This is a genomic window from Nitrospirillum pindoramense (assembly GCF_007827955.1).
Lineage (GTDB): Bacteria > Pseudomonadota > Alphaproteobacteria > Azospirillales > Azospirillaceae > Nitrospirillum > Nitrospirillum amazonense_B.
Map to the genome: position 1 here is coordinate 1 of NZ_VITR01000015.1, position 115343 is coordinate 115343.

General features: G+C 67.7%; 74 protein-coding genes (1 of these 74 running past the window's edge). 28 read left to right on the forward strand and 46 right to left on the reverse strand.

The features are described from left to right. From FBZ90_RS27960 to FBZ90_RS21985, 8 genes are all read left to right on the forward strand, one after another. The coding region (locus FBZ90_RS27960) for a beta strand repeat-containing protein (RefSeq protein ID WP_186455985.1) at nucleotides 1-3786 on the forward strand (3786 nt) is incomplete at its 5' end. A gap of 175 nt (nucleotides 3787-3961) precedes the next feature. Further along, a complete protein-coding gene (locus FBZ90_RS21955; RefSeq protein WP_145735135.1) occupies nucleotides 3962-4513 on the forward strand; it encodes a hypothetical protein in 552 nt (183 codons plus the stop codon). Nucleotides 4514-4584: 71 nt separating this feature from the next. Further along, nucleotides 4585-6462 carry an O-linked N-acetylglucosamine transferase, SPINDLY family protein gene (locus FBZ90_RS21960; RefSeq protein ID WP_246130677.1) on the forward strand — a complete coding sequence of 626 codons (1878 nt, stop codon included), beginning with the start codon at nucleotides 4585-4587 and terminating at the stop codon, nucleotides 6460-6462. Nucleotides 6463-6570: 108 nt separating this feature from the next. Then, the gene (locus FBZ90_RS21965; RefSeq protein WP_145735136.1) at nucleotides 6571-7167 is read left to right on the forward strand and encodes a hypothetical protein; all 597 of its coding nucleotides are present in this window, start codon (nucleotides 6571-6573) and stop codon (nucleotides 7165-7167) included. A gap of 73 nt (nucleotides 7168-7240) precedes the next feature. Further along, nucleotides 7241-9346, forward strand: a complete 2106-nt coding sequence (locus FBZ90_RS21970) for a tetratricopeptide repeat protein (RefSeq protein ID WP_145735137.1) — start codon at nucleotides 7241-7243, stop codon at nucleotides 9344-9346. Between the two features lie 16 nt (nucleotides 9347-9362). Continuing rightward, nucleotides 9363-10154 (forward strand): glycosyltransferase family 2 protein, encoded by a 792-nt coding sequence (locus FBZ90_RS21975; RefSeq protein ID WP_145735138.1) that lies wholly within the window; start codon nucleotides 9363-9365, stop codon nucleotides 10152-10154. A 35-nt stretch (nucleotides 10155-10189) separates the two neighbouring features. Then, a complete protein-coding gene (locus tag FBZ90_RS21980) occupies nucleotides 10190-10915 on the forward strand; it encodes a glycosyltransferase family 32 protein (RefSeq protein WP_145735139.1) in 726 nt (241 codons plus the stop codon). A 237-nt stretch (nucleotides 10916-11152) separates the two neighbouring features. Then, nucleotides 11153-12307: an alanine racemase gene (locus FBZ90_RS21985; protein WP_246130679.1), complete on the forward strand. Its 1155-nt coding sequence runs from the start codon at nucleotides 11153-11155 to the stop codon at nucleotides 12305-12307. Nucleotides 12308-12309: 2 nt separating this feature from the next. Here FBZ90_RS21985 and FBZ90_RS21990 read toward each other — a convergent pair whose 3' ends face one another. From FBZ90_RS21990 to FBZ90_RS22000, 3 genes are all read right to left on the reverse strand, one after another. Then, nucleotides 12310-13122, reverse strand: coding sequence for a crotonase/enoyl-CoA hydratase family protein (locus tag FBZ90_RS21990; RefSeq protein WP_145735140.1), 813 nt, complete (start codon nucleotides 13120-13122; stop codon nucleotides 12310-12312). A 128-nt stretch (nucleotides 13123-13250) separates the two neighbouring features. After that, a complete protein-coding gene (locus FBZ90_RS21995) occupies nucleotides 13251-13685 on the reverse strand; it encodes a nuclear transport factor 2 family protein (protein WP_145735141.1) in 435 nt (144 codons plus the stop codon). Nucleotides 13686-13696: 11 nt separating this feature from the next. After that, complete coding sequence (locus tag FBZ90_RS22000) at nucleotides 13697-15742, reverse strand: NADPH-dependent 2,4-dienoyl-CoA reductase (protein WP_145735142.1); 2046 nt, start codon at nucleotides 15740-15742, stop codon at nucleotides 13697-13699. A gap of 128 nt (nucleotides 15743-15870) precedes the next feature. On the opposite strand from FBZ90_RS22000, the gene FBZ90_RS22005 reads away from it, so the two are divergent. The 3 genes from FBZ90_RS22005 (at nucleotide 15871) to FBZ90_RS22015 (ending at nucleotide 18106) form a co-directional block, all read left to right on the forward strand. After that, nucleotides 15871-16431 (forward strand): PadR family transcriptional regulator, encoded by a 561-nt coding sequence (locus tag FBZ90_RS22005; protein ID WP_145735143.1) that lies wholly within the window; start codon nucleotides 15871-15873, stop codon nucleotides 16429-16431. Nucleotides 16432-16620: 189 nt separating this feature from the next. Continuing rightward, nucleotides 16621-17694, forward strand: a complete 1074-nt coding sequence (locus tag FBZ90_RS22010; RefSeq protein ID WP_145735144.1) for a hypothetical protein — start codon at nucleotides 16621-16623, stop codon at nucleotides 17692-17694. Further along, complete coding sequence (locus tag FBZ90_RS22015; protein WP_145735145.1) at nucleotides 17666-18106, forward strand: hypothetical protein; 441 nt, start codon at nucleotides 17666-17668, stop codon at nucleotides 18104-18106. The genes FBZ90_RS22010 and FBZ90_RS22015 overlap by 29 nt, the downstream gene beginning before the upstream one ends. A 48-nt stretch (nucleotides 18107-18154) precedes the next feature. On the opposite strand, the gene FBZ90_RS22020 is transcribed toward FBZ90_RS22015, so the two are convergent. Continuing rightward, nucleotides 18155-19747 (reverse strand): Na+/H+ antiporter, encoded by a 1593-nt coding sequence (locus FBZ90_RS22020; protein WP_145735146.1) that lies wholly within the window; start codon nucleotides 19745-19747, stop codon nucleotides 18155-18157. A 189-nt stretch (nucleotides 19748-19936) separates the two neighbouring features. On the opposite strand from FBZ90_RS22020, the gene FBZ90_RS22025 reads away from it, so the two are divergent. Together FBZ90_RS22025 and FBZ90_RS22030 are read left to right on the forward strand one after the other, a co-directional pair. Further along, nucleotides 19937-20194, forward strand: coding sequence for a type II toxin-antitoxin system Phd/YefM family antitoxin (locus FBZ90_RS22025; RefSeq protein ID WP_145735147.1), 258 nt, complete (start codon nucleotides 19937-19939; stop codon nucleotides 20192-20194). 1 nt (nucleotide 20195) lies between these two features. Continuing rightward, the gene (locus FBZ90_RS22030) at nucleotides 20196-20639 is read left to right on the forward strand and encodes a type II toxin-antitoxin system PemK/MazF family toxin (protein ID WP_145735148.1); all 444 of its coding nucleotides are present in this window, start codon (nucleotides 20196-20198) and stop codon (nucleotides 20637-20639) included. A 31-nt stretch (nucleotides 20640-20670) separates the two neighbouring features. Here the strand turns inward: FBZ90_RS22030 and FBZ90_RS22035 are convergent, their stop codons facing one another. From FBZ90_RS22035 to pqqA (FBZ90_RS28870), 17 genes are all read right to left on the reverse strand, one after another. Next, the gene (locus FBZ90_RS22035; protein WP_145735149.1) at nucleotides 20671-21789 is read right to left on the reverse strand and encodes an aldose epimerase family protein; all 1119 of its coding nucleotides are present in this window, start codon (nucleotides 21787-21789) and stop codon (nucleotides 20671-20673) included. A gap of 77 nt (nucleotides 21790-21866) precedes the next feature. Continuing rightward, nucleotides 21867-22544 carry a YoaK family protein gene (locus FBZ90_RS22040; RefSeq protein ID WP_145735150.1) on the reverse strand — a complete coding sequence of 226 codons (678 nt, stop codon included), beginning with the start codon at nucleotides 22542-22544 and terminating at the stop codon, nucleotides 21867-21869. Nucleotides 22545-22548: 4 nt separating this feature from the next. Beyond that, nucleotides 22549-23988 (reverse strand): alginate export family protein, encoded by a 1440-nt coding sequence (locus FBZ90_RS22045; RefSeq protein ID WP_246130681.1) that lies wholly within the window; start codon nucleotides 23986-23988, stop codon nucleotides 22549-22551. Between the two features lie 56 nt (nucleotides 23989-24044). Continuing rightward, a complete protein-coding gene (locus FBZ90_RS22050) occupies nucleotides 24045-24938 on the reverse strand; it encodes a VOC family protein (protein WP_145735152.1) in 894 nt (297 codons plus the stop codon). 14 nt (nucleotides 24939-24952) lie between these two features. Next, on the reverse strand, nucleotides 24953-25390 hold the full coding sequence (locus FBZ90_RS22055; protein WP_145735153.1) for a DoxX family protein: 438 nt from the start codon (nucleotides 25388-25390) through the stop codon (nucleotides 24953-24955). 2 nt (nucleotides 25391-25392) lie between these two features. Next, the gene (locus FBZ90_RS22060; RefSeq protein ID WP_145735154.1) at nucleotides 25393-27288 is read right to left on the reverse strand and encodes an amidohydrolase; all 1896 of its coding nucleotides are present in this window, start codon (nucleotides 27286-27288) and stop codon (nucleotides 25393-25395) included. Nucleotides 27289-27291: 3 nt separating this feature from the next. Beyond that, nucleotides 27292-27582 carry a XapX domain-containing protein gene (locus FBZ90_RS22065; protein WP_145735155.1) on the reverse strand — a complete coding sequence of 97 codons (291 nt, stop codon included), beginning with the start codon at nucleotides 27580-27582 and terminating at the stop codon, nucleotides 27292-27294. A gap of 65 nt (nucleotides 27583-27647) precedes the next feature. After that, nucleotides 27648-28301 (reverse strand): hydrolase, encoded by a 654-nt coding sequence (locus FBZ90_RS22070; RefSeq protein WP_145735156.1) that lies wholly within the window; start codon nucleotides 28299-28301, stop codon nucleotides 27648-27650. A gap of 250 nt (nucleotides 28302-28551) precedes the next feature. Continuing rightward, nucleotides 28552-29100 carry a phosphatase PAP2 family protein gene (locus tag FBZ90_RS22075; protein ID WP_186455986.1) on the reverse strand — a complete coding sequence of 183 codons (549 nt, stop codon included), beginning with the start codon at nucleotides 29098-29100 and terminating at the stop codon, nucleotides 28552-28554. A gap of 84 nt (nucleotides 29101-29184) precedes the next feature. Beyond that, nucleotides 29185-29691, reverse strand: a complete 507-nt coding sequence (locus FBZ90_RS22080; protein ID WP_145735158.1) for a GNAT family N-acetyltransferase — start codon at nucleotides 29689-29691, stop codon at nucleotides 29185-29187. Nucleotides 29692-29759: 68 nt separating this feature from the next. Continuing rightward, complete coding sequence (locus FBZ90_RS22085; RefSeq protein WP_145735159.1) at nucleotides 29760-33986, reverse strand: beta strand repeat-containing protein; 4227 nt, start codon at nucleotides 33984-33986, stop codon at nucleotides 29760-29762. A 378-nt stretch (nucleotides 33987-34364) separates the two neighbouring features. Beyond that, nucleotides 34365-34745, reverse strand: a complete 381-nt coding sequence (locus FBZ90_RS22090; protein ID WP_145735160.1) for a c-type cytochrome — start codon at nucleotides 34743-34745, stop codon at nucleotides 34365-34367. Nucleotides 34746-34783: 38 nt separating this feature from the next. Further along, nucleotides 34784-35401: a PQQ-dependent catabolism-associated CXXCW motif protein gene (locus FBZ90_RS22095; RefSeq protein WP_186455987.1), complete on the reverse strand. Its 618-nt coding sequence runs from the start codon at nucleotides 35399-35401 to the stop codon at nucleotides 34784-34786. Continuing rightward, complete coding sequence (locus FBZ90_RS22100; protein ID WP_186455988.1) at nucleotides 35398-36249, reverse strand: substrate-binding domain-containing protein; 852 nt, start codon at nucleotides 36247-36249, stop codon at nucleotides 35398-35400. Before FBZ90_RS22100 ends, FBZ90_RS22095 begins: the two co-directional genes overlap by 4 nt. 13 nt (nucleotides 36250-36262) lie before the next feature. After that, nucleotides 36263-36721: a c-type cytochrome gene (locus FBZ90_RS22105; RefSeq protein WP_211102249.1), complete on the reverse strand. Its 459-nt coding sequence runs from the start codon at nucleotides 36719-36721 to the stop codon at nucleotides 36263-36265. A gap of 139 nt (nucleotides 36722-36860) precedes the next feature. Next, the gene (xoxF5, locus tag FBZ90_RS22110) at nucleotides 36861-38660 is read right to left on the reverse strand and encodes a lanthanide-dependent methanol dehydrogenase XoxF5 (RefSeq protein ID WP_145735223.1); all 1800 of its coding nucleotides are present in this window, start codon (nucleotides 38658-38660) and stop codon (nucleotides 36861-36863) included. A 181-nt stretch (nucleotides 38661-38841) separates the two neighbouring features. Continuing rightward, the gene (gene pqqA / locus FBZ90_RS28870) at nucleotides 38842-38919 is read right to left on the reverse strand and encodes a pyrroloquinoline quinone precursor peptide PqqA (RefSeq protein WP_145735224.1); all 78 of its coding nucleotides are present in this window, start codon (nucleotides 38917-38919) and stop codon (nucleotides 38842-38844) included. Between the two features lie 619 nt (nucleotides 38920-39538). Here pqqA (FBZ90_RS28870) and FBZ90_RS22120 point away from each other — a divergent pair. Together FBZ90_RS22120 and FBZ90_RS22125 are read left to right on the forward strand one after the other, a co-directional pair. Then, nucleotides 39539-40210, forward strand: coding sequence for a response regulator transcription factor (locus FBZ90_RS22120; protein WP_145735162.1), 672 nt, complete (start codon nucleotides 39539-39541; stop codon nucleotides 40208-40210). A 63-nt stretch (nucleotides 40211-40273) separates the two neighbouring features. Continuing rightward, on the forward strand, nucleotides 40274-40858 hold the full coding sequence (locus FBZ90_RS22125; protein ID WP_145735163.1) for a cupin: 585 nt from the start codon (nucleotides 40274-40276) through the stop codon (nucleotides 40856-40858). 94 nt (nucleotides 40859-40952) lie between these two features. Here the strand turns inward: FBZ90_RS22125 and FBZ90_RS22130 are convergent, their stop codons facing one another. From FBZ90_RS22130 to nosP, 3 genes are all read right to left on the reverse strand, one after another. Continuing rightward, a complete protein-coding gene (locus FBZ90_RS22130) occupies nucleotides 40953-41738 on the reverse strand; it encodes a 2OG-Fe(II) oxygenase (protein ID WP_145735164.1) in 786 nt (261 codons plus the stop codon). Between the two features lie 86 nt (nucleotides 41739-41824). Next, a complete protein-coding gene (locus tag FBZ90_RS22135; RefSeq protein WP_145735165.1) occupies nucleotides 41825-44614 on the reverse strand; it encodes a hybrid sensor histidine kinase/response regulator in 2790 nt (929 codons plus the stop codon). After that, the gene (gene nosP / locus FBZ90_RS22140; RefSeq protein WP_246130683.1) at nucleotides 44611-45987 is read right to left on the reverse strand and encodes a nitric oxide-sensing protein NosP; all 1377 of its coding nucleotides are present in this window, start codon (nucleotides 45985-45987) and stop codon (nucleotides 44611-44613) included. The genes FBZ90_RS22135 and nosP overlap by 4 nt, the downstream gene beginning before the upstream one ends. A 292-nt stretch (nucleotides 45988-46279) precedes the next feature. Here nosP and FBZ90_RS22145 point away from each other — a divergent pair, with 292 nt between their 5' ends. The 8 genes from FBZ90_RS22145 (at nucleotide 46280) to FBZ90_RS22180 (ending at nucleotide 52966) form a co-directional block, all read left to right on the forward strand. Next, nucleotides 46280-47743, forward strand: coding sequence for a porin (locus tag FBZ90_RS22145; protein ID WP_211102250.1), 1464 nt, complete (start codon nucleotides 46280-46282; stop codon nucleotides 47741-47743). A 132-nt stretch (nucleotides 47744-47875) separates the two neighbouring features. Continuing rightward, complete coding sequence (gene pqqA / locus FBZ90_RS28875) at nucleotides 47876-47956, forward strand: pyrroloquinoline quinone precursor peptide PqqA (protein ID WP_044560716.1); 81 nt, start codon at nucleotides 47876-47878, stop codon at nucleotides 47954-47956. Between the two features lie 122 nt (nucleotides 47957-48078). Then, the gene (gene pqqB / locus FBZ90_RS22155) at nucleotides 48079-49011 is read left to right on the forward strand and encodes a pyrroloquinoline quinone biosynthesis protein PqqB (protein ID WP_145735166.1); all 933 of its coding nucleotides are present in this window, start codon (nucleotides 48079-48081) and stop codon (nucleotides 49009-49011) included. After that, on the forward strand, nucleotides 49008-49802 hold the full coding sequence (gene pqqC, locus FBZ90_RS22160) for a pyrroloquinoline-quinone synthase PqqC (RefSeq protein WP_145735167.1): 795 nt from the start codon (nucleotides 49008-49010) through the stop codon (nucleotides 49800-49802). The genes pqqB and pqqC overlap by 4 nt, the downstream gene beginning before the upstream one ends. Next, nucleotides 49799-50089: a pyrroloquinoline quinone biosynthesis peptide chaperone PqqD gene (gene pqqD / locus FBZ90_RS22165; RefSeq protein WP_145735168.1), complete on the forward strand. Its 291-nt coding sequence runs from the start codon at nucleotides 49799-49801 to the stop codon at nucleotides 50087-50089. Before pqqC ends, pqqD begins: the two co-directional genes overlap by 4 nt. A gap of 20 nt (nucleotides 50090-50109) precedes the next feature. Next, nucleotides 50110-51240 (forward strand): pyrroloquinoline quinone biosynthesis protein PqqE, encoded by a 1131-nt coding sequence (gene pqqE, locus FBZ90_RS22170; protein WP_276509111.1) that lies wholly within the window; start codon nucleotides 50110-50112, stop codon nucleotides 51238-51240. Further along, entirely contained in the window at nucleotides 51222-52169 is a 948-nt protein-coding gene (locus FBZ90_RS22175; RefSeq protein ID WP_145735170.1) for a quinoprotein relay system zinc metallohydrolase 2, read from the forward strand. The genes pqqE and FBZ90_RS22175 overlap by 19 nt, the downstream gene beginning before the upstream one ends. After that, nucleotides 52166-52966 (forward strand): quinoprotein dehydrogenase-associated SoxYZ-like carrier, encoded by an 801-nt coding sequence (locus FBZ90_RS22180; protein WP_145735171.1) that lies wholly within the window; start codon nucleotides 52166-52168, stop codon nucleotides 52964-52966. Before FBZ90_RS22175 ends, FBZ90_RS22180 begins: the two co-directional genes overlap by 4 nt. A 5-nt stretch (nucleotides 52967-52971) precedes the next feature. On the opposite strand, the gene FBZ90_RS22185 is transcribed toward FBZ90_RS22180, so the two are convergent. From FBZ90_RS22185 to FBZ90_RS22215, 7 genes are all read right to left on the reverse strand, one after another. Further along, nucleotides 52972-53550, reverse strand: coding sequence for a hypothetical protein (locus FBZ90_RS22185; RefSeq protein ID WP_145735172.1), 579 nt, complete (start codon nucleotides 53548-53550; stop codon nucleotides 52972-52974). Nucleotides 53551-53625: 75 nt separating this feature from the next. Next, on the reverse strand, nucleotides 53626-54030 hold the full coding sequence (locus FBZ90_RS22190; protein ID WP_211102252.1) for a hypothetical protein: 405 nt from the start codon (nucleotides 54028-54030) through the stop codon (nucleotides 53626-53628). An 80-nt stretch (nucleotides 54031-54110) separates the two neighbouring features. Then, nucleotides 54111-56252: a site-2 protease family protein gene (locus tag FBZ90_RS22195; protein ID WP_145735173.1), complete on the reverse strand. Its 2142-nt coding sequence runs from the start codon at nucleotides 56250-56252 to the stop codon at nucleotides 54111-54113. A 3-nt stretch (nucleotides 56253-56255) separates the two neighbouring features. Continuing rightward, entirely contained in the window at nucleotides 56256-57647 is a 1392-nt protein-coding gene (locus FBZ90_RS22200; RefSeq protein WP_145735174.1) for an efflux RND transporter periplasmic adaptor subunit, read from the reverse strand. Between the two features lie 10 nt (nucleotides 57648-57657). Next, nucleotides 57658-58401: an efflux RND transporter periplasmic adaptor subunit gene (locus FBZ90_RS22205; RefSeq protein ID WP_246130685.1), complete on the reverse strand. Its 744-nt coding sequence runs from the start codon at nucleotides 58399-58401 to the stop codon at nucleotides 57658-57660. 122 nt (nucleotides 58402-58523) lie between these two features. Next, on the reverse strand, nucleotides 58524-60113 hold the full coding sequence (locus tag FBZ90_RS22210) for a TolC family protein (RefSeq protein ID WP_145735176.1): 1590 nt from the start codon (nucleotides 60111-60113) through the stop codon (nucleotides 58524-58526). Nucleotides 60114-60119: 6 nt separating this feature from the next. Then, nucleotides 60120-77069, reverse strand: coding sequence for an autotransporter-associated beta strand repeat-containing protein (locus FBZ90_RS22215; RefSeq protein ID WP_145735177.1), 16950 nt, complete (start codon nucleotides 77067-77069; stop codon nucleotides 60120-60122). A gap of 529 nt (nucleotides 77070-77598) precedes the next feature. Between FBZ90_RS22215 and FBZ90_RS22220 the strand changes: the two genes are divergently transcribed. Continuing rightward, nucleotides 77599-78876, forward strand: a complete 1278-nt coding sequence (locus tag FBZ90_RS22220) for a TIGR03032 family protein (protein ID WP_145735178.1) — start codon at nucleotides 77599-77601, stop codon at nucleotides 78874-78876. Between the two features lie 20 nt (nucleotides 78877-78896). Here FBZ90_RS22220 and FBZ90_RS22225 read toward each other — a convergent pair whose 3' ends face one another. From FBZ90_RS22225 to FBZ90_RS22260, 8 genes are all read right to left on the reverse strand, one after another. Continuing rightward, on the reverse strand, nucleotides 78897-79697 hold the full coding sequence (locus FBZ90_RS22225) for a phage tail protein (protein ID WP_145735179.1): 801 nt from the start codon (nucleotides 79695-79697) through the stop codon (nucleotides 78897-78899). Between the two features lie 304 nt (nucleotides 79698-80001). Next, nucleotides 80002-80757 (reverse strand): phage tail protein, encoded by a 756-nt coding sequence (locus tag FBZ90_RS22230; RefSeq protein ID WP_145735180.1) that lies wholly within the window; start codon nucleotides 80755-80757, stop codon nucleotides 80002-80004. A 181-nt stretch (nucleotides 80758-80938) separates the two neighbouring features. Further along, nucleotides 80939-81451 carry a GNAT family N-acetyltransferase gene (locus tag FBZ90_RS22235; RefSeq protein ID WP_186455989.1) on the reverse strand — a complete coding sequence of 171 codons (513 nt, stop codon included), beginning with the start codon at nucleotides 81449-81451 and terminating at the stop codon, nucleotides 80939-80941. A gap of 100 nt (nucleotides 81452-81551) precedes the next feature. Next, nucleotides 81552-82184: a hypothetical protein gene (locus tag FBZ90_RS22240; protein ID WP_145735182.1), complete on the reverse strand. Its 633-nt coding sequence runs from the start codon at nucleotides 82182-82184 to the stop codon at nucleotides 81552-81554. A 19-nt stretch (nucleotides 82185-82203) separates the two neighbouring features. After that, nucleotides 82204-83010, reverse strand: coding sequence for an ABC transporter permease (locus FBZ90_RS22245; RefSeq protein ID WP_145735183.1), 807 nt, complete (start codon nucleotides 83008-83010; stop codon nucleotides 82204-82206). Then, nucleotides 83007-83768: an ABC transporter ATP-binding protein gene (locus FBZ90_RS22250; protein WP_246130687.1), complete on the reverse strand. Its 762-nt coding sequence runs from the start codon at nucleotides 83766-83768 to the stop codon at nucleotides 83007-83009. Before FBZ90_RS22250 ends, FBZ90_RS22245 begins: the two co-directional genes overlap by 4 nt. Then, nucleotides 83765-84739, reverse strand: coding sequence for a YVTN family beta-propeller repeat protein (locus FBZ90_RS22255; protein ID WP_246130693.1), 975 nt, complete (start codon nucleotides 84737-84739; stop codon nucleotides 83765-83767). Before FBZ90_RS22255 ends, FBZ90_RS22250 begins: the two co-directional genes overlap by 4 nt. Then, a complete protein-coding gene (locus FBZ90_RS22260) occupies nucleotides 84724-85965 on the reverse strand; it encodes an ABC transporter substrate-binding protein (RefSeq protein WP_145735184.1) in 1242 nt (413 codons plus the stop codon). Before FBZ90_RS22260 ends, FBZ90_RS22255 begins: the two co-directional genes overlap by 16 nt. Before the next feature lie 258 nt (nucleotides 85966-86223). On the opposite strand from FBZ90_RS22260, the gene FBZ90_RS22265 reads away from it, so the two are divergent. The 3 genes from FBZ90_RS22265 to FBZ90_RS22275 are packed head-to-tail and all read left to right on the forward strand — an operon-like array spanning nucleotide 86224 to nucleotide 88678. After that, complete coding sequence (locus FBZ90_RS22265) at nucleotides 86224-87249, forward strand: ABC transporter substrate-binding protein (RefSeq protein ID WP_145735185.1); 1026 nt, start codon at nucleotides 86224-86226, stop codon at nucleotides 87247-87249. After that, on the forward strand, nucleotides 87243-87998 hold the full coding sequence (locus FBZ90_RS22270; RefSeq protein ID WP_211102256.1) for an ABC transporter permease: 756 nt from the start codon (nucleotides 87243-87245) through the stop codon (nucleotides 87996-87998). The genes FBZ90_RS22265 and FBZ90_RS22270 overlap by 7 nt, the downstream gene beginning before the upstream one ends. Beyond that, on the forward strand, nucleotides 87995-88678 hold the full coding sequence (locus tag FBZ90_RS22275; RefSeq protein WP_145735186.1) for an ABC transporter ATP-binding protein: 684 nt from the start codon (nucleotides 87995-87997) through the stop codon (nucleotides 88676-88678). Before FBZ90_RS22270 ends, FBZ90_RS22275 begins: the two co-directional genes overlap by 4 nt. On the opposite strand, the gene FBZ90_RS22280 is transcribed toward FBZ90_RS22275, so the two are convergent. The 7 genes from FBZ90_RS22280 to FBZ90_RS22310 form a co-directional block, all read right to left on the reverse strand. After that, nucleotides 88675-89184, reverse strand: coding sequence for an SRPBCC family protein (locus FBZ90_RS22280; RefSeq protein WP_145735187.1), 510 nt, complete (start codon nucleotides 89182-89184; stop codon nucleotides 88675-88677). The two genes, FBZ90_RS22275 and FBZ90_RS22280, sit on opposite strands and share 4 nt — an antisense overlap. Further along, nucleotides 89177-89524, reverse strand: coding sequence for an ArsR/SmtB family transcription factor (locus tag FBZ90_RS22285; RefSeq protein ID WP_145735188.1), 348 nt, complete (start codon nucleotides 89522-89524; stop codon nucleotides 89177-89179). Before FBZ90_RS22285 ends, FBZ90_RS22280 begins: the two co-directional genes overlap by 8 nt. Nucleotides 89525-89589: 65 nt before the next feature. Next, on the reverse strand, nucleotides 89590-90663 hold the full coding sequence (locus FBZ90_RS22290; protein ID WP_145735189.1) for a LacI family DNA-binding transcriptional regulator: 1074 nt from the start codon (nucleotides 90661-90663) through the stop codon (nucleotides 89590-89592). A 298-nt stretch (nucleotides 90664-90961) separates the two neighbouring features. Continuing rightward, nucleotides 90962-94075 (reverse strand): TonB-dependent receptor, encoded by a 3114-nt coding sequence (locus FBZ90_RS22295; RefSeq protein WP_145735190.1) that lies wholly within the window; start codon nucleotides 94073-94075, stop codon nucleotides 90962-90964. Between the two features lie 689 nt (nucleotides 94076-94764). Next, the gene (locus FBZ90_RS22300) at nucleotides 94765-95883 is read right to left on the reverse strand and encodes a glycosyltransferase family 4 protein (protein WP_145735191.1); all 1119 of its coding nucleotides are present in this window, start codon (nucleotides 95881-95883) and stop codon (nucleotides 94765-94767) included. Nucleotides 95884-96031: 148 nt separating this feature from the next. Next, nucleotides 96032-108493, reverse strand: coding sequence for a non-ribosomal peptide synthetase/type I polyketide synthase (locus tag FBZ90_RS22305; protein ID WP_145735192.1), 12462 nt, complete (start codon nucleotides 108491-108493; stop codon nucleotides 96032-96034). 36 nt (nucleotides 108494-108529) lie between these two features. After that, nucleotides 108530-112390: a non-ribosomal peptide synthetase gene (locus FBZ90_RS22310; RefSeq protein WP_186455990.1), complete on the reverse strand. Its 3861-nt coding sequence runs from the start codon at nucleotides 112388-112390 to the stop codon at nucleotides 108530-108532. Nucleotides 112391-112787: 397 nt separating this feature from the next. Between FBZ90_RS22310 and FBZ90_RS22315 the strand changes: the two genes are divergently transcribed. Next, on the forward strand, nucleotides 112788-115343 hold the 5' portion of the coding sequence (locus FBZ90_RS22315; protein ID WP_145735194.1) for a polyketide synthase. The gene runs 2403 nt beyond the window's last position; 2556 of the gene's 4959 nt are visible here — the first part of the coding sequence; its start codon is at nucleotides 112788-112790; its stop codon lies beyond the right edge, outside the window.

Consider the following 115343-nt stretch of genomic DNA (forward strand, 5'->3'; position numbering starts at 1 on the left):
ACGGCGCAGGTTCAGTCGCTGACCACCGACCAGGTGGCGGCGCTGGGCACGGCCCAGGTGGCCGGCCTGTCCACGGCCCAGGTGAAGGCGCTGACGACCGATCAGCTGAACGCGCTGTCCACGGCGACGGTGCAGAAGCTGACCAACACGCAGGTCCAGTCGCTGACGACGGCGCAGCTATCCGGCCTGAGCAGCGATAACCTGTCGGCCCTGAACAGTGCCCAGGTGGCGTCGCTGACCAGCACGCTGGTCCAGTCGCTCACCAGCTCCCAGCTGAACGCGCTCACCACTTCCGATATCCGGGAGTTCACCAGCGCCCAGATTGGCCAGCTGACGACGGCCCAGGTTTCCAACCTGAGCAGCGACAACCTGAACGCCCTGAACAGCGCCCAGGTGTCCAGGCTGACCAGCAATCAGGTCCAGTCCTTGACCACGGATCAGCTGAACAGCCTGACGACAGCGGATGTTCAGGAACTGACGAACGCCCAGATTGGCCAGTTGACGACGGCCCAGGTGGCCAGCCTCAGCACGACCAATGTCAGCGCGCTGACGACGGCGCAGACCGCGTCCTTGACCACGACCGAGGTTCAGGCGCTGTCCACCGACCAGCTGAACGCGCTGAGCACGGCGGGCGCGCGGGCCCTGACCTCGTCGCAAGTGTCGGCGCTGACGACCAGCCAGATCGCCGGGTTGGCCTCGACCAACCTGAACGCGCTGAGCAGCGCCCAGGTGGCGCGTCTGTCCAGCAGCCAGGTTCAGGCGCTGACCACGGATCAGTTGAACAGCCTGACCTCCTCCGACGTTCGTGAGCTGAACTCGGCCCAGGTTGGCCAGCTGACGACGGCGCAGCTGTCGGCCCTCAGCACGGCCAACCTGTCGGCGCTGTCGACGGCGCAGGAAGCCGGTCTGACGACGGCGCAGGTTCAGTCGCTGACCACCGACCAGGTGGCGGCGCTGGGCACGGCCCAGGTGGCCGGCCTGTCCACGGCCCAGGTCAAGGCGCTGACGACGGATCAGCTGAACGCCCTGTCCACATCGACGGTGCAGAAGCTGACGAATACCCAAGTCCAGTCTCTGACGACGGCGCAGCTGTCCGGCCTGAGCAGCGATAACCTGAACGCCCTGAGCAGCAGCCAGGTTGCCAGCCTGACCAGCAACCAGGTCCAGTCTCTGACGACGGCGCAGCTGAACAGCCTGACGACGGCGGATGTGCGTGAGCTGACGACCGCCCAGGTCGGCCAGCTGACGACGGCGCAGGTGTCGAACCTGAGCAGCGACAACCTGGACGCGCTGAGCAGCGCCCAGGTGGCGCGTCTGACCAGCAACCAGGTTCAGTCCCTGACCACGGATCAGCTGAACAGCCTGACGACGGCGGATGTCCAGGAGTTGACGACGACCCAGGTCGGCCAGCTGACGACGGCCCAGGTGGCCAGCCTCAGCACGACCAACGTGGGCGCGCTGTCAACGGCGCAGACGGCGTCCCTGACCACGACCGAGGTTCAGGCGCTGTCCACCGACCAGCTGAACGCGCTGGGCACGGCGGATGCCCGGGCACTGACGGGGAACCAGGTCAGCGCCCTGACGACCAGCCAGGTGTCGGGCCTGAGCAGCGATAACCTGAACGCGCTGAGTAGTGGCCAGGTGGCGCGCCTGTCCAGCAGCCAGGTCCAGGCGCTGACCACGGATCAGCTGAACAGCCTGACGACATCTGACGTCCGTGAGCTGAACTCGGCCCAGGTTGGCCAGCTGACGACAGCGCAGCTGTCGGCCCTCAGCACGGCCAACCTGTCGGCGCTGTCAACGGCGCAGGAAGCCGGTCTGACGACGGCGCAGGTTCAGTCGCTGACCACCGACCAGGTGGCGGCGCTGGGCACGGCCCAGGTGGCCGGCCTGTCCACGGCCCAGGTTCGGGCGCTGACCACCGATCAGTTGAACGCGCTGTCCACCGCGACGGTGCAGAAGCTGACGAATACCCAAGTCCAGTCGCTGACGACGGCTCAGCTGTCGGGCCTGAGCAGCGATAACTTGTCGGCCCTGAACAGTGCCCAGGTGGCGTCGCTGACCAGCACGTTGGTCCAGTCGCTCACCAGCTCCCAGCTGAACGCGCTCACCACTTCCGATATCCGGGAGTTCACCAGCGCCCAGATTGGCCAGCTGACGACGGCGCAGGTGTCGACCCTGAGCAGTGACAACTTGAACGCCCTGAACAGCGCCCAGGTGTCCAGGCTGACCAGCAACCAGGTCCAGTCCCTGACGACGGATCAGCTGAACAGCCTGACCTCCTCCGACGTTCGTGAACTGACCAACGCCCAGGTCGGCCAGCTGACGACGGCGCAGGTGTCGAACCTCGCCACCAGCACGGTGTCGGCGCTGAGCACCGCGCAGGTGGCCAGCCTGACGACGGGCCAGGTTCAGTCCCTGACGACGGATCAGCTGAACGCGCTGAGCACGTCTGACGCGGCGGCCCTGACCTCGTCGCAGGTGTCGGCGCTGACGACCAGCCAGGTGTCCGGATTGGCTTCCACCAACCTGAACGCGCTGAGCAGCGCCCAGGTGGCGCGTCTGTCCAGCAGTCAGCTGCAAGCGCTGACCACGGATCAGCTGAACAGTCTGACGACGTCTGACGTTCGTGAGCTGAGTGCGGCCCAGATTGGTCAGCTGACGACGGCGCAGCTGTCGACGCTGAGCACGGCCAACCTGTCGGCACTGACCACGGCCCAGGAATCGGGTCTGACGACGGCGCAGGTCCAGTCGCTGACCACCGACCAGGTGGCGGCGCTGGGCACGGCCCAGGTGACCGGCCTGTCCACGGCCCAGGTCAAGGCGCTGACCACCGATCAGCTGAACGCCCTGTCCACCGCGACGGTGCAGAAGCTGAGCAACACGCAGGTGCAGTCCCTGACGACGGCTCAGCTGTCGGGTCTGAGCAGCGATAACCTGAACGCCTTGAGCAGCAGTCAGGTCCAGTCGCTGAGCAGCGCGCAGGTGCAGTCCCTGACCAGCGCCCAGCTGAACAGCCTGACGACGGCGGATGTGCGTGAGCTGACGACCGCCCAGGTTGGTCAGCTGACGACGGCGCAGGTGTCGAACCTGAGCACCGACACGGTGACGGCGCTCAGCACCGCTCAGGTGGCCAGCTTGACCAGTGCCCTGGTCCAGTCCCTGACCTCCGACCAGCTGAACTCCCTCAGCACCTCGGATGTCCGGGCGCTGACGACGGCCCAGGTCTCCTCCCTGACGACGGCGCAGGTGTCGACGCTCAGCACGGATAACCTCACGGCGCTCAGCAGTGCCCAGGTGACCAGGCTGACGACGGCGCAGGTTCAGGCGCTGACCACGGATCAGGTCTCCGCCCTGGCGACTACCCAGGTCTCCGGCCTGAACAGTGCCCAGGTCAAGGCGCTCTCCACCGCGCAACTGGGGGCGTTGACCACCACGGATGTCCGGGCGCTGAACACCAGCCAGGTGCAGGCGCTCACGACCAGCCAGGTGGCGGGTCTGACGACCGACAACCTGTCGGCCCTGGCCAGCAACCAGGTCGCGGTTCTCAGCAGCGCCCAGGTCCAGTCCTTGACCACGGTCCAGATCAGCTCGCTGACGACGGCCGATATCCGGGAGTTCACGACCAGTCAGGTGACGAACCTGACCACGGACCAGATTTCCGGGTTGACCACTGACCAGCTGTCCAACATGACGACGGCCCAGGCCAGCGTGTTCACCTCGGCCCAGGTCCACGCGTTCAGCACCGATCAGGTCAATGCCTGGCTGACCGGCCTGTCCGGGTGATAAGGTAGCGTGACGGTGCGGGCCGGGGTGCGGGGCAGCACTTCGGCCCGATCAGGGGCGGCGTCGCTAGGATTGGGGGTGTCATCCTTCCCCCAATCCTCGACGCTTTTAAGGGCTCCGGTTCCTGGTTCAGGCACAACTTCCCCTGTTTGGGAAGGCGTGCGGGTTGGGGTTTATGGGTAACGATCCGGTATCATCGCGGCCGATAGGCGGAGGGGTCACCAAGACCACCTTCACCAAGACCGCGCCTGCCGGCCGGAGCGATGGCGATTTCCAGAAAGCCCTGGCCAGGTCCGCCGGGGCCGACCCGTCCAGGGCCAGCCAGACCAGCAGCACCCCGGCCGATGCCGTCCGGATATCACAGCAGAGTATGCTCTCGGGCGTGGCTGCGTATAATATGGCGGCTCAGGCCCTGCCGGCGACGCCGGGATACCAGCGGCCCGTGGTTCGGGTTGGTGACAACGTGACGACGAAGAACGAAAAGTCCGATAAAGGCGCCTTTCGGCTGTCCCCTTCGCGCGAGCTTCAGGGGCGCACGGCCTATGCCAAGGTTCTGCAAACCCAGACCGCCGTATCCCAGGCACCCAATGCCCAGGGCGGCGCCGCCCAATCCCCCGCGGTCCCGGTCACCGGCACGGCGTCGTCCGCCCCCGCCGCGGATTCATCGCAAGTTGCCGATGATCAGGGTAAAGTTGCAGATCGCTCCACCATAAACATCGTGTTATGATTCCTTGCGATATTGGCGATATCTTCAGGAATTGATAAGGCCTGAGGGTACTTTATTATGGAACATCGATCGTGCCCTCTGCCGCTTCCGCTATAAACCAGGCACCACTGCAAACCGCCGACATCGTCAAATACCTGAGCGCCAGAGATTGGAAAATCCCCCCGGGGGTTGAGGAACGGGCCTTCCGCTTCCTGTTGGGGCGTCTGGACTTCAATAACCTGTTGGGCCTGATCGATGTGGCGCGCGGCTCGGCGCCCTGGATGCGATCCGCGTCGCTGTACCAGCTGTGGCTGGATGAGACGCCGGCCGATGTCCCCCTTCGGCACGCGGCCTATTTTAATCTGGGTGTGGAACTCGCCAACATCGGCGATGTGGTTGAGGCGGGGGCCGCCTACAACGCCGCCCTGGCGCTCAAGTCCGACTTCCTCGTCGCCGCCATCAACCTGGGGCTCATGTCTGAAAGCCAGGGCAAGACGGACGAGGCGCTGGAGATTTGGCGCCGGGCCGTCCAGCCCGACGACATGCGCACGATCCTGCTGAATCAGCGTGGCCGCCTGCTGGAGCGCATGGGTCGATTCGAAGAGGCGGAGCGGGAATTGCACCGCAGCCTGCTGACCGTGCCCAACCAGTCCGACGCCATCAGCCACTGGGTGCACCTGCGCCTGAAGATGTGTGCCTGGCCGGTTTACGAACATATTCCTGGGCTGACCAAGGACGATCTGGTCGCCAGTTCCGGCGGCCTCACCCTCATGTCCCTGTTCGATGAGAACGCGGTCGTCAACCGATGGGTGGAGCGGTGGATTTCCCGTTTCGGCGATCTTCAGCGCCGGGCGCCCGCCGATGGCTACGACCATGAGAAGGTCCGCATCGGGTATCTCTCCTCCGACTATAACCTCCACCCTGTCAGCATGCTGATGGTGGAGTTGATCGAAAAGCACGACCGGTCGCGGTTCCAGGTCTATGGCTATGACATGGGCCTGGATGACAGCAGCTACCTTCGCCATCGCATCCTGGGCGCCTTCGACCAGTGGTTCCGCGTCGCCGAGATGAGCGACGACCAGGTGGCGGATCTCATGCGCCAGCATGAACTGGATATCCTTGTCGACCTCAATGGCCTGACCGATGGGTCCCGCCCCGGCATTATTCGCCGCAAGCCGGCGCCCGTGCAGATTTCCTACCTCGGCTTCGTCGGCTCCCAGCCCATCCCCGAGCTGGACTACGCCATCGTGGACGATTTCGTGGTACCGCAGGACCTGGCTGCCGACTTCCATCCCAAGCCGCTGTATATGCCCATCTGCTATCAGGTGAACGACAGCAAGGCGCCGGTGGACCCGTCGCCCACGCGGGAAAGCGTGGGCCTGCCAACGGACAAGTTCGTCTATACCTGCTTCTCCAACACCTACAAGATCACGGACGATATCTTCGACGCCTGGATGCGCATCCTGGGCGGGGTGGAGAATTCCGTCCTGTGGTTGTTGGCGCGCACGCCCTGGGCACGCCAGAACATGCTGAACCGGGCCCAGGCCCACGGCATCGCGCCCGAGCGGCTGATCTTCGCCGGTCCGGCCAGCCCGGCCCAATATCTGGCCCGTCTGCCGCTGGCCGATGTGTTCCTGGATACCTATCCGTACAATTCCGGCACCACGGCCAGCGACGCCCTGCGCATGGGCCTGCCCATGGTCACCTTGTCAGGCAAGACCTTCTCGTCGCGCATGGCGGGTAGCCTGCTGCGCACCGTGGGCCTGTCCGCCGGGATCACCACCAGTGTCGACGATTACGTGGCCCTGGCGGTCAAGCTGGGTACGCAGCCCGAGGCGTATAAGGAGTTCCGCGACGCCTTGGGCGGCGGCGACGCTTGGCGGCGCACCCTGGGTGATACCGACCGGTTCGTCCAGGACCTGGAGGAACGGCTGCTGGCCATCCGGGTCAAGCCGGGCCAGGCCGGCTGAACCCAAAGGCTGGTTTCAATGCCGCGTATCGCCCCGCCCCTCGCGGGGTGCCTGATCAGACGGATGCCCCGGTCACCGGGCGCCCGGTCGCAATAACGGTGGGTAGCCATGGGAAAACTGCATCATTTCGATCTCAGGGGCATGCTGGACACCTACCACTGCCGCGTCTTCATCGAAACCGGCACCGGGGCGGGCGACAGCCTGCTGCACGCGGCCTCCTTCGGGTTTGAGCGGCTGTTCTCTTCCGAAATATTCCCCGAGATCGCGGACCATGCGCGGGTGCGGCTGGCCAGCGTGCCCCAGGCCCAGATCCTGACGGCCACCAGTGAGGACGTGCTGAAGACCGTGCTGCCGATGATCCCGGCGGAGGTGCCGGTCATGTACTGGCTGGACGCGCACTTCCCCGGTGCCGATTATCATCTGGCCAAGTATGGTGACCATGCGGACTACAACATCCGCCTGCCCCTGGAACGGGAGATGAGCCTGATCCGCGAGCTGCGACCGCGCAGCCGCGACGTCATCCTGGTGGACGACCTGCGCATCTATGAGGATGGGCCCTTCGCCGGCGGCAACATGCCGGACCATGCGCAAACCCTGGCCTTTTACGATCGCAATATCGACTTCGCCTTCCGCCTGTTCCGGCACACCCACACCATCGCCCGCGATTATGGTGACGAGGGCTATCTGGTCATCACGCCGCGCTAACATGGCGCGGCGTCATCTTTCCCCTTGAAGGCACGCCGGGATCAGGGTGCCGCGCGGTAAGCGGAGTAATGTGATGGCGGATGAAACGACCAAGCAGATGCTGCGCCGCGCCGCGGATGGGCGCTTCGCCCGCCGTTGGATCGTGGGGGAGGGGATAGACATCGGCTGCGGCCCCGATCCGCTGGGCAAGCTCAAGGACTATTTCCCCCTGATGACGTCCACCCGTCCCTGGGATTTGCCGGACGGCGACGCCATGCTGATGGAGGGGGTGGCGGACAACAGTTACGACTTCGTCCATTCCAGCCACTGCCTGGAACATCTGGTCGACCCCGTGCGGGCGCTCAGCAACTGGATCCGTATCTGCAAGCCGGGCGGTCACCTGATCATCACCATCCCGGACGAGGATATGTATGAGCAGGGCGTCTGGCCCTCGATCTTCAACCAGGACCACAAATGGACCTTCACCATCCTGAAGCCGCAGAGCTGGTCGCCCAAGTCGATCAGCATCGTGCAGCTGCTGGACCTGTTCAAGGAAGAGGTGGAGGTGCTGAAGCTGGAGAAGCTGGACAGCGGCTTCCAGTATGACGCGCCCTTGCGCGACCAGACGCTGAAGGGCACCTCGGAGTCCGCTATCGAGTTCGTGCTGCGCAAGCGGACCAAGGGCTGGGGCTTGGCCACGGGGGCGGACAACGGCGCCGCGCGCTTCGCCCAGGTCGCCCGCCGGCATGAGATCGACGCCAAGTTCGCCGAGGCCATTTCCTTGCACCAGCAGGGCCGGGTGGCGGAGGCCCACGCCGCCTACACCGCCATCCTGGGCGCCGACCCGGACAATCTGGCGGTCATGAACAACCTGGCCCTGATCGCCCCGTTCGCGGAGGCGGAGCCGCTGCTGCGCCGGGCGCTGGAGATCAACCCCACCTATGTCGACGCCCTGCTGAACCTGGGCAACCAGCTGGTGGCCCACCAGCGGGTGGAGGAGGGGCGGGACGTGCTGCTGCGCGCCCTGGCCGCGGCCCCCACCGACGCCCGCGTCATCGACGCCCTGGCCCAGGTTTACGACACGCTGGAGGCGTATGAGGACGCGGTGGCGCTGTTGCTGGAAAAGGGCGCCCTGCTCAACAACCTGGACGACGTTTATTGCCGCATCGGCAAATATTGCGAACATCTGGGGCGTACCGACGAGGCCCTGGCCTATCTGGCCAAGGCGCTGCAGATCAACCCGTCCCATGTCGAGGCCAACATCTATACCGGCCGCCAGCACCTGCGGAAGGGCGACTATGCCAAGGGGGCCGAGGGCATCGCCTGGATCTGGCATGGCCGCATCACGGAAAGCCAGGTCGGCCTGTTCGTGGACGAGGCTGGCCAGCCCATCCCCCAGACGGGGCGCACCATCGTGCTGTCCGCCGACAGCGGACTGGGCGATACGCTGCAGTTCGTGCGGTATGCCCGGCCGCTGAAGGCCCTGGGCGCGCGCGTCATCGTGGAATGCCAGCCGGAGCTGCTGCGCCTGGTGGCAGCGATGCCGGAGGTGGATGAGGCGGTGGCCATCGGCGACCTGTCCCCCGGCTTCGACGTGCGCCTGCCCCTGCACAATCTGATTGGCGCCTTCCGCACCACCCTGGAGACCATCCCGGCGGAGGTGCCGTATCTGGCCGCGCCAGCGGAGGAGGCCGCTGCTTATGGCGCGCGCCTGGCGGAACACCCGGGCCTGCGCGTCGGCCTGTGCTGGGCGGGCAATCCCCATCATCCGCGCAATGGCAGCCGGTCGGTGGCGCCGGAGCTGCTGGCCCCCTTGCTGGGACAGGCCGGCGCCCGCTTCTTCTCCCTGCAGAAGGGGGCGGATGGCGCGGGCCTGGGCCTGATTGATTGGACGGCGGATTTCGCCGACATGGCCAACACCGCCGCCCTGGTGCAGGGGCTGGATCTGATCATCAGCGTGGACTCCGCCGTGGCCCATCTGGCCGGCGCGCTGGGCCGGCCGGTCTGGCTGCTGAACCGCTTCGACAGCTGCTGGCGCTGGCTGGAGGCGGGGGTGGAGACCAGCCCCTGGTATCCGACGCTGACGCAGTTCCGGCAGACCGCGCCGGGTGACTGGGCCCCGGTCATGGCGGCGGTCACGGCCAGGCTGGCGGACGCGGTGGCGGCCCAGGGCGCCCCGCAGGCGCCGGGCAGTCCCTGAACCGGGGCGCCGTGCCATGGCAGAGCCCGAGGTCACCGTCATCATTCCCACCCACAGGCGGGCGCCCCTGTTGCGCCGCGCCCTGGCGTCCGTCAAGCAGCAGCCAGCGGCGGTGGAGGTGATCGTCATTTCCGACGCCACGGATGCGGAAACGGACCGCGCCTGCGCCGAGCTGCTGTCCGCCGACGATATCTACATCCGCCGCAACGGCGCCCCTGGCCCTTCCGCCAGCCGCAACCTGGGCCTGATGCTGGCGCGCGGGCGCTATATCCTGTTCCTGGATGATGACGACGCCTGGCATCCGGATTTCATTCCCGCCCTGTTGGCCCAACCCGCGGTTCAGCAGGGCCTGGCCGTCTATGCCAACGGCAGCGTGGTGACCGAACGGCGGCGCCCCGAGGGGCCGGAGTTCCTGAGCGAGGACCGGGTGGACATGGCCGGCCGCCTGACACCGGGGGTCTACATCAAGAACCAGGTCCATATGTCCTGCTTCGCCTTTCCGCGCGCCCTGCTGACGGGGCTGGAGTTCGACGTTTTCATGCGCGCGTATGAGGATTGGGATTTCATGCTGGCCGTCATCAACCGTCAGATTCCGGTGCATGTGCCGGTGCTGGCGTCCCGCATCTTCGAGGTCAAGGACGCGACCACGGACCGCCGGGGCGACAGCCGTCAGGCCAACGACTACAACGTCGTCATCGATTACCTGTACGTCTATCGCCGTCACCCCGCCCCCACGCCTGAGATCGCCGAGCGCCGCGTCGCCCTCATGACCGGTCTGGGCATTCCGGTCGCCCCCTCCATGCTCTGAGCCCGCTCCCATGGCATTCCTATGATCGCACCCCAATGATCCCACCGTCGCACGACCTGGACGCCTTCGCCGGCCGCATCGTCTTTTGCCTATGGACCGGGCCGGAGATCATGTCCGACGCCCGCATGCGGGCGCTGTGGACCATCTTCCGCAACACCGGCTGCGGCGTCGCCTTCATCACCCAGGAAACGGTGGCGGAATGGGTGAAGCCGGACGCCCCCCTGCACCCGGCCTGGCCCTACCTCAGTTCCACGCACAAGGCGGATTACCTGCGCTGTTACCTGATGCACCATTACGGCGGCGGCTATACCGACATCAAAAGCACGTCCAAGAGGTGGGGGCCGTTCTTCGACCTGCTGGCCCAGCCAACGGCCGAGGGGCCGGAGAAGCTGGCCCTGGGCTATCAGGAACTGGCCCACGGCATTCCGCACGTCACGGGGGAGTTCGGTGATCTGCTGCGCCGGTCGCACAAGGAACTGATCGGCCTTTGCGCCTTCATCTTCAAGAAGGGCACGCCCCTCACCGCCGCCTGGCTGGCGCGGACGGAGGCCCTGCTGGACCAAAAGCTGGATGCGTTGCGCCGCCATCCCGCCATCCATCCCCTGGACCAGACCGGGGTGCTGCGCCCAGACGGGCAGCCCTCGCCCTACCCCCTGCGCTGGGCGGAGCTGTTGGGCGAGATTTTCCACCCCCTGACCTATGAGATGCGCCAGCATCTGCTGCTGGCCCCCATTGAACCCAGCTTCGCCTCGTATCGGTAGAGCGAGGGGCGGGGCTCACGGTTCGGACGTCAGAACCGTCCTTGGACGCGGAACCCGCAGCGGGTGGGTGGGTTGTAACATCTCCGCGTGGCCCTCCAGCCTGCGCGGGGCTTCATCTTCCTTCCTACCCACCTTTTACGCCCGGTTCGTTCGCTGACCGAACCGGGCTTTTCTTTTGGGAACGCCCTGTCCCCGCGCTATCTTGCACGCCGTCGATTGCCGGCAGGGAGTGCCCTGGTGACCCATCCCGTCCTTCCCCCCGATCTTGAAACCCCCGTGCTGCTGCTGGATGAGGGGCGGATGGACGCCAACATCGCCCGCATGCAGGGGCGCCTGGACGCGCTGGGGGTGCGCTTCCGACCCCATGTGAAGACGGCCAAGTGCCTGGAGGTGGCGCGGCGCCAGGTGGCCGCCGGTGCCCGGGGCCTGACCGTGTCCACCTTGAAGGAGGCGGAGTGCTTCTTCGCCGCCGGCTATGGTGACATCCTCTACGCCGTGGCCATCGCGCCGCCCAAGTTTGACCACGCCCTGCGCCTGGCCAAGGCCGGTGTGCGCTTGACCCTGGTGGTGGAATCGGTGACGACGGCCGAGCGCCTGTCCCGCCATGGGCGGGAGAATGGCCATGTCCACACCGTGCTGATCGAGGTTGATACCGACGGCCACCGTTCCGGAATCCATCCGGAGGCGCCGGTGTTGCTGGACGTTGCGGCGGCCCTGACGGTGGAGAGGGGCGGCGGTGCCCGCCTCAACGGCGTAATGACTCATGCCGGCAGTTCCTACGGCCTCAACACACCCGAGGCGCTGGCGGCCATGGCGGAGCAGGAGCGGGCGGGTTGCGTGCGCGCGGCTGAGCGCCTGCGCGCCGCCGGCCATGCCTGCCCGGTGGTCAGCGTCGGCTCCACCCCCACGGCCCTCAGCGCCCGGCACCTGGACGGGGTGACGGAGGTGCGTGCCGGTGTCTATGTCTTCTTCGACCTGGTCATGGTCGGGGTGGGTGTCTGCGCCGTGGACGACATCGCCCTGTCGGTGCTGTCCACCGTCATCGGTCACCGCGCCGACACGGGCTGGGTCATCACCGATGGCGGCTGGATGGCCATGAGCCGCGACCGGGGAACCCAGCGCCAGGCCAAGGACCATGGATACGGCCTGGTCGCCGCCGTCGACGGCACCCCCATTGCCGACCTGGCCTTCCGCGATGCCAACCAGGAACATGGCGTCCTGCACTGGACGGGGGCGGCCGGCACCGACCTGGAGGCACTGTTTCCCATCGGCACCCAGTTGCGCATCCTGCCCAACCACGCCTGCGCTACCGCCGCCCAGTTCGACGCCTATACCGTCCTGCCCAAGGAGGGCGGTGACCTGCGACGCTGGGACCGGTTCAACGGCTGGTGAAATTATCGCCGGAAACTCCGCTCCTTGAACTGTGGCGGCTTCTTCTCCAGGCCAGCGCGCAAGGCGATGCGCCAGTTGGCGCCGCGCATGATCTGGAACTGGATGCGCCGTTCCGTCGCGAAGGCGCCGCGCACGCTGGTGCTCCAGGCGCGCTGGAACAGGGCCTTGGTGCCCGCCACCGCGTCGGGGGAGCGGGCGCATAGCTGGGCCGCCAACGCTTCCGCCGCCGTCATGGGGTCGTCCGCCACCTCGGTCACCAGGTTCAGGGCCTTGGCCTCCGTTCCGCTGATCACCTGGGCCGTCATGGTCAGGCGCTTGGCCAGGTCAATGGGCACCAGCTCGCGCAGGGACACGCTGCCGCTCATGTCGGGGATCAGGCCCCACTTGCCCTCCATCACTGACAATTCGCAGTCCGGCGTGGCGATGCGGAAGTCCGCCGCCAACGCCACCTGCAGGGCGCCGCCGTAGCAACGGCCGTGTAGGACGGCGATGACCGGCACCGGCAGCTCGCGCCAGCACCAGCAGGCGCGCTGGAACAGGTTGGTGCTGCGGCCCAGGGTGACGAAGGCCTTCACCACCTCCCACGGCTTCTGGGTCACGGCGGCGAAATCCAGGCCGGTGCTGAAGGCCGCACCCTCGCCGCTCAGGATGACGGCGCGCACCTGGCGGTGGCGGCGGATCTCCCTGGCGGCGCGGACCAAGGCGCGCAGCATAGGGAAGTCCATGCCGTTCAGCTTCTCCGGCCGCGCCAGGCGGACATGGGCGATGGCGCCCTGGATGTCCAGGTTGACCCTGTGGGGGACTGCATTTGTCATGACTGGCTATTCCCTTGTTTTGCAGCCCACGCCGGTCTGCGCAAATCCGCAGCGCCCCCCCCTTCTCGTAAACAGGGGAGCGTCCCGCAGCGGCATGGGCCCTTACGCATGCCGCTGGCATTTGCAGGTCAGGCCCGCTGCTTATGCGCGGGCAGGGCATGGGCCAGGCGGCGGCTCATTTCCTCGCCCAGGGCCTGCAGGCCGCTCATGGGGCGGACCATCACCTCGAACTCCACGATTCGACCCTGCGCGTCGAAGCGGATCATGTCGATGCCCTTCAATTCGCGTTCGCCCACCTTGGCGCTGAACTCCAGCACCACGTTCAGGCCGTCGGCGTCGACGAACTGGCGGTGATAGGCGAAGTCCTGAAACACCTGGATGACGGTGCCCAGGATGAGGACCAAGGCCGGCGCCGGGCCATAGGGCGTGAATGCCATGGGGGAACGGAACACCGCCTCCGGATGCACGATGTCGGGCAGGAAGGACAGGTCGCGGCGGACGATGCCGTCGTGCCACTTCTCCAGGCTGGCGGCGACGGCGGGATGCAGCGGCAGGTCGGTCATGATGGTCTCCGTCAGAGGGTGGCGGCCAGGCGGCTGCCCTGGTTGATCGCCCGCTTGGCGTCCAGTTCCGCCGCCACGTCGGCACCGCCGATCAGGTGGACCGCGATGCCCGCCGCTGTCAGCGGTTCGTGCAGATCGCGCAGTGGCTCCTGTCCGGTGCACAGCACGATGGTGTCGGCCTCGATGACGGTCGGGCTTTCCCGCTTCTCGCCAAAGGTGATGACCAGGCCGGCATCGTCGATGCGCTCATAATTCACGCCGGCCAGCATCTGCACGTTCTTCATCTTCAGCAGGCGGCGGTGGATCCAGCCGGTGGTCTTGCCCAGGCCCTTGCCCAGGCCGCCGGGCTTGCGCTGCAACAGGGTCACGTCGCGCGCCGGCGCCGTGATCTCCGGCCGCGTGACCCCGCCGCGCACGGCGGCCGGATCGGTCACGCCCCATTCCGCCTGCCAGGCCGCAAGGTCCAGGGTGGGGGAGGGGCCGTCCTGCACCAGGAATTCGCTGATGTCGAAACCGATGCCACCGGCGCCGATGACCGCCACCCGCCGGCCCACCGGCTTGTTGTGGCGCAGCACGTCCAGGTAGGTGACCACCCGGCCGCTGGCCATGCCCGCGTCCTGCCCCGGGATGCGCGGGTTCCGCGGGATGACGCCCGTGGCCAGGATCACGGCGTCAAAGCCGCCGCCGATCAGGTCTTCGGCGGTGACCTTGCGGTTCAGGTGCAGGCTGACGCCCGTCAGGTCCATCTGCCGGCGGAAATACCGCAGCGTCTCATGGAACTCTTCCTTGCCGGGAATGCGCTTGGCCATGTTGAACTGGCCGCCGATCTCGCCCGCCGCCTCGAACAGGTCGACGTGATGGCCGCGCTGGGCGGCCACGGTGGCGGCGGCCAGGCCGGCGGGGCCGGCGCCCACCACGGCGATACGCTTGCGCACGGCGGCGGGGGCGTAGGTCAGCTCCGTCTCATGGCAGGCGCGCGGGTTCACCAGGCAGGTGGAGATCTGGGCCTTGAAGGTATGGTCCAGGCAGGCCTGGTTGCAGCCGATGCAGGTGTTGATCTCATCCGCCTTGCCGGCGGCGGCCTTGTTCACGAACGCCGCATCCGCCAGCAGGGGCCGGGCCATGGACACCATGTCGGCGCAACCCTCGGCCAGGATGTGCTCCGCCACCTCTGGCGTGTTGATGCGGTTGGTGGCGACCAGCGGGATGCCGACCTCGCCCTTCATCTTCTTGGTCACCCAGGCGAAGGCCCCGCGGGGGACCGAGGTGGCGATGGTGGGGATGCGCGCCTCATGCCAGCCGATGCCGGTGTTGATCAGCGTGGCGCCCGCCGCCTCCACCGCCTTGGCCAACCGCACCACCTCCTCCCACGTGCTGCCGTCGGGGATCAGGTCCAGCATGGACAGGCGGTAGATGATGATGAAATCCGGGCCCACCGCCTCGCGCGTGCGGCGCACGATCTCTACCGGCAGGCGCATGCGGTTCTCGTAGGATCCGCCCCAGGCGTCGGTGCGTTTGTTGGTGTGGGTCACCAGGAATTGGTTAATGAAATAGCCTTCGGACCCCATGATCTCCACGCCGTCATACCCGGCCTCCCGCGCCAGCAGGGCGCAGCGGACGAAGGCACGGATCTGCCGCTCTATCCCCCGGGCGCTCAGCGCATGCGGGGTGAAGGGGCTGATGGGTGATTTGATGCGGGACGGCGCGACGGCGAAGGGGTGATAGCCGTAACGGCCGGTGTGCAGGATCTGCAGCGCGATCTTGCCCCCCTCCGCATGCACGGCTTCGGGGATGGGGCGATGGCGGCGCGCGGTGGACGTCAGGGCCAGGGTGCCGCCCATGGGCTTGGTCCAGCCGGCTATGTTGGGGGCGAAGCCGCCGGTGACGATCAGGCCCACCCCGCCTGCCGCCCGCTCCCCCAGGTACGCGGCCAGCCGGGGCAGGGTGTGGCGGCTATCCTCCAGCCCGGTGTGCATGGACCCCATCAGCACGCGGTTGCGTAAGGTGGTGAAGCCCAGGTCCAGCGGCTGCAGCAGATGGGGGTAGGGGGTGGTCATGGCGGCGCCCGTCATTCTTATTATGCAACTTGTTGCATAATGGGGCAGGCGGACCATTTGTGCAACTGGTTGCATAAAGCCAGGCCGGCCGGGTACCGTTAGGGGCCGCGTTCCTGGATCGAGCCTTCATGTCCCTGCCCCACGCCCTGCTGACCGCTCTGCTGGAACGTCCCTGCTCCGGTTCCGAACTGGCCGGCCGCTTCGACCGCTCCATCGGCTTTTTCTGGCAGGCGACGCACCAGCAGATTTACCGCGAGCTAAAGCGGCTGGAGGAACTAGGCTGGATCACGGCCCTGGAGCCGGAGGCCGGCCGGGGCCGTAAGCGCGCCTATCAGGTTCTGCCGGCGGGGCGGGAGGAACTGCGCCGCTGGACGGGGGAGGCGCGGGAGCCCAAACCCCTGCGCGATGAGTTGATGGTGCGCCTGCGGGCCGAGGCGGTGATCGGCCCCACCGACCTGGTGCGCGACATCGAAAGCCGCCTGGCGCAGCACCTGGAAAAGCTGGCGCTGTATCAGGAAATCGAACGGCGCGACTTCGGCGACGGCGCCGACAGCCGCCAGCGGGAACTGCGGCATCTGGTGCTGCAGGCCGGCGTGATGGCGGAAACGCTGTGGGTGGATTTCTGCCGCAAGGCCATCACGGTGCTGGCGGAGGATGAGGATGTAGGGGCGGTTTCGCCCCCTGATTGACAAGAACAAAATAGGAACATATGTTGCTCTTCCATCAAGAGGGAGAGCAAACATGGATGGTTGGCAACGGCGGTACCGTCTGAGCAACGGACCGGGTAGTCTGGGTGTCCGTTGCACGGCGGACGAGCTGACTCTGGCTGGCGTGCCCTTGTTGATAAAGGGCGCTGGCGGCTTCCAAGCACGCGCCCCATGGCCGAAGTGGGAACACTGCTCAAGCGCGCTTATAAAAGCAGGGAACCGGGCGCCCATGTTCACGCCGGTCTCGTCAAGATCGCCGAAGCGCTCAATCGGGGCGACCTGACTCAGGCGATGATCCGCGCTGTACACTTGCGTCTACCCGAACCGGACTGGGATGCCGCTGTCCGCTTGGCTCAGGCCAACGACAACCTGGCGAAGTACAGCCCCGACCAGCCGCGTGACGGGCACGGACGCTGGACGAATGAAGATGGCACGGGAGCGATGGGTGGGGCGGTTGAAGCGAAGCCGAATGCGCCTGATAGCCAACGTACAACCGTCAAGCCGGTTGCCCAGTTTGGGGAAAAGACGGCGGATACCCCGAAAGCGCCACCGGCTTATCGCGTTTCGACTGCTGCCGATTTTGCTCTTCCAGAAACGATATTCGATGCGCCGCATATGTTCGTCTTCTCGCCGACGATCAACCAAGAAAGCCAATCCCTTTGGCGGGAAAGTCTGGCGCCTCTGCTGAATGCAAACCCGAGGTGGCCACTACCCGAAGGCCGGAAGGAATGGGTTGTGGAGCAGGGGGCTACCATCGTCGCACGGCGGGATGGGACACTGGAGTTTCAGAACATTGGTGGACTGCCGCGGACGGAATCAGAAAAGAGTGCGGAATTTCATCCAGACCTACAATTGAAAGACCCGGATAGTGGTACGGTCATAGGTACTCAGCACACCCATCCTTATGATGATGGGACGACTGGAGTATCATTCAGCGGTTCGGATATCAAATACCTGATGGATGAAAGAATTAATTTTTCGCTGGTTCAAAGTGGGGAAGATCAATACCTTTTTCTTAAGACCAAACAGACGGGGCATTCAAAAGATTATGAGCGCGGTGGATCCGGTTTTGTTGAGGGATATCAGGATAATAGAGTATCACAAATGAGCTATAGCAAAGATCCGTCAAGGATGAATATTCCCATGCCGGATGCTGCTGAGATAGCGAACATGGAAGCAGCGCTCATGTATAACCTCGTTCTTTATAAGGGACGCAATGGAATACTCTATCGCATTTGGCCGTAAGGCCGTCATCGGAGCGTCGCTTATCGCGACGCTCCTGGCGGGACCGGCTATGGCTGAGGAACGAGGGGCCTGCTCGGCCGATCCCGACCAGCGCCAGGTTCGACACGCTCTTGGTCCCACGATTGATGCGGATCGTTTCAATCGGGTGCTGAACTCTTGGGCGTTGGCTCAAGGCTGGATGAAAGCCAACAATTATCGCGAGGCTGGCCGAGAGCTTTTGAGAGGCTTAGGGGCGATGGGCAGATGTCCCATGCACAGGGCTCCCGAACCTCCTGCTGAATTTCTTGAGCAGCTTGCTGATCAGGCTGAAGATCAGTGGAGTTATCAGCAGGCGGCGATCTTGAGATTCAGGGCTCTGAAGTCAAATTTTAACAATTGCATGGATAATTTTCTTGATCGGGATGATCAATAAATCCGCTTTTCAGGCGGGTATCGCTGGCGCGGCCGTCCATCGAGCGATTTAACCCAACCTCATTCGTGAGGTGGTGGCCGCCATCTCCTGCAAGTCCAGCTCATATTCCAGGACGTGCAGCACGTCGTCGTGGATGCGGCCGGCGCGGTGCAGGCGCAGGATTTCCGCCCGGCCGGCGGCGATGGTGGCCAGGATCACGTCGTAATGCTCGCTGCGGTCGGCGCTCAGGACGTCCCGCTCTTTGGAATAGCGCTCGGCCACCCGGGCGCGGTGGGTATACTGTTCCAACAGGCGGGGGTGGCGCACGCTACCGTCGGCATTGTGGGCGCGGGTGCGCACCGCTTCCAACTGCGCGGCGGTGACCGCGGCCATGGCCTGGGGCGCCGTCAGCACCGTGCCCTGATGCCCGGCGGACTTGTCCAGGCCCAGCCAGCGGATCAGCGGGCCCAGGCTGCTGCCCTGGATCAGGACGGTGCCCAGGATGACGGCGAAGGCGGCGGCCAGGATCAGGTCGCGCCCCGGCACCCCGGTGGGGATGGACAGGGCCACGGCCAGGGTGACCACGCCGCGCATGCCGGCCCAGCTCAGCAACAGGGCGCTGGCGGGGGACCATAGCGGCCGTCGCTTCACCAGCAGGCCCAGGATCTGGCCCGCCCCTTCCGCCGCGAAGACCCAGAGGAAGCGGGCGACCACGACGGTGCCCAGCACGGCCAAAACCGGCACGGCCAGGGTGCCCAGCGCGTGTTCCACACCGCCCAGGCGGCTCATCACGCCCCGCAGCGACAGGCCGATCAGGATGAAGACCAGGGCTTCCAGCACGAAGACCATGACCTGCCAGGCGGCGGTGCTCATCAGGCGCACGCTGGCGGTGAAAACCTCATGCTGGTGCCAGCCCAGCACCAGGCCGGCGGCCACCGTGGCGATGACGCCGGAGACGCCCGCCGCCTCACCGCTGATATAGGCGGCCCAAGGCAACAGGAAGATGGCGGTGATGGTCAGATGCTCATGCTTCAGCAGATGCAGGGCACGGACCCACAGATAGCCCAGCGCCCCGCCGATGATGACCCCGCCGATGGCCAGGCCGGTGAAGGCCAGGGTGGCCTGGCCCAGGCTGAAGGCGCCGGTCAGGGCGGCGGCGATGGCGAAGCGGAACAGCACCAGGCCGGCGGCGTCGTTCAGCAGGCTTTCCCCCTCTAACAGCACGGTCAGGCGGCGGGGCAGGGTCACATGCTCCAGCACCGCCTTGGCCGCCACCGCGTCGGGGGGCGACACCACCGCGCCCAGGGCGAAGCACACCGCCCAGGGCAGGTCTGGCACCAGCAGATGGGTGACGACACCCACGGCCAGGGTGGTGAACAGTACCGCGCCGATGGCCAGTTGCAGGATGGCGGCCAGGTTGCGCCGGAACTCCCGCCAGACGGTGTAATAGGCGCCGTCCATCAGCAGTGGGGGCAGGAACAGCACCAGCACCAGGTCGGGATCCAGGTCGAAGGCCGGCACGCCCGGCACGAAGGCCAGGCCCATGCCACCGATGATCAGCGCCGCTGCCGGCGGCAAGCCCAGGCGCCCGGCCAGCAGCCGCAGGCCCAGGATGGCCACCAGCAGCAGCAGGATGAATTCGAACTGCCCAACGCTGCCCATGATTCCCCAATGGTTTGTCGACAAAACGTTTATCGACGCGAACAGCGGGCCACGGTAGGCGGCGGCGACCGGCCGTTCTTGTCAGAATGCGCGCGAATTTGAAGGATAGTCCCGCCAATCACCGCAGAGGGGGATCTTGACTCCACATCAGAATAAAATCATAAATTATGTATATTATGGAGGGGTGGAATGCGACAGTTCAGTTCCCTCGACCTTCAGCGCAATGGGGCCAAAGTCCAGGAGGCCGCGTTGCGGGAGCCGGTAAGCGTAACCTATCATGGTCGGGATCGCCTGGTGATTCTGTCCGTTGATGAGTTCGAGCGCTTGAAGCAGCGTGACAAGATGGTGATTGCCATCGAAGAGATGCCGGAGGAATTTCTCCGCTCCTTGCAGGAACCCTATTACGACGCCGAACAGGCCGCGCTCGACCATTTGATGGCTGACTGACATGCCGTTGCCGGATGCCAAGCCTGGCTTGGTGTTTCGTTATGAGTATGTCTGGAAACGCCAGGCGCTGGCGGGCAAGGACATCGCTGAAAAGGAACGCCCCGCTTGCGTTGTGTTGTCGGTTGATGGGGTTGCCGGAAACCGGCGCGTCTTGATCGTCCCGATAACAACGCAGGCGCCTGGTGCGGACACTCCGGCCTTGGAAGTCCAGCTGCCGGTCAAGCGTCACTTGGGCTTGGATGCCGACCGGTCTTCCTGGATCATCTTGAGCGAGGCGAACATCGATGCCTGGCCTTCGCCCGATATGCGTCCCATTCCGGGAATCCCTGGGCGTGTCGAATACGGTCTGCTGCCGTTAAGGATGGTCACCGCTTTGCGGGAGGCCGTTCTGACGGCTCTCACCGAAAAGCGGCTTGCTTACGTCGATCGTGAGAAGGGCCCGTGACGGTTTGTCGTGGCTCCGAGGTCGGTGACCCTTACCGCCCGATAGTGAACACATAGCGGGTGGTGGATTGGAAGGTCTGCCCGGGGCGCAAGATCGTGCTGGGGAAGGCCGGATGATTAGGGGAATCCGGGAAGTGCTGGGTTTCCAGGGAGAACCCGGGGGCGGGCGTGCCGTTCAGCGCGGGCGGCTTGGCCGGCAGGTAGAATTGCAGGCCGGGCTCGGTGGTGTAGACCCGCATCACGCGGCCCGACGCGCTGTCGGTCACCGTCGCCACGGGCGCCGCCAGGCTGGGGGCGACCGAGCCGGGTGTGGGCAGGACGAAGTTCTGGTCCATGCCGCCGGTCTTCAGGATCGCGTCGAGCCCGGTGGCGTGGCGCAGGTCGAAGCGGGTGCCGTCCACGGGCACGATGCTGCCATCGGGAATGGCGTCGGGGCTGGTGGGGGTATAGCGGTCGGCGGCGAGCGTGATCGCCTGCCCGTCCAGGGGCTGGCCAGCACCCGCCAGATTGAAGAAGGCGTGGTTGGTCAGGTTGACCACCGTTGGCTTGTCCGTCGTGGCGGCATAGTCGATGGCGACGACGGTCTGCCCATCCTGTTGCAGCAGGCGATAGGTCACGCGCACGTCCATCGTGCCGGGGAAGCCCATTTCCCCATCCGCCGACACATAATGGAACTCCACCCCGTCGGCCACGGCCTTGGCCTGCCACATCCGGTTGTCGAAACCCTTAACCCCGCCGTGCAGGGTGTTGGGGCCCAGGTTGCGGTCCACCTGATAGATGCGGCCGTCCAAGGGGAAGGCGCCATTGGCGATGCGGTTGGCGAACCGCCCGACGGAGGCGCCGGCCATGACCCAGAACCCCGCCAGCGTCGCCGGGTCCTTGGGGAAGACCAGCACGTCCGAGCTATGGCCCTCGCGGTCGGGCAGTTGCAGCGACACCATGCGCGCGCCGTACGTGGACAGCGTCAGCCGGGCGTTCTCGGTGGACAGGGTCAGCGTTTCCGCCCGTTCCCCCTCCGGCGTCATGCCCCAGGGGGCGCGTTCCACGGTGGCCGCCAGGGCTGGATTTCCCGCCATCGGCGCGCCGGCCAGCGGGATCAGGCACGCGATCACCGTCGCACATCGACCCAGCGTCCGCTTGGTCCCACTCATGTTCCCCCCTTTATCGCCGCTCGGCATGTTACCGCTAACTATAGCGGTCCTCGGGGCCGGGCGCGAGGGGGCGCGTCTCAGGTCTTGGCGGGTTCATTCCCCACGACCAGCACGCCGATGAAGGCGATGACCGGCGGCACGACGAAGGCCCATTCGCGCACCACCAGGAACAGGCCGGCGGCGGCGGCGCAGCCGAGCGCGAAGCCGATGACGCTGGCCGACATCTTGCCCAGCCGGCCCTTGGCGGCGGCCCGCGCCTCCGGCCCAACACCGCGCATCAGGTCGGCCAGGTCGATCATGATCTGGGTGGTGGTGCCGGTCATCAGGGTGGTGGGCGGTGTCGTGCTCATATGGGCGCGGTGCATGCCGTTCTGCAGGGCCATGGCGGTCACCAGCACCATGCCGGTGACGATGGCCGGCAGGGCGTCGCCATCGTGAAAGGGGCCGAAATGGATGGCCAGGGCGGCACCGGCGGCCAGCAGCAGCATCTTCAGCACCAGCAGGGTGCGCAGGATGGGCACCTGGCGCCGCTCCAGCCCCGCGCAGAGGAAGCGGGACAGGATCACCACCACGCAGAACACCGGCAGGGCCAGCAGCTTGGCCCCCGCCCCCGACGTCCCCAGCACCAGCGAGGCGCCGAAGGTGACGAAGTTGCCGGTGACATGGGCGGTGAACAGCCCCTGCAAGGCCAGGAAGCCGGCGGTGTCGACATAGCCGCCGTTGACGCTCAACAACACGGGCAAACCCTGTTTCATGGCCTTACCATCCCAGTTTGACTTCGATGCCCAGATAATCGCTGTCGTGCCCGCCGGCACGCCGCAGGGTGTCGCCGATGGCGTAATGCACCGCCTCCACCGCCGTCGTCAGGTTGGCCGTCACGGCATAGTCGGCCCGCAGCTGGCCATAGACACCCGTCCAGGGCGTGCCCTTGCCGGCGGTGCCGGGAACGGCGATGGTGGGCTGGGCATAGACGGCGTCCTCTGTCGTCTGCCGCCACAACAGGCCCGCCGCCGTCATCAGGCTCAGCTTCGGCAAAGGCTTCACCGTCAGCGATGGCTTCAGGTGGATCAGGTTGGCATAACCGGTGTAGCCCGCCAGCGCGAAATAATAGCCATTGGGGAACAACGGGTTGAAGGTGCCCAGCCGCCCGTCGCCCGGCCGGTCGTCGCCCGAGGCGGCATCCGCCTGCAGGCCCAGGCGCGGTGTCCAGACGACATCGCTCAAGGTGTAGCCGGTCAGGGCGCCCACCGCCCAGGACCCCACCGCCTTGGGGCCCACCGACCCCCACTGGGCCATGCCCTCCACGTCCCAGTCAAAGCCCGCCGCCGCACCGGCATAGCGCACGTCGAAGATGTCGCGCCGCTCCAGCCCGCTGGCGTCCAGGTATTTGGCGGTGTCGTTCTGGTAGCGGGAATAGTAAGCGGATAATTCCCCAGGCCCCACGCCTGAATGTTCCACGCGGATGCCGCCATATTGCAGATGGGTGTTGGAATAGTCGTCGAACGGTTCACCCGTGCGGTACTGCACCGGGTGGCTCCAGAAACTGATGACGCGCCAGGGCGCGCTTTCCACGTTCACCCATACGGCGTCGAAGGCCTGGCGCACGTTGGGGCCATCGCGGGTGGACACGAAGCGCTGGCGGTCGAAGCCCATCTCCTGCCGGCCGGCGCGGACCTTCAGCGTGATGCCATCGTCAAGGTCGCCGCTGTAGGCGACGAAGGCCTGACGCAGATCAGCCTGGTTCTGGTCGGCCGGCGTCAGGGTGGTCTTGTCGAAGGCGCGCGCATCCTCGAACTGGCCGAACAACTGCCAATGGCCATCGATGCGCAGGTCCAGGTGGGTTTGCAGGCGCTGAATGACATAGCTGTCGCCCTTGCGTCCCCCGACGCCGAACAGGGGCGCCTCGTTGTCCTCGAACCGCTCGCGCAGGGTCAGGCCCAGCGACAGGTAGGTTTGAGCATTAGTGGCATCCAGCGGGATGTACTTCAGCCCGTCCAGCGGCTCGGTGCGCAACGCCGGATCGGCTAGGGCCGACCAATCCTCCTGCCACCGGTTGGACTTGATGGCCGGGCGGGTCGCGGCCGGGGCCGCGGGCGTCTCTATCGTGTCGTCCTCCTGCGCCCTGGCGCTGGCGGTAACCGCGCAGGCCAGGGCCAGGGTACCTAGGGTGAGCATGCCCTGGGTTAAGGTGGATGCCATCACGTGCCGACGGCACAGGCGTGATGAGGGGTGCCGTCGGCGGATCATGACGGGTCTTAGGACGCGCTGTGGATTTCGGCGACGTAACCGCCGGGGAACTGCACCACCACGGCCTTGCGGTGGTCGGCGGTGTAGGGCTCCACCACCACGGTCACGCCGGCGGCCTTGGCCTTGGCCAGGGTCTCATCCAGGTTTTTGACCTCATAGCCCGTCATCTCCCGGCCATAGGGCCAGGGCAGGTGGCCATCGGTGACCAGGACGGTCATCTTGCCGAAGGCGCTCTCGATGCGGACGCGGCGGTAGGTGTCGTTGGGACGGCCGATTTCCACGCCCGGGGCCTTGGCGTCGTCGGACACCACCTTGCCATGGCTGAAGGCCACCCAGTCCTTCACGAACTCCTTCACCTTATGGGCGGAGACGTAGACGCGGTTCTCCGGCACGGTTTCGAAGGCGGTGTAGTTGGGCGTCGTGGTGTGCCAGTACAGCTGCATGTTCACGCCACCCGGCCACTGGATGACGGTGTCGCGGCCGATGGGGTCGGGGAAGGGCTCCACCAGCACGTCGGCGCCGGCGGCGACGGCGGCCTTGGTCGCCACGTCCATGTCGGTGACCAGATAGCCCGTGCGCTCCGCCCCGAAGGGATAGGGGACGGGGGTCTTGAACCCGAAGAGGGAGACGGTGCCCACCGGGGTCTGCAGCAGCTGCGACGTGGTGCTGCTGGGTGTCGGCGTGACGGTGGCCACCACCTGCTTGGTGCTCTGCCCGCCGAAGGTGGCGAGGAAGCTGGCGACGAACTTGTCGACATCCTCCACCGCCACATAGACGTGGGTGGTGTCGTACTGCGGCGCCACGGCGATGGCCGGGCTGGCGGGGGCGGCGGCATGTGCCGCCAGGGGCAGGGCCAGGCAGGCGCCCATCAGCAGGGCGGCGGCATAAGAACGGATACGCATCGGAAAGGCTCCCATCAGGATGCGGACGGTGAAGGATCGCGGGACTTCAGGTCGTGCCAGGCCACCAGCAGAAAGCCGCCGACCAGTCCCAGATGTTCGTAAAAGGCGTTCGCGGTCATGGCGCGCTCAGGGCCCGCCATGGTCCAGTAGCGGTTGGCGACAAAGGTGGCGAACAGGGTGAAGCCCGCCAGGGCCAGGGCGCCCAGCCAGCGCAGGCGGCCGACCAGGATCAGCAGCGAGGCCCCCAGTTCCAGCGCGATGACCGCCGCCGCCAAGGCGGGAAGGGGCGGCATGCCGAAGTGCGCCAGTTCGGCCACGGCCCCGCCGAAATCCAGGGCCTTGTTGATCCCGCCCTGGAGATAGGCGGCGCAGAGGCCCAGCAGCGCCACCCATCGGACGATGGGGGGCGTCAGCAGGTGGGCGGCGGACTGGACCAGGGGGGCCGTCCGCATGATCAGACGGCCCAGCAGGCGCAGCCCAGGGCGCCCCAAAAAGACTTCAGGTCGCGGATGGGCAGCTTGGCCGACCAGGCGGTGGCGTGGCTGTGGCCATGCACGCCGCAGGCGCTGTCACAGCCGCAGGACTGGGCGGCCTGGCGCTGCAGCTTCGTGTTCGTCGGCTCCAGCAGGTTCCAGGCGCCATAGCCGCCGAAGGTGCGCACCGGCGACCAGTCGGGCATGGCCGGCGGCACGGGGGCGGCGTCGTGGCCGGCGAAGTCGCCGGCGCCATAGACCACCTTGCCGCCCACCACGGTCAGCAGGGCGGTGGTGTCGGCGATCTCATCCTCGGCACAGGCGAAGAAGTCGCGGTCCGGCACGATCAGGTCGGCCAGCTGGCCTTCCTGGATGCGGCCCTTCTTGCCCTCCTCGTTGGAGAACCAGGTGGTGTTCTCCGTCCACATGCGCAGGGCCGTTTCGCGGTCCAGGCAGTTGGCGCGGGGGTAGAGGTGCAGGCCGCCCACCGTCTTGCCGGTGATCAGCCAGGCCAGCGAGACCCAGGGGTTGTAGCTGGCGACGCGGGTGGCGTCGGTGCCGGCGGAAACCTTCACGCCCTTCTCCAGGATGCGCGCCACCGGCGGCGTGGCGGCGGCGGCCCCCAGGCCATACCGCTCCACGAAATATTCGCCCTGGTAGGCCATGCGGTGCTGTACAGCGATGCCGCCGCCCAAGGCCGCGATGCGGTCGATGGATTCGTCGGAGATGGTCTCGGCGTGGTCGAAGAACCAGTTCAGGCCCTCCAGCGGCACGTCCTGGTTCACCTTCTCGAACACGTCCAGGGCGCGGCTGATGGTCTCGTCATAGGTGGCGTGCATGCGCCAGGGCCAGCGGTTCTGTGCCAGGATGCGCACCACCTCCTCCAGGTCGCCCTCCATCTCCGGCGCCATGTCGGGCCGGGGCTGGCGGAAATCCTCGAAGTCCGCGGCGGAGAACACCAGCATCTCGCCGGCGCCGTTGTGCCGGAAATAATCGGTGCCCTGCTTGTAGGTCGAGGTCCGCGTCCAGTTCAGGAAGTCGTCCTTCTCGCCCTTGGGCTTCTGCGTGAACAGGTTGTAGGCCAGGCGGATGGTCAGCAGGTCCTCATCCGCCAGCTTCTGGATGACCTCATAGTCATCAGGATAGTTCTGGAAGCCGCCGCCGGCGTCGATGGCGCCGGTGACGCCCAGCCGGTTCAGTTCCCGCATGAAATGGCGGGTGGAGTTCACCTGGTATTCGAAGGGCAGCTTGGGGCCCTTGGCCAGGGTGGCGTAGAGGATGGCGGCATTGGGCTTGGCCAGCAGCAGGCCGGTGGGGTTGCCGCTGGCGTCGCGCAGGATCTGGCCGCCCGGCGGCTCCGGCGTGTCCTTGGTGTAGCCCACGGCGCGCAGGGCGGCGCCGTTCAGCAGCGCGCGGTCATAGAGGTGCAGGATGAACACCGGCGTATCCGGCGCCACGGCGTTCAGCTCCTCGATGGTGGGCAGGCGCTTTTCCACGAACTGGTGCTCGGTGAAGCCGCCGACCACGCGCACCCACTGCGGGGCGGGGGTGACGGCCACTTGGCGCTTCAGCATGGCCATGGCGTCGGCCAGGCTGCGCACGCCGTCCCAGCGCAGCTCCATATTGAAATTCAGGCCGCCGCGGATGATGTGCAGGTGGTTGTCGATCAGGCCGGGCAGGACGCGGCGGCCCTTCAGGTCGATCACCTTGGTGCCGGGGCCCGCGTGGGCCATCACCTCACGCTCGCCACCCACCTTCAGGAAGCGGCCGTCCTTGACGGCCACGGCGGTGGCGGTGGGGTTGGCGCGATCCAGCGTGGTGAACAGCCCGTGATGCAGGATCAGGTCGGCCGTCTGGACATCAGCAGCGGTGGTCATTTCTCAGGTCCCTTTAGCGGTATCGGGTGCGGCGGCGTCCGCGGCGGCGGCTTTGGGCGCGCCTTGCGGCAAATGGCCGAACATGTGCGGGCGCACCTGTTCCTGCATCCAGGACAGGGCGGCCGGTTCCTTGGCCCACAGGGTTTTCAGCAGGGGCGGGATCTGCTCACCCACCAGGATGCCCAGCAGGCCCACCAGGGCAACCACGGGCGGGGCGGGGGACCGGACGTTGATCAGGGCGTAGATCACGCCCACCAGCAACCCGGCGCCCAGCGACAAGAGGTAGACTTTCATGGGGGCGTTCTCCCTGCCGCCAGAAGAAGGGCGCGGCCGGACGCAGGCCCGGCCGCGCCGACGGCTCAGCCCTCGTGGGCGTTGAACATGGTCTTGGCGTAGGTGATGCCCAGGCCATAGGCGCCGCCGAACTTCTTGGCGATGCCGGTGGTCATGTCATAGGTCTCGGTCCGGGCCCAGTCGCGCTGCAGTTCCAGCATGTACTGCAGGGCGGTGATCGGGCGGGCGCCGGCCTGGACCATACGCTCCACCGCGCGCTCATGCGCCTCGGTCGACACGTCGCCGCAGGCGTCGGTGATGACATAGACTTCAAAGCCCTGGTCGATGGCCGACAGGGCCGGGCCGACGATGCAGACGCTGGTCCACAGGCCGGCCAGCACGATGCGCGACTTGCCGATGGCGTTGATCTGGCGGATCACCGCGGCGTCTTCCCAGGTGTTCATGGACGTGCGGTCCAGCAGATCCTGGCCGGGGAAGGCGTCGGTGATCTCGGCGTACATCGGGCCGGAGAAGCTCTTCACCGCCACGGTGGTCAGGATGGTCGACACCTTGAAGCCGGCGGCGGCGTTGGCCACCAGGGCCGCGTTGTTGCGCAGCATGATGGCGTCGATCGAATTGGTCGCGAAGGACATCTGCGACTGGAAGTCGATCATGATCAGGGTGTGATCGGTGGGGGTCAGCAGCTTGGCGCCGGGGGTGGGCGTGGCCGTGATGGACATGATGTTTTCCTTGCGAAGGCTGGCGGGGTTTCGAAAATCGCTGCCGGTCGTGATTGCCGGCGCGGCCCATAAATGGCGCCAATGGCCTTCGAGGATCTTGTCGAAAGGGTTGGGGATTTGAAGTTCGAGACGGTTCAGTCACCGACGGGGTTGGCCACGCCGGGGCCTGTGCCGGTGTGTCGCACCCGGGCATCCGGGCGGGGAGGATAGGGGGTCCTGGCACGCCGCCCTTGGGCTCCGCCCTACGGCGTTACAGCGTTACCCAGTGCCGGATCAGCCCGTCCAGCCAGCCGACGGTCATGAAGGCGATGGGGGTGGCCACGGCCAGGGTCGCGGCCAGCCACAGGCGCGAGCCCGCCCGGATGCGGCGCACCGCCCAGGGGCAGCCGGTGGCCAGCAGCCCCAGCGACCCGACGGCGAAGCCACCCAGGACATCCACCCAGGTGTGTTCCGTCAGCAAGATGCGCGACACCCCTTCCAGCAGGGCGATCGCGGCCAGGGTGGCCAGGATCACGGGCACGGCCGTGCGATCCCGATTCAGGCCACCGCGCAGATAGATGGCCAGCAGCCCGCCATAGAAGGCCACGGCCAGGGTGACATGCCCGCTTGGGAAATGGGGCAGGTCCGGATCACCGCGCAGCACCCCGCGGATCGCCAACGCGACCAGCAGCGCCATCATCACGCCGCCGCCCCACGCCGCCGCGACCCCATAATCCCGCCGGGCCAGCAGCACGCCCACCAGGGCGAGGAACAGGGGCAGGACGAAGCCGATCGTGGCCAGGGTACTGATCAGCTGCATGACCATCCATCACGGGGGAACCTGCCGATGAGCGCGCAGACTAGCAGCGGGGGCTTGCCAAGGGCCAGGGCCACCGGGTCGCGGTCATTGATTGTGCACAACGCCCGCGTCCAGGCGGTACACCCCCTCGTCCACCCATTGGCCCAGGCGCGCGGAATGGGCTTGGCCGGACCCGACGAGACGGAAGCCGTTGCGGATCAGCACCCCGGCCGATGCCGTGTTGCTGACGGCGACGCGGGCGTAGAGCGGACGGATGGCGATGCGGGCGACGAAGGCCGCGACGGCGGCGGTGGCGATGCCCCGGCCCCAATAGGCGCGGCCCAGCCAGTAGCTGATGGAGGGCTGGCCCTCCTGAATGAAATGGGCGACATAGCCCGCCACGCCACCGTCCGCCTCCACGGTTCGTGTCAGCAGGTCCGGGTTGGCCCGGATGACGGCCCACTTGGCCAGGAACGCCCCCTCATCATCCGACCGTGCCGTGCCGAATACCGCTTGGTCGGCGGCAATGGGGTCGGCCTGCTGAGCGAAGAAAACCGGCAGGTCGGTGTCCATCACGGGACGCAGGGCAAGCGGGCGCAATGTGGCGGTCATGGGCACAGTGTCCCTTGCCGACGCCGCCTCCCGCAATGGCCATTGCCTCTGTCAGGCCGCCACCCCCTTCAGTGCCAGCCGCTGCTGGCCAGGGTGCCGTAGTAGCTGGTGTCCGCCGTGCTGGTCTGCGCGGTCGACAGCGGGTCGAAGCCGCTGTGGCCGGCGCTGAAGGCGGCCATGGCTTGGACGAGGGCGCTGACGTCGCCAGTGGACAGTATCTGGCCGTCGCTGGCCTTGATGGTGGCGAATTCACTGCTGGCGCTGGCGAACCAGTTCTTTACGGTCAGGCTCTGGCCCGTGCCTAAATCGTCCACCACCAGGTCATTGGCCGACTGTTGCAGCCAGACATGGTCGTGGGCAGTGGACAGGTCCAGCTCGCCGCTGGCGGCGCCGGTGCCGGTATTCAGGGTCAGGACGCCACCGCTGGAGGTTTCCGTCACCCCATGGCCGCTGCCGTTCAGCGTAATGGACGAGGATTGGGCGATGGTCATGGTGTCGTTGTCGCCGTTGATGGTGGCGCTGGTTCCCGCCCCGATGGTCAGGGCGCCGGCGGCGATCGACGCGGTGGTGCCCGAACCGCCCAGCCACAGCTGGTTGCCGTTCACCGTCGACGTCACGATGTTGTTGTTGCCGTAGACGCCCGTCAGGTCGCCCACGCCCAATGTCACCTGGTTGTTGTTGCCGTTGACGTCCACGCGCGAGTCGTTGAGCACCGTCACCGTCGAGCTTGAAACGTTGTTGTAGTCGATGGTGCTGCTGCTGGCGCGGTTGCCACCGACATGGACGTTGACGCTGCCGCTGGCGGACAGGGTTTCGGCGGTGCCGATGACGGTGACGCTGGCGCTGGCGGCCAGGCTGATGGAGCCCCCGCTCTGGGTGATGGTGTGACCGGTGCCGCTGACCAGCAGCAGGTCAGTCGAGGCGCTGGCCGTGACGGAGATGACGTCGCTGCCGCCGCTGATGGTCTCGGTCTGGCCACCCACCCCGTCGATGGTGATCGAGGCGCTGGTGGCCGTCACGATCTCGTTATTGCCGGTCAGCAGCAGGCTGCTGATGCCGCCCACTAGGGTGTCGCCCGTGGTGGCACCCGCCGCTTTGGCCGTGCCGGTGGTCAGGTTGATGGTCACGTTGCTGACGGCGTAGCTGGCGGTGACCTGTCCGCCGGCCGCCATCAGCCGGTTGCCGGTGCCGGTGCCCACCAGGATGGCGCTGCCGGCCGTGCTCTCCAGAGTGGAGGTGCCGTTGATGGCGATCAGCGTGTTGCTGGTGCCGGTGGAGATGACCACGTCCTTGCTGCTGCCACTGACGGTGACGACGTCGTTGTTGCCGGTGATGGTCACGGTGTCGCTAGCACCCTGGATGTTCACCGTGCTGTTGCTGACGCTGATGGTCTCGGTCGCGCTGGCGGCCGTCACGATCAGGCTGGTGCTGACGTTGGTGCTGCTGTTCACCTTCTCGCCGGTGGCGGTCAGGGTGACGGTGTCGCCGCTGCCGCGAATGTCGATGGTGCTGCTGGCGATGCTGACAGTTTCGCTGCTGTTTGACGCGGCGACGATGATGGTGGCGCCGGTATTGTTGGTGCTGCTTTTCACCGTGTCGGTACCGCCGCCCACCACCACGGTCTCGCTGGCGGCCCTGATGTCGATGGTGCTGTTGGAAACATTCACGGTTTCCGTGGCGCTGGCTGTGGTGATGTTCACGGACACCGCGCTGCCGGTGCTGCTGTTCACCGTGTCGTTGCCGCCGGCCAGAACAAGGGTGTCGCCGCTGTTTTGCACGTCGACGGTGCTGTTGGCCAAGCTGATGGTCTCGGTGGCGTTGGTGGCGGTGATGTTGACCGAGGCGCTGTTGTTGGTGCTGCTTTTCACCGTGTCGCCGGTATTGCCCAGGATCAGGGTATCGCCCGCGGCCTTGATGTCGATGGTGCTGTTGCTGATGTTGACGGTCTCGACCGTGCTGGCCGCCGTGATGTTGACCGAGGCCGTGTTGTTGGTGGTGCTGGCCACCGTGTTATAGCCGCCGGCCAGGACGATGATGTCGCCCGTGCTGCGCACATCGATGCTGCTGCTGCTGACGGTGATGGTCTCGGTGGCGCTGGCGGCGGTGACGGTGATGCTTACGGCGTTGCCGTTGCTGCTTTTCACCGTGTTGCCGATGCCGGCCACGACGATGGTGTCGCCGCTGTTCTGCACGTCGATGGTGCTGTTGGTCAGGCTGATGGTTTCGGTGGTGTTGCTGGCGGTGATGTTGATCGTCGCTGTGCTGGTGGAGCTGCTTTTCACCGTGTTGCCGCCGCCGCCTATCCAGACGGTATTGCCGGCCGCCTTGATGTCGACGGTGCTGTTGCTGATGTTGACGAAGTGGCCGCTGCTGGCGGTGGTGATGTTGACCGTGGCGCTGGCCCCGGTGCTGCTGTTCACCGTATCGCCGCCGCCGCTCAGCACGACGGTGTCACCGGTATTCTGAATATCGATGGCGCTGTTGATCACACTGATGGTTTCGGTGGCACTGGCAGCGGTGATGATGATCGCCCCGCTGCTTTGGGTCGTGCTTTTCACCGTGTCGCCGGTTTTGCCCAGCACCAGGGTGACGCCGCTGCCGCGCATGTCGATGGTGCTGGTGGCGACGTTGACGGTTTCCGTGGTGTTGGCCGCCGTGATGTTGATGGTGGCGGTGTTGTTGGTGCTGCTGGTCACCGTGTCGTTGCCGCCGCCCAGCACGATCGTCTGCGTGGTGTTGCGTACGTCGACGGTGCTGTTGCTGACATTGATGGTCTCGGTGGCGCTGGCGGCGGTGACGTTGATGCTGACGGCGTTGCCGTTGCTGCTGTTCACCGTGTTGCCGGTGCCCGTCAGGACAAGGGTATCGCCGCTGTTCTGCACGTCGACGGTGCTGTTGGTCAGGCTGATGGTTTCGCTGCTGCTGGACGTGGTGATGTCGACGGTGGCCGCGACGCTGCTGCTGCTACGCACCGTGTTGCCCCCAGTGGAAACCACGACGGTGTCGCCCGTGCCGCGCACATCGATATTGCTGTTGGCCACGTTGATGAACGCCGTGCTGCCGCTGGCTGTCATGCTGACGGCGACGCTGTTGCCCGTGCTGCTGTTCACCGAGTTGTTGGTGCCACCGCTCAGCACGATGGTGTCGCCGGTGTTGCGGACGTCGATGCTGCTGTTGTTGACGTTGATGGTTTCGCTGGAGCTGGTGCCGGTGATGTTGACTGAGACACCGTTTCCCGTGGTGTTGACGACGGAGTTGCCCGTGCCGGTCAGGGTGATGACGTCACCAGCGCCGTTCAACGTCAGCCAGGATGTCGTCGCCGCCACCAGCGTATCATTGCTGCCGTTGGCGATCAGGGTATGGATGCCGATCAGGGTGTCCAGGCCACCGCCGCTGGCGGCGGTGCCAGTGGCAAGGTTCACGGTCATGCCGTTGGCGTCATAGCGGGCGGTGACGGCACCGGCGGTCGCCTTCAGTGTGGAGCCGTTGCCGCTGCCAATCATGGTGGACGAACCGGAGGCATTGATCAGGGTGGCGTTGCCGTTGGCGGTCAGGACGTTGCCGGTGCCGGTGCTGGAAACCGTGGCGCCGCCGTTCACGCTGATGGTGTTTGTGCTGCCAGCGATGTTGGCGCTGCCTGTTGCCACCGTCACGGACGCGCTGGTGGCTGTCAATGTCTGTCCCAAGCCCGTCAGGGTAATCGAGGCACCGGTGCCCAGAACCGTGATTGCGCCAGCGCCGGCGATGGTCGTGGACGCGCTGGAACCGCTTAGCGTGGTGGTGCCACTGGCCGTGATGAGGTTACCGCTGTCGTTGATCACCACGGAACCGTTGGAATGCACCAGGGTGCGTCCACCCGCATGGATGGTGTCCGTGAGGGTGCCGGAGGCGATGGTGACATTGCTGGCCCCGCCCGTGGGGGAGGCCGTGACGTTGATGGTGTCGCCCACGGCCTCAATCAGCTGGCTGGCGCCGCTGGCGAACAGGGTGCTTCCCGCACGATTCAAGTACGCCACGTTACCGCTGCCGGTGAGGGTCTCGATTATGGGGGTGGCAGAGCCAAAGACCAGGGTGGCGTTGGTCCCGTTCACGAAGTTGTTCGTGCTGTTGACGGTCAGGGAGGCGTGGTCCTGCAGCGTGATGTTATTGAAGCTGCCGACAACCCAGCTCCACACATTGGACGCCAAGGTGATGGACCGACCCCCATTGGCAATCAGGGTGTCTCCCATTCCCAGGACGTAGGCGTCATCGGTCAGGGTGATGGTCTGGCCACTGCTGGTGATCGTCTGGGTCATGGCGGGTCCTCGGGCGGATGGGAAAGGCTGCCCCGCGCCGATAGGCGCAAGGGGGGAGCGAGTGCAGGCGCGATGGGGTCGAACAGAACGACCACCGGGGGTCGAAATACCGTCCAGCACCTAACGCCCGGCCAGAGGGTGTGCAAATCAAATATTGTGCACTAGTGCAACCGAACGCTCTTGACGCGCGTGTAGGCGTGCAGCTTGCGCGAGGCATGCGACATTTTGCCGCGACCCACGTGCATACGGTTGTATTCCTTGATTTTTTCCAGGCCGCGAGGGTTGCCGGTTGGCCAAACCCGCGCCAATGAAAAACGGCCCGGGCGTCACCGCCCGGGCCGGATCACGGAAAAGCCGGGTGGTCCGGCTAGGCCCTGCTTACTTCAGCGTCTCGAGATAGGCGATGACGTTGTCGCGGTCCTTCTGATCCTTCAGGCCGACGAACACCATCTTGGTGCCCGGCACCACGGCACGCGGATCGGTCAGATAGGTGTCCAACTCCTTGGCCGTCCATTCCTTGTTGGCGCCCTTCATCGCTGCGGAATAGTCGTAGCCGGGGGCGGTGGCGGACTTGCGGCCGACGACGCCGTGCAGGCTGGGGCCGACCTTGTTCACGCCGGCGTCGATGGAATGGCAGACGGCGCACTTCTTGAACACCACCTGGCCGGCGGCCGCGTCGCCCGCAGCCAGGGCCGTGCCGGCCGATCCACTCGCGATGATCGTGGCGGTCACCGCCGCCCAAAATCCGATACGTCGCACTTCAACTCTCCTTTGCCTGTTCTCTGGTCGTCGTGAACTCAGGGAACCCCCGGGGCCTCCGGGGGGGTCAGCGCCGTGGCCGTGGCCAGGGGCAATCCGGCGGCGCGCCAGCCGTCAACGCCGTCTGGATACCAGGCGACATTGGTGTAACCATAACTGGCGGCGCGTTTGGTTGCATTCCAGCTCATCCAGCAATCGGGCAGACAATAGAACACCAGCGGGCGGCTCTTGTCGCCCCCACTTAAAGTCGCAAGTTGTTGCTGGAACCACTTTTCCAGACCGGGGCTCAAGACCCCCCGGCCCACGTCGGGTAACCAGATGCTGCCCGGCAGGTCGGCGTGGGGCAGGGGCATCCAGGGGGATTCCGGCGCCATCCCCGCCGGACGGCGGGGGGCCGGCACCACGTCCACCAGGATCACGCGGTCGCCCTGCCGGGCCAGCAGGTCGCGCAGCGCTTCGGTGGTCAGCACCTTGCCACCCGATACCGTCGCGGGGACCGGCGCCCGATAGTCGTCCAAACGATAGCCCGGTGGTTCAGGCACCGGGGCGGCCGACTGCGCCAGCGCCTCGGCCGCCAGCAGGCCCACAGTCAGCACACCCGATGCCAGCACACCCGATGCCAGGCCGGCGGCGCGCGCCGCCGCGCCCAACCTCATGGTTTGGCGCCGGCGCCGGGCAGGGTGCCGGGAATGGGCTTGTTCTCCTCATCCAGCAAGGGGATGCCATAATCCGCCAAGAGCGTGTCCACCTCGGCCCGATGCCGCCGCAGGGCCTGGTCCACGGTGCGCCGCCATTCGGGTTCGTTGGCGCGCACGCCCATGGTTATACGGAAATCCAGGCGGTTGCCGTCACCTTCCGGGTCCAGGAAGGCAGCCCGGAGGGGCAGCTTTTCCTTCTTGATGTAATAGCCGGCGATGGGCCCCCACAGCAGGGCCACGTCGATCTTGCGATCCACCAGGTCCTGCAGCATCGCCCGCGAGGGCGACTCGTAGCGGGTGTCCACCGTCAGCGCGTAGGAGGTCGTCTTGGACATCAGGTTGTGGCGCAGCAGCAGATCGGTGGGGGGCGTCGCCGCCACCAGGCCGAAGCGCTTGTCGGCCAGGCTGGGGTCGCCCACCGAGGTGGTGGTGATGCCGGCGTCCGCCCGCGTCACGATCATATAGCCGCTGTGGTAATAGGCGCTGGTGTTGTCCATCAGCGGGTCGCCCGCCACCGTGCCCATGACCAGGTCGCATTGGCGGGCGCGCAGGGTATTGCGGACGAACCCCATCACCTGCGGGAACCAGACATAGCTGACGGGCAGCTTCAGGTCCTGGCCGATGATGGCCGCGACCTTGTTCTCAAACCCCTCCTCCTTCTGATTGGAATAGGGCAGGTCGTTGGGGTCGGCGCAGATGCGCAATTCAGTGCGGGACACCAGCTCGGCCGTTTGGGCCTGGGCTTGTGTTGCGGTCAGGGATAGCGGCAGCAAGGCCGCCATCGCCAGGCGGAAGGCCGTTTTCATGAGGGCGCCGCTCTCAATCCCCGATGCGTTGCGGGCGGCCGCGGCCCAGGGCGCCGTCGGACCGCGCCTTGAGGTAGCCGTAGATGTCATCCAGGTAATTGGCCACGTCCTCCGTCGTGCCGAAGGACGGCATGACGTTGTTGTTGGCGGTGTTCACGTTCTTGCGGCCATTGATCACCGTCTCGGCGAAGGCGTCATAGTCCATGTGCTTCAGGCTGTCCGTCAGGTCCGGGGCATAGGAACTGCCGGCCCCGTCGGGCCCGTGGCACCGCATGCAGGACTCGCCGTAGCGGCGATAGCCGTTGTAGGTGCCGGGATCGACCTTGCCGCCTTCCACCTTGTACGGCTTCGCCTCTGCCGCCTTGGCGGCGGTGGGCGCGCTGCCGTCCGCGGCACCAGCGGCGCCGGCGGCAACACAGAGCGGCAGGGCCATGAGGGTGATGGCAGCGGTCAGCGCCAAGCGTTTCGGCATCAATCGAACCTCTTTCACAGAATGTGGTTTTGCGTGCTGTTTTTCGCGTGCGCAGTTCAGGCGGAGTGGCCCGGTTGGTGGGTAAAGAAACCCCGCCTGGGGGATCGCCCCAGGCGGGGGATGAGTGGAATAGAGAGGGTTACGGTAGGGCAAAGACGGTGAGCACACCGCCCAGCTGGGTGTAGTTGGCCAGCTGCTTGTAGGCGCCGACGGCACCCAGGCCCTCGGAGTCGCCACCCAAGCCGGCGGCCATGCCGATGCCGGCCCAGCCGCCGACACCGGACAGCACGGCGATGTACTGCTTGCCGCCATGCTCATAGCTTGTGACGTTGCCGATGATCCCCGACGGCGTCTTGAACTTGTACAGTTCCTTGCCGGTCTTCATGTCGACCGCCTTCAGGTAGCCTTCCAGCGTGCCGTAGAAGGCGACGCCGCCCGCCGTGGTCAGGGCGCCCGACCAGACGGAGAAGGTTTCCTTGTTGGACCAGACGATCTTGCCGCTGCTGGCGTCCCAGGCGATGAAGTTGCCGAGGTGGGTCTCACCCTTGGGCGGGAACATCGACAGGGTGGCGCCGACATAGGGCTGGCCGGCGGTGTAGGACACCTTGAACGGCTCATAGTCCATGCAGACGTGGTTGGTCGGCACGTAGAACAGGCCGGTTTCCGGCGAGTAGGCTGCCGGCTGCTGGTCCTTGCTGCCCAGCGCGGCCGGGCACACGCCCTTGGTGTTGTGGTCTTCGCCGTTGTGGTCGGTGCTGTACTGCGCCACCACTTCGGGCCGGCCGGTCTTCATGTCGACATGCGTGGCCCAGTTGACCGCCGGATCATACTTCTCCGCCACCAGCAGTTCGCCGGTCTCGCGGTTCATGGTGTAGGCGAAGCCGTTGCGGTCGAAGTGGACCAGCGCCTTGACGGGCGTGCCCTTCACCTTGATGTCGGCCAGGATCATCTCGTTGACGCCGTCATAGTCCCATTCGTCATGGGGCGTCATCTGATAGACCCACTTGGCGATGCCCGTGTCGGCGTCGCGGGCGAAGATGGTCATGGACCATTTGTTGTCGCCGGGGCGCTGCTTGGGGTTCCAGGTCGAGGGGTTGCCCGAGCCGTAATAAATCAGGTTCAGCTGCGGGTCATAAGCGGTCCAGCCCCAGGTGGCGCCGCCACCCGTCTTCCACTGGTCGCCTTGCCAGGTCGACAGGGACGAGTTGGCGCCGACCGGCTTGCCCAGGCTCGTGGTCTTCTGCGGGTCGAACAGGATCTGGTCGTCAGGCCCGACGGAGTAGGCCTTCCACGCGACGGAGCCGTCCTTCAGGTTGTAGGCGGTCATACGGCCCTGCACGCCGAACTCGCCGCCGCTGATGCCGACCAGCACCTTGTCCTTCACCACCACCGGCGCCCCGGTCATGGTTTCGCCCTTCTTGGGATCGCCGTTGGCGACCTTCCACAGCTCCTTGCCGGTCTTGGCGTCCAGCGCCACCACGTTGGCGTCCGCCTGGTTCAGGATGATCTTGCCGTCACCATAGGCCACGCCGCGGTTGACGGTGTCGCAGCACATGACGGGAATGACGCTGGGGTCTTGCTTGGGTTCATACTTCCACAGGATGCGGCCCTGGTTGTTCAGGTCCAGCGCGTACACCACGTTGGGGAAGGGGGTGTGGACGTACATGACATCGCCCACGATCAACGGGCCGCCCTCATGGCCGCGCAGCACGCCGGTGGAGAAGGTCCACACGGGGCGCAGTTCCTTGACGTTGGCGGTGGTGATCTGCTTCAGGGGGCTATAACGCTGGTTGGCGTAATCGCCGGATTGCATGACCCACTGCTTGGGGTCCTTGGACATCTTGGACAGTTCGTCGTTGGCCAGCGACGGTTGGCTGGACAGCAGACTGGCCGCCACTAAGGCGGTCCAGGACAACAACACCTTCTTCCGCTGATTCATCATTTCCCTCCCTGGGGATTGGCCGGTAGGTCCGGTCCGATTGGTGTCCGCCTGGCCGGCGGATGGGCGACGCATTTTTAAAAACAGGTGGGTGGTTGCGGGGGCTTGGGCAAGCCAGCGAAACGCCCCAAAAACAAACAGGCCGGGCGGACCCCGCCGGGCCCGCCCGGTGATGGCGGCGTCAGACGTCCGCGCAGGCGTAGCAGTTGATTTCCATGCCGAGCGCGATCTCGGTGACGACAGGCTTCTTCCAACGCATGGGGATCTCCTCAAGGGTGAAGGACAGGTCCGTTCAGACTGGTTCCTCCCGCGCTGGGCCTTGGACGCCTCCGCAACCCCTGGACCTGGTGCCGCCGGTTATGCCGCTCACGCTTGGCTTTCAAGCGGGCGTCCGCCGATGGCAGTCGGGGTGACGATCATCGGTCACACCGCAGGCGCACGATCACGCGGGAACTTGAACTTTGCCGGTTTTGCGTCTTCGCTGACCCACCGGACCTTCGCCGGGGGCCTAATCCTCTCCTGGGCGCTGTTCTTTCGGCCTTCGCCTTGAAATCCCAAGGGGGAAATCCCAAGGGCGACGACCGCTGATCAGCTTGATGCCCATCTTCAAGAAGCCCGTCGCGGGTGCCAATTGTACTTTGGTACAAGGGTGGTTTAACCCCTGTGTCGTACCAACCCCCGGTAAGCGATCTTGACGCCCCTCTGGCTGTTAAGTCTTTATTAATCAATATCTTGCCCGGTATTGGCGGCGGGCCGGGCTGATCCAGTGATTTGTTACGCGACCTAACCTTCTTCGGCACTAGCCGTGCTTGGGCGGATCGACTATCGTCACTGTCGAGGAAACGCCGAATGACAATCGCCCGCGAACGAGGCGACGTATGCCGCAAATAATCATTGCCGACGATCATCCCATGGTGCGGGGCGCGCTGACCCTTGCCGTGGAGGCTGCGTTTGACCAGCCGGAAATTCTTGAATGCGCCCATCTGGGGGCGGTGATGCAGTTGCTGGAGTCCATCGGCGCCGCCGATCTCCTGCTGCTGGATCTGCGCATGCCCGGCGTGGATGGGTTCGAGGGGTTGGTCCGTGTCCGCAGCCAATTCCCCGCCACCCCGGTCGTGGTCATCTCCGCTTTGGAGGACCCGCGCTTGGTGCGGGAGGCCTTGGCCCTGGGCGCCATGGGCTTCATCCCCAAATCGACCCCCCGGGCCGAGATCGTGGCGGCCTTGTCGCTGGTGGCGGGGGGCGGCACGTACCGGCCCGACGATCTGGCAATGTCCGCACCGCCGCCGGACCCCAAGGGGCAGGCCACGGATGATGATTTCCTGCAGCGGGTCCTGACCCTGACGCCGCAGCAGCGCCGCGTGCTGCAACTGCTGGGCACGGGCAAGCTGAACAAGGAAATCGCCTATGATCTCGATATCGCCGAAACCACGGTGAAGGCACACGTCTCCAGCATCCTCCACAAGCTGCGCGTCTACAGCCGTACGCAGGCCGTGGTGATGGCGGGCCGCCTGCACCTGGACAGTTTCGCCGACGTGGCGGAGGGATAGCGGAACCTAGAACGCCGTGGCCGACTTGAGAGGCGGGAATGCCCGCCCTTGAGGAGATGCGCCATGGCCGACCATCATACGGAATCCGCCGCCTACGGTGGCATGGCGGGTGAGTCGGGCCGCTGGCCGGAGAATTTCATCCTGCACAGCCTTGGCTGGGTGCCCAATAACGCCCGGCTGCCTGTCCTGTTGTATCGCGGCATGGTCGTCCTGGATGGCCAAGGGAACAGCGACCTGGCCGCGGTTTTCGAGGCACTGTTCGACCGCAACGGCTGGCCGGCACGCTGGCGCGACGGGATTTACGACTATCACCATTATCATTCGACGGCCCATGAGGTGCTGGGCTTCGCCCGCGGCTGGGTGGAGGTCATGCTGGGCGGCCCCGAAGGGCGCCTTGCCCGCCTGCGGGCCGGCGACGTGGCCGTGCTGCCCGCCGGCACCGGCCATTGCCGACTCGATGGCAGTGATGATCTGCTGGTGGTGGGCGGCTACCCGCCCGGTCAGGACTGGGATGTTTGCCGGGACGCGCCCACGCCGGCGGTGTTGGACCGTATCGCCCACGTCCCTTTCCCCCCCGTCGACCCGGTAATGGGTGGGGAAGGGCCGCTGGTCAAGCTGTGGACGCCGACACCCGGCTACCGGATGTAGGGGACGCTCAGGCCGCGTCGCCCTTCCGCGCGGTAATGCCGCATCAGGTGGCTCGCGTCAGCTGGATCGCGTGCCCTGAACCACAGCGCGCCTGTCAGTTCGCCGCCCGGACCGGCGGGTGCAGCCAATCCTCGCCCAGTTCCGCCGTGATGAAGACATAGCGCCGAGTGTGCGGGTTGGGATGACGGGCGGTGACGCCATGCAGAGCGTTCACGGACTGGGGAAAGATCACCAGGCGATTGGCGCTGTACGGCACGGTGGCCACGACCTCCACCGCGTCGGCGGGCAAATCGTAGGCATTGATCCGTCCCGTGGGGCCATCGCGCCAGCGATACAGCTCCAGGTCGCCGCCCTGTGCATCGTCGTCCGGTGCGCGCATGTAGAACAGGCAGGAAAACAGCCGGTTCAGGGTATCCAGGTGAGGGCCCCTGCATGACGACGGCCGATCCCGTACGGGGGTGTTGATCTCCATCCGGGCGTCCTGATGGATACGGTGGGCCCCTGGTTGGACCAGGTTCCGCCGGCCAGTGCGGTGTCCGGTCAGGCGCCCGTCCAGGGTTGCCAGCAGGGCGGGATCCCAATACCCCTCGAACAACGCCTCCACCTCGGCCAGGAAGGCCGGCCCGCTGTGAAGGGCCACAAACTCCTTCCAGCAGTCCGGCATGTCGTCTGAATCCAGGATCATCTGGGCCGACAGTTCGTACCGGCGGTTGTTGGGTATGCGCTCCGGTGGGCAAGGCCAGCCTAGGCGCTGGAAGTTCGGGAAGCTGGCGCTGAGCGCCTTATACAGCCCCGCCTCCATGGGCGTGTCCGCCACGATATGGGGGAAGGGGTCGGTGCGGATGTCGGCGGGGCTCAGCCCGGCCAGGAGGGAGCGCATGTGCCGACGGGTCTCCGCCAGGGTGGGAATTCTCAGAATTCCGCATATCGGGAGTTGTAATCCCTGTCAATGTCGACGGCGGTGGGTCACCCTGTCAGGATGCTCGACAGCAGCGATCGCAATTGAGCCGGATTCACCGGCTTTTTCAGCATCCAATAGCCATTCTGCTTCACCTGGGCCTCGACCTCCGGCGTGTGGTCGGCGGTGATGATGATGGCGGGGGGCGCCTTGCCGGTGGCCCGGTTGATGGCTTGGCGCAGACGGCCCACCTCATCGGGGCCGATATGGCCCTCGCCCAGGTGGAAATCGGCGATCAGGACATCGGGGGGGCGGGGCAGATGGTCCAACACCTCCAGCGCCTCCTCCCCTGTCGACGCCACGGCCGCTTCGCAGCCCCAGGTGGACAGCAAGGCCTGCATGCCCATCAGGGCGCTGGGCTCGTCATCCAGGACCAGCACCATGGTTCCGGTCATGGCCTGGGCGGCGCCCTGACCAGCGAGACGGCGGGTGAAGGCGGCGGCCGTGGTGGCGCCCAGCGGCACCACCACCGAAAAGACGGACCCCCGCCCCACCACCGACCGGGTTTCCACCGTCACGTCCAACACCTTGGCCACCCGGCGCACGATGGCCAGGCCCAGGCCCATGCCCCGGGTGCCGGACCGCCCGCGCCCCTCACGCGCGGAGCGGCCGCCCGGGACGGGGGCACCCAGCACGGGCCCGCGATGCAATTGGTGGAACTCCTTGAAGATTTCCTCCAGCTGGTCCGACGGGATGCCGGGGCCGCTGTCCCACACCTCGATCCGCAGGAAGTCGCCGCGCCGGCGGCAGCCCAGCAGCACGCCCCCGCGCTGGGTGTAGCGGACGGCGTTGGACAGGAAATTCTGCACGATGCTGCGCAGCAGGCGGATGTCGCTGCGCACCACGGCGCGCGATGGCGCATAGCGCAGGTCCAGGCCCCGGTCCTGGGCCAGCACCTGATGTTCGGTATGGAGCGGCCCCAGCAGGCTGCCGATGGGGAAATCGACAATCTCCGCCGAGACGGCCCCGGCATCCAGCTTCGAGATGTCCAGCAGGGCGTCCAGCAAGCCCTCCACCGCCTCCAGCGACACGTCGATGTTGTCGATCAGCGACCGGTTCTTGTGGGTGTGCTCCAGTTCCGCCAGGGCGGACACGAACAACCGGGCGGAGTTCAGGGGCTGCAGCAGGTCGTGGCTGGCGGCGGCCAGGAACTTGGTCTTGGACAGGTTCGCCTGCTCCGCCTCCACCTTGGCGGACTGTAGGGCGCGTTCCATTTCCCGGCGCTCCGCGATTTCCTGCTTCAGCTGGCGGTTCAGGTCGGTCAAGGCGGCGGTGCGTTCCGTCACCCGCCGTTCCAGTGTCTCGTTCGCTTCCTTGATGGCGGCATCGGCCCGCCGCCGTTCCGTCACGTCCTGCATCAGGGTGAACAGACCCAGGATCACCCGGCTCTGGTCCGCGTTGGGTAGGCCGATATGGGGCACGAAGGTGACGTGGGCGTATCGCGGTTCGGTTCCGGCGTCGGGACCATCGGTGGGGGGCAATTCCACCTCGAACGACACCGTTTCCCCGGCCAGGGCCTGGCGGATGTGCGCCCGGCTGCGGCCATAGAACTCCGGGGGTAGGACGGTGCGCATGCGTCGCCCCAGGATGGCGGTCTCCGGCCGCTTCAGCCATTGCCGATAGGGGGCGTTCACGAACTGGTAGCGCTCATCCGCGTCGGCGTAGGCGATCAGCGCCGGCATCGCGTCCGTCACCAGGCGGATGCGCCGTTCGCTGTCGCGCAGCGCTTCCTCGTTGCGCTTGCGTTCGGTGATGTCGGTGAAGGTCAGGACGAAGCCGCCGTCCGGCATGGGGTTGCGCTCGATGTCCAGCACCCGGCCGTTGAACCATGTCTGTTCCAGCCGCAAGGGCAGCGGATTGTTCTGCGGGTCGAGAAAGCGGGGCTCGCTGATCCCGTGGGATTGAAGGCCGTCATTGAAACGCTGGAAGTCGCCGAACACGGCGCCCCGCCGCACGCAGCGGGGTGACAGGTCCAGCAGGCGCACGAACTCGTTGTTCCACGCCACCAAGGCCAGTTCAGCGTCGTACACCGCCACGCCCTGGAAGATGTTGTCCAGGGTGGCCTGCAGCAGGGTGGTCTTCTTGGCCACCGCCGCCTTCCATTGCTGCGTCTCCCGGCGCTTCAGCGCCGTGATGTCGGTATAGATGGCGACCACGCCGCCGTCGTTGGTGCGCTTCTCGTTGATCTGCATCCAGCGGCCGTCGCTCAGCGCATGGACGGTGGGGCCTTGGCAATCGGCATGCTGGCGCAGGCGCCGGCGCACCCAGCCGTCGGGGTCGCGGTAGGCGTCCAGCACGCTTTTGCGCTGAACCGCCAGCAGCACCATCTCCCGGAACGACATGCCGGGGTGGACATCGCCGGCCATGCCCGGCCAGAAGCTGAGATAGTCCTGGTTGAACAGCACCAGCCGGTCCTCGGCGTCGAACAGGGCGAAGCCGCCGCTGACCGCCTCGATGGCGGTGAACAGGCGCAGGCGGGCCGTTTCGGCCTGTTCCCGCGCCGTGGCCGCCTCCTGATAGGACCGTTCCAGGTTGGCCAGCGCCTCTTCCAGCGACCGGGTGCGCGACCGCACCTGGTCTTCCAGCCCGATGGCCGTCTGAAACAGCGAAAAGGCGGACCCCTGGCCGTCCACATTGCGCTCAACCCGGTCCATCAGCGCCTGGTTGATGCGCGTCAGCTTCGCCACCTGCTGTTCCAGGTCGGCGATGCGACGGGCGGCGTCCGCGTCGGCCGGGCTTGGTTCCGCGTCCTGATTGGCGGGCAAGGGGTTGGCCGGCTGGGGTGTGGGCGCGATCATGTCCTCCCGATGGCGACGCCGGTGAAGGTCTGGTTCACGTGCATGGACATGTACTGTTCGCCATAGGTGCAGAACCCGGTGACGCGGTTGGCCACGAACAGGTCGGATACGGCGGCCTTCAGGTTGCGCTGTTCGGTTTCCAGGTTGCGCAGCACGCAGTCGAACCCGACGATGGCGTCCAAGGGGCCGATCTCCCGTTCCAGCCGGCGGAACAATTCATGCAGATTTTCCACGATATCGATGCCGCGCGCCACTGTCAGCACCAGCCCTTCGTCGATGGCGCAATGAAAGGTCAGGCTGTTGTCCGGGTTGACCTTCTGGATGGCGCGCACATGGTACTGGCCGCCCACTCGCACGACCACCGGGTGGGCGGCGAAGATCTTGGGCGTCAGGGCCTCATGCGACAGGCCCACCAGGCGGGCGTATTCCAGGGCCGCGGGCTCGGCGTTGATCTCGAACACCCGGCGGGTTTCAAGGTCGGCGCCGGTGACCACCATCTTGTGCTCCGTGGGGACGAAGTGCTCCGTCTTGAACACGGAAAAGGTGCGGCGGGTGGTGATCAGCAACAGGATGGCGGCGTCATTGACGAAGCGCCCTCCGTGCAGCACCACGGTGGACTTGAAATCCAGGCCATCACCGGCCGACCCGCCGATCAGCGGCAAGCCCGCCATGGCGTTGCCGATGGCGCTGACCAGCTGTTCTTCCCGCGTCGACAAGCCATCGACCAGCAGCAGCCCGAACCCCGGGCGGCCCTGGGCCTCGGCGTGCCGTCGGGACACCAGCTGGTGCGTGCGATCGATGGTGTCCGCGATCTGGAATTCGCTGAGGTTCTCGAACAGGGCGGAATGGACCGTGAAATCCTTGGCCGGAAAGCTGATGCCGCTCAGCCCGCCGCTGATGTAACCGAAGGGGGTGATCTCCCCCGCCGTGGTGCAGCCGAAGACCGGCGTTGACCCGAACGCCTCCTTCAATGCCGCCAACATCTCTGCGCGGTCATAGGCGGGGGAGAAGAAGACCAGCACGCAGGCCGCCCCGGCCCCGTCAATCTGCTGGCGCAGTTCCGCCACCGCCGCGCGGGCATCGGTCTTGTTCGACCCTCCCCGGCGCAGCGGCGGGGCAGGGACGGCATCGGCCCGGGGCGTGGGCCGCGGGCGGGCCGCGATCAGGGGCAAGGGCGGCAGCGGGGGGAACGGCGCCCCCGGCGCGGCCGGCGGCCGCCCAGACGCGCGCGGGGGCGCCTTGGGCTTCACATCGGAAATGACACAGCTGTCGCCGGGAGGGCCAACGGGGGGGAGGCTGTCGGGGGGGCTTTTCTGGGCGGGGAACCGCTGTCCCTGTTGGGAGCGGCCACTGTCGCCGGGCTTGGTTTTCATGGATCCATCCGGATGCCGTCCGGCGGTCGGGAAGGGGCCGCGTACGAACCACGCCCATGATTTCATAGGCTTGCTTTAGCGTGCGCAACTGCCTGCCGACCCGCAACGGTTCTTTAGTTCTATTGCGTCCATAAGGCAAAGGACTTCAAGTGTCAAATTAAGGTAGGGCCCAGAATGACCCTGCCAAACAGCAGGGAAAATGATCGGCGCGCGGATATCTTCGCCGTAAGGCTATTTATTGCCCCGGCGACCGGCACGACACCCTGCGAATATAAGCCGGGAGGAAACAAGAATGAAATCCAAGCGGATGGCATTGTTTCTGGGCGTGACCGCGATCAGCGGCCTGGCGTGTCTGCCAGGATCCATGGCGAAAGCCGACACCACAGATGATCTTTTGGCCAAGCTGTTGGCCAAGGGTATCCTGTCCCAGCAGGAATACGATCAGCTGAAGCAGCGCAAGGCGGTTGAGACCCCGCCGCCGCCCCCACCGGCGGCGGTGGCCAGCGCCAGCGCCGCGGCGGTCGCCGCCGCCCCGCCTCCCGATCCCTTCGCCGTGCGCATGACGGAAAAGGGCATCGGCGTGCACGTCGGCCCTGTCGACGTCACCCTGTCGGGGGAAATCAACGGCTTCTATGTCCATGACAGCCCGGACAGCGTGGCCCCCAACCATGTGGTTGCGGGCGGCTTGGCGGCGGTGGGCAGCAGCGAAAACTCCTCCATCCGCAATGGCCTGTTGCCCGGCAACTTCGCCGTGGAGCTGAAGACCCAGCAAGAGGGCTTCGACATCGTCGCACACTTCGGCCTTTACCCCGGCCTGAACAGCGTGACGGGCACGGGCGGCGCCAACTCGGCCGGCGACAGTCGGGCGCTGGCCACATCCGGCATCGACTTTCGTCAACAATACCTGACGGTGGGCACACCCACCATGGGCACGGTCAAGGTGGGCCGCGACATCGGCCTGTTCGGCCAGCAGGCGATCCTGAACGATTTCACGCTGTTCGGCGTGGGATCCACCGGGGGCAACGTCGCGCCCTCCAACACGTCCCTGGGACGCATCGGCATCGGCTACGTCTACACCGACTTCATGCCCCAGATCACCTACACCACGCCCAAGTTCAGCGGCTTCACCGCCTCGGTCGGCATCTTCCAGCCCCTGGACGCCTTCAACTTCTCCGGCCAGTCCGGCACGCTCTCCGCCCATGACCAGCCGCAGATCCAGGCGGGGGTGAACTATGAACTGCCGGCCGACGCCAGCAGCCTGGTGAAGGCCCAGTTGTGGGCCAACGTCGTTACCCAGGACTTGAAAAGCGTTTCGGCGTCCCAGGCGCTGGCCCAGGGGCGCAGCGTGCGCGGCACGGGCTGGGACTTCGGCGCAAAGGTGGACGTGGCGGCGGCGGAACTGGTGGCCTATGGCTACACCGGCGACGGCCTGGGCACCACCGGTCTGTTCTTTGACGCCGTCAGCGCGTCGGGGCAACGGCGCAGTTCGGACGGTTACTACGTCCAGGGCAGCTACACCTTCTTCAAGAAGTTCACCCTGTCCGGCAGCTATGGGTTGAGCCGCCTGGGCCTGGCCACCGGAGAGAGCAACCCCTTGCTGGTGAAAACCAACGAGTCCTGGGCGGCCGGGTGCAAGTACAAGCTGACCAGTTGGGTTAATCTGATCTGTGAATACGCCCATACGACCGCCACGGCGCACGGTGGGAACAAAGCGCAAGAGGATACAATCGCCGCCGGCGCCATCGCCTTCTTCTGACGGTTCTGGCTTAATCGCTTGCCCGTGATGATGCCATCATCGTCATGCCGCCATTCTTGACGGCGGTGCATTTTAGAACTATTCTAAAAAAGGGATGGGCCTTCCGCCCCTCCCGAAACCGGAGGAAATGGTATGAGCTGGAAGACTCCGAAGATCGTCGAAATCGCTTTGGGCATGGAAATCAACTGCTATGCCTGCGCGGACGTGAAATAACCATTCGACGCCTTGGGGCCGGCGTGGGGCTTGCGGATGCATGTCCGCTGTCCCGTGCTGGCCCCCTGTGCTTTGGCTCCCCTGTGTTTAAGCTCAGGGCCTAAGGACCTGTCTCAGGACCCATGCATATCCTCGTCCTCGGTGCGGCGGCCGGCGGAGGGTTCCCGCAATGGAACTCCCATGCCGAGGGCTGCCGGCGGGCGCGCGCCGGTGATCCCGCCGTTCGGGCCCGTACCCAAGCTTCGCTGGCCGTCAGCCACGACGGGCGCCACTGGTTTTTGCTGAACGCCTCGCCGGACCTGCGTCAGCAGATCGCCCAGACGCCGGCCCTGCATCCGCAGGAAGGGTTGCGGTCAACCCCCATCGCCGGCGTCGTGCTCAGTGGCGGGGACGTCGATGTCATCGCCGGGCTGCTGAACCTGCGGGAACGCCAGCCCTTCACTCTGCACGGCACCGCCCGCACGCTGGGCATCCTCGACGCCAACCCCATCTTCGAGGTGCTGGCCCGGGACCTGGTGGCCCGCAATCCCTTGCCCTTGGGCGAACGGGTGCCGCTGACTGGCGGCGGGCTTGCCGCTACCGGCGGCGATGGGGGGCACAGCGGCCTATGGGTCGAACTGTTTCCGGTCCCGGGCAAGGTGCCCCTGTACCTGGAGGGACAGGATGGCCCGCCCCCGATAGTGGAGGGGGAGGATACCGTGGGCGTGGCGGTGGATGATGGTGAGCGCCGCTTCTTCTTCATCCCCGGCTGTGCCGCCATGACGCCCGGCCTGGCGGCGCGCCTGCGCGGGGCGGATTTGGTGTTTTTCGACGGCACACTTTATACCGATAACGAAATGATCCTCGCGGGCCTTGGCCAGAAGACCGGCCTGCGCATGGGACACATGAGTGTGGATGCCACCCTTGCCGCCTTTGCCGACCTGGGTGTGCGCCGCCGTGTCTTCATCCACATCAACAATTCCAACCCCATCCTGATGGATGACAGCCCGCAGCGGCGGGTGGTGGACCAGGCGGGATGGGAGGTGGCCTTCGACGGAATGGAAATCACCCTATGACTTCTGAACCGCAGGATCGCGTCCTATCACCGGAAGAGCTGGAGGCGGCGTTGCGCGCCGTGGGGGCGGAGCGGTACCACAATCTGCACCCCTTCCATAAGCTGCTGCACGGCGGGAAGCTGAACCGCGGGCAGATCCAGGCATGGGCGCTAAATCGCTATTATTATCAAAGCCGTATTCCAGCTAAGGACGGGGTGTTGCTGTCGCGTCTACCCACGCCGGATTTGCGCCGGCTGTGGCGTAGCCGGCTGGAGGACCATGACGGCTTCCCCGGTGCGGAAGCGGGCGCCCCCGGCACGGCCAATGGCGGTATCGAGCGCTGGTTGCGCCTGGCCACCGGCGTTGGGTTAGACCGGGACTACGTCGAATCCACCGTCGGCATCCTGCCGGCCACCCGCTTCGCCGTTGACGCCTACGTCGCCCTGGTGCGGGACCGCAGCGTGCTGGAGGCCGTCGCCTCCTCCCTCACCGAGATGTTTTCCCCCACCATCATCGCCGAGCGCGTGTCCGGCATGCTGGCCAATTATGATTTCATCACCCAGGAAACGCTGGCCTATTTCGCCCCGCGCCTGACCCAGGCGCCGCGGGATGTCGATTTCGCCCTGGCCTACGTGAAGCAGCACGCGCGCACGGCGGAACAGCAGCGCGCCGCCATCGCCGCCCTGACAGAGAAGTGCAACATCCTGTGGGCGCAGTTGGACGCCCTGCACTTCGCCTATGTCGATCCCGGCTATATTCCGCCCGGCGCCTTCGTGCCGGAAGGCCATATCGCCAAGGGCGGCAAGTCATGACCGCCGCCCCGGAAGCGCTGGATGAGGCTGTCGTGCCCCGCTTTGCCCGGGGCGTGAAATTCCGTTTTGATGAAACCCGGAAAAGCTGGATGGTTCTGGCGCCGGAACGATTGTTCCTGCCGGACGAGGCCGCGACCGAGATCCTGAAGCTGGTGGATGGCGATCGTAGCCTGGGCGCCATCGTGGACGACCTCGCCACCCGCTTCGACGTGCCCCGGGCCGACATGGCGGCGGACGTGGTCGGCATGTTGCGTGACCTGGCCGAGAAAGGGGTGGTGCTGCTGTGATATCGCCGGCCGCACCCGCCGTGGAGGCGCCCATGGGCTTACTCATGGAGCTGACCCACCGTTGCCCCCTGCGCTGTCCCTACTGCTCCAACCCCGTGGCCCTGCAGCGGGCGGGGGAGGAGATGGACACCGACACCTGGAAACGCCTGTTGGGCGAGGCGGCGGCGCTGGGTATCCTGCAGGTGCATTTTTCCGGCGGCGAGCCCACCGCCCGCAAGGATCTGCCGGATTTGGTGCGCCATGCGGCCACCCTGGGCCTGTACACCAACCTCATCACCTCCGGGGTGTTGCTGGACGCGGCGTCACTGGCCGTGTTGGCCGATGCGGGTCTCGATCATGTCCAGTTGAGCTTCCAGGATGTGGAGGTGGAAAGTGCCGAGCGTATCGGCGGCATGCCGGGCGCCCAGGCCCGCAAGCTGGCGGTGGCCGGGATGGTCACCGCCGCCGGTCTGCCCCTGACCCTCAATTTCGTCGTCCACCGGCAGAACCTGGATCGCCTGCCACAGATGATCGCGTTGGGGCTGGAACTGGGGGCGGGCCGCATCGAGGTCGCCCATGTGCAGTATTATGGCTGGAGCCTGATGAACCGGGACGCCCTGCTGCCCAGCCGGTCGCAACTGGACCAGGCCACGGCGGTGGTGGAGGCGGCGCGCGTGCGGCTGAAGGGCCGTATGGTCATCGACTACGTGCCGCCGGATTACTACGCCGCCCGCCCCAAAGCCTGCATGGGCGGTTGGGCCCGGCGGTTCATGAACATCTCCCCCGCCGGCTTGGCCTTGCCCTGCCACGCGGCGGAGACGCTGCCCGGCTTCGACTGGCCCTCCGTCGCCACCGGCTCGCTGGCGGCGGCCTGGTATGAGAGCGAGGCGTTCAACCGCTATCGCGGCACCGCCTGGATGCCGGAGCCCTGCCAGGGCTGCGACCGCAAGGAGATCGATTGGGGCGGATGCCGCTGCCAGGCTTTCGCGCTGACGGGTGACGCGGGGCGTACCGATCCGGCGTGTGCCCGATCGCCGGACCACGGCGTCATGCTGGCGGCCATCGAGGCGCGAGGCGAAGCGGTGCCGGACTTCATCTACCGCCAATACGGGCCGGCGCCGGTTCTACCCGTCAAGGCGCCCGTGGGGGAGGCATGGCCCGCCGAACCCTGATCCGGGCCGTCCTGTTTTTATGCGGGGTGGCCGCCGCGCCGCCGCTGGTGTCGTCGTGGGCGGCGGACGTGTCCCTGGTCCAGGTGGCCCCTGGCATTTACGTCCGGCCCGGCGCGGTGGAGGACGCCACCGCCGCCAACGATGATGCCATCGCCAATATCGGGTTCATTGTGGGCCGCGACGCCGTGGCGGTGATCGATCCGGGTGGCGCCGCTGCTGACGGCGCGCGGCTGCGGGCGCGCATCACGGCCATCACCGCCTTGCCCATCCGTTATCTGATCTACACCCATGTCCACCCGGACCATGTGCTGGGTGCCGTGGCGTTCGCGGCGGACCATCCGGTGGTGGTCGCCCATGCCCGCTTCGCCGCCGCCTGGGGGGAGCGGGGTGCCTATTACCGCCTGGGCCTGGCCCGCATCCTGGGCGGTGATCCGGCCCAGGCTGGCGACGCGCTGCCGCCCACCCAAGCCGTGGACACCACCGTCGACATCGACCTGGGCGGCCGTATGCTGCATGTGGCGGCCTATGGCGCCGCCCATACCGACAGCGACCTGACCGTCTATGACGACCAGACGCGCACCCTGTGGGCTGGTGACCTGCTGTTCCAGGACCGTATCCCGGCGCTGGACGGCAGCTTGACCGGCTGGCTGACGGTGCTGGGTCAGCTGAAGGCCCTGCCGGCGGTGCGCGTCGTGCCCGGTCATGGTCCCGCCCAGCTGCCCTGGCCGGCCGGGGCGGCGGATGAGGAACGCTATCTCACCACGCTGGTTCGCGATGTCCGCGCCCTGCTGAAAAGGGGCGGGGACATCGATGCCGCCGCCACCACGGTGGCGCAGTCGGAAAAGGGCCGCTGGAAACTGTTCGACGCCTATAACGGGCGGAACGCCATCACCGCCTTCAAGCAACTGGAGTGGGAGGACCCACCATGACATCCCGCCTGTTCGCCCTGGCCTTGCTCCTGGTTCTCGCCCTACCGCTCCAAGGCCGGGCGGAAGATCAGACGGCCGATGCCGCCCGCTGGCAGGATTTGCGCCAGATTCTGTTCGCCAACCACACCCTGGCCCCCGCCAAGGGCCAGATCGCGCTGGAGGCGCCGGACAGGGCCATGGACGCGGCCTTGGTGCCGGTCACGGTTACCTTGGACCCCGGGTTGCCGCTCAAGGCCCTGTACCTGGTGGTGGACAACAACCCGGCGCCCTTGGTCGGCACCTTCCATTTCGGCCCCGCCGCCGTGCCGGTACAGGTGAAGACCCGGGTCCGTGTCGACGCCTACACCCATATGCACGCGGTGGCGGAAACGACGGACGGCCGCTGGTTCGTGACCGACCGCTACGTCAAGGCCGCCGGCGGCTGTTCCGCCCCCGCCACCAAGGACGCGGCCCTGGCCATGGAACGCCTGGGCCAGATGCGTCTGAAGACCGTGGCCGAGGGGCCGACCGGCCTGCCCAAGGGGGCGGTCACCGCCCAGCTGCTGATCAGCCACCCCAATTACAACGGTATGCAGATGGACCAGGTGACCCGCAACTACACCCCCGCCCGCTTTGTCCGCGACGTCACGGTCAAAAGCGGCGACACCTTGGTCTTCCAGTTGGAGGCGGACATTTCCTTGAGCGAGGATCCGGCCATCACCTTCAGCTACCAGCCGAAGGGCCCCCTGTCCGTCACCGTCCGCGACAGCACCGACGCGACCTTCAGCCATGTCTTCCAGGGGGATGACAAGGGATAAGGCCGTTATGCCTGTACCCAGCGCGTCATGTGGGGAAAGGGCGGTAGGCCGTTCTCACCCATGAACGCGAACAGGCCGGAGAAGCCGGTCATGCCCACGCGGGCCAGCGCGTTCGGGCCGTAATGGGTGCCGGACTCCAGCCATTGCTGCATGGGGTGGGCGCCCGCGTAGTCCGTATGCTTGTAGGATCCGGGAAAAAAGATGCACGCGGGGGACAGGCCCAGATGCAGGGCCGCGGCGTATGACCAGGCCTGCGCCATGAATTCCCCTTGCAGGATGGGCATTGCCAGGACGGGGTCCTCGGGCTGCGGGGACCCCGTCTCCGCCGCGATGGCGGCATCGGTATCGACCTGCAGGTCCGAACCCAGCTGGGCGCGGAAACGCTGGGGCACGATGGCGATGTGCCCGGCCTCATGCAGCAGGTCACCCGAACCGGCCAGCGTTTCCGGATGCACGTGGATCACGCCGGCATGGATGTTCACCCCGGACAGGAAACCACCCCGGCCGCCATCGCCCACCTCCACCCCGATACCGATATCGCGCAGGAAGGTGATGATGGGCGCCAGCGCCTCGGGATGGTACATGGGAAGGGGTCCTTGAGTGTCACCGATCACCGATTGTGGCGCTTCGGCCAAAGACACGCAAGCCGATAGGGGGGCTCAGGTGCAGCGCAGGTTGACCTCGGCCTGGGCCCGCCGCAGCTTTTCCACCTCATCCTTGGCGATGGGCGTGTCGCGGAACATGGCGCCCCGATCACCCAGGCCGCCCTGCTGCATGCGCAGGATGGTGTCCGCCTTCTCATAGTCGTCGTACGGCATCATGTCGGCGATGGTGTCGATGCCGCAGGCGCACTTGCCCAGCAGTTCGTGCTTGAACCCGTTGGAGGCCAGGCAGCCGATGACGTAATCGGCCCGCACCGCGGTGGGGTAATCATAGCGGGGATGATGGTCCCCTTTCGCCTTGGATTCCGCGGCACCGGTGGCCATCGGCATGATCGCCAACCCTGCCGCCGCCGTCATCACCAACAGGCGCCGCAACACGCGAATCCGCGACAGGCGCACCATGGACTCCTCCCAATCTCTTATTGTCGGAAAAGCCTAGCGCAGGCGACCGCCCCGCTCCATGCCCGAATGGTAGTACGCTCTCAGAAACCCGCCTCGCGCAGCAGGACGGCCGCCGTGCGACGCCATAGGCTGCCCAGCAGGCTTTCCCGCGCCCCTTCCAGCGTCACGCGGCCCCGTTCCAGCGTGGCTGGCGTGGCGTCCCGGACGGGCGCGATCAGCACCCTATACAGCGACTCCTCGGGCACCATCTGGTGCTGCTTGTCCTCGCGCGCGGGAATGTCCCCGCCATAGGGGCTGGCGAGATAGCGGCGGGTCAGTACCCGTGTGCTTGTGTCATCAATGTCCTGGATGCGGCCATCCACCGCGCCCGTCACGCTTTGATCGGGCCGGAAGCGTCCTTCACCACCCACGGCCACCCGGTGCAGGTCGGCCTCGCGGACATAGGCTTCGATCATGGGGTGGCCAGGGTCCAGCAGCAGGCCCAGCCGCTCCCGCGCCGGCAGCCATTCGCCTTGCGACAGCGGCTCCGCCACCTCGGCCATCACTCCGGCGAACGGGGCGGTGACGGTCAGCTTGGCCTGCTCCGCCTCCAGGCCCCGCAGCTCAGCCTGCGCGGTTTCAAGCTCCTGCGCCGCGATGCGCTGGCGCTTGGGGTCCACGCCGCCGCGATAGGCCGCTTCCCATTGCAGCGTCTCGATTTTCTGGCGCTGTCGGACCAGCTTGTAATCCAGGTCCGGTGAACTCAGGCGGAACAGCACCTGTCCGGCCGTGACCGTCTGCCCCGCTTTGACCAGCACCGCGTCCACCCGGCCCGGCTGCTCCAGGAAAATTTCCATTTCCTGCGCGGCCCGCAGCACCGCCGGCGCCGTCACCGTGCTGCGCCAGGGAATCACGGCCAGCGCCAGCAGGGCCAGACCGATGGCGGCGGTGGTGGCGGATCGGCGGTTCCAGGTCATGGATTCCCGCCGCCGCACCCACTCCAACACCTCGTTCAGGGGCGGGCGCAGGATGAACCACCACACCTCCACCAGGAACAGGAGGATGCCCAGCACCTTGAAGAACAGGTGATAGACCAGGGCAGCGATGCCGACGAACAGGGTGAAGCGGTAGATCCAGGTGGCGATGGCCAGCGTGATCAGCAGGGTACGGCGTTTGGCTGGCAGGTCTTCCGGCACCGGTTCGCCCAGGTGGAACAGCCGCTCGCGCAGCCACCAGCGACCCAGGGCGAAGGCGCGCTCATGCAGGTTGGGCACGTCAAGCAGGTCGGACAGCAGGAAATAGCCATCGAAGCGCATGAACGGGCTGGTGTTGACCAGCACCGTCATGATCCAGCTGGTGGTGGCCAACAGGAAGGCGGCGGCCTTCACCGGCCCTTCCGGCAGGAAGGACCAGGCCAGCGTGGCATAGGCCGCCAATATCAGCTCGGCCCCCATGCCGGCCACGCCGATGGCCAGCCGCTGGCGCCGGTCGGGCAGGCGCCAGGCGTCGCTGACGTCGGTGTACAACAGGGGGTACATGACCATGAAGGCGATGCCCATGGTTTGCACCCGGCAGCCGTAACGCTTGGCCGTCAGCGCGTGCCCCAGTTCATGCACCACCTTGGCCACCGCCAGGCCGAGGGCGGCGGTGATCAGGCCCGAGGGCGACAGGAAACTGACGAAGGTCGTGCGGAACTGATCCCACTGCCGCGTCACCAGGTAGATGCCGACCAGTGCCGCGGCGAGGGTCGCCAGGAAGAAGCCGCGGGTGAATATCCAGGACACATAGGGCATGGCCTGGGCCAGGAAGCGATCCGGCTTCACCAGCGGTATGCGGAAGAACAGATAATTCTTCAGCAGCCATTGCCATAGGCCCGGCTTGCGCATCTCCGCCTGGCGCATCAGCGTCGCCACCGCCTGCGGTCCATGGCGCTGCAGCAGGTTGTTCATGGCCAGGAACTGGGACACCGCCATGACGTCGTCCACCGTGGCGCGCAGGGTGGTGTTGGACGCCACGTCGGCGGCGATCACCTCCGGCACCTCCAGCTGCCACCGCCGCAGAATCTCGAACTCCAGCCAGCCCAGGCGGTAAAAGCGGCCCGCCACCTGGTCATGCAGGGTCCAGGTGGGGGAGCCGTCGGCCAGGGCCGGCCCGGCCAGCAGCGTCAACTCCTCGCGCAACGGGGCCAGCCGCAGGATTTGGGCCTGCGGATCCGCCGGGGTCATGGCCGTTTCGCCGTCCATGGTTCAGACGCCCAGCCGCTGGCGCAGCGCCGCCAACGGCCGCCGGAACAGGTAGTAGAACAGGGTGGTGCGCTCGCCATAAATCTTGGCGGTGCCTTGCAGGCCGATACGCACGGGGGCCTGGCCATCATTGAACCGGGCCTTCAGGCGATAGGCGGCGACGCCATCCGTGCCCACCTCGGGCTGGTAGGTGGTCAAGCGCACCGTGGCGTCCAGCGGATGCTGCGGATCGATGTTCAGGAACAGTGAGACGGGATCGCCCGCGTCCATGGCGATGGCGTCCGCCACCGGCAGCTTGATCTCCAGCTCCACATCCTTGGGTTCCGCCACCATCAGGATGCGTTCGCCCTGGGTGACCGGCCGGCCAATCCAGTCGTTGACGTCGGCGAACACGGCCAGTCCGGCGCGGGGGGCATGGACGACGATGCGCTTCAACAAATCCTGGACATAGGTGACCTCGGCCATCGCCTGGTCGCGCTTGCCCTGAAGCACCACCAGCTGGCCCTTGGCCTTTTCATCGAACACGGCCTGCTGCGCCGTCTGTCGGTATTCCGCCTCCGCCGCCTCCATCGTGGCCTGGGCCACGTCCAGCCGGTTCTGCAGACGCACGGGGTCCAGTTGGAACAGCGGCTGGTCCAGGGTCACCGGCTGATTGGGCGTCACCAAGAACTTGTCGACCACGCCGTCGAACGGGGCCCGCACCACGGTCGGGTCACGCGGTATCACTTCCGCCGGGGCCAGGGCCGACAGCCGCACGGGGAACAGCGACAGGGCGATCAGGCCCGCCGCCACATAGCCCAGCGTCCGCAGGGATTTAAGCCGGGCGGCGTCACGGTGCCATCGCCGCTGCTGCTTGACCAACCCGCCCCAGGCGTGGGCATAGGCGTCGCCCAGGTTTTCCAGCAGAACGCGCTCCCCGTCCGCCCACGGCTCCTCCCGGGCCAGCAACAGGCCGCCCAGCGGGCGGTCGTCCGGGGCCGTCAAGGGCAGCCATAGGCCGTGCGCCGGCAGATAGTCCGGCCATTCCGCCGCCAGGTCTTCCGGCAGGTCGGCGGTGGTCAGCGTCTTGATGCCGGCCGGATCGCCATGGGCGCTCAGCAGCCGGCAGGCATAGCGGGCATAGGGGCTGTCGGCGTCGGCGGACGACAGGCCGGACACCGCCAGCACAGCACCGCCGCCCCGCTCCGCCCGCTGCCAGGCCAGCGCCTGGCGGTAACGCACCAGGCCGAAGGTGTCGTTCACCATCAGGAAGCCCAACTCCTGCTCGCTGCGGGCATGGCGCGCCCGCTTCTGCAATTGCAGCAGAGCGGTCAGGCCGAACAGCTGCCGGTTGGCCAGCTCGGCCGCATCGGGACGCTGGGGGATGTCTTCAGATGCCGGGGGCACGACGCGCATCACCGGGTCCTCAATTGGGGGCGGCGACCAGGGCGCGGCCGCTCATTCCCGGCAGCAGGTCCGGGAATTTGCCGTCGATCACGGCGAACACGCGGATGCTCTGGGATACGGGGTCGATGCGCGGCGACAGGCGCGAGACCTTGGCCGGATATTTGCGGCCGGTCTCCTCGATCCCGATTTCCAGCGCGAAGCCAGGCTTCAGCCACTTCAGCCAGGACGACGGCACCAGCATTTCAGCCTCCAACTCCGTCGGGTCCAGTATCTCCAGCAGTTTCTGCCCTTCGGCCACGGATTGGAAGCGCTTGACCTCCACCGGGCCGACCCGGCCGGCGAAGGGGGCCGTGACGACGCAGTGGGCCGCGATCTCCCGCGCCATCTGCTGCTCGGCTTCCGCCATCGCATGCTCCGCCGCCGCCGTTTCCACTTCCAGGACGCCGATGGAGTTGAGGGTGTTCAGCTTGCTCTTGACCTCATAGGTCTTGCGGGTGGCCGTTTCCTGGGCGTTGGCCTTGGCCAAGCGCGCCCGCTGGATGCCGCAATCGAAGGCCACCAGCTTTTGCCCCTCGCTGAAACTGTCACCCTCCCGTAAGGGCAGTTCCGAAATCTGCGCGGCGATCTGCGATGACAGCACCGTGCTGCGCTTGGGCACCAGCTGGGCCCGGATTTCGGGCGTCGTATCTGCGCCCTGGGCCGGGATGGCCAGGCCAAAGGCGAACAGCGCGGACAGGATCAGGCGGGACCGGGAACGGGACAAGGCAGCGCTCACTATCATTGCAATCAGAGGTGGCTGGCGCCATCCGCCAAAACAAGACGCGCCGGGGGGAAGGATTCCCGCCCGGCGCCGCTTCGGCTATGGCCCCTTCGGGGGTACCCGCGTCATTGCTTCGCGGGGATTTCATCCAGCATCGGCGTCTGGGCCGAAACCGACGCCTCCGCCCCGAACATGCCGCTTTCGATGCGCCGGTTCACGGTGGACACCGCTGCGGTCAAGGTCTTCAACGAGTAGTCGGGCACCGACTGCGGCAGCGGGTCGATGCCGACGGAGACATACAGCGACGCCAGGGCGTTTTGCATGTCGGCATAAGCCCGGGCCCGGGTCAGCTCCGCCACGATGCGCGAGGCGGACGCGCGCACGCGGTCGACCTTGCCGGCGGCGCTGTTCTCCTGCTGGGCCAGGATCTGATCGTAGATGCGGCCCTCGATGCCGTCCAGCTCGGACGCTTCCAGGTACTGGGTACGGGCACGGCCCAGTTGCTGCCAGGCGACGTTCACCTGGGTCAGCACCGCCATGGACAGGGCCAGGTTGCGCACTTCCGCCTGGTCGCGCTGGGTCTCTGCCAAGCCCATGAAATCGTTGCCGGATAGCAGGTTCAACAGCCCCCACGACAGGCGCAAGCCGCCTTCCGCCCAGCGCTGGTTCACCAGGAAGGAGTTGCTGTCGTAATCCAGGCCGCCCTGGATGGACAGGTTGGGGAACAGCTTCAGGAAGGCCTTGTGCACCTCATCCGTGGCGATGCGGCGGTTGTACGCCTGCTCCCGCAGCTCCGGACGGTTGATCAGGGCGGTGTGTTCCAGCTCGGCGATGGCCGTCTTCATCTCCGGCAAGGCCGTCGGATTCTCCGGCAACACCAGCTGGTACGGGGTTCCCGGCGGCAGGCCCATCAGCGCCGCCAGCTGGGTCTTGGCCAGCGCCAGGTCGGCCTGCAGGTTCTCCAGCTGGCGGATGATGTCGATGGTCGTCTTCTCATCCCGCAGGACGTCCAGCAGGGGCTTCAGCCGCTGCTTTTCCACCTGCCGGGTATCCTCCAGCGCCTGGCGGGCGTCGGCCAGGATGGGGTTGATGCGGTCGCCGATCTTTTCCGCCGCCACCGCCTGCCAATAGGCGGCGCGGACCTGCTGCACGATGCTGTTGACCGCCGACCGGCGCTTTTCCGCCGTGGCCAGGGCCCGGTCGCCGTTCTGCCGCGCCTGGTAATAGCTGATGCCGAAGTCCAGGACGCTCCAGCTCAGCTGCAGGTCGGCGGTGCCCGACCGACGGTCGGTGGAGATCGAGGGTTCCAGCGACTGCCGGCCAGTCAGGATGGAGTAGGAGGACGATGCCAGCTCGTTGCTGCGCGCCGTCAGGCCGCCGTCCACCACCAGCTTGGGCAACAGGTCCCACCGCGACACGTCGATCTGGCGGTTGGCGATGGCCTGGTCCATCAGCGCCAGCCGGTGGTCCAGGTTGTATTTGATGGCGCGCGCGATGGCTTCGTCCAGTGACACCGTGGTGGTCACCGGATCGATGCGGTCGCGGACCAGCTTCATCGTATCGGCGGCGCGCGTCTGGTTTTCGTCCGTGGTCAACGGACGGGGCGTGACGGAACAGCCCGCGAGCAAAGCCACCAAGGCGCCGGCAACAAGAGGCGTCGCCGCGGTGCGCAGAGAGGGGCGCCGCACAGGCGCGGAGTAAGGCAGGGACGTCATGGAGCCTCAGGCGGTCGTAGTGGTGGTCGAAGCGTGAACGGAAGGATGGGCCGGCGCGTGCCGCGGGGCATCGCCCCCGAACACGTCCAGCAAACTGGCGAGAAGGGACACGGCGTCATCGACGATGCCGTGGTGGGTGGCACCACCGAAGGTGCCGGTACCGAAACCGCCGGCGTGAAGGCTGGACACCTTCTGGGCCTGGGCGGCGGCTTGCAGTTGGGCCGTCAGCGACAGCTTGCCGGCGGGCGTCCGGCCTGGGCCGTTGGCCGTCTTGGCGGCCAAATCATCGGCCGTGCCGCCCTGGCCGGTGTACGCGGCCAACTGGATGGGCTCCAGGTCGGACGGCACGGCCGTCGCCGGGTCGTTGGCGGCGTGCTGTTGTGGGGTGCGGTTACCCGGCGCCTGGCCGCCGCCGCTGGCGCCCGTGCCGGTCTGCTGGTCCTGGCCCACCGCCATGTTGAACTTGGCTTCGGCGACGTTGCCGTTGCTGTCGCGCGCCGTGACGGTGATGGCGATGGTGCCGCTCTCCCCGGCGGGTGGCTGGCCCGTGAAGGTGCCGGTGGCCGGGTTGAAGGTCAGCCAGGCGGGCAGCGGCTGGCCATTTGATTGCCGCGCCTCCAGCGAAACCTGGGGGTCGCTGCTCTGGAATGTGCCCTGGGGCAGCTGGAACGTCGTCTGCTGCCCGGTGGCCAGCACCTGATTGCTGACCGGGGTGGCCAGGGTCAGCGTGGTGGTGCCACTGGAGGCGCTGGTGATGGACACCACGCCCGTGCTGGCGCTGATGACGGTGGTGCTCGAACTGGTCGCCGTCGACGTGGTGACCGTCGCCGCGGTCCCCGTCGTGGTTCCCGTCGAGGTCGTCCCCGTAGAGGTGGTCGTCCCCGTCGTTGTGCTGGCGGTCCCGGTGGTTGTCGTCCGGTTGCTGGTGGTCGTGTCGGTGGTCAGCGAGGTGACGGTACTGGTCGTCGTCGTGCTCGTTGTGGCCGCTGCCGCGCTGGTGCTGATGACACTGTTGCCGCTGAGGCCGGCGCTGGATGTGCCGCTGACACCGGCGTTGCCCGTGCCCACCGTCTGGGTCAGGGACACCGTCGTCGTCGCCGTGCTGGTCGCGGCCACCGTCGGTGTCACGATCAGGCTGCTGGTGGTGGTCGTGACCGGCGTGGAGGTGGTGGTGGTCGTCGTGGTCGTCGTCTGGGTGGCGGGCTGCGGCACCACCACCGGGTTGATGGTCACGCCCACGGTGCCGGTGGTCGTCTTGGCGCCGCCAACCCGTGTCGTGCCCCCGTCATTGACGGTCACGGTGATGATGTCGTTGCCGGTGGTGGCCGGCGTCAAGCTCAAGCTGGCCAGGGTGGCGTTCACATCGGCCACGCTGCCGGTCACGATGACCGCGCCCGTGCCGTTACCCGACAGCGTCGCGGAACCGGACGCCGCCATGACCAACTGACCGCCGAAGCCGTCCCTCACCGTCACGCTGACGGCGCCGCCGTTCAGGGTGTCGCTGATGCTGATGCCCGTTATCGCCTGGCTTCCGGTGGCGGAGATGTTCTTGCCGGCGGGCAGGGTCAGCACGGGCGTGTCGTTGCCTGTCAGGCTGATGGCGACGGTGCGCACGGCCGACTTGACGCCGCCGATGCGGCTGGTGCCGCCGTCGCTGACCGCCACCGTGATGGTGTCGCTGTCGGTACCGGTGGCGATGGTGGCGTAGGTCAGGGTGGCCAGGGTGGCGTTGACGTCGGCCACGCTGCCGCTGACGGACACCACGCCGCTGCCGTTGCCGGACACCGTCGCCCCGCCGGTGGCGGTGACCGTGACATTGCCCTTGCCGGCCAGCAGCGCCACCGTGATGGCGTTGCCCGACAGGGTGTCGCTGACGCTGATGCCCGTGATGGCGTGGGCGTTGGTGTCGTTGTAGCTCTGGGCGGACGGCACGGTCACCACGGGGGTGTCGTTGCCGGTCAGGCTGACGGCGATGGTCTGCGTCGTGGACTTGGCCCCGCCGATGCGGCTGGTGCCGCCGTCGTTGGCGCTGACGGTGATGGTGTCGCTGCCCGTGGTGGTCGCGGTGGTGGCGTAGGTCAGGCTGGCCAGGGTGGCGTTCACATCGGCCAGGGTGCCGGTGATGGTCAGGCTGCCCGTGCCGTTGCCGGCCAGGGTGGCGCCGCCCGACGCCGTCACCGCGACATTGCCCTGGGTGGCGGACACCGTGGCGGTGACCACGGTGCCCGTCAGGCTGTCGCTGATGCTGACGCCGGTGATGGCGTGGGCGTTCGTGTCGGTATAGCTCTGCGCCCCCGCCACGCTCAGAACCGGCGTGTCGTTGCCGGTCAGGTTGATGGCGATGGTCTGGCTGGTGGACTTCGCCCCGCCGATGCGGGCGCTGCCGCCATCGCTGACCGCGATCGTCAGGGTGTCGGTGCCCGTGGTGGTGGCGGTGGTGGCGTAGCCGAGGGTGGCCAGGGTGGCGTTGACATCGGCCAGGCTGCCGGTGATGGACACCACGCCGCTGCCGCTGCCCGACACGGTCGCCGATCCGGCCGCGCTGACGGTGATGGTGCCTTGGGTGGCGATCAGCGCCGCGGTGACCGTGTTGCCCGTCAGGGTGTCGCTGACGCTGACGCCGGTGATGGCATGCACGGTGGTGTCGTTATAGCTCTGTGTCCCCGCCACGCTCAGGACCGGCGTGTCGTTGCCGGTCAGGTTGATGGCGATGGTCTGGGCGGCTGCCTTCGCCCCGCCGATCAGGCTGCCGCCGCCATCGTTGACGGTGACGGTGATGGTGTCGGTGCCCGTGGTGGTCGCCGTGGTGGCGTAGGTCAGGGTGGCCAGGGTGGCGTTCACATCGGCCAGGCTGCCGGTGATGGTGACGCTGCCCGTGCCGGCGCCCGTAACGCTGGCGGCCCCGGCGGCGGTGAAGCCCAGGTTGCCGCGCAGGTCGGAGACGGTGGCCGTCACGGTGCCGTTGTAGGTGTCGCTGATGCTGACGCCGGAGATGGCGTGGGCGTTGGTGTCGGTGTAGCTCTGCGCCCCCGCCACGCTCAGGACCGGCGTGTCGTTGGTGGCGATGGCCACCGCGATGGTGCCACTGGTGGACTTGGCCCCGCCGATGCGCGCGGTGCCGCCATCGTTGACGGCGACGGTGATGGTGTCGCTGCCCGCGGTCGACAGGGTGGTGGCGTAGGTCAGGGTGGCCAGGGTGGCGTTCACATCGGCCAGGCTGCCGGTGATGGTGACGCTGCCCGTGCCGCCGCCCGTGACGGTGGCCGCCCCCGCGGCGGTGAAGCTGAGATTGCCGTGCAGGTCGGACACGGTTGCCGTGACGGTGCTGCCCGGTAGGGTGTCGGTGATGGCGACGCCGGTGATGGCATGGCCGGCCTGGTCGACATAGCTCTGCGCGCCCGCCAGCGCCAGGGACGGCACATCGTTGCCCGTCAGGGTGACGGCGATGGTCTGCGTCGCGGATTTCGCCCCGCCGATCAGACTGCTGCCGCCATCGTTGACGGTGACGGTGATGGTGTCCGTTCCCGTGGCCGTCGCCGTGGTGGCATAGGTCAGGGTGCCCAGGGTGGCGTTCACATCGGCCAGGGTGCCGGTGATGGTGACGCTGCCCGTGCCGGTGCCGCTGACGCTGGCCGACCCCGCGGCGGTGAAGCCCAGGTTGCCATGCAAGTCCGAGACGGTGGCCGTCACGGTGCCGCCGGCCAGGCTGTCGCTTACGCCGACGCCGGTGATGGCGTGGCTGTTGGTATCGGTGAAGCTTTGCGTGGCGGCAACGCTGATGGTGGGGGCGGCATTGCCGGTCAGGGTGACGGCGATGGTCTTGCTGTCCGACAGCGGACCACCGGTGCCGGTGTTGCCGCCGTCATTGACCGTGACGGTCACCGTGTCGCTGTCGCTGCCCGTCGCCGTGGTGGTGTAGGTCAGGCTGGCCAGGGTGGCGTTCACGTCGGCCAGGGTGCCGGCGATGGTCAGGCTGCCCGTGCCGGTACCGCTGACGCTGGCGCCGCCCGAGGCGGTGACGGCCAGATTGCCCTTGCCCGCGCTCACCGTCACCGTCTCCGTGCCTGTCCAGGCGTCGGGGTCGGCCACGCTGACGTTCAGGCCATGCGCCAGGGTATCGGTGATGGTCTGGGCGCCAGGCACGGTCAGGGTCGGTGCGTCGTTGACAGCGGTGATGGTGACCGTGCTGGTGACCGGGGCGGAGGGGGCGATGCCGTCGTTGACGGACCAGCTGATGGTGCGGCTGGTGCGGGTGTCGCCCAGGGTGGGGTCCTGGCTGGTGGAGTTGAAGGTGACGGAGCGCAGGGCCGCCTGGTAGTCGGCGACGCTGGCGGTGCCGGTCAGGGTCAGGACGCCGGTGGTGGCGTCGTAGCTGCCGGTGATGCCGTTCTGGTTGACGAAGGCCAGGACGTCGCCGGCCACGACACTGCCGATGGTGACGGTGGCGCTGGTCAGGGTGGTGCTGGCGCTGTCGGCCAGGGTGATGCCGCTGTCGATGACGCCGGCGCCGCCGCCGTCGGTGTAGCCGCTGGTGCCGCCGGCCGTGGCCGTGGCGCCCTGGGCGGTGACGCTGAGCGTGCCGTTGTTGCCGGAGAAGGCGGTGGCGGCGCCGCTGGTGGTGGTGTCGGCGGTCTGGCGGGTGGCGCCGCTGGTGGCGGTGCCGGTGGTCTCATCCCAGGCCTTGAAGGTGACGGTGGCGGTTTCCACGGTGGCGCCGTTGGGCACGTAGCGCAGCTTGGCGGTGCTGTCGAGCAGCAGGGCGCCGGTGGTGGAAACGGTGCCGACGTCGATCCAGTTGGTGCCGCCGTCGGTGGAATACTGCCAGGTGCCGGACCCGGTCAGGCCGGTGACGGCGATGCCGGAATGGCCGTGGGAGTCGGGATCGACATAGCCGGCGTCGGTGAGGACGCTGGACACGCTGACGGCGTCGCTGGCGGCGTTGAGCGGCGTGGCCGGGATGGTGGAGGTGGCGCCGGTGGCCGGCAGGGTCGGGCTGTTGTTGACCGGGGTGATGGTGACGGTGGTGCTGGCGGTCAGGGTGGTGGTGTCGGTGCCGCCGTTGGCGGTGCCGCCATTGTCCTGGATGCTGGTCAGGGTCACCGTGCGGCCGGTGCCGGCGGTGGGGTCCTGGCTGTCGTTCTGGTAGGTGAGGCCGTTGACCAGGGTCTGGGCGTCGGTGGCCGAGAAATCGCCGTTCTTGGTGATCGTGACGGTGGCGGTGGTGCCGCTGACCGAGACGCTGACGGCATAGCCGTTAGCGCTGGTGGTCACGGCCGTGCCGCTGGTCAGGGTGACGGCGCTGCCGTCGACGGTCAGCACCTCAGACGTGCCATTGGTCACGCCGCCGACGGTCAGCGTCAGGGCGTGCACGCTCTGGCTGGCCTCGCTGGTGCTGACGGTGGTGCCGCTGAACAGGGACACGGCGCTGCCGCCCTCGGTGAAGCCGGGGCTGGTGGCCGGGGTGGTGGTCAGGGTCGGCGCCTGGTTGACCGGATGCAGGGTGACGGTGGTGCTGGCGGTCAGGGTGGTGGTGTCGTGGCCGCCGCCCGCCGTGCCGCCGTTATCCTGGATGCTGGTCAGGGTCACAATGCGGCCGGTGCCGGTGGTGGGGTCACCGCTGGTGTTCTTGTAGGTCAGGCCGTCGACCAGGGTCTGGGCGGCGGCGGCGGTGACGCCGCTGGACTTGGTGATGCTGACGGTGGCGGTGCCGCTGGTGACGCTGACGCCGACGGAATAGCCGTTGGCCGTGGTGGTGACCGTGGTGCCGTTGGTCAGGGTGACGTCCTGCCCGTCCACGGTCAGGATTTCAGAGGCGCCGTTGGCCAGGCCACCGATGGTCAGGGTCAGGCTGTCGATCTTCTGGCCCGCTTCCACCGTGCTGATGGTGGTGCCGCTGAACAGGGCCACCGCACTGCCGCCCTCGGTAAAGACCGGGCTGGTGGCCGGGGTGGTGGTCAGGGTGGGGGCGTCGTTGATGCCCGTGACGGTGATGGTGCTGGTGACCGGGGCGGAGGGGGCGATGCCGTCGTTGACGGACCAGCTGATGGTGCGGCTGGTGCGGGTGTCGCCCAGGGTGGGGTCCTGGCTGGTGGAGTTGAAGGTGACGGAGCGCAGGGCCGCCTGGTAGTCGGCGATGCTGGCGGTCCCCGTCAGGGTCAGGACGCCGGTGGTGGCGTCGTAGCTGCCGGTGATGCCGTTCTGGTTGACGAAGGCCAGGACGTCGCCGGCCACGACGCTGCCGATGGTGACGGTGGCGCTGGTCAGGGTGGTGCTGGCGCTGTCGGCCAGGGTGATGCCGCTGTCGATGACGCCGGCGCCGCCGCCGTCGGTGTAGCCGCTGGTGCCGCCGGCCGTGGCCGTGGCGCCCTGGGCGGTGACGCTGAGCGTGCCGTTGTTGCCGGAGAAGGCGGTGGCGGCGCCGCTGGTGGTGGTGTCGGCGGTCTGGCGGGTGGCGCCGCTGGTGGCGGTGCCGGTGGTCTCATCCCAGGCCTTGAAGGTGACGGTGGCGGTTTCCACGGTGGCGCCGTTGGGGACGTAGCGCAGCTTGGCGGTGCTGTCGAGCAGCAGGGCGCCGGTGGTGGAAACGGTGCCAACGTCGATCCAGTTGGTGCCGCCGTCGGTGGAATACTGCCAGGTGCCGGACCCGGTCAGGCCGGTGACGGCGATGCCGGAATGGCCGTGGGCGTCGGGATCGACATAGCCGGCGTCGGTGAGGACGCTGGACACGCTGACGGCGTCGCTGGCGGCGTTGAGCGGCGTGGCCGGGATGGTCGAGGTGGCGCCGGTGGCCGGCAGGGTGGGGCTGTTGTTGACCGGGGTGACGGTGACGGTGGTGCTGGCGGTCAGGGTGGTGGCGTCGGTGCCGCCGTTGGCGGTGCCGCCATTGTCCTGGATGCTGGTCAGGGTCACCGTGCGGCCGGTGCCGGCGGTGGGGACCTGGCTGTCGTTCTGGTAGGTGAGGCCGTTGACCAGGGTCTGGGCGTCGGTGGCCGAGAAGTCGCCGTTCTTGGTGATCGTGACGGTGGCGGTGGTGCCGCTGACCGAGACGCTGACGGCATAGTGGTTGGCGCTGGTGGTCACGGCCGTGCCGTTGGTCAGGGTCACGGCGCTGCCGTCGACGGTCAGCACCTCTGACGTGCCATCGACCACGCCGCCGACGGTCAGCGTCAGGGCGTGGATGCTCTGCCCGGCCTCCACGGTGCTGATGGTGGTGCCGCTGAACAGCGACACCGCACTGCCGCCCTCAGTGAAGTTGGGGCTGGTGGCCGGGGTGGTGGTCAGGGTCGGGGCGGCGTTCAGGACGCTGGCCACGATGTCGTCGCCGGTGCCGCCGCTGTTGGTGATCAGCGCCTTGCCACCGCCGCTCACGTCCGCCCGGCCATCGCTGTCCAGGTTGCCGAAGGCGGTGGTGTCGGTGGTGCCGCTGCCAGTGTTGTTGACGACGGTGAAGCTGTCGCCCAGGGCGAGGGCGTAACCGCCCACGGTGCTCAGCGTCAGGGTGCCGGTGTTGCCGGCGCCATCGTTCAGCACGACATTGCCACCCACGCTCAACACGTCATTGTTGCTGGTGGCACCGGCGATCTGGATTTGCAGGGCACCGCCCAGGTTGACATTGCCGGTGACGGTCAGGGTGCCGATGCCGTTGTTCACGCCGCTGACGCCGGGGGCCAGGGTGCCGCCGCCATAGACCACCAGATTGCCGCCGACCGTGCCGGTGCCGCCCAGGGTGGCGCCGTCCTGGACGTTGACATCGCCGCCCAGGGCGCCGGTCAGGACCAGGGTGCCGGACACCGCGTGAGCGGTTTGGGTGTAGGCGCCGCTGCTGCCCGACAGGGTCACGGACCCGGCGCCGCCGGTCAGCAGGTCGCCGAAACCACCGACGACACCCGACAGGGTCAGGCTGTTGTCGGTGTTGATGGTGCCGTTGTTGACGGACAGGTTGATATTCTGGGCCAGGCTGACGCTGGACCCGGTGACGGTCAGCGTGCCGCCGTTCAAGGTCAGGGCGCTGCCGCCCAGGTTGGTGGCGGCGGCGATGCTCAACGCGCTGTCACGCACCACCGTATCGCCGGTGTAGGTGTTGGTGCCGGACAGGGTGAAGGTGCCGCCGCCATTCAACACCAAATCGCCCGATCCGGTGATGTTACCTGACAGGGTCAGGGCGTTGACCGTGCTTACGGTGCCGCCATTGCTGCCCAGGGCCACGGCCTGGCTCAGGCTGACGCTGGACCCGGTGACCGTCAGGGTGCCGCCGTTCAGGGTCAGGGCGCCGCTGCCCAGGTTGGTTGCGGCGGCGATGCTCAGGGTGCCGTCGATGACGGTGGTGGTGCCGGTGTAGGTGTTGGTGCCCGACAGGGTCAGGGTGCCGACGCCATTCAGGGTCAGGTTGCGGGCCCCGGAGATGACGCCGGACAGGATGGCGCTATTGTCGACGGTGATCGCGCTGTCGGCGTTGAGGAGGATGTTGTTGGCGAGGGTGACGCTGCTGCCGGTCACCTCCAGCGCGCCACCGTTCAGGATGACGGCGCCCTTGATGGTGGTGCTGCCCAGGTTGGTGGCGTTGGTGACGCTGAGGGTGCCGGCGGACACCATGGTGGCGCCCAGCGCGCTGGTGGAGCTGGTGTAGGTGTTGGTGCCGGACAGGGTCAGCTTGCCGGCGCCGACCTTGGTCAGGCTGATGACGCGGCTGAGGTTGCTGCTGACGCCGCCGGTGATGTTGCCGGTCAGGGTCAGGGCGTTGGCGTTGCTGATGATGCCGCCGCTGGCGCCCAGGGTGATGTTCTTGCTGATGGTGACGTTGGTGCCGGTGACCAGCAGGCCGCCGACGCCGGTGTTGCCCATGTTCAGGGTCAGCGTGCCGGTGGTCAGGTTGGTCTGGTCGGTGATCGACAGCGTGCCGACCTGGATATTCAGGTTGGTGGACCCGGTGCTGTTGTTGGCCGTCAGCACCACCGCGCCGTTGCCGAAGTTGCGGGTGAGGGTGAAGGCGCCGGCCAGCGCCCCGCCCAGGGTCAGGGTGGCGGTGTCGGCGACATAGATGCTACTGGCGGCGCTCAGGGTGACATTGCCCGACAGCGTGGCGCTGCCGGAGGACAGGTTGATGGCGCCGGAGCTGGATATGCCGCTGCCGGCGATGGTCAGGGCGTCGGCGATGGTCACGCCGTCATCCACCTTGAGGGAGGCGCCGCTGACCACGGTGGTGGCGCCGGTGCTGCTGCCCAGGGCGCCGCTGCTGGCGGCCTCCAGCGTGCCGGCGCTGATGGTGGTGACGCCGGTGTAGGTGTTGGCGCCCGACAGGGTGAAGGTGCCGCTGCCGGCCTTGCTCAACGCACCGGCGCTGGCGCCGTTCTGGATGACGCCGGAGAAGGTGGTGCTGGTATTGTCACCGCCCGCTGTCAGGGTCGCCCCGTTGAGGGTCACCGTGCCGGCGCCGCTCAAGGAACCCACCGTCTCACTGGCGCTCACCAGAAGGGTGGCGCCGGAGGCGACGGACACGGCGCTGCTGTCACTGATGGCGCTGCCGCCGGACACCGTGATCTGGCCGGCGCTGATGGTGGTGGCGCCGGTGTAGGTGTTGGCGCCCGACAGGGTCAGGGTGCCGGTGCCGGTCTTGGTCAGCCCGCCGGTGCCGGTGATGGCACCGGAGAAGGTGGTGCTGGTGTTGTCGCCCCCCGCCGTCAGGGTGTTGAAGCTGCCGAGACTGACGGTGCCGGCGCCCGCCAGGGAGCCGATGGTCTCGCTGGCGGCCAGGGCCAGCGTGGCGCCGCTGGCGACGGTGACGGCGCTGGTGTCGGCGATGGCGCTGCCGCCGCTGGCGGTCACCTTGCCGGCGCTGATGCTGAGGGCACCGCTGTAGCTGTTGGCGCCGGACAGGGTCAGGCCGTCGTTGGCGCCGGTGCCGGTGGTCAGCGTCAGGGTGCTGTTGCTGCCGGTGATGTTGCCCGACAGGGTGGCGGCGTTGCCGCTGGCCACCTGGAGGGTGGAACTGGCGGTGACGGCGATGTTCTTGGCGATGGTGGCGGCGCCGTTGACCAGCAGGGTGCCGCCGGCCAGGGTGACGCTGCCGCTGCCCAGGCTGCCCGCGCCGGCGATGCTGAGGGTGCCGGAGGTGACGGTGGCGTTGGTGTAGGTGTTGCCGGTGTTGCTCAGGATCACCGAGGCGTAGGTGCCGCCGTTGACCTGGGAGGCGACGTTCAGGCTGCCGTTACTGACCACGCCGCTGAAGGTCAGGTCGTTGCCGGAGCCCAGCTGGTCGTTGATGGTGCGGGTGGCGCCGCCCAAATCGACCGTGCCGGAGAAGGCGAGGGCATAGGTGCCGGCCATCAACAGATCGGTGTTCAGCACCAGATTGTTGGCCAGGTTGTAGGTAAGGTTCGTGGTGCTGCGGATCTTGCCGCCGTTGATGGTCAGGGTGCCGGTACCGAGGGCGGTGTTGCTGGAGATGTCGAGGATGCCGCTGGTCAGCGTGACGCCACCGCTGAAGGTGTTGTTGCCCAACAGCTTCAGGACACCATTGCCAGCCGTGCTCTTGGCCGTCAGCGCACCCGTGCCGGTGACGGCGCCGCTCAAAGACAGCAGCCCGGTCGAATCCACCGTGCCGCCGGCGGCGTTGACGGTGATGGCGGTGGAGCTGGTGAACGCGCCGGTGGACAGCAAGGTGCCGCCGTTGAAGATCAGGGACGAGGTGCTGCCCAGGCCAGCCACGGCCAGCGTGCCGGCCGAAATCGTTGTCGAGCCGGTGTAGGTGTTGGTGCCGGTGGTCAGCGTCAGCTTGCCGGCACCTGTCTTGATCAGGCCGCCCGTGCTGCTGAGGGCACCCGACAGGGTCACGTCGTTGGCGTTCCTGATGGTGCCGCCGCCGCTGCCCAGGGTGATGGCCTTGCTGACGGTCACGGCGGACCCGGTCACCGCCAAGGCGCCGCCGTTCAAGGTCAACGTGCCGGCGGTCAGGTTGGTGTTGTCGGTGATGGACAGGGTGCCGGTGGCGATGTTCAGGTTGGTGGCGCCGGCGCCGTTGCTGTTACTCAGGACCAGGGTGCCGGTGCCGACATTCTTGTACAGCGTGTAGGCGCCGCCCACGGTGCCGCCGAGGGTGAGGGTGCCGGTGCCGTTGACGTTGACCCGCGCGTCGGCCGTCAGGGTCACGTTACCCGACACCGTGGCGCTGCCGGTCGAGGTGTTGAGGGTCAGCGAGCCGTTACCGGCGGTGCTCACCGCGTCCGCTATGGTCACACCGTCGTCGATCAACAGGGTGCCGGCGGAGGCGATGGTCGTCCCGCCGGTGCTGCTGCCCAGGGCGCCGCTGCTGGCGGCCTCCAGCTTGCCGGCGCTGATGGTGGTGGTGCCGGTGTAGGTGTTGGCGCCTGACAGGGTGAAGGTGCCGGTGCCGGCCTTGGTCAGCCCGCCATCAATACCGCCGTCCTGGAGGACGCCGGAGAAGGTGGTGCTGGTGTTGTTGCCGCCCGTCGTCAGTGTGCCGCCGTTGAGCGTCACCGTGCCGGCGCCGGCGAGGGAGCCAACGGTCTCGTTACTGGCTTCCAGCTGCAGCGTCGCGCCCGAGGCGACGGTCACGGCGCTGCTGTCGGCGATGGCGCTGCCACCCGACACCATGATTTCGCCCGCACTGATGGTGGTGGCGCCGGTGTAGGTGCTGGTGCCCGACAGGGTCAGGGTGCCGGTGCCGGTCTTGGTCAGGCCGCCGGTGCCGGTGATGGCGCCGGAGAAGCTGGTGTCGGTGTTGTCATCCCCCGCCGTCAGGGTGTTGAAGCTGCCGAGACTGACGGTGCCGGCGCCAGACAGGGAGCCGATGGTCTCGCTGGCGGCCAGGGCCAGCGTGGCGCCGCTGGCGACGGTAACGGCGCTGGTGTCGGCGATGGCGCTGCCGCCGCTGGCGGTGACCGTGCCGGCGCTGATGCTGATGGCACCGGTGTAGGTGTTGGCGCCGGACAGGGTCAGGCCGTCGTTGGTGCCGGTGCCGGTGGTCAGCGTCAGGGTCCCGGTGCTGCCGGAGATGACGCCGGACAGGGTGGCGGCGTTGCCGCTGGCCACCTGGAGGGTGGAACTGGCGGTGACGGCGATGTTACTGGCGATGGTGGCGGCGCCGTTGATCAACAGGGTGCCGCCGGCCAGGGTCACGCTGCCGCTGCCCAGGCTGCCGGCGCCGGCGATGTTGAGGGTGCCGGAGGTGACTGTGACGTCGGTGTAGGTGTTGCTGGTGCCGGTCAGGATCACCGAGGCGTAGGTGTTGTTGTTGACCTGTGACGCGACGTCCAGGCTGCCGTTTTGGACTACGCCACTGAAGGTCAGGTCCAAGCCGGCGCCCAGCTGGTCATTGATGGTGCGGGTGCCGCCACCCAGATCGACCGTGCCGGAGAAGGTCATGCTATAGCTGCCGGCCATCAGCAGGTCGCTGTTGATCACCAGGTTGTTGGCCACGGTGTAGGCGGCGGTGGTGCTACGGATCTTGCCGCTGTTGAAGGTCAGGGTGCCGGTGCCCAGGGCATTGGTGTTCGAGATGTCGAGGATGCCGCCATCCAGCGTGATGCCGCCGCTGAAGGTGTTGCTGCCCGTCAGCTTGAAGGCCTTGCCCGTGGCGCCGCTCTTGGCGTCCAGCGCGCCCGTGCCGCTGATGACGCCGCCAAGGGTCATGGAGCCGCCAGTGAAATCGAAAGTGCCGCCGCCGGCGTTGATGGTGATGGCGGTGGAGCTGGAGAAGGCGGCCGTGGATGCCAGCGTCCCGCCATCCAGGGTCAGCCCGGATGTCTGGCCCAGGCTGCCCAGCGCCAAGATGCCGCCCGACACCGCGGTGGCGCCCGTGTAGGTGTTGGTGCCCGACAGGGTCAGGGTGCCGGCCCCGGTCTTGGTCAGGCTGCTGCCGGTGCCAGCAAGGTCGGCGGAGATCAGCACCGAACTATCGGCGCCCACCTGCACGGTGGCGCCACCGCCCAGTGTCAGGCCGCCGCTGGTGACGGCGATGCTCAGGCTGCTGCCGGTGCCGGGCGCGTACTTCAAGGTGTCGCCGGCGCCCAGCGTGACGCCGCTGGCCATGGTGATGGTGCCGTTGACGCCATCGGCGAAGATGATCGTGTCCGCGGTGCTTTGCGCCGCGGATTGGTTCAGCGCCTCACGCAGGCTGAAGCCGTCGGAGGCGGATCCACTGCTCTGGTCGCTGGTGGTGGTGACGTAGATGGTGGAGCTTGCCACCGTCACGTCGGCGTTGGTGGTGTTGCCACTGCCGTCACTGAGGGCGAAGCGGATGGTGGCGTTGCCGTAGGGGGTGGCGTTGCTGTACTGGATGGCGTGCATCACCGCCGCGACATCGGTGGCGTTGGCGCCGGCGCTGCCGAAGTCGATGGTCAGCTGGCCGCTGGAGGTGACGTAAACCCAGTTGAAGGTCTTGCCGTTGACCGTGACCGTGCCGTTGCCATTGGACCCCTGGGTCATGGTTCCGGTCGACGTCACGCTGCTGTCGAAGCTGAAGACGTCGGTGGCGCTGCCATCAAGGGAGCCGGATTTTACCCGCTCCACCACCAGGCTGGCGTTGTTCCAGGTGGCGGCGTCGTTTTCGGTATCGCTCACTGAGACGGCCGTGCCCGAATCCAGCCGGATGGCGGTGCTGGCATCCACCCAGGTGACGCTGTCGCCGTTCAGGTCGTTGATGACGGGCGCGGCGTTGGGCCCGGTGATAGTGATGCTGGCCGTGTCGGTGGCGGAGGAGTAGGGGGTGGTGCCGCTGTTGGTGGTGGTGGAAACCTTGGTGCCGGCGGTGCCGGAGGTCTGGTCCCAGGCGCGGAAGGTGATGGCCGCCGTGCCGGTGTAGCTGGTGTCGGTGACCTGGAAATACAGGCGGGTGTTGGCGTCGGCCTTCAGCAGCAGCGACGCGGTCCCGCTGACGGTGGTGCCGGCGTTGACATTGGTCCAGGTGCCGCCGCCGTCCGTGCTGTACCACCAGACGCCATGGGCCGTGTCCGTGGCGGTGATGGCCATGCCCACCTGGGCGCTGGCGTCCGCGTCGGTGACGTTGGCGACGCCCGTGCCGCTGGCGACCAGGGATGAGACCAGGGTGCCCACGGCGCCGCTGGGGGCCGCCGTGGTGGTGTTGGCCTCGGCGGTCAGGGTGGGCGACTTGCTGGCGTCCAGAACCGGCGCGTCGTTGATGGAGGTGACGGTGATGACGCTGGTACTGTCGGCGGTGCCGGCGACACCCAGGTCGTCGTTGGGCGTTAGCGTGAACGTGGTCTGCTGGGTCGACCCGGCGGCAACCTGGTTGGCGGTGGGGGTGAAGACCAGGGCCTGCAGCGCCGTCTGCAGGGCGGACGCGGTGCTGGCGGTCAGGGTGTAGTGGGTGCTGTCCGTGCTGGTCAGGCCTGTGCCGCTGCTCTGGCTCAGCGTGCCGTTGTTGGCGCTCAGCGTGATGGCGACGCTGTAGCTGGTGGCGCCGCTGTTGTTGTCGGTGAAGGTCACGCTGCTGAATGGCGTCGCGGTGCCGGTGTCGTTGGCGGTGCTGGTGTGGGTGCCGCTGATCACCGGGCCCGTCACCGTCACGCTGAAGGTGCGCGTGACGGTGGAGGTGCCGTCGCTCACCTGGATGGTGAAGCTGTCGCTGCCGATATAGCCGCTGGTGGGCACGTAGGTCAGCGTGCCGCCGGGAGTGATGTCGCTGCTGCCGGAGCTGGCAGTGGCGCTGGTCAGCGTCACGGTGCCGTGGCCGGCGGCGCTGGAAACCGTCCAGGTTTCCGTCTGGCTGATGTCGGTGTCGCTGACATGCAGGTAGGACGTGAGGTCGATCGACGTGCTGTTGTGCGCGACCGTCAGGTTGGCGGTGCCCGCCTGCACGAAGGCGGGGGCGTCGTTGATCGAGGTGACGGTGATGACGCTGGTGCTGTCGGCCGTGACGGAGCCGCTGTAGACATCGTCGCCGGGCGTCAGGGTGAAGGTGGTGGCCTTGGTCTGACCCACCGCCACTTGGTCCTTGGTGGGGGTGAAGACCAGCGTCCGCAGGGCTGTCTGCAGGGCGGACGCGGTGCTGGCCGTCAGGGTGTAGTGGGTGCCGTCCGTGTGGGTCAGCCCGGTGCCCGACAGCACGCCGTTGGCGGCATCCAGGGTGATGTCGACGTGATAGCTGGTGGCGCCGTTCGTGCCATCGACGAAGGTCACGCTGCTGAACGGCGTGGCCGTGGCGTTGTCGTTGGCGGTGCTGGTGTGGGTGGCGCCCACCGTGGGCGGTGCCCCCGCGATCGTCAGGCTGGCCGTGTCGGTGGCCGTGGAGAAGGCGACGTTGTTGGTGATGTAATCGGTGGGGTCGGAATTGACGCCGTTGGTCCCCACGAACCCGTCCCAGGCGCGGAAGGTGATGGCGTCGCTGATGGTGCCGGAGAAACTGCTGTTGGTGACCTGGAAGTAAAGCCGGGTGTTGCTGTCGGCGGACAGCAGCAGCGCCGACGTGCTGCTGACGGTGCCCACGGCATGCCAATTCGACCCGCCGTCGGTGGTGTACCACCAGGAACCGTTGGTGGTGTTCAGGCCGGTCAGGGCCAGGCCGGGCGTCCCGCTGCCGCTGTCGGTGAAATTGCCGATGCCCGTGGTGTTGACCAGGCTGGAAACCAGGGTGCCGACCGCGCCGGTGGGCGCAGCGGTGTCAGCCTGGCTTTCAGACGTGAGCGTGGGGCTCTTCGTCGCGTCCAGCGTCGGTTGCGTCGGCGTGCCGCATAGATTGTTGGTGATGAGATGATTTACGAAGGAGTCAACGCTGGTATAGTAGACTCTGCTACTATAATCCCAAAGTCCAGCGGCCGGGATTAAAAACTGGGCAGCGGGGTGGGATGTATTTTGTGATGGGCTGTAATATAAGAAAGCTGCAACGGCTTGCCGGTTCCCGGAGGTTGTGCTTGTATTATATATTGTGAAATAATTCTGTAAATTATTATGATAAGCATAAGGGTTGCGGCTCACTCCTGTCGAGTCATGGTAATTTGTCGCGCGGTGATATTGATCTGGGTGGAATTTGTAAATATCGACTTCATCAACAATGGTATTGTTGGTCGCCCTTTTAACTACAGCGCCGCTATACTGAACGGCGACACAGCCCAGGCAGTGGTCGATGCCCTGCATACCCGCAACGGTGAAGGGCAACACCACATCCACCGGTTTGCCGCTGGTGTATTCCATGACCCAATCGCCGCCCAGCGCCGCCGGGCCGGTGCGGTTGGTCGATGCTGCCACGTCCACGTCATTGCCCAGGTAGCGGGCGAAATCGTCCACGAACTTCTGGCCGGTGGCGTCCTCGGCGATGGAGCAGCCCAGCAGCACGAAATCGCCGCCCGTTTTCAGCGAGGCGCCGATGGCCGCCAGATCGGTGGCGCGGCTGGCCAAGTCGGCATCGGTGACCACCTTGTTGCCGCCCAGGATGATGCCGCCGTCGCCGCCCTCGGATACCAGGACGACCTGATCCAGGTTGCTGTATTGGGACAGCGCCTCGGCGATGCCATGGATGGTGCGCTGTCCCGGGCCTAGCAGGATGACGGGCACGGAGGGGTCCATGCCCGCGATCAGGGTCTGGTAGTCGGCGACGCTGGTGTCGACGATCACCACCTCATGCACCGAACTGTTGGTGGTGGCCGCGGCCGGGGTGGTGGCGGTGGACGTGGTGGCGGCGGCCTGCACGGTCTCCGCCGACGTCTTGCCGGCATCCTTGGTGTCGGTCGCCCCCGTGGTATTCGTGGTGCTGGTCTTCGCCGTGTCGGTCGCGGTCGCGGCGGCGGCCTTGGCGGCGGCGTCCAGCAGCGCCTGGGTGGCGACCGCGTCGTGATGGGTGTCGGCCGTATCGGCCGCGGCGGCCTTGGACACCGTCGCCACCGTGGCGGCGGCGGCGGCGTCGAACATCATGCGCGGTTCAAGGGCCAGTCGCAGGGCGCGGGGGGCGTTCTTGCGGACCGTGGGGCGCGTACCGTCGGGCATGGCGTTCAACTCACCAAAATGGAATAGGCGTCATCGGGGGACGGAAACCCCAACGGCAACCTCTGTGTGAGTAATGCCATCAAGAACTGCAAATTCGCCCCCATGTCGCTTAAACCACAACTCTCCCGATGCTGCCAGTCAAAAACGGAGGGCGAGGCCGGATCCGCCAAGAAAGCAGCGATTGTGATAGATTGTGATAGATTATGATAAGTGGTTCACGGAGTTGATGGGTCAGTCGATTCCCTCGAACGCCCCTATTCTGAGGGATAGGTCCTAAGAAATGATTACCCAGTAACGACCCCCTTCTTTCCGGTTCACGGTTTACCCTGGGCTTTCTTCACTGTGGACCGGTTTCGGAATTAACAGGGAATTAACAAATAACGCCTAGCCCTCGACCAGCTCCCTGGCGCCGCCGGGTGGGATTTGTTAGAGAGCGTACGACTGAGCGCATAGGCTCATCGATTTAAGGTGGTGTCGGCGTGGTGCCATTGGCGCCGGGTTTGGACGCCGGTTTAGAGGGGGGTACCGAATGTCCGATCAGGAACAAGCGCTTCATGGGGCGCCGGCAAGGTTTGCCGGGGCGGACACCGTCGATCCGACCCTCATGCCCACCCAGGATGGTGAGGCCGTACCCCGCTTCCTGCCATCTCCCGACTTCGCCAACTGGCTGGCCCAGACCGCCGGCAGCCTTGTCATGTCCACCTATCAATCGGGCCGGCTGATCTTCCTGTATGTCGAGGATGGGCAGTTGCAGGTGCTGGATCGCGTGGTGGGCACGGCGATGGGCTTGGCCCTCAGCAGCCGGCATTTGTGGGTGGGCACGCGCGAGCAGGTGTGGAAGTTCGCCAATACGGGTGTCGCCACCGTCGACGGCAAATTGAAGGACGCCGTCTACATGCCGCGCAAAGGCTATTTTGTCGGGCCGTGCGACACCCATGACGTCCTGGCGGATGTCCGCTTCGGTGGTGAGACGCATGAGCTGGCGTTCGTCGCCACCTCGTTCAGCTGTATCGCTGCCCTGGATGAACGCTATAATTTCCGGCCGCTATGGAAGCCGGACTTCGTGCCCATGCTGGTGAAGGCCGATTTCTGCCATCTGAACGGCTTCGCCGCCTGCGACGGCGCCATCGCCTATGCCACCTTGTGCGGCCGGACCGTGGAGGCGGGGGGCTGGCGTGAAAATCGCAACGCCGGCGGAATGGTCTGGGATCTGACCGCGAACGAACCCGTGGCCACGGGCATGGGTATGCCCCATTCGCCCCGGTGGTATCGCGACCGGCTGTGGGTCCTGAACTCCGCAGCGGGCCAGTTCGGCTATGTCGATGGCGACCGGGGGGGCTTCGTGGCCGTGGTGGATTGCCCTGGCTTCGCCCGCGGCCTGACCTTCATCGGCGATTACGCGGTGATTGGCCTGTCGCAATTGCGGGCCAACAGCTTCGGTGCCAGCATGGCCTTGACGGAAAAGCTGCAGCAAAGCCAGGTGAAGCAGCGGTGTGGCCTGCAGATCGTGGATTTGCGCACCGGTCGCAACGCCCATTGGCTGACCATAACAGGGCCGGTGACGGAGCTTTACGACGTGGCCTTCAATCCTGGCGTCCGCCATCCGTATTCGCCGGGGTTCCGCGAACCGGCATTGCATCAGCAGCGCGTGCACCTGCCCTTGGATTCCCGCTTTCCCCATCCCTATAGCCAGGGCGTGCAGCCCCTGGCAACCAAGCCGCAGGCGCGGCGGGGGGACGCCATTTCCCCGACGGGCGCGGCAGACAGCGCCGTCGCGCCCGCCGGTGAGGGGACGCCCGCTTCGTAACGGGCGCCCCGTCGCCTGGTTTACGGACGGGTGGGATAAAGCCCGTTGACGCAGATGATGTAGTTGATGGGTTGGACGGGCAGACCCAGGTTAAGGGCCACCCCGCCACCTGTATTGCCGATGGTGACCGTGCCGCCGGTGATGCCGCCGCCGCCTCCCGTGACAGGGACGCTGATGGTGCCCGCAGCCGTGCCGGTGACGGTGGCGGTGCCGGTGACGGTGGTGGTGCCGGTAATGGTTACGGAACCGTTCGGCCCCAGAGGAATGGTGGGGGTGTTGCCCGATGGCGCGAAGATCGCCGTGCTCGGCCCCGCCGTGGTAATCAACGCGTTTGCGCTGGGTGTCTGACCGCGACCGGCGGTGTTGGTCGTTCCGATATTGGCGGTGCCGGTGCCGGTGACGCTGCCGGTGCCGGTGATGCTGCCCGAGGCGGTGACCGGAACGCTGATCGTGCCGCTGGCCGTCATGGCGCCGCCCGACCCGCCGCCGCCCGTGGGGGTGAAGACGGCGGCGTGGGTGTGCGTCGGCATATTGTTGACGCTGATAAACACCGGGTTGCCAAACAGTCCGGGGGCGGGGTTGACCGTGCCCTGCGGCGTGAACGGGCCGTTGGTGCTTACCGCGCCGATGGCCGCCCGGTTGCGCAGGTCGGGCAGGCCGAAGGTGCCTTGGGCCTGGCTGCCACCGTAAATGTTGCCGATCAGGGAAAACAGGGCCTGGTACTGGGAAATCTGGAGCGTCCGGCCATCGCAGGGCAGCCAGTCCTGCGGCACCCAAGGCACGGCCCATAACATGACCGTACCGATATAAGAATCTGCCATGATTCGGCCTCGTCTCAGTTGAAAATTTATGAAGGGAAATGACGGCGCCAGGGGTGGCGCGAGTGCTGCGGGTAATTTACGCCGAGCGCACAATTTTTACGCAAAAAGACGAGAGACAACAACTCAAAAATGACTAAAAATGATATTTCTATCTTGAGAAATAAAATATAAGAACCCGTCACATCTTGTAAGTTTTTGTGGATTACTGCGAAAGCATTACCGCCTTTGCGCCTTTCGCTATCGCGACTCTGCAGGGACACCCTTCGATAAAACGGCCCCCTCAGGAGAGGGGGCCGGAGAAGGCTTAGTCGCGGGAGGGGAAGATGCCGTTGAGGCAGATGATGTAGTTCATCAGCAGGGTGGGCAGTTTCAGATCCACGGGGGCGTTGCTGCCGGTAATACCGATGGCAACGGTGCCGCCGGTGATGCCGCCCGTCGAACCAGTGACAGGCAGGCTGATTGTTCCGGAAACGGTTCCGGAAACCCCGCTGCAGGTTCCGGTCACGCTGACGGCGTCGGCGGCGCCAACGCGGACGGGCGTGCCGCTGGTGGTGTAGATCTGCGATCCGGCACCGCCATGGGTCAGCAAGGCGCCTTCGGTCAGGGTCTGCGATTTCGCGCCGGGCGCGGTAGTGCCGATCTTGGCGCTGCCCGTGCCGGTGATGGTGCCGCTGCCGTCGCTGAAGGTCAGGCTGACCGGGCCGGACGCGACGGCGCTGCCGCCGCTGGCACCGCCGCTGCCCGTGAACGTGGCCGTGTGGGTGTGGGCCGGCAGGTTGCCGGCGGTGAGGGTCACCGGGTTGCCCAACTGGCCGGGGGTGGTGCTGGGGGCTCCGCTTTGCAGGCCGACATTGTTGATTTGCGGCGCGCCGACGGGAACGCGCTGCCGCAGGTCGGGCAAGGCGAAGGTGCGGATGCCGTCGCCGCCATAGTAGGTGCCGATGATCGCGAACAAGGCCTGATATTGGCTGATCTGCAAAAGCCGACCGTCGCAAACCGCCCAGTTGCTGGGGATCCACGGTGCGGACCACAGCATGACGGTGCCGATAAAGGAATCCATGGTTTTTCCTCGCTTTTATGGCGTTGGCCCGGCACGTGCCGGGGCAATACGAAATGCCCGCCGAACGGGTATTTATGTTTATTATGCGCAAGCTTTACGGGATGCGGGGCTGGACCACAACCATAAAATGAGGGATGTGGCGTAATGCGTGGGTTATCGTAGGAGCCCCATGTCCCTGCTATCAGGGGGCGAGTGGTGCGCGCCGAAGATCTTGCAATGGCCCCGTGGAGCCTGAGGGCTGGAAGCCGAGGCGGTGGTAAAGGCGGATGGCGGGATTATCCAGGCGCACCGCCAGCGTCAGGGCCACGTTGACCGCGTCGGCGGCGGCCGCCAGCGCCGCCAGCAGGCGTCCACCATGCCCCTGACCCCGCAAGCCGGCATCGATCACGATGTCGACCAAGCGGCCCTGGGCCCACGCCATCCGCCAATAGCCGATGGCCTCGCCCCGGTGCTCGATGATTTGCAGGCGGCTTTCGGGGAATTGCGCGGCATGGCCCGCCAGACGGCCCCGCACCTGCATGGCCACCAGGGGGCCGGCCATCTCGGCCGGCAAGGGGCCCAGGATCGCCTGTATGTCCTGCGCCATCAACGTCTCGACCCAGGCCTGGTCTTGCGCGCCGGCGTCACGGTGCGCCAAATCCGGGGCGCGGTGGGCCAGGGCGTAAATGAAGGCGGATTCCACAGGCTCGGGCATAAGCATGGCATTTCGCGGAGGAGGGCACCATCGCGCCGCGATCATGCGCCGCAATGGTTGTAAAAGCAAACAATAACCCGCGCCAGGGTGGCTTCGCTGTTCAGGGCGCCAAGCGATCCCCCAGGACACGGGCATAGCTGCCCAGGCGGGCCTCCAGGTCCACAGGCACCTCGCAGGTGTAACGCAGCGTGCGCTCCACCTCCTCGAAGCTGCGGATCAGGTAATCGCGGCGCTGCACGATCTCCGCCCGCTGCTGGCGCTTGTCGGGATCGGTGACGTCGGCCGGGATGGCTTGCAATTCATTGGTGGCCTGGGACACCAGGTCGCCCACCTCCCGCTGGCGATGGGCCAGGCTTTTCAGCCGGGCGATGACGTCGCCGCGCTGGCGGTTTACCTCCTCCACGATGGCGGCGAAGGCCTTGGGGTATACGGCGGCCCGCCGGGCCTTGGGAACCTTGTCGGCGAAGGCGGCCAGGGTTTTCTCCCCCTCCTCGGTCGGCACGTCGCGGGGGGACACGGCCAGGACCACGGCCGCCACCGCCTTGTCATGGCGCCAGTCCGCATGATCGGGCAGGGCGGGGCCGTTCCAGTAGGTGGCGCCGGTCAATTCCGGCACCAGGCGCTGGTGGCACGGCCAGTCCGGGTCCGCCTGCGGCGGGGCGGCGCGTGCCGTCAGGGACGCCCCGCCGATGAGGGCGGTGAGCAGAAGGGCCACCGGAACCGTGACGCGCATCCTTGTCCTCCCTGGCGGGTTAGTCGCCGCCGCCCCGGCGGGCCAACAGGCCGCGGCCGGGATCATAGCCCCAGACCGCCATGATCATGAACAGCAGGGTGCAGCCGGCCACCACCCCCGCCGCCAGCGGGTCCGCCTGGCCGTACAGAGCGAAGCGGATCAGCTCCACCGCGTGGCTGAAGGGATTGGCCTGGCATATCCAATAGAGCGTCAGGCTGCTCTCCTTCACCCGCCACAGGGGGTAAAGGGCGGACGAGGCGAAGAACATGGGGAAGATGACGAAGTTCATCACCCCGGCGAAGTTCTCCAACTGGCGGATGAAGGAGGACAGCACCAGGCCCAGCGCCCCCAGCATCAGGCCCGACAGGATCAGAGCCGGCAGCACCGTCAGATAGCCCAGCGGCGGCGGCTCGATCTCCCAGAACCAGGCGATGCCGAGGAAGATATAGGCCTGAACCACCGACACCACGACGCTGGCCAGCAGCTTGGCCGTCAGCAGGAACCAGCGGGGGAAGGGGCTGACCAGCAGGGTCTTCATGCTGCCCATTTCCCGGTCGTACACCATGGAGAGCGAGCTTTGCATGCCGTTGAACAGCTGGATCATGGCCAGCAATCCCGGGGCGATGTAAACCTCGTACGGGATATAGGTGTCATAGGGCGGGATGATGGACACGCCCAGAACGAAGTGGAAGCCCGCCGCGAAGATGGCCAGCCACACCAGCGGCCGCACCAGGGCGGACAGGAAGCGGCCGCGCTGTTGCGTCCAGCGCAGCGCCTCGCGTTTCACGATGCCACCCAGGCAGCGCAGGTATTGGACCGGGGTCATCGCCCGCCCCCTTCCTGCCGCTGTCCCGTCAGGGTGTCGAAGGTGGCGCGCAGCGTGGTCACGCCGGCCCGCACGTTCACCTCGGGAACGGGGCCCTGGTCCAGCACCTGGCCCTGGTGCAGGACGATGACCTTGGCCGTGTCATCGGCCTCATCGATCAGATGGGTGGCCCACAGCACGGCCAAGCCGCGCTGCCGGCACAGATGGCGGACATGCTCGATCAGGAAGCGGCGGCTTTCGATGTCCAGGCCGACGGTCGGCTCATCCAGCAGCAGCAGGGCGGGGTCATGCACCAGGGCGCGGGCCAGTTCCACCCGCCGGCGCTGGCCGCCGGACAACTGGCGCACCCGGGCGTCGCGCCGGTCGGCCAGGCCCACCCGCTCCAGCTCTTCCTCGATGCGGGTGCGGGCGCGCGATCCGGCTATGCCGTGCAGGCTGGCGTGATAGGCCAGGTTCTGCCGCACCGTCAGATCCAGGTCCAGCGTGGATTGCTGGAACACCACGCCCATGGCCGCCAGGGCGGCGGAGGGCTGGCGCCGGATGTCATGGCCGAAGACGGTGACGCGCCCCTGCCGGCTGTGATAGAGGCGGGTGACCAGGGCGAACAGGGTGGTCTTGCCGGCGCCGTTCAGGCCCAGCAGCGCCGTGAAATCGCCGGGCGCGATGCGGAAGCCGACATCGCGCAGCGCCTGACGTGCGCCGAAGGAATGGCTGAGGCCGGAAACCTCCAGAGCGGCGGCCGGGGGAGCTGGGCTCAAGGCGCCACCACCACGCCCCAGGGCAGGCGGCCCACCGGCACCGACTTCACCACCTTCAGTGCGTCCACGTCGATGACCGACAGGTCGTTGCTGACGCCGTTGGTGGTGTACAGCCGCTTGCCGTCGCCGGAGAAAGCCAGGTTCCACACCCGCTGGCCCACCAGCAGGTACTTCTTGACCTGATAGCTGTGGGTGTCGATGACCGCCACGCGGTTGGCGGGGCCCAGCGCCACGAAGGCGGTGTTGCCGTCGGCGGTCAGCTGGATGCCCACGGGCTGAATGGATTCCTTCGGCACCCCGGGGATCTCGAAGCGGATGGTCTGGATGACCTTGCGCTGGGCGGCGTCGATGATGCTGACGGTGCCGCCCACCTCCGCCGACACCCACACCAGCGACCCGTCCTTGGTCCATTGCGCCACGCGCGGCCGGCTGCCCACCAGCACGTTGGCCAGCACCGCGTGGGTTTGGGTGTCGATGAAATGGGCCATGCTGGTGGTTTCGGAGGTGTTCACCAGGATCTTGCCGTCCGGGCTGATGCCCATGCCCTCCGGCTCCACCCCCACCGGGATCTCGGTGGCGATGCGGCCGGACGTGATGTCCAGCACCGACACCATGTTGTCGTTCTCGTTGGACACGTACAGCGTCTTGCCGTCCGGGCTCAAGGTGAACAGCTCGGGGTCCGGCCCGCTGGGCAGGGTGCGGGTCACGGTCAGGCTGGCCAGATCCAGCACCTCGATGTGGTCGGCGTCGCTGGTGCAGATGTAAAGCGCCTTGCCGTCCTTGGACAGGGTGATGCCCCGGGGACGCGCGCCCACCTTCACCGTCTTGATGACGGCCAGGGAGCCGGCATCCACCACGGTGATGGTGTTGTCCTTCTCATTGGACACCAGCAACCGCTCCGCCAGGGCGGGGGTGGCGGACAGCAGGGCGACCACCGTCAGGGTGGCTTTCATCATCAGCTTGGGTGGCATGTCGTCTCCGGCTGGTCGGTGCCCAGCGTGTCCAGTTCCGATGTCTCGTGCAGGAAGCCCGGCTGCGGCGAGACGGACACCAGCGACCGCGCGTCGGCCAGCAGCACCGGCTGGCGCAACTGCCCGTCCCAGCCGCGGAAGCTGAGCCGCGCGCCCTTGAAGGCCGCCAGCTCGAACTCCGGCTTGCGCAGGTAGGCGGTCATGGCCGCCCCCTCCACGCTGCCGCCCCGGGTCGCGGCCTCACCCAGGGCGCGCACCGCCATCCAGGCGCCGTAGTCCCGCTCCGTCATCCAGCGGCCCGTCTGCTTCAGGAAGCGGGCCTGCAGTTGCGTGGCGCCCCATTGCTCGAAGGGGCGGGCCCAGGCGGCGGGCACCAGGCCCTGCGTGCCAGCCACCGGCCGCGGGTCGGTGGCGCGATAGCCCAGTTCGTCACCGAAATTGTCGCCTTCATCCGCCACCACCAGCACGTCGTACTTGAGGCCCTGGGTGAAGCGCGCCACCTCCGCCCCGATGGCGTAATGGCCGGTGTCGGTGCGGCGCGCGCCGGGGTCATAGGTCCAGGGCTTGTCCGCCACGATCTTCAGGCGGAACTTGCGCGCCGACTTGCGCAGCGCGTCGGCGTACAGCTTGTCCTCCGGGTTGGGACCCGCCACCAGCAGGATGTCGCGCCAGTTCTTCACCGCCAGGTACTGCATCAGCGCGTCGGCCAGCATGGCGCGGCTGGGCAGCAGGTGCAGGACGTTGCGCCGGCATTTGTCGCCGCGCAGGGCGTCGTCGGTGGTGGTGGCGTCCAGCAGGGTGGCGTCCTTCGCTTCGGCCAAGTCGGCCAGGCGCAGCAGCAGGTCCGCCGGCACGTCGGTGACGAAGGCGCGGTAGCCCTGGGCCACCAACCGCTTGAAGGCGGCGACCACCGCGTCGGCATCGGGCTCCAGCGCCTCTTCCAGGTGATAAGCCTGGTGGATGAAGCGGCCGGTGGTGGTGTTGTCGGCCAGCGCCAACCGCGCGCCCTGCACCCCGTCGTCGTCCGGCGGCTGGTCCAGGAAGCTCAGGGGCAGCACCCGCTTCTGGGTCAACGCCAGATAGGCGATGTTGGCCACCGGGTCGGCTTTGGCGGGGTCGGGCTTGGTGTCCGGCGCCTTCGCCGGCGGCGCGGCATGGGCCACAGGTCCGGCCATTAGCAGGCCGGCGAGAAAGACGCCTATCAAACCATGGCGGCGGTTGGACATCTCCGCCGTCTCCTTGATTGTCAGACCAGAGACTGGTGTCAGACCAGGGACCATGGCCCGATAATGGCCCCTGGCATCCTGGGCCGCCATAGGAAATCAGGGCTGGAAATCAGGGGGCTGTCTCATTCTATAGTCGTAGAGGGGGCGGGTTGACAGGGGTGAAGCCGGCGGCCCGATAATGGTTTGCGAAACCAGGAACAACCTGGGCCCGGTCCTTTGGACCGGGCGTGGAGGATGCCCCCGATTCCGGATCAGATCATGAGCATGACGCGTCGTCGCCTGTTGGGCCGCCTGCTGGCCATGGGCGCGATGGCGGGCGTGGTGGCGGGGGTGGCGTCCCGCCGGGCGCGGGCGGCGGCGGTGCCGTTGCGCGTGGGCGTGCTGCGCTATGGCACCGTGTCGTGGGAACTGGACGTGATCCGCCGCCATGGGCTGGACACGGCCCACGGCCTCGCCCTCGTTTCCCAGGAGTTCGCGACGGGACAGGCGACTCAGGTCGCCTTGCAGGCGGGCCAGGTCGACACCATCGCGGTGGATTGGCTGTGGGTGGCGCGGCAGCGCGCGGCCCAAGGACCAGGGGGCGGCGCCGACTGGACCTTCATCCCCTTCTCCAACGTCGCCGGCGCTGTGATGGTGCCCGCCGGTTCCCCGGTGGCCACGCTGGCCGACCTGGCCGGCCGCCGCCTGGGCATTGCCGGCGGGCCCTTGGACAAGAGCTGGCTGATCCTGCGCGCCTATGCCCAGCGGCAGGCGGGCATCGACCTGGATCGGGCGACGGAAAAGACTTTCGGGGCGCCGCCCCTGCTGGCCAACGCGCTGGCGGCGGGGCGGCTGGACGCCCTGCTGACCTATTGGCCGTTCGCCGCCAGGGGCCAGGCGGCGGGCCAGCGCACCCTGCTGACGGTGGAGGACGCGGTGTCCGGCCTGGGCATCCAGGGCACGCCGCCCATCGTGGGCTATGTCTTCTCCGAACGCTGGGCCAAGGCCAACGGCGCGGTGCTGGACGGCTTCATCGCCGCCAGCCGCCAGGCCCGCGCCCTTCTGACGGAAAATGAGGCGGAGTGGCCGTCGCTGCGTCCCCTGGCCGACGCCGGCAGCGATGCGGAGTTCCTCGCCCTGCGTGACTGGTATCGCCGCGGCATCCCCCCCCACTGGGGCCCCGCCGAATGGCAGGCGGCAGCCCGCTTGTATCAGGTGCTGGCGGCCGTGGGCGGCCCGGCGCTGGTGGGCGATGGCGGCGACACGCTGCCGGCCGGCACCTTTTGGCGGGCGTCATCTTGGTAGGTCGGGGGCGGGCTTGGCTGGTCCGCGCGCTGTCCATCCTGGTCCTGCTGCTCTTATGGGAAGGGGCGGGCCGCCTGGCCGCCAGCCCCCTGGCGCCGCCGGCCTCGACCGTGCTGGCCACCCTGGCGCGCGAGGTGGTGTCGGGCGCCTTGCCCCATCATGTCGGCATCACCCTGGCGCGGGTGGCCGCGTCCTTCCTGTTGGCCATGGTGGCGGGCACGGCCCTGGGCCTGGCCATGGGCTGGTGGCGCACGGTGGATTTGTGGCTGGACAGCGCGCTGTTGCTGCTGCTGAACCTGCCGGCCCTGGTGCTGATCGTCCTGCTCTATGTCTGGTTCGGCCTGACGGAGGCCGCGGCCATCGCCGCGGTGGCCCTGAACAAGCTGCCCACCACCGCCGTCACCGTGCGCGAGGGCGTGCGCGCGCTGGACCGGGACCTGCTGGAGATGGGGCGCGCCTTCCGTTTCGGCCGTGCCGCCACCCTGCGCCATGTCGTGCTGCCGCAGTTGCAGCCCTATCTGTTCGCCGCCACCCGGTCGGGCCTGGCGCTTATCTGGAAGATCGTGCTGGTGGTGGAACTGCTGGGCCGCAGTGATGGTGTCGGCTTTCAGATCCAGGTCTATTTCCAGCTGTTCGACGTGGCCCACATCCTGGCCTATTCCCTGGCCTTCATCCTGATCATCCAAATCATCGAATGGGCGGTCTTCCAACCCCTGGAACGCTGGGCCACCCGATGGAAGGCGTCATGACCCGGCTGACCGTCGACATCCGCGAGAAGCGTTTGGCCGGCCGCGCGGTGCTGGGCCCCGTTTCTTTCGGCCTGGACGCTGGCGAGGTGGTGGCCCTGGTTGGCCCGTCCGGCTGTGGCAAGAGCACCCTGTTGCGCCTGGTCGCGGGCCTGGACCGGGAGGTGACGGGCACTGTCCGGTGGAGCGGGGAGGGGCCGCGCCTCGGCGTCGTCTTCCAGCAGCCGCGCCTGCTGCCCTGGCGCACGGTGCGGCAGAATTTGGACCTGGCCGGGGCCGATGGTGCGGAGGCGACCCGCCTGCTGGAGCGGCTGGGCCTGGCGGCCAAGGCGGATGTTTGGGCGTCGCAGTTGTCGCTGGGCATGGCCCGCCGCCTGGCCCTGGCCCGCGCCCTGGCGGTGGACGCCCAGGCCTTGCTGCTGGATGAGCCGTTCGCCTCGCTGGATGAAGGCAACCAGCGCCTGGCCCGCGCCGTCCTGGCCGAATACCTGGTGCGACGGCCGGTACCCACCCTGCTGGTGACCCATGACCTGGCGGAGGCGGTGGCCCTGGCCCACCGGGTGCTGGTCCTGTCCCCCGGCCCCGCCCGCCTGCTGTTTGACCAGGCGGTGCCGCCCGGGGTCCGTACCGACCCCGCCCTGGCGGCGGCCACCGTGGCCGTCTTGCGCGATCTGGCCCGTTAGGACGGGTCGCCCAGGCTGGACAGCACGTCGCCGAGTTGCCCCAGCTGCTCCGGCAATGCCGCCGCCGACCCCTGCAGCGCCTCCTCAAGCGCTTCCTTGGATGGATAGGCTTCGTTGAAGGTCAGCAGCGTCTTTCCGCCCAGGTCCGTGAAGGTCACGGTTGTGACCGCGCCCTCCTCGCCCTCGTCGTTGGTCCAGACGATGCGCTCGTTCGGCACCACCTCCAGATACTTGCCGTAAAAGGCCATGGTGTCCGGACCGCCAAAGGTGAATTCCAGCCGATACTTCCCGCCGGTGCGGACGTCCATATCGCACGACACCAGCGACATGCCGGGGACCGACTTTGGTACCCACCAGCGCTGGAACAGCGCCGCCTGGCTCCATGCCCGATAAACCGTGCTCGGCGGCGCATCGAATGTCCGTGTGATGACGAGTTCGCGGTCGCCCCGACGCTCGACGGACGTGGGGTTCCGCGCACCACCAGCACCTTCACCATGCTCAGTCATCGCTTTCCTCCCGTCTCAATTCGCTGATGATCTCGTCCAATGCGTCAAAGCGGGCCTCGAAGAGCTTGCGATGCGCCTCGATCCACTCGGCCTCCGCCGTGAGGCCGCGTTTCCCCAGCGTGCAGGTTCTTACCCGCCCGACCTTCCGGGTGACGACCAGCCCCGCCCGTTCCAGGACCTGGATGTGCTTCTTCATGCCGGTCAGCGTCATCCGGAACTGATCGGCGAGACTGGTGATCGACGCGTCCCCGCAGCCCAGCTGATCGATGATCCCGCGGCGGGTCGCATCGGACAGCGCTGCGAACGAGAGATCGAGGGGAAGATCTGAACACTGAACCATGTGGTTCAGTGTATGGCCAAATCATCGCAGGCGCAAGCCCCGGCCTGTCCCGGCGGTCGCGGCTTCTAGCCCACCTTCTTCGCGCGGCGGCGGGCCGGGCTCTGCGCTTTCGGCGGGGCGGTGGAGGCCCGCACCACCAGCTCGTGCGGTACCAGGCGGTGGGGTACGCCGGCATCGCCGCGCGGCCGCTCCATCAGGCGGGAAATCAGCAGGTCCGCCGCCTCCTCCCCCAGGCTGCGCATGGGCTGGCGCACCGTGGTCAGCGGCGGCCAGGTCATGCTGGCGATGGGGCAGTCGTCATACCCGGCCACGGACAGATCCCCCGGCAGGCTGAGGCCCCGCGCCTGGGCGACGACGATGACGGCGGCCGCCATCTCGTCATTGCAGGCGAAGATGGCGGTGGGGGGCTCGGCCAGGGACAGCAGCCGTTCGGCGCAGGGCAGGGCGGAAGGGAAGGTGAAGGCGCCCTGCTCGATCAGGTCTGGGTCTTCGGGAATGCCCAGCTCCGCCAGGGCGTCGCGATAGCCCAGATAGCGGCGGTCGGTGGCGCCGTGGTGGGCCGCGCCCTTGATCAGGCCGATGCGCCGGTGCCCCAGGCACAGCAGGTGGCGGGTGAGGGCGGCGGCGGCCTGGCGTTCATCGATCCAGACGGAGGAATAGGTGTCGCCGCCGCTTTGCGCCGTCACGCGCACCAGGGGAATGCCGCTTTCCGCCAGGACCGACAGGACGCGCGGCTCATCGGTGATGGGGGCGGTGAGCACGACGCCGTCGGGGCGCAGCCAGTCCAGCACGGCGCGTACCCGGCGTTCCACGTCCTGGCCACGATAGTCGATCTCCTCGATCAGCAGGTGATAGCCGCGGGCGCGGCAGCGGTTCAGCAGGCCGACCTGGATTTCCATGGTGTAGGGGCCGGCCGGGTCGCCATAGAGATGGCCCAGCAGGTAGGAGCGTTTGCCGGCCAGGGTGCGCGCCGACATGTTGGGGTGGTAGCCCAGGTCATGGATGGCCTTGAGCACCCGGTCCAGGGTAGCCCGGTTGACGTAGGGCTCACCATTCAGCACGCGGGACACGGTCTTGATGGAAACCCCGGATTCACGGGCGACGTCGATGATCGTCGGCTTCCGGGCCTCATTTTCCATGCGCGCTCAACTCCCATCGTCAAGACCCCCGAAGGTCAGGGTCACTACCCTTGTAATGGCATAAAAAAGAAAGGGCGGCACGATCGCAATCATGCCGCCCGGAGTGGGCGCATAGTCCCCGGGGAGAGGGTATGCGCAGAAGGGAGATCAAGAAGAAGAAACGGGAAGCGGCCGCTGGGGCCGCCGCCCCGTCATCGGGAACCTTTGGCGAAACGGGTGCCAAGGGTTCCCAGGGTCCACGGGGCCGGTCCGGATGCCCAGTCTGGGTTATCCAGTCCGGCCCCGCAGGTCACAGGCATCAGCCGCCGAACTTGAACCGGCCGCCCAACATGAACCGGCGACCCGAGTTCATGTAGGTGAAGGGCTGGTTCTTGTACTGCAGGTAGGTCTCCTGAGACTCGCCGGTCAGGTTGACGGCCTCGAAGGTGATGCCGAACTCGGGCGTGAACTGATAGGCGAGCTGGGCGTCCAGCTGGCCGTAGGGCCGGCTGAACACGCCGTAGGTCACAGCCTTGTTGGTGGTGGCGTCCAGGATGGCGAAGGTGGAGCCGATGGCGTCGCCGTTCACCGCGCTGGACCGCCAGCTGTAGGACAGCCGGGCTTCCAGGCCGTTCTTCTGGTAATAGGCCTGCGCCGTCAGGGCGTGCAGCGACACGCCGGGGATGGGCAGGTCCTGGGCGAAGGACGTGGACGTCGACGAGGTGGACAGCGAGTAGGTGTAGTTGGCGTTGAAGCCCACGCCGAAATCGAAGGCGTACTGCGCCCCGACCTCGAAGCCCTTGATGCTGCCGCCGGCGCCGTTGCTGGGGGCGGTGAAGCCCGCGGTGCTGCCGCCGAAGTCGTCCATCACGGTGATGGAGGTGGTCTGCGTCTGGATGAAGGTGTCGATGGACTTGTAGAAGCCGCCGAAGGTCAGGGCGCCCTGGGTGCCGAAATACCATTCGTAGCCGATGTCGATCTGGGTGGCGCGGAACGGGTCCAGGTTCGGGTTGCCGCCGCTGCCGCCCACGAAGGCGAAGCCCTGCTTGCCGGCGCTGTTGGTCTCACGGGTGAAGTTGTACTGCGCGCCGGTGCCCAGCTGGTATGGGCTGGGCGGGGACATGACGCGGGCGGCGGAGAAGCGCACCTTCTGGTCCGGCGCCACGTCCAGCACCAGGTTCATGCTGGGCAGGATGTCGGTGTAGTGCCGTTCCGCCGTGATCACATCCGGGTTGGTGATGGCGTTGGAGCCGTCCCAGGATTCGTCGGAAATGTAGATGGGGTTGGCAGGCAGGGCGCCGGCCGTCACCTTCTGCACCGTGTCGACGATGCGGGCGCCGATGTTCAGGTGGAAGCGGTCCTCCTTGCTGCCCATGTCGGCCATGGCGTAGCCGGAGGCGCGCTGGCTTTCGATGACGAAGGAGTTGATGGGGTCGCGCACCATCTTGCCCGGGAACTGCGGGAAGTTGCCCTGCAGCCATTGCACCGGGTTCTGCATCTGGGACAGGTTCTGCACCAGGATGCTGCTGCCGGCGTTGCCGGTGGGGAAGAAGTTGCTGATTAGCTGCGCCCGGTTGGGCGCCGTCAGCGCCGTCTGGGCCGGGATGACCGGCGGTGTTTGCGACGGCGCCCCGGTGGCGCCCACGAAGTTGCCGCCGGCGGTGGCGCCGGTGGCGGGGTTGGTCAGGCCTTCGTTCAGGATGGCCGGATCCATGTAATAGCCGTAGGTGCCGTAGCAGGTGCCGTTGCTGCAGTACCCGGTCTGGCCGGCCGAGGACTTGTCCAGCTCGTAGTGCGACAGGGCGTAGTTGATCTTGTCATCGGTGTAGCGCACGCCGACGGTGAAGGTGGTCTTGACCGCCTTGATGAAGTCGGCGTCGTACTCGCCATCGGCGTGGCCGGACCACAAATCATCCTTGGAGTGGATGTTCCACGCCCAGGCCGATTTGAAGACGGCGTTGTTGGGGTTGCTGATCAGGTCGGCATAGGGCGCGTTGTACGACACCGACGGCAGGGTGCCGTTGTTGACGTAGTTGAAGGAGTAGGCCGGGCCGTGGCTGATCGGGCTGCTGCCGCCCGGGGCCAGGGGGTTCAGCGGGGCGTTGCAATAGCCGTTGGGGCTGGTGGCGCAGGGCTGGGCGGCGTTGTACTGGGAATATTCCACGTCCTGCTGCGCGCTGTCGGAATTGTATTCCGAGGTGGCGTAGGTGACCTTGAACTTGGCGCGGAACGGCCCGCCATTGTCCCACTTGCCGCCCAGGTGGAAGTTGTCCGCCGTCACATGGACGTTCTGCACGTCGCTGTCGCCCTCGGCGCCCAGGGCGCGGATGGTGGCGGACTTGATGACGCCGTTGCTGTCGATGTCATAGGGCTGGCTGGGGTCGATGCCCAGGCCCAGGCCGTTGGAATTGAACCACACCTTGTTCGACGCCTCCTGGGTCAGGATGTCGTAGGTGGAGTGCAGCCAGTCGGCGTTCAGGGTCAGGCTGTCGGTGACGGCGTAGTCGACGCCTAGCTGGCCACTGATGCGGGTGCGGTCGGTGTCGCGGTCGGTGAAGTACAGCAGCTCGGGCGAGATATAGGTCCGCGGGATGGTCGCCATCGGGTTGGTCGACGTGCCGGCGGCGGGCTCGATGGCCCAGCCGGCGCGGTTCTGGCCCTGCATCACGTCGGTGTGGGTGTCCGTCTCGGCATAGGAGAAGGCCGCCGTGATGCCGATCTTGTTGTTGAAGTTGTAGCTGCCGACGATGGCCCCGATGGGGGTCCAATTCTCCATGCGGGCGTGTTCGCCCGTGGTCATGCGGAAATTGCCGCCCAGGGTCCAGCCCTGCGGGGCGTCCAGCGCGGACCGGGTCTTCAGGTTGATGATGCCGCCCATGCCGCCCTCGACCAGGCTGGCCTGGGGCGACTTGTAGACGTCCACGCCGGCGATCAGGTCGGACGGGATGGCCTCCAGCGAATTGGTGGCGGTGCCGCCACCGCCGCCGGACCCTTCACCCGAGGCGTAGGCTTCCAGGCCGGACAGGAAGGGTTCGTCGTTCAGCACCGTCACGTTCTGGCTCAGGCCGCGGATGCGGACGCGGGTGCCCTGGCCATTGTCGCGGTCGATCTGCACGCCGGACAGGCGCTGCAGCGATTCCGCGATGTCCTGGTCGGGCATCTTGCCCATGTCTTCGGCGGTGATGGATTCGATGATCAGGTTCGACTGGCGCTTGTTCTCCAGCGCGTCGGCCAGCGACTTGCGAAAGCCGGTGACGACGATCTCCTCGACGCCGCCCTGGTCGGCCGGGGTCCCGGCCTGGGGGGCGGCACCTTGGGGGTCGGGGGCCGCGGCTTGCGGGGCGCTCTGCGCGAAGGCGGCCGGTGCCGCCAGGATGGCGACGGAGGCGGCTCCCATCAACAGCCGCCGCAACGTCTTCAACTCTCCGTACATGAGGGGTCCCTCCCTGCGGGATATTCGTGGGTGCGCGAACCCGGCCGCTGGCCACGGTTCCCCCTGCAACCCCTGGTTCGTGGGCGCAGATCAGGGAACGGCACAGCGCTGCTGTCCGGTCGCGATGGATCTACCGTCTACTGGAATAAGGGCATGCCGATCTCACGGTCGGCTGGGCCCTTTCCCTTCCGTTACCGGAATGGGTCAACCAGCGTTAACTATCGTGAGTGTGTCCGTGACAGGATCGGCAGAATGCATGCGCGTTCATGTCTTTCTCCTCCCGAAGATGTAGTTATTTTTACTTGATAACCAGGCTCACCTTTGCCGGCGTCGGGCTCATGAATTGCCCATAGGGTGCGGAAATTTCTTGCCGTCAACCTAGACCGTTGACGACCGTAGTGCCCGCATCAAACGCCAGCCATGTTATTAATAGTTGCGCTGACAGCGTTGTCAACTCGATTCTATTTTTTGCTTTTTTTATTGCAACTGTTCCCCAACACATAAAGTGGCCATCCAACGCACCAAATGGCCAAACCTCCATCACATAAAGTGGCAAAGCCTTGAAATCGCTGAGAAAATTTGGAGTGACCCGGGTGGGTTCCGGGATAATTTATGCACACCCCTTGGCGTGTTGTGCGGATTGGGGCGTCTGCGAAGAGACCTTGGCCGGACCAGCGATCATGACTGGGTCACGTCGCTGATTGCCCAACCATTTCCTGATAGACATCCCGGAAGCGGCGACTGGTGGTGTCGGCGTCTTCCTCCACCGCCGCTCTTTGAGCCCGGACGGCGAGGTCCAACCGTTGCTCCTCATCGCCGAGGACTTCTTCTAGCTCAGCCGCCAAGGCCACAGCGTCGGTTGGTTGAACCACTCGTGCTGCCCGAGGGGCCCATTCGGCCAGATGCCCCACCGCGGTCCCCACCGTTGGAACGCCGGCGACCGCAGCCTCCAATACAACCAATGGGCCCGCTTCGAAACGCGACGTCACCACCAATAGGTCCGCCCGCTCGAAAAAGCCCCTGATAGCTTCACGGGGTAGAAAACCGTGATGGCGAACCTGCCCGTCCAGGCCCAACTCCGACACGCGGCGCATTAAAGAGCCATCGCCCGGGATATCAATGCCGATGAGGTCCAGTTCGAAAGCGACACCAGCCGCCTTCAACCGGGCAGCCGCCTCCAGCAGCATGGAATGATCCTTGGCCGGAGTAACGTGTGCCACATGCAACAGCATAGCCGGTGCCGTCGGATCACGGCGGCGAGGCGGCCGCAGCGGCCACTCATTCAGGGCCACGCCCAAGGGCAGGCGTAACGCCGGGTATCTTCTCTGCGCCAATAAGCGGACCACGGGTTCACTCTGACCAGCGACACGCCCAGCGTGGGCCAAGGCCCACCGCAGAAGCATCCGGGAGACGGTGGACAGTTGGTCCCCGTACTTCACATCCGGAAAACCCACCAGCTCATAATTGGCGAAATAAAGCAGAACCGGCACCCGCAGCAGCCGGCCGGTCAGCGCGGCAATGGCCTCTGCCCACGGCGACCACAGGCTGTGGATAATATCGAAACGGCCGCGACGATGTTCCGCAATGATCTGCCGGAGCATGCCACGACGGGGGGAGCGGCTCCCGGCATTGTGGACAGCGGCACCCCGGAGCGGCCAAGTGCACGCATCCGGTTCTTGTTGAAAAATGAAGACATGCACCTCGTCGCCCGCCTGGACCAAACGCTCGATCAGCCACATGAGGCAGGGAACGGCGCCGTGCACGCCATCTCGGCCGACACCGCCCGAAGTCACGATCGCAATTTTCATGCGGATACCGCGCGTCGCCCATACAATCGTCAAGGTTCGCCGGCAGGGCTTCGCCAAGCGGCGCGAAGGAAGTTTTAATACCTAAGATGGGGTGGAAAGGCAAAGTACCACCCATGACCCACCGTCCGCACCGGGTCGGCGGGCGGCCTCAGGTCGCGCCGGCCTTGCCCGTCGCCATCCCCTCCGCCACCGCCAACTCCCGCCGCAGGGTGTCGGCCAACGCCTGGACATGGGCGGCGGTCAGGCAGGTGAAGTGGTCGCCGGGCACCGCATGCAGGGCGACGGGCAGGGTGGAGAACCGTTCCCAGCCCCAGGCCGGGGTGAGGCGGATTTCCGGCAGGCTGACACCCGGTGGCAGGGGGTCGCGAGCCTGGTATAGGGTCATCGGCACGGTGATGGGGGCATGGTTGGGGTCGTAATGGCCACCGAAGCGGCCGGCGGCCTGATAGACCGCGAACAGGCCGCGGATGGGGCCGGGGTCGGATCCGGGTTTCACCAGGCCGAACTCCTCCATCCGGCGTTGCAGGAAGGCCAGCTTGCCCTTGAGGTCCAGCGCCGCCACGTGCCGCCGCTCCGCCGCGTCCGGGGCGACGCGCCGGCCAACGTAATGGCCGAAGATGCTGAGCACGGTGTAGAGCACCTGGCTGTCATCGGGTTGAGGCAGGCGGGCATAGGGCGGGGCGGCGCTGTCGAACAGGGCCAGATGGGCCACCCGCTCGCCCGCCTGGGTCAGGCGCCAGGCCATCTCGAACGCCACCTTGCCCCCCAGCGAGTGGCCGCCCAGCAGATACGGGCCCTCCGGCTGCACAGCCCTGACGCAGCGGATATAGTGGTCGGCCATTGCCTCCACCGACTGGTGCGGTTCCCGCTGGCCGTCCAGGCCCAGGCATTGCAGGCCGTAGAACGGGCGGTCGTCCCCCAGGGCCGATGCCAGGGGCAACAGCTGCGAGACGTTGCCGCCCATGCCCGGCAGGCAGAAGAAGGGCCGCCCGGTTCCCCGCGCCTGCACCGGCACCAGGCAGTATTGAACGTCAGGATCCAGCGCGCTGCCGGCCCCGATGGCCACTCCGCCAGCGCCGCTGGCGTCATCGACCGGCAGGGACCGGGCGATGCGGGCGATCGTTGGCTCCTCCAGGAACTCCGCTAGGGTCAGGCACCGCCCCCACCGCTCCCGCAGGCGGGCGATCAACTGCGTGCCCAGCAGGGAATGACCGCCGAGATCGAAGAAATTGTCCTCCACCCCTGGGCGCTTGACTCCCAGCAGATCTTCCCACAGGTCGGCCAGCGCCTGTTCCGTCGCCGTGCGCGGCGGCCCGCCAGCCCCGGTGCGGCCCGCGGTTGGGGTGCCGGCCCTCGACCCCGCCGGGTCGGCCAGCGCCGCCAGAGACCGATCCTTGGCCACGACTAACACCGGCTGGCCGCACATGATGGCGCGGTCGAAGACCTGGCACCCTTCCGTCGTGCTCAGGCCGTCCAGGGCGGCGTTTCCGCGCCCCTGACGGCGGGCATGGTTCACCGCCATGCCGACCTCGGCCCAGGTATCCCAGGCGACGGCGGTGACAGGGTACCCCGCCGCGCGGGCCCGCCGGGCCGCGGCCTCCAGGTAGGTGTTGGCCGCGGCGTAGTCGCCTTGGCCCAGGCCGCCAACCCAGGCGGCCAGCGAGCCGCACAGCAGGATGAAATCGGGGCCATCGCCCGACACGGCGTCGATCAAGGCGTCCGTGCCCGCCACCTTGGGCGCCAACACCGTGCGCCATGCGGCCTCGGTGGTGGTCTCGACCAGGCCGCTGGCCTCGCGGCCGGCGGCGTGGATCACGCCCGCCACGGCGCCGAACCGATGCCGAACCGCCGCCACCGCGGCGCGCACCGCCGCCGCGTCCCCCATGTCGGCGGCGAACACCGCCACCTCCGCGCCCAAGATGCCGAGGCTGGCCAATGCCGGTTCATCGCGTTGGCTCCGGGCGATCAACGCCAGCTTGGCGCCTGGGGCGGACCGGGCGATATGATGGGCAAGGGCGAGGCCCATGCCGCCCAGGCCGCCGGTGATAAGGTAGACGCCGCCGGCACGCCAAGTCGGCCCGTCACCGTCCACGCGGGGGGCCAGCGGTTCCAGGTCCAGGATCAGGCGTCGTCCTTGGCGCAGGGCCACCGTGGTGCCGCCGGGCGGGGCCGGGTCCGGAGGGGTCGCCGCCAGCTCGCGGGCCAGCGCCGCCGGGTCCGTCCCGGCGTCCAGATCGATCTGGCGACAACGGAGCGCCGGGAATTCCCATCCCAGCGCGCGGGACAGGCCCACGGCTCCCGCAGCGGCGGGGGCGGCGGCCTCGCCGGGAAGGCCCGCCGCCTGGCGGGTCAGCAGGGTCAGGATGGTGGGCGTGTGGACGGCGGGGCCGAACGCCCGGGCCAACGCCAGCAGGGAGGCGAACCCGTCCGCCACCGTCCCGTCCGCTACAGTCCCGGCCGCCACCGTTCCACCTGTGAGCGTCCAGGCGTGGATCATCTGGCCCGGCACTCCGCCCTCCGCCCGCAGGGCGTCCAACAGCGCGGCATGGTCGGCGGCGTGATTGGGGCGCAGGCGGTAGCGGTCGTCCGCCACGCGCTCGAAGTGGGGGCCGGCCTCGACCATGACGCTGCCGGGGGGCGCCGCGACGGGGAGGTCGCCAAACACCAGCCAGCGCACGGCCGTCAGCGCGGGACCGATCGCGGGGGCCGGGCGCGTGACTGGGACTTGGCACCAGTCCGCCGGCGTTCGGGCGGCGGCCGGTGCCGACATCGCGGCGCGCAGGGTGAAACGCTCGATGGTCGCCACGCGGCTCAATCCATCCGTACCCTCCGTCCGGGGCGCGTACAGGTCCACGTCATAGGCGTCCGGGCCCACGCGGCGGGCGTGGCTGAGCAGCCGGCGGGGCAGGGGCTGGTATAGCTGGACCCGGCCGTAGTGGAAGGGAACCAGTGCACGGGTATCGCCCTGGTCCAGGCGGGTGGCCAGGGACAGGAAGGCCGTCGCCATGTCGGCGAGCGCTGGGTGCAGCGCCAGGTCGGCGTCCATGTCCTGGTCCGGTTGGCACAGCCAGGCCCAGCCCGCGTCCGTCCCGTCCCGCCAGACCTGTTCGAAGCATCGCCACGCCGGACCATAGGCGACCAGCGCCTGGGCCAGGGGCGCCAGAGGCACCGCCTCGCCCCGTGGCTCGGGAACGGCTGACGGCGGCGGCGGGCCGGCGGCCGGCTCGGCCAGGCCTTGGGCGTGGGGTCGCCAATCCTCATTCCCGGCTGCCCGGCTTTCCAGGACGAAGTCCCGGACCGGCCCCGTTCCGGTCAACACCAGGCGGACCTGTGGCGCCTCCTCCGGATCCAGCACCAGCGGCGCCGGGAAGTAAACCTCGCTCAGCGTCGGCAAGGCTTCGCCGCTCACCGCCGCGACGGCGGCCCGTGCCAATTCCAGGCAACCGGTGCCGGGCAGGGTGGGGCGGCCATCGAACAGTCGGTGGCCATCCACCATCCAATGATCCGCCGACAGGCCCAGGGTGACGATGATGCGATCGGCCCCGTCCCGGCGCCAATACCGAACCAGCGGCGGCTGTGGCGCCCCTGGCCGGTCGATCCAGTGGCGGTCGCGCTGGAAGGGATAGGTTGGCAACGGAACGCGGCGGCGGGCGATACGCCCTGCGGCGTCAAGGTGCCGGGCGCGCCAGTCCAGGTCGGCACCCCGGCGCCACAGCAGGGCCAGGGCCTGGGCATAGGTATCGGCGTCGCCCGCCGTTTCCCGGGCATGGGGCAGGCAGGGGATCACGTCGCGATCCGCCAGCAAGGTGGTCAGCGCCCGGCCCGGTCCCACCTCCACTAGGATGGGGTCGCCTTCGGCCGTCAGGGTGGCCAGGCCATCGGCGAACCGCACCGGCTGGCGCAGATGCCGGGCCCAATAGGTGGGATCGGCCGCGTCGGTGGCGTTGAACCAGGTTCCCGTCAGGTTGGAAACGAAAGGAATGGTCAGGCGGCCGGCCGGCGGATGGCTCGCGAGCAGCAACCCGTCAGCCGCGCCCGCCATCAAGGCGCTATGGAAGGCGTGGGAGGTCTGCAGCCGCCGATGGGGCCGCCCATCCGCCACGCACGCCGCTTCCACGGCCGAGATGGCGTCGTGCGATCCGGCCAGCACCCGATGGTTGGGGCTGTTTTCCGCCGCGATCTCCACCCCCAGGGCCAGGTAGGAGATGATGGCCTGGGCCGGGCCCTCCACCGCCAGCATGGCGCCGGGGGGCTGCGCCTGCATCAGCGCGCCGCGCCGCGCCACCAGCGCCAACGCCTCGTCCAGCGTGAACAGGCCGGACAGGCAGGCGGCGACGTATTCCCCGAGGCTATGACCCATCAGGGCGCTGGGGCGGACGCCGGCGGCCATCAGCGACTGGGCCAAGGCGTATTCGATGGCGAACAGCGCCGGCTGGGCGTACCGAGTTTGCGTCAGGCGCTCAACCGCCGCCGCCCGGTCACCCTCCGCGGGCGGGTGGACCAGGTCGCGCAGGTCCATGGCCAGTGGGCTGGCCAGAATGTCGGCGCAGCGGTCGAAGGTGGCGCGGAAGACGGGGTCGGCGGCGTGGAGTTCCCGCGCCATGTCCACATGCTGGCTGCCCTGGCCCGGGAAAAGGAAGACGACCGGACGGCCCACCCGCTTTTCCACCGTTGCCGAGGCCACGGCGCCTGCCAACCCGGCGGCGGCCTCGGCGGCGCTGTGGGCCACGACCGTGGCGCGGTGGCTCAGGCGGGCGCGGCCCACCTGCAAGGTGTAGGCGGCGTCGGCCACCTGTTCCGGGTGCCGGCGCAGATGGTCCGCCAGCCGCCGGGCCAGGATGGCCAGGGCCTGGGGGGTGCGGGCCGACAGCGGCAGGATGATGGCCCGCCCGCCCGCCTGCGCGTCAGGGACGGGGGCGGGCGTATCGGGCGCGGCGTCCAGCACCACATGGGCGTTGGTGCCGCCCACGCCGAAGGAGCTGACGCCGGCCCGTCGTTGGGCGCCCGCCGGCCAGGATAGGGCCGAGGCGGCGACGGTGAAGGGACCGGCGGCGAAATCGATCTCGGGATTGGGCCGGTCATAGCCCAGGGTGGGGGGGATGATCCCCTGTTCCAGCGCCAGCACCGTCTTCACCAGCCCCGCGACGCCGGCCGCCGTGTCCAGATGGCCGATGTTGCCCTTGACCGCGCCGAGAACGCAGGGATGGGCGCGTGTTCCCGCCGCGTCGCCAAGGGCCTGGGCCAAGGCCCGCACCTCCACCGGATCGCCCAGCCGCGTGCCCGTTCCGTGCGCCTCCACATAGCCGATGGTGCCGGCGTCAACGCCCGCCGCCGCCAGCGCCTGGCGGATCACCCGTGCTTGCCCGGCCACGCTGGGGGCGGTGTAGCTCACCTTGTCCGTGCCGTCGTTGTTCACGGCGGATCCCCGGATGACGGCATGGATCGTGTCCCCGTCCGCCTGCGCGGCCGCCAAGGGCTTCAACAGCACGACGGCCAAGCCGCTGCCGCTGGTGGTGCCGTCGGCGGCGGCGTCGAACGGGCGGCATCGCCCGCCGGCTGACAGGATTCCGCCGTCGGCGCTGACATAGCCTACCCGTTCGGCGTCGATGGAAACGCCGCCGGCCAAGGCCATGGCGCATTCCCCCCGCCGCAGGCTTTCGCAAGCCATGTGCACGGCGACGAGGGAGGAGGAGCAGGCGGTCTCCACCGTCAGGGCCGGGCCGCGCAGATCCAGCTTGTAGGCGACGCGGGTGGCCAGGAAATCCTTGTCGTTGCCCAAGACCCACTGTTCGGGACGCAAGCGCAACTCGCGCCGGCGCGGGTGGACGTTGTCCAGCAGGTAGTGGCTGATGCCGCACGCGGCGAAGACGCCGATCTGGCGGTCCGGTCCGGCGGTGTCGCCATAGCCCCCATCCTCCAGCGCGGTCCAGGCGCATTCCAGGAACAGGCGTTGCTGCGGGTCCATCACCTGCGCTTCCTTGGGGGAAAAGCCAAAGAAACCGCTGTCGAAACGATCCATGTCTTCCAGAGGCAGCGCGGTGCGGACCAGGCCCGGGTGGGCCAGGGTTTCCGCCTCGGCGCCCCGGGCCCGCAATTCCGCCTCGGTGAAGTGGGTGGTGACGTCGATGCCCTCACGCAGGTTGCGCCAGAACGCGGCGACGTCCCCGGCCCCGGGAAATCGGCCGGCCAGGCCGATCACGGCGATCGCGGTGTCGTCCGTCATGGCGGGCGCCGCGGGGGCGGGCATGATGGTGCCCTCCGGGGCACCCTGCAGCGCGCGCGCTTGGGCGCGGATGGTGGGATGCTGCAACAGGTCGGCCAGGGCCAGGCGCGGACCGAAGCGCGCCGTCAGCCGCTGATGCAGCACCGCCAGGCGCAGGGAATGGCCCCCGGCGTCGAAGAAGGCCTCATCCGGTCCCACGTCCGCCCGGTCAAGCACCTCGCGCCAGATGGCGGTGACGATGGCCAGGGTGCCGTCGCCTACCAGGGCGCCGACTGGGGCGCCAGCCGGGCTGGGAAGGGCGGGCTGGTCCGATGGCGCGGGCAGGGCGCCATGGTCGATCTTGCCCGCACTCGTCTTGGGCAGGGCGTCCAGGAGGATGATCCGGTCCGGCACCAGGGACGGCGGCAGGGCCCGCCGGGCGGCCGCCCGCAACCATTGGGACGTTCCGTCGGCGACGACGTAGGCCACCAACTGGCGCTGGCCCTCGCGGTCGGCGGGGGCCAGGGCCGCGGCCTCACGCACCCCCGGCAGGCGGGCCAAGGCGACCGCGACCTCATCCAACTCGATGCGGAAGCCCCGCACCTTCACCTGGCGGTCGGCGCGGCCTAGGAATTCGATGCTGCCATCGGGCCGGCGGCGGACGCGGTCGCCCGTGCGGTACAGGCGACCGCCCGCCCGGTTGCGGTCGGACACGAAGGCGGCCGCGGTGCGGTCGGGCAGGTTCAGGTAGCCATCGGCCAGGCCGGCACCGCCCACGCACAGTTCGCCCGCCAGGCCCACCGGCATCAGGTTGCCGGCGGCGTCCAACACGTCCAGCGTGGCGTTTTCCAACGGGCGCAGCACCAGGCGCCCCCGCTCCGCCCAGTAGTCGGTGACGGAGGCGCAGACCGCCGTTTCCGTGGGACCGTAGCCGTTGAGGAAGCGGCGGCCGGTGGCCCAGCGCTGGGCCAGGGCCGGCGGGCAAGCCTCCCCTGCCACCATGATGACCTGCAGGTCCGGCAGATCGTCCTCCGGTACCAGCCGCAGGGCGGACGGCGTGATCAGCAGATGGCTGATGCGGTTTCGCGCCAGGGTCCGCGCCAGGGGCGGGCCCGGCAGCAGGTCGGCGCGGTCGGCGAAGACCACGGTGCCGCCCCCGGCCAGGGTGGGGAACACTTCACAGCCGACACCGTCGAAGACGGGGGAGAAGAACTGAAGCAACCGGGCGCCCGGGGCCAAGGCCATATGCCGGATAAAGGCCAGGACCGTGTTGCGGATGGCGCCATGGCTGACGGCCACGCCCTTCGGCCGGCCGGTGGAGCCGGAGGTGTAGAGGATGTAGGCGCGGTCGCCGGGCTGGCGCTCCCCGGACAGGCCGGTGTCCGGGTCCACCGGTGCGTCATCCACCAGGTCGTCCACCACCACCAGCGGCAGGCCCAGCGCCGCCGCCGCCGAGGCCATGTCGGCGCGGGTGACCACCGCCGACAAGCCGGCGTCGGCCACGACGTGGCGGCTCCAACCGTCCGCCGGCGCCTCCGGGTCCAGCGGCACATAGGCGGCGCCGGCTTTCAGGATGCCCAGCATGCCCGTGACCAGATGGGGGTGGCGTCCGGTGTACAGGCCGACGGTGTCGCCACGCCCCACCCCCCGCGCGCGCAATGTCATGGCCAGATGTCCGGCCAACCGGTCCAGGGCCCGATAGCTCCAGCGGCGCCCGCCATGCTCCAGGGCGACGGCATCCGGCGTGCGCTGGGCCTGGGTGGAGATAACCCCGTCCAGGGTCGGCGCCGGATGGGGCCAGGGGGTGGCGGTGTCGTTCCAGTCGACCAGGGCCTGCCGGCGTTCCGCCGCGGTCAGCAATGGCAGATCGGCCACCCGACGGGCGTCATCCCCCTCGGCCAGGCCGGCCAGCAGGACCAGCAGGTGATCGCGCAGGCGGGCGATGGTGGCGTCGTCGAACAGGTCTGTGCGGTAGGCCAGGCTGGCGGTGCGCGCCTCCGGTCCCCCTAGCGCCAACACCAGATCCAGCTTGGCGTGATTTAGGGCCACGGGTACGGGCGTCATGGCCAGGTCGCCCAGGGTGGTGGGCGCCTCCACCCCATCCTGCCAGACCAGGCCCACCTGGAAATACGGGTGTTGCCCCGGCCCCCGCTCCGGGTTCAGCCGCTCCACCAGCAGGTCGAAGGGCACGTCCTGGTGATCGAAGGCCTCCAGGCAGGTTTGCCGCGCCCGTGCGGCCAGGCTGGCGACGGTGTCGTCCCCCCCGATGGTCAGGCGCAGGGGCAACATGTTGACGAAGAAGCCGATCAGGGGCTCGGCGTCACGGTGGCGGCGGCCGGCCACCGGGCAACCCACCATGATGTCGTCCTGGCCGGTATAGCGCCACAGCACCAGCGTGAAGGCGGCGTACAGCACCATGAACGGCGTGCAGCGCCAGGCCTGGGCCCGTTGGCGCAGATCCTGGGCCAGTGCTGGCGGCAGGGTGAAGTCCAGCGTGGCGCCGACGTCCGACGCCGGGGTGGGCGCGCCCGGCCGGACGGGCAAGGCCAGGGGGGTTGGCGGATTGGCCAACTGTCGGCGCCAATAGGCCAGGTGGGCGTGTTCCGTTTCCACCAGGCGGCCGCGCTGCCAGGTGGCGTAGTCGGCGTATTGTGCCGGCAGGGGCGGCAAGGACGGGGTCCGGTGATTGCGGCGCGCGTCATAGCACGCGGCCAGCTCACGCCAGAACAAGCCGGACGACCAGCCATCCGATGCGATGTGGTGCGTGGTCACGCACAGCACATGGTCATCGGCCGCCAAGGTCAGCAGCAGGGCGCGCAGGGGCGCCTCCCGTGCCAGGTCGAACACCAGGGACGCCTGTTCGGCCAGCAAGCCCGGCAGCGTGTCCTCTGTGGCTGGGCGCTGGACCAGGTCCACGGGGCCGGGCGGCATGATCGCCACCGTGGGTTCCTCCACCCGGTGGCCGTCGGCGGTGGTGATGCTATCCACCGTCGCGCTGAAGCGGCTGCGCAGGGCTTCGTGCCGCGCCGCCACGTCCGCCAGGGCCAGGGCCAGGGCGCCCGTGTCCAGGGGCCCGCGCAGGCGCTGGGCGTCCGGGATGTTGTAGGCGGCGGTCATGCCGCCCAGCCGTTGGGTCAGCCACAGCCGGCGCTGGGCATGCGACAGGCGCCGCCGCTCATCCGCCGGCGCCGGGGGCAGGGGGGCGTCGTCCCCCGGTGCCGCCGGACCCGATTCCCGCTTGGCGGCGGCTACCCGCTCGGCCAGATCGGCGACCGTCGGCCCGGCGAACAGGTCCGACAGCGGCAGCGCCACCCCGAAATGGTCGCGCAGGCGGGACATGAGGCGGGCGCCCAGCAGGGAATGGCCGCCCAGGGCGAAGAAATCGTCGTGTGCGCCCACCGCGGGCACCCGCAGCAGCTCCACCCATAGGGCCGCCACCTGACGCTCGGTCTCGTCACGGGGCGCCACCTGGACGCCGTTCCCGATGACCGGCGCCGGGGATGGCAGGGCCTTGCGATTGATCTTGCCGCTGCTGGTCAGGGGAAACACGTCCATGGCCATCAGGTGGCTGGGCACCATGTGGGCCGGCAGGCGCTGGCGCAGGTAGGCGCGCACCGCATCCAACGGCGCCTCCCCCCGGACATACGCCGCCAGCTCCGCCTCGCCCCCCGGGGCGGGGTGGGCCAGGACCGCGCATTCGCGCACGCCCGGATGCTCCGACAGCACCGTCTCGACCTCGCCCGGCTCGATCCGGAACCCCCGGATCTTCACCTGGTTGTCCAACCGCCCCAGGAATTCGATCACGCCGTCGGGCGACTGCCGGCAAAGGTCGCCCGTCCGGTAATAGCGCCCGGGGCCCAGCCCCGCGACCAGCCGGCCATGGGTGTCGAAGCCGCCGGTCAGGAAGCGGCTGGCGGTCAGGTCCGGCCGGTTCAGATAGCCGTCCGCCACGGCCGGTCCGCCAATGACCAGTTCCCCGGGGACGCCCACGGGCACCAGGCACAGGTCGGGGTCCAGCACATGCAACTGCGCGCTGGGAATGGGCCGGCCGATCGGCATGGCCCGCTCGCCCCCATCCAGGCCTTGCGGGGCCTCCAGCGCGATCAGGGCGCTGTCGATGGTCGCCTCGGTCACACCGTAGGAGCCGTAGACGCGGGCGCCGGCCGCGCACAGGGCCTGGACCCGGCGATATTCGTGCACGAACCAGATGTCCGATCCGCAAACCAGGGTCTTCAGGCCGTCCAGGCGCTGTCCCACCGCTTCCAGATGGGTCAGCAACTCGCGCAGCACCACGGGCACGAACTCGGCGAAGCGCACCGTCTCGGCCAGCATCAGGCGATACAGGCTGGGCGGGTCCAGCAGGGTGTCACGGGGCACCATCACCAGCCGCCCGCCGGAACCCAGGGTACGGGCGACATCGCCGATGAAAACGTCGAACGTGAAGTTGGCCATCTGCAAGGTGGCCAAGTCGGGGTCGGCCAGATCATAGACCTGGGCCCAGGCCTGGCAGGCGGCGGCCAGGGCGCCATGCGTCACCCGTACGCCTTTGGGCCGCCCTGTCGACCCTGAGGTGTAGAGAACATATGCCAGATCCTCCGCTGCCCAACTCACCGGCGCCCAATTCACCGGTGGCGGTATCGCCCCTCCCTCGGCTCCGGCCTCGATCAGCAGCAGGGGTGCTGGCGGGTTGGAGGGCTGGCGGGCGGCTGTGGTTAGGATGAGGGTGGGGGCGGCATCGGCCAGAACCTCGGGGGCCCGGGCATCCTCCGGCGACACCGGAAGGAAGGCGGCGCCCGCCCGGTGGATCGCCAGCAGCGCCACCACCACGTCAGGGCCATAATCCAGCATTACCGCCACCGGCCGGCCGGGAACGGCCCCGGCCGCCGTCAGCCGGGCCGCCAGGGCGTCGACCCGCGCCGCCAGCTCGCCATAGCGGATTTGGCGGTCGCCGTGGACGATGGCAACGGCCGTCGCCCGGCGGGCGGCGGCGGCCTGGAACAGGCGGGGAAAGGCGGGCCAGGGCGGGGGCGCCAGGGGGCTCGCCGGCTGGGCCAGGGCCAGCAGCGTCGCCACCTCGTCCGCCGGCATCAGGGGCAACTGGGCGATGGGCGTTTCCGGCGCCGCGACGGCGGCGGCTAGCAGAATGGTGTAGTGGCGGGCCAGCCGCTCGGCGGTGGCGGCGGTGAACAGGTCTGTGCTGTACTCCACCGCCCCCAGGATGTGGCTGCCCGTATCCTTCAGGCTGAGCGTCAGGTCGTATTTGGAGGTGCCGGAGTTCAGCGGGCTCGCTTCAACCTCCAGCCCGCTCATGGTCAGGGTGCCGAAACTGTCGGCCAGCGCGTCAAACATCACCTGGAACAGGGGAGTGTGGCCGGGGTCGCGACGGGGGCGCAACCGCTCCACCAAGCCGTCGAACGGCACGTCGGCGTTGTCGAGGGCGTCGAGCAGCTCCGCGCGCACCCGCCGCACCATCTCCGCGAAGGTGGGGGCGCCGCCCAGATCCAGGCGCAGGGGCACGACATTGACGAAGAAGCCGACCAGGCCCTCGGCCTCCGGCGTGGTCCGCCGGGCCATGGGCGCGCCCACGACCAGATCGGCTTGCCGGGTATAGCGCGCCAGCACCAGGGCGAAGGCGGCCAGGCCGGTCATGAACAAGGTGGCGCCCAACTGGCGCCCCAGGCCCCGCAGGGCGGCGGCGGCCGGCGCCGGCACGGTGAAGGACACGCGGTCGCCGACGAAGCTTTGAACGCGGGGGCGGGGGTTATCGGTGGGCAGGGGGATCAGGGCGGGGGCATCGGCCAGTCGGCGGGCCCAATGGTCGTATTGCTCCTCCAGAAAGGGAATGCCTTCCGTGGCCTCCCGCGCCAGATGGTCGGCGAAACGGAACTGGGTGGGCGGCAGGGGCGGGGTAAGGCCGGCCACCAGGGCATCGTAGGCCCGGCCCAGGTCGCGCAACAACACAGCCACCGACCAGTCGTCGATGATGATGTGGTGGCAGTTGAGCAGCAGGGCGTGCGCCTCTGGTCCGCGGGCGACCAGCGTGGCGCGGAACAGGGGGCCGTGCTCCAGGTTGAAAGGCCGGGCGGCCTCCGCGGCCGCAAAGCTGTCGAACGCCGCGTCATCGGAGGCCGTCGCTCGGGCCAGGGCGAAGGGCTCCTCCACCTCGTCGATGACGGGTTCGCCGTCCACGGCGGGGAAGCGGAAACGCAAGGCGTCGTGGCGCTGGGTCATGAGGGCCAGCGCCCGCTCCAGCGCGGCGACGTCCAGCCGCCCCCGGAGATGCAGGGCGACCGGCACGTTGTAGGTGCGGCCCTGGTCCTCGAACTGGCTGACGAACCACAACCGCCGCTGGGCGGCCGAGGGCGGCGGCAGCCGGGGGGCCAGGTCGCGGGCCAAAGCGTCATCCATGGCAGGCCATCCCCGTGGCGCGGCGCGGGGCCGGTGTCATGCGGACCGGCGGGCGTCGATGGCAGCGGCCAGGGCCCGCACGGTCGGTCCCTCGAACAGCAGGCTCAGGGGCAAGCGGCGTCCCACCTCACGCGACAGGCGCGACATGATGCGCATGGCGGCCAGCGAATGCCCGCCCAGGGCGAAGAAGTCATCCTCCGGTGCCACCGCCGCCAGGCCCAGGATTTCCCGCCAAACCCCGGCCACCATCGGCTCCAGGCTGGATGGCGCGGTATCGGGCGTGCCGCCGTCGGATGCCGCCTCGTCCGCCAGCCGGTTGAGGCGGCGCTTGTCCAGCTTGCCCGTGGTTTGCAGCGGCAGCGCCTCCACCAGCAGGAACCGTGCCGGCACCATGTAGTCCGGCAGGGTGGCACGCAGGGCGGCGCGCAGGGACGCCTCCGTCAGGTCGGCGCCGGCCTGAGGCACGACGAAGCCCACCAGGCGCTTGTCGCGCGGGGTGCGATGGGCGATGACCGTGGCGTCCCGCACACCGTCCAGCCGCCGCAGCACCGCCTCCACCTCGCCTGGCTCCACCCGAAAGCCGCGGATTTTCACCTGGTCGTCGGTGCGGCCCTGGAAATCCAGGGTGCCGTCCTCGGCCCAGATGCCGACGTCGCCGCTGCGGAACAGGGTGTCGCCGGGAATGAACGGATTCGGGATGAAACGTTCCGCCGTCAGGGCCGGCCTGTCGATATACGCGCCGGAAACCCTGCGGCCGCCGATGGCGATCTCCCCCGGCACCCCCGGCGGGACCAGCCGACCCCGCCGGTCCAGCAGGTAGAGGTTGGTGTGGGCGATGGGGCGGCCGATGGACACGCGGTCGCCAAGGGGCGCGTCCCGCGTGATTTCGTGACAGGTGGTGAAGGTCGTGGCCTCGGTGGGGCCATACGCCACCATCAGGCGGCAGGCGCCCGGTGCTGCGAACAGCGCCCGTACGCTGTCCGGCGGCACGATGTCCCCGCCTGTCATGGCCCAGCGCGTGGCCGCGACGGTGGCGGGATGGGCCTCCACCAGTTCCTTGAACAACGCGGTGGTCATCCACAGGATGCTGACCTTCTCCGCCGCCACCAGCTCCGCCAGTTCATCCAGGCCGGTCCGTACCGGTGGCAGCAGCAGGGACGCGCCGTTCAACAGCGCGGCCCACATCTCGAAGGTCGAGGCGTCGAAGGACAGCGGCGCGAACGCCATCAGGCGGTCGGTGGGCGCGACGGCGAGATAGTCGGTGTCGCATACCAGGCTGACGACGGCCTCGTGGGTGCTGTGCACCCCCTTGGGCGTCCCCGTGGACCCCGACGTGAACATGATGTACGCGCGATCGGCGGGCCCTGCCTCCGGGGACCGAATGGCGCTTGCCGCGCCATCCGTCCGGGCGGGCGGCGCTTCGGACAACAGCGGGTCGATGACCACCACCGGCAGGTCCAGCCCGGCGGTGATGGCGTCGGGCGCGTCCGTCAGCACCAGGCGGGCCCTGCTTTCCACCAGGATCAGACGTTGGCGTTCCGCCGGGAAGTCGGTCTCGAACGGCACGTAGGCGGCGCCGGCCTTCAGAATCCCCAGCAAGGCGGCGATCAGCGCGGGGCTCCGGCTGGCGGCGATGCCCACGGTGTCACCCGGCTCCACCCCCCGCAGCCGCAGTCCGGCCGCGATCCGCGCCGCCGCCTGGTCCAGGGCGCCGTAGCTGACGGTGGCGGGTTTCCGGACGCCACCGTGGCGCAGGGCCACGGCGTCGGGCTGCCGCGCGGCCCAGTATTCGAACTGGCCGTGCACCGTCCGGTCGGGGAAGGCCGGTGTGGCGCCGGTGGACCAGGTCAGGACCCGGTCCCGTTCCGCCGCGTCCATGCTGGGGATGTCGGTGAGGGGCGCCTCCGGCTGGGCGGCGGCCAGCACCTGCACCAGGCTGGCGCCCAGGCGCGCCACCTGCGCCTCCGTCAATAGGCCGTCGTCATAGTCCAGGGTCAGGCGGTCCCCCGCCACGCACAGTTCCAGCGCGGTCGATGGGGCGCCGCCGGCACCCATGACCAGCGCGGTCTGGAACAGGCCGCCGTCGCGTCCGTCCGCCACCGCTTCTGCCAGGATGGCCAAGGGCAGGTCGCCGTGCGCCAACCCCGAGGCCGCGGTTGAGGCGGCGTGCCCCTTCAACGCGGTCCAGGACTGATCCTCGTCGACCCGCAATCGAAGGGGCAGGGCTTCCGCCCGACCCTCGGGCCGATAACCGAACAGCACGTCGTCGCCGCCAGTGTGGCGGGCCAGAACCAGGGCGTAGGCCGCCAGCAGATCCGGGGCGTGGGGCGTCTTGGGCAAGGACTGGCTCAGCCGGGCCCGATGCCCGCTGGCGCGGGCGGTGTGATAGGCCGGTCCGGCCAACCTCGCGTCCTCCAGGTCGGCCAGTGCCCGGCGCCAATAGGCCAGATCGACATCCCGTCCGCTGACCGCGGAGGAGCCGCCGGCGCGCAGGCGGGCCAGATCGAGATGCGGGGTGGCGGCCCAGCGCGCCGCGATCGCCAGGAAGTCCTCGAAGAACGCCTGGATGTCGCCGGCCGGCGCCAGGTCATGGGCGTATTCGGCCAGGACGCGGCCGCCGCGGCGGGGATTGGCCTCGTCATCGAAGACGACGATGACGTTAAGGTCGAATTTGGCCGATCCGTTGGACACACCCTCGGTCACCTCCACGGTCAGCCCGTGGAAGGCCAGGTCGCGTGTCATGGAGTTGTGGAAGCTGAAACTGGTCTGGATGTAGGGCAGGGCGTTGGCCACCCGTGCCGGCTGCAGGTCCTCCACCATGGTGGAGACGGGAATGCGGCCGTTGAGAAAGGCGGCGCGCACTTCCTCCCGGGTGGCGGCCAGCAGGTCGCTCAAGCTGCCATCGCCTTGCAGGCGCAGGGGCAGCATGTTGACCAGCATGCCGATCACCGTCTGCGTTTCCGGCTGGTCACGGTTGGCGATGGCCGTGCCGATGATGACCCGGTCCAGGCCCCGCCGCTCCCGCACCAGGGCGCCGAAGATGGTCAACATCAGCTCGAACAGGGTGGTCCGGGTGGCGGTGGCCAGGTCGACCAGCGCGCCCAAGGTGGCGCCGGGAATCGGGAAGGATTGCGACGCGCCGGAGAAGGTCAGGGCCTGGCGCCGCTCGGCCACGCCGGCCACCAGGCTGTGGCCGTAGGCCGGCCAGCCCGCCAGGCGGTCGCGCCAGAAGGCCCGCTGGCCCCGGCCCTCCGCCGAGTCCAGCCACGCCCCCTCCCACCGGCAGTAATCGGCGAATTGGGTGACCTCGCCCAACGTGGCGTCCAGATCATTGGTCAGCTCCGCGTCCACGCCGCCGCCGCGTACCCGGGCGCTGTACAGCGCCGCCAGTTCCCGCATGAACAGCCGGTAGGACCAACCGTCATGGACCAGATGATGCTCGATATGCAGCAGCAGATGACGATCAGGCGCCTGGCGTACCAGAAGCCAGCGCACCAGGGGCAGCCGGCCGACATCGATCCGCTTGCGGATTTCCGTCTCGATCAGCAATTCGGCATAGCTGTCGCGCATGCCCTCGGGCACGCCCGCCAGGTCCACCATAGGCAGTTCCGGCAGCCAGGGCGCCTGCACCACTTGGTAGGGCGTGTCCTCACCCTCCAGGAAGACGGTGCGCAGGATTTCATGGCGGATGATCAGATCGGCGAGGGCCCCGGTCAGCGCTGCCACGTCCAGCGGCCCGGTGATGGTGAATCGCGCCTGGAAGTTGTAGGCCACCGTATCGGGCACCAGCCGCTCCAGGAACCATGCCTGTTGCTGCGCGCTCGACAGGCGTACGCCCTGCGGATGGGGGACGGCGGCCGACGGTGCCGACGGCGCTGCGATATCGTCCGCATACATGCTGGCAACTCCCTTGTTCGCGGCGGATTCCCGGCGGCGCAGCATCCCCTGCACGGTGCTGTTCCTCAGGCGACACGGCCCGGTGGCAACGGGATCCCTAGCGACTTCAATCCATGATAGTGCAGTGATATACCTTGCAACGCGAGCGGGCTGGTTGGGGCCTTGGGAGCAGCCGTTCGTATCGCGGAATTGGGCGTCTTGGCGTGGACGCGCGTGACCGTTATCCACGATTTGATCTTGCACCAAACGTCCGCAACTGCAACCCTGAATAACACTCGTAACAAAATTTGCACTTCCATCGTGTCTATCGGATGTGCTTTACGCTGCGTTGCCAACAAGGCTGGGCGTGGTGAGAGACGGCTGACGGGCACGACGCGGGTCTATTTGGGGGGTTGTGGTGGCGTCCAAGGGAAAGGGTTCGGCGGCGGGTTCCCACCCCCCTCCCGATTGGGAGGATGGGGGGACGCTGTCGCCTGACCTGGGCGCGACCGCCCTGCCCGCACTGGTGGCCGCCGTGGCCGCCCGGCACCCCGACCGGCCCGCCGTCGTGGTCGGTCCCACCGCCCTCAGCTACGGGGCCTTGGAACATCAGGTGGCGGCCTGGGCCGTGCATCTGGCCGGCCTGGGGGTGGCGGGTCGGCCTGTGGGGCTGTGCGCCGCCGCCAGCCCGGCGGTCGTGGTTGGCTTCTTGGCGGTGATGCGCGCGGGCGGCGTGCTGGTGCCGCTGGATCCGGCGCTGCCGGCGGATCGGTTGGCGCTTCTGGCCGGCGGTGTGGCGTGCCGCCTGGTGCTGACGGATGCAAGCGCGCCGGCCGATCTGTCAGCCGCCGCCGACTTGGCGCGGCTTGACCAGGGGCCGCCGATCCCCGCCGGGGGGGATGCACCGGCCGCGTCCACCCCCGCCCTTGATCCGGCGGCGATCGCCTGCCTGTATCACACCTCAGGGTCCACCGGCCGACCCAAGCCGGTGGCCCTGGCCCACGGCACGCTCAGCCGGCGTGTCCGTTCCATGGCCGCCTGGTTCGGGCTGGGCGGGGACGAGGTGGTGTGCGGCGCTTCCAGTATCGGCTTTGATCCGTTCCTGCAGCAGCTGTTTTTCGCGTTGACCACCGGCGGCACGCTGTGGCTGCCGGATCGCTCCACCCTGCTGGATCCGGGGGCTTTCTGGACGCAGCTGACCGAGCGGGGCGTCACCCATTTGAACCTGGTGCCTTCCCAGTTGGATGCGCTGTTGGCGCGGCCGCCCCTGTCGCCGCCGCCCACGGTCCGCCGCGTGGTGTTGGGCGGCGAGCGCTTGCTGCCCCGGCACGTGGAGCGCATCCGCGCGCTGCTGGGGCCGGTGCCGGTCTACAACATGTACGGCCCGACGGAGGCCACGGTGGACGCCACCGGCCACCGTGTCGCGGGTGACGAGGTGGAAATCCCCATCGGCCGCCCCTTGCCTGGTTGCCGCGTCCGCATCCTGGATGAAGAGTCGGCCCGCGTGCCGGTGGGCGTCGAGGGGGAGTTGTGCATCGGCGGCGCCGGCCTGGCCGAAGGCTATTGGGGCCTGGATGCCGCGACCGCCCAGTCTTTCATAGCCGATCCCCACGGCGTACCCGGTGACCGGCTGTACCGGACGGGGGACCGGGCCCGTTGGACGGCGGATGGCACCCTGCTGTTCGGCGGGCGCCAGGACGATCAGGTGAAGATCCGGGGGCAGCGTATCGAGCTGGGTGAGGTCGAGGCGGCGGTGCGGGCGCTGGACGGGGTCACCGCCGCGGCCGTGGTGCCTTGGGCCGACGCCCCGGGGGGCATGGCGTTGGTGGCTTATGTGGCCGGCGTGGTCGATCCCGTGGCTGCGCGCACCGTTCTGGCCCACCAGCTGCCGGCGGCGGCCGTGCCCTTGCGCGTCATTCCCATGGCGGCCCTGCCGCTGACCACCTCCGGCAAGGTGGACCGGCGCGCCCTGCCGCCACCGGACGCGGACCCGGCGCGGTCCCCTATCCCGTCTGGCCCCGTCCTGCCCCGTCCGGCGCCCAGCGCGGCCAGTCTGCAGGACGCCATCGCTGGGGTTTGGGCCGGCCTGCTGGGCCGGCCGGTGGATCCGGCGGCCAACCTGTTCGAGATGGGGGCCCATTCCCTGTTGGTGCCGCCGGCCCTGGCCGGCATCGAGGCCGCGACGGGACGGCGCGTGACGCCGGTGGACCTGTTCCGCTTCCCCAGCGTCATGGCCCTGGCGCGCCACCTGTCGGGCGAAGCGCCCTCGCCGGATGCCGACCGCGTCCGGTCGGGCCGGAGCCCGAGGGGCGGCGACCCCTCCGGCGCCGGTCAGTCCATCGCCGTCGTCGGGTGGGCGTTCCGCTTTCCCGGGGCGGACGATGCCATGACCTTCTGGGACAACCTTCTGGCCGGCCGCGACGCCGTGCGCCATTTTGACCGCGCCGACCTGCGGGCAGCGGGTGCGCCGGCGGTGCTGGCCGATCATCCCGACCTGGTGGCGGCCAACGCCGCTGTCGACGGTCTGGATCTGTTCGATCCGGTGCCCTTTGGTTATGGCCCGGGCGAGGCGGCAGAGATCGACCCGCAACAGCGGCTGTTGCTGGGCCTGGCCTGGCATGCGCTGGAGGAGGCGGGGTGCGATCCCGTCCGGGACGGCCCCGTTGGCGTCTATGCTGGCGTGGGCTTCAACGCCTATCTGCTGGACAATCTGCGGGGGCGCACCGGGTTCGCCGGGGGTGCGGACCGATATTCCGTGGTGGTGGGCGCGGACAAGGACTTCGCCGCCACCCGCCTGGCCTACAAGCTGGACCTGACCGGCCCCGCCGCCACGGTGAACAGCGCCTGTTCCACCGCCCTGTCGGTGACGGCGGCGGCGGTGGACGCCCTGCGCCTGGGTCGCTGCCGGGTGGCGCTGGCCGGGGCCGCGTCGCTGGGTATGTTCTCACCCTGGGGCTACATCCATGCCGAAGGC

Bases quoted from the DNA above. Each gene is read 5' to 3' on its own strand.
- FBZ90_RS22120 (WP_145735162.1), top strand. From the start codon at position 39,539: ATGCCGCAAATAATCATTGCCGACGATCATCCCATGGTGCGGGGCGCG.
- FBZ90_RS22260 (WP_145735184.1), bottom strand. From the start codon at position 85,965: ATGTCCAACCGCCGCCATGGTTTGATAGGCGTCTTTCTCGCCGGCCTG.
- FBZ90_RS22300 (WP_145735191.1), bottom strand. From the start codon at position 95,883: ATGAAAATTGCGATCGTGACTTCGGGCGGTGTCGGCCGAGATGGCGTG.
- FBZ90_RS22010 (WP_145735144.1), top strand. From the start codon at position 16,621: ATGGCCGAAGTGGGAACACTGCTCAAGCGCGCTTATAAAAGCAGGGAA.
- FBZ90_RS21955 (WP_145735135.1), top strand. From the start codon at position 3,962: ATGGGTAACGATCCGGTATCATCGCGGCCGATAGGCGGAGGGGTCACC.
- FBZ90_RS21970 (WP_145735137.1), top strand. From the start codon at position 7,241: ATGGCGGATGAAACGACCAAGCAGATGCTGCGCCGCGCCGCGGATGGG.
- FBZ90_RS22065 (WP_145735155.1), bottom strand. From the start codon at position 27,582: ATGAAAGTCTACCTCTTGTCGCTGGGCGCCGGGTTGCTGGTGGGCGTG.
- pqqA (WP_044560716.1), top strand. From the start codon at position 47,876: ATGAGCTGGAAGACTCCGAAGATCGTCGAAATCGCTTTGGGCATGGAA.
- FBZ90_RS22025 (WP_145735147.1), top strand. From the start codon at position 19,937: ATGCGACAGTTCAGTTCCCTCGACCTTCAGCGCAATGGGGCCAAAGTC.
- FBZ90_RS22035 (WP_145735149.1), bottom strand. From the start codon at position 21,789: ATGAGTGGGACCAAGCGGACGCTGGGTCGATGTGCGACGGTGATCGCG.
- FBZ90_RS21995 (WP_145735141.1), bottom strand. From the start codon at position 13,685: ATGACCGACCTGCCGCTGCATCCCGCCGTCGCCGCCAGCCTGGAGAAG.
- FBZ90_RS22015 (WP_145735145.1), top strand. From the start codon at position 17,666: ATGGAATACTCTATCGCATTTGGCCGTAAGGCCGTCATCGGAGCGTCG.
- nosP (WP_246130683.1), bottom strand. From the start codon at position 45,987: ATGAAAACCAAGCCCGGCGACAGTGGCCGCTCCCAACAGGGACAGCGG.
- pqqD (WP_145735168.1), top strand. From the start codon at position 49,799: ATGACCGCCGCCCCGGAAGCGCTGGATGAGGCTGTCGTGCCCCGCTTT.
- FBZ90_RS22000 (WP_145735142.1), bottom strand. From the start codon at position 15,742: ATGACCACCCCCTACCCCCATCTGCTGCAGCCGCTGGACCTGGGCTTC.
- FBZ90_RS22135 (WP_145735165.1), bottom strand. From the start codon at position 44,614: ATGATCGCGCCCACACCCCAGCCGGCCAACCCCTTGCCCGCCAATCAG.
- FBZ90_RS22245 (WP_145735183.1), bottom strand. From the start codon at position 83,010: ATGACCCCGGTCCAATACCTGCGCTGCCTGGGTGGCATCGTGAAACGC.
- FBZ90_RS21965 (WP_145735136.1), top strand. From the start codon at position 6,571: ATGGGAAAACTGCATCATTTCGATCTCAGGGGCATGCTGGACACCTAC.
- FBZ90_RS22285 (WP_145735188.1), bottom strand. From the start codon at position 89,524: ATGGTTCAGTGTTCAGATCTTCCCCTCGATCTCTCGTTCGCAGCGCTG.
- FBZ90_RS22210 (WP_145735176.1), bottom strand. From the start codon at position 60,113: ATGACGTCCCTGCCTTACTCCGCGCCTGTGCGGCGCCCCTCTCTGCGC.
- FBZ90_RS22215 (WP_145735177.1), bottom strand. From the start codon at position 77,069: ATGCCCGACGGTACGCGCCCCACGGTCCGCAAGAACGCCCCCCGCGCC.
- FBZ90_RS22230 (WP_145735180.1), bottom strand. From the start codon at position 80,757: ATGGATTCCTTTATCGGCACCGTCATGCTGTGGTCCGCACCGTGGATC.
- FBZ90_RS22180 (WP_145735171.1), top strand. From the start codon at position 52,166: ATGACATCCCGCCTGTTCGCCCTGGCCTTGCTCCTGGTTCTCGCCCTA.
- FBZ90_RS22095 (WP_186455987.1), bottom strand. From the start codon at position 35,401: ATGAGGTTGGGCGCGGCGGCGCGCGCCGCCGGCCTGGCATCGGGTGTG.
- FBZ90_RS22020 (WP_145735146.1), bottom strand. From the start codon at position 19,747: ATGGGCAGCGTTGGGCAGTTCGAATTCATCCTGCTGCTGCTGGTGGCC.
- FBZ90_RS22200 (WP_145735174.1), bottom strand. From the start codon at position 57,647: ATGCGCGTCGTGCCCCCGGCATCTGAAGACATCCCCCAGCGTCCCGAT.
- pqqA (WP_145735224.1), bottom strand. From the start codon at position 38,919: ATGCGTTGGAAGAAGCCTGTCGTCACCGAGATCGCGCTCGGCATGGAA.
- FBZ90_RS22225 (WP_145735179.1), bottom strand. From the start codon at position 79,697: ATGGCAGATTCTTATATCGGTACGGTCATGTTATGGGCCGTGCCTTGG.
- FBZ90_RS22130 (WP_145735164.1), bottom strand. From the start codon at position 41,738: ATGCGCTCCCTCCTGGCCGGGCTGAGCCCCGCCGACATCCGCACCGAC.
- FBZ90_RS22275 (WP_145735186.1), top strand. From the start codon at position 87,995: ATGACCCGGCTGACCGTCGACATCCGCGAGAAGCGTTTGGCCGGCCGC.
- FBZ90_RS22290 (WP_145735189.1), bottom strand. From the start codon at position 90,663: ATGGAAAATGAGGCCCGGAAGCCGACGATCATCGACGTCGCCCGTGAA.
- FBZ90_RS22040 (WP_145735150.1), bottom strand. From the start codon at position 22,544: ATGAAACAGGGTTTGCCCGTGTTGTTGAGCGTCAACGGCGGCTATGTC.
- pqqC (WP_145735167.1), top strand. From the start codon at position 49,008: ATGACTTCTGAACCGCAGGATCGCGTCCTATCACCGGAAGAGCTGGAG.
- FBZ90_RS22195 (WP_145735173.1), bottom strand. From the start codon at position 56,252: ATGGACGGCGAAACGGCCATGACCCCGGCGGATCCGCAGGCCCAAATC.
- FBZ90_RS22075 (WP_186455986.1), bottom strand. From the start codon at position 29,100: ATGCAGCTGATCAGTACCCTGGCCACGATCGGCTTCGTCCTGCCCCTG.
- FBZ90_RS22310 (WP_186455990.1), bottom strand. From the start codon at position 112,390: ATGTATGCGGACGATATCGCAGCGCCGTCGGCACCGTCGGCCGCCGTC.
- FBZ90_RS21990 (WP_145735140.1), bottom strand. From the start codon at position 13,122: ATGACAAATGCAGTCCCCCACAGGGTCAACCTGGACATCCAGGGCGCC.
- FBZ90_RS21975 (WP_145735138.1), top strand. From the start codon at position 9,363: ATGGCAGAGCCCGAGGTCACCGTCATCATTCCCACCCACAGGCGGGCG.
- FBZ90_RS22060 (WP_145735154.1), bottom strand. From the start codon at position 27,288: ATGACCACCGCTGCTGATGTCCAGACGGCCGACCTGATCCTGCATCAC.
- FBZ90_RS22235 (WP_186455989.1), bottom strand. From the start codon at position 81,451: ATGCCCGAGCCTGTGGAATCCGCCTTCATTTACGCCCTGGCCCACCGC.
- FBZ90_RS22085 (WP_145735159.1), bottom strand. From the start codon at position 33,986: ATGACCCAGACGATCACCAGCAGTGGCCAGACCATCACCCTGACCGAT.
- FBZ90_RS22005 (WP_145735143.1), top strand. From the start codon at position 15,871: ATGTCCCTGCCCCACGCCCTGCTGACCGCTCTGCTGGAACGTCCCTGC.
- pqqB (WP_145735166.1), top strand. From the start codon at position 48,079: ATGCATATCCTCGTCCTCGGTGCGGCGGCCGGCGGAGGGTTCCCGCAA.
- FBZ90_RS22050 (WP_145735152.1), bottom strand. From the start codon at position 24,938: ATGCGTATCCGTTCTTATGCCGCCGCCCTGCTGATGGGCGCCTGCCTG.
- FBZ90_RS22070 (WP_145735156.1), bottom strand. From the start codon at position 28,301: ATGTCCATCACGGCCACGCCCACCCCCGGCGCCAAGCTGCTGACCCCC.
- FBZ90_RS22305 (WP_145735192.1), bottom strand. From the start codon at position 108,493: ATGGATGACGCTTTGGCCCGCGACCTGGCCCCCCGGCTGCCGCCGCCC.
- FBZ90_RS22280 (WP_145735187.1), bottom strand. From the start codon at position 89,184: ATGACTGAGCATGGTGAAGGTGCTGGTGGTGCGCGGAACCCCACGTCC.
- FBZ90_RS22045 (WP_246130681.1), bottom strand. From the start codon at position 23,988: ATGGCATCCACCTTAACCCAGGGCATGCTCACCCTAGGTACCCTGGCC.
- FBZ90_RS21980 (WP_145735139.1), top strand. From the start codon at position 10,190: ATGATCCCACCGTCGCACGACCTGGACGCCTTCGCCGGCCGCATCGTC.
- FBZ90_RS22295 (WP_145735190.1), bottom strand. From the start codon at position 94,075: ATGTACGGAGAGTTGAAGACGTTGCGGCGGCTGTTGATGGGAGCCGCC.
- FBZ90_RS22185 (WP_145735172.1), bottom strand. From the start codon at position 53,550: ATGTACCATCCCGAGGCGCTGGCGCCCATCATCACCTTCCTGCGCGAT.
- FBZ90_RS22190 (WP_211102252.1), bottom strand. From the start codon at position 54,030: ATGGTGCGCCTGTCGCGGATTCGCGTGTTGCGGCGCCTGTTGGTGATG.
- FBZ90_RS22240 (WP_145735182.1), bottom strand. From the start codon at position 82,184: ATGCGCGTCACGGTTCCGGTGGCCCTTCTGCTCACCGCCCTCATCGGC.
- FBZ90_RS22175 (WP_145735170.1), top strand. From the start codon at position 51,222: ATGGCCCGCCGAACCCTGATCCGGGCCGTCCTGTTTTTATGCGGGGTG.
- FBZ90_RS22255 (WP_246130693.1), bottom strand. From the start codon at position 84,739: ATGCCACCCAAGCTGATGATGAAAGCCACCCTGACGGTGGTCGCCCTG.
- FBZ90_RS22220 (WP_145735178.1), top strand. From the start codon at position 77,599: ATGTCCGATCAGGAACAAGCGCTTCATGGGGCGCCGGCAAGGTTTGCC.
- FBZ90_RS22080 (WP_145735158.1), bottom strand. From the start codon at position 29,691: ATGACCGCCACATTGCGCCCGCTTGCCCTGCGTCCCGTGATGGACACC.
- FBZ90_RS22265 (WP_145735185.1), top strand. From the start codon at position 86,224: ATGAGCATGACGCGTCGTCGCCTGTTGGGCCGCCTGCTGGCCATGGGC.
- FBZ90_RS22100 (WP_186455988.1), bottom strand. From the start codon at position 36,249: ATGAAAACGGCCTTCCGCCTGGCGATGGCGGCCTTGCTGCCGCTATCC.
- FBZ90_RS22125 (WP_145735163.1), top strand. From the start codon at position 40,274: ATGGCCGACCATCATACGGAATCCGCCGCCTACGGTGGCATGGCGGGT.
- xoxF5 (WP_145735223.1), bottom strand. From the start codon at position 38,660: ATGAATCAGCGGAAGAAGGTGTTGTTGTCCTGGACCGCCTTAGTGGCG.
- FBZ90_RS22030 (WP_145735148.1), top strand. From the start codon at position 20,196: ATGCCGTTGCCGGATGCCAAGCCTGGCTTGGTGTTTCGTTATGAGTAT.
- FBZ90_RS22145 (WP_211102250.1), top strand. From the start codon at position 46,280: ATGAAATCCAAGCGGATGGCATTGTTTCTGGGCGTGACCGCGATCAGC.
- FBZ90_RS22105 (WP_211102249.1), bottom strand. From the start codon at position 36,721: ATGCCGAAACGCTTGGCGCTGACCGCTGCCATCACCCTCATGGCCCTG.
- FBZ90_RS22055 (WP_145735153.1), bottom strand. From the start codon at position 25,390: ATGCGGACGGCCCCCCTGGTCCAGTCCGCCGCCCACCTGCTGACGCCC.